The organism is Acinetobacter marinus (genome assembly GCF_900096915.1).
Classification (GTDB): Bacteria; Pseudomonadota; Gammaproteobacteria; order Pseudomonadales; family Moraxellaceae; genus Acinetobacter; species Acinetobacter marinus.
The window spans coordinates 403,701-519,043 of record NZ_FMYK01000001.1 but is presented as its reverse complement, the minus strand read 5'-3'; the positions used below and the strand labels follow the sequence as shown (position 1 = coordinate 519,043).

Below are 115,343 nucleotides of genomic sequence, written 5' to 3'. Positions count from 1 at the left end.
ATCGATTCGTGAATTTTTACCGCCTGAAATGAGTGCGGCAATTGCATCTAAAGGCACCATGAAAGAGGCGTCGGACATTGTTGCGACCGTTGATTTTGATCGCTATGAACGCTGGGATGTACAGCTTCATCAGGATCCAGCAAAACTCAATGCCAAACAGCAAAAAGTCGCACAGCCTTGGCAAATCCAAGTGGCTTGGCAAGATATTGATCGTGAATTTCCGTATGTCGGCTGGTTAAGCAGTCAACAAGGCGATGTCGATTTGGCGCTGAGTGATCGAGGTCAAGATATTCGTTTGGCGACTGTGGTGCAAGCGCATGAATCTTCTAGTCTTCCCGCAGGGAATTATGCAGGCACATTAAACTTTGCCAATAATATTTTGACGGTCAAAGATTTTAGCCTCAAACAAGGACAGGGACAAAACCAAGGTGAATTGTCTGGTGTTGCCAAAGTCAATTTACCCACCGAAAAAACCCAACTGCGTTGGCAAGCCGACCTACTGGCTCGACAGTTTAATCCGCAAACAATAAGTGTCAGTGCGCCAGTCAATCGGCTAGATGGTTCACTCAAAGCCACAGGTTATGCCGAAGCCAATAAACAAGTGATTCAATTGCAAGGTATTGATCTGGTGGGTCAATTGCCACAAGGTAATCAAAGCCAAAGTATCGCATTGACTGGTAAATCGACAGCGGTATTGCTGATGCATGACGGCAAGTCGCAATCTGGGCTGAAAAGTTTTGCAGTGCAATATGATGGCGGACTTAATGCGCAAAACTACAGTCAAGGTCCATTGAAGCTGAATATTTCGGGCACACCAAAACTGTTGAAAATTAATCAGCTCTATCATCAAGGCGCAGCAGGTAAAGTCGATGCCAATGGCGTGGTCAATCTAGAAAATGGCATTGCTTGGGATATTCAAGCGGTGCTCGATCAGTTTAAACCGCAATACTTTGTGGCAAGTGTCAATGGCAATATCACTGGGCAACTCAAGACCACAGGTCGCTGGTCGGATCAGCAGAAACATATTTCGGTGCAGAACCTGAATCTGCGAGGTGTACTAAACAATAAGCCACTGCTTGGCAAAGGCAATCTCAGCGTCAGTCTGAGTGAAAGCAACGGCTTTGTCCCAAAACAGTTTGAAGCCAATAATCTTGTACTGAGCTACGCCAATAATATTTTGCATGCCACAGGCAATGCACAGCGCCTACAGATCAATGTCAATGCACCAAACTTAAATCAGCTGTATGCGGGGCTTGGCGGCACCGTCAAAGGCTTCTTGTCAGTGCAAAGTCAGCCGACACTGCAAGCCAAATCAAACTTGATTGCTGAAAATCTATCGTATTCGGATAAGGTCAAAGTTGAAAAAGTCACTTTGATTGGCACCTTACCGACAGGCAATACCGCATCGCAGTTGGTGTTTAATTTGCAGGGCTTAACCAGTAACAAACGCCGTATCGATCAGATCAAAGCAGAGTTGATCGGCACACGTCAAGCGCATCTATTAAAGCTCGATGGGCATAATGCCAAGTCGAAATTTTATCTACAAATGGCAGGCGGATTTAACGCACAGAACGATTGGTTAGGACAGCTGCAAAAAGGAGATTTTGATTCGCAGCGAGTACGTCTGACGCAAAATCAAAATGCAGCGATTATCTATCGCCAAGCCAAAGGGCAGTTGACTATGACCGCGCATTGTTGGACCAGTCAAGGGCGTCAGCAAAGTCAGATTTGCTTAGACCAGCCGATGATTGCCAGCAAAACCCAGGGTGTGGTGTCTGCGAAGATGCAAAACCTTGAATTAGCTGATTTCCAAGCCTTTATGCCATCAGGTTTGGCGCTCGATGGACAGCTCAATGGCTATACCCATGTGTCATGGCGTGCTGGTCAGCCGATGGATGTCGATGCACAGCTCGTGACACGCAAAGGGCATATTGGTCTGTCGAATGAAGAAGGCATTCCACCGACCTCGATTGACTATAATGAAGTGCGCTTAACGGCGAAAACGCAAGCAGACGGTTTTGCCTTGAAGCTCAATGCCGATTCGCCGTTGTTGGGTACTGGTTATGTTGATGTCGTGATTGGTACGCAGGCACAAAACAAAACTTTATCTGGGCAAATTGCTTTAGATCAGATCAAGCTCAATCTATTTAAGCCGTTTATCTCGGATGTACGTGAGCTAGATGGCACATTATCGGCAGCAGGTCGTTTGTCTGGGACACTACAACAGCCAAACTTCAATGGTGAAGTGCGCTTAAAAGATGGCAAGATTGCCATGATTAGCGTGCCATTGAATTTACAAAATATTCAGTTGGCATCGTCGATTCGAGGCACTGAAGCCACTATCAAAGGTGCATTTAATGCAGGCAAAGGAGTCGGTAAAATCACTGGTAATGCGACTTGGGCAGGTTCGCCACGGATTCAACTGAATCTGGCAGGACAAGAGTTATTGGTTGCACAGCCACCGACGGTCAGTGCTGCGGTCACACCAAACATTGATGTCGATATTCAACCTGTGCGCCGTTACCTCAAAGTCACGGGTGATGTGAAAATTCCACGTGCGATTATCACCATGCCAGAAAGTAGTCCTGATGTGATCGGGGTATCTGATGATGTGCGTATTGTGCGTAGCGGTGAAGATCAATTGGCGATCTTGAAAGCTTCTCGTCCTTGGCGCATCGATGCGGATATTGATGTGCGATTGGGCGATGGTGTGATTTTCCGTGGCTTCAACAGTACTATTCCGTTGGTTGGTGGAATCAACTTGCGTCAACGTGGCACACAGATTGCGCTACAAGCCAACGGTGCGATCGGTGTGAGTCGTCAAGTGACCATCGAAGCCTATGGACAACGTCTGGATTTGACTCGGGCGATTGCACGTTTTGGTGGTGAATTATCTAATCCAGGTCTGGACATTGACGCCAGCAAAGACATTCAAACCAGTACCATTGGTGTGCGAATTACAGGACAAGCCAACAATCCAAACATTCAGATCTATAATGATGCGGGCTTGAGCGAGCAAGAAGCCTTGAATGCGCTGTTAACAGGCAGTATCAGTTCAGGTTCAAGCTCGGTGAATAATACCGAGGGCTTTAAGTCAGATGTCAACAATACCCTTGCCGCAGCAGGGATCAGTATGGGGCTAGGAGGCACTCGTGCTTTGACCAATCAGATTGGGCGCAGTTTTGGTCTGAGTGGTTTGGCGCTGGATGCGCAAGGCACCAGCGATGATACCCAAGTCAGTGTCACAGGTTATATTACGCCTGATCTGTATCTACGCTATGGCGTCGGGATATTTAACGCAGTGAATACCTTGACCATGCGTTATCAGATGAATCGCCGTGTCTATGTCGAGGCCTCGTCTTCAGTGGAGCGAGCGATCGATGTATTCTACAACTGGAAGTTCTAGTCAAAAGCATGCTGGATAACAATAACTCGTCAGTGATCTGGCGAGTTGTTTTTTTACGTGCTGATGAGATTTTGCGGATCTGAATGAGTAAAATTTTTCAATGGATCATTTTCCCGACTCAAAACACAACGCCCCAAAACACAATTTGATACAAGCTATCGCTAAAGGTCTTAATTCTTTTTTTGTCGTATTTTGGCAAAATAAATGGCCGCAAATTCGTTAAAATTTGCCAGCAAAAAATGCCCATGATCACGAATAGGTGAGTTTGATAAGTGGTATTTTTCTAAAAAATAATCGTCATCAAGCTATGCACACAGTGATTGCATTAACTTTTGAAGTCAAATTTAGTACAATTTGTCCGTCCGTATTATTTGCAAGGACGCCCTCAGGCAACTGCAACGCAAATAATTTTTTTAAGAAGAGGAATAACACCGTGCTAGAAGCTTACCGCCAACACGTAGAAGAACGTGCCGCACTCGGAATCCCACCGAAGCCGCTTGACGATGCTCAAACAGCTGAATTGGTTGAATTGTTAAAAAATCCACCAGCGGGTGAAGAAGAGTATATCGTTGATTTGCTTGAAAACCGTGTGCCAGCAGGTGTTGACCAAGCCGCTTATGTCAAAGCTGCGTTCTTGGCTGCGCTTGCAAAAGGCGAAGCAACTTCTCCGCTGATCGATAAAAAGCGTGCAGTATATCTACTTGGCACGATGCTTGGTGGTTATAACGTAGCACCTTTGGTTGAGCTTTTGGATGATGCTGAGCTTGCAGAACTTGCAGCTGAAGCATTGAAAAAGACTTTGCTTGTATTTGATGCGTTCCATGACGTTGCTGATAAAGCCAAAGCAGGTAATGCCAATGCAAAAGCCGTTGTTCAATCTTGGGCTGATGCTGAATGGTTCACAGGTCGTGAAGACGTTGCTGATGAAATTACATTCACAGTATTCAAAGTGACTGGCGAAACCAACACCGATGACTTGTCACCAGCGCAAGACGCTTGGAGCCGTCCTGATATTCCACTACATGCCAATGCAATGTTGAAAAACGAGCGTGACGGCATCAATCCTGAACAACCAGGTGAAGTCGGTCCACTCAATCAAATCAAAGAATTGATTGCTAAAGGTAATCCAGTTGCTTACGTCGGTGACGTGGTTGGTACGGGTTCATCACGTAAATCTGCAACCAACTCTGTACTGTGGTTCTTCGGTGATGACATCCCACACATTCCAAACAAAAAAGATGGTGGTTTGTGTCTAGGTGGTAAGATTGCACCGATTTTCTTCAACACGATGGAAGATGCAGGTGCATTGCCAATCGAGATTGATGTCAATGACATGAACATGGGTGATGAAATTACCCTAAAAATTAACAAAGAAACAGCGGTTGTGACTGCATTTAAAAACGGTGCGCAAATCGCTGAGTCACCACTCAAAACCCCTGTACTTCTTGATGAAGTGCGTGCTGGTGGTCGTATCAACTTGATCATCGGTCGTGGTTTGACCAACAAAGCTCGTGAAGCATTGGGTCTTGAGCCATCAACATTGTTCCGTACGCCAGTTCAACCATCTGACTCTGGCAAAGGCTTCTCTCTCGCTCAGAAAATGGTTGGTCGTGCATGTGGTCTTCCAGAAGGTCAAGGCGTACGCCCAGGCACTTACTGTGAACCAAAAATGACGACTGTGGGCTCGCAAGATACCACTGGTCCAATGACACGTGACGAATTGAAAGATTTGGCGTGCTTAGGCTTCTCAGCGGATCTTGTCATGCAATCTTTCTGTCACACTGCTGCGTATCCAAAGCCAGTTGACGTAGAAATGCAACACAGTTTGCCTGACTTCATCATGAACCGTGGCGGTGTATCGCTACGTCCAGGTGACGGTATTATTCACTCTTGGTTAAACCGTATGTTGTTGCCTGATACCGTCGGTACTGGCGGTGACTCACATACACGTTTCCCAATCGGTATTTCTTTCCCTGCGGGTTCTGGTCTAGTTGCGTTTGCTGCGGCGACTGGTGTGATGCCACTCGATATGCCTGAATCAGTATTGGTGAAATTCAAAGGTAAAATGCAACCGGGGATTACGCTACGTGACCTCGTGCATGCGATTCCTTACTATGCGATCAAAGAAGGCGACTTGACTGTAGAGAAGAAAGGTAAGAAAAACATCTTCTCTGGTCGTATCCTTGAGATCGACTTGACTGAAATGGAAACAGACTTGACTGCTGAACAAGCATTCGAATTGTCTGATGCCTCTGCTGAGCGTTCTGCTGCTGGCTGTGCGATCACATTGTCAGAAGAGAAAGTTGCTGAATATCTACGTTCAAACATTACCATGCTCAAGTGGATGATTTCACAAGGTTATGGCGATGCACGTACTATGGCACGTCGTATCGAAAACATGGAAAAATGGTTGGCAAACCCAGAGTTGCTTCAAGCTGATGCAGACGCTGAATACACCAAAGTCTATGAAATCGACCTTGCCGACATCAAAGAACCAGTGCTTTGCTGCCCGAACGATCCAGATGATGCAAAATTGCTTTCTGAAGTTCAAGGCGACAAGATTGATGAAGTATTCATCGGTTCTTGTATGACTAACATTGGTCACTTCCGTGCAGCGGGTAAATTACTTGAGAAAGTGCCTGCTGGCTCACTCGCTACGCAATTGTGGATCGCTCCGCCAACACGTATGGACGAAGCACAGTTGATGGAAGAAGGTTTCTTCAATACTTATGGTAAAGCGGGCGCGCGTACCGAAATGCCAGGTTGTTCACTGTGTATGGGTAACCAAGCACGTGTGAAACCAGGTGCGACGGTTGTTTCGACTTCAACGCGTAACTTCCCGAACCGTCTAGGTCAAGGTGCGAATGTATATCTAGCATCTGCTGAGCTTGCATCAGTGGCTGCGGTATTGGGTAAACTACCTACACCTGAAGAATACAAGCAATATGCGTCGCAAATCGACAGCATGGCGGGTGACATCTACAAGTATCTTAACTTTGATCAGATGGCTGACTACACTAAAGCCGCTGACACTGTAGATACCAAGAAAATTCAAGCAGCTCAATTGACTTGATCTATTGAAAAGTAGATTAAAGTGAGTAAAGATAAGGGCTGATAATTCAGCCCTTATTTTTGGACTAAATAAAATGGTAGATGAACATTTCAATACTTCTCTGCAAGAAGAAAATATCAAAAAATCATTACAGGTTAAATATGAGAAAACAATTAATGATATAGAAAGATTACTTATTCTAAATAATAACTCTATAGATGATATGCAATATTTTGTTCCAGCTGGACTTTTAATAATAACAAAATCATCTATAGCTAATTTCTTGCCACTTAAAGCAGATAAAGATGGTTTGTTTAATTGGCGGGACTTGAAAAAAACATCATCAAACCCTCGACTAGCTGGTTATTTTGATGTTTTTAATTTTTATTTGCTTGCTAATCAATACTTCAGGCGAGGCTACTCTTTATATAATAATTATGCACCTCATTTTATTGAAGAGTTTTATAAACTTGATAAAAAAAATTTAGATGCATATTTGAGTGTTGATGAGAATGTGATAAAAATAGATGAGCCATCTTTGTATTGTGAATTTGATAGGTGGTTTGGTGCTCCGTTTAATAAGAATATTTCATTGATTTCGGACGGTATAGTTAAACTTAAACCACCTGATATTTTTGATGGAAATTCTATGTTGTTCAATAATAATTATTCTCTTGATGTGAAATGGTCTACTAAAGATAATATTAAAACATTTCAACTCCTTGAGTTTAAGGATGAAAGTGTTAAGGTTTATGAAAATGGTAATACAATATACCCAGTAAGATATATTCATGCTGAATTTGATTTGAATAGAAAAATATTTAAGCATTTTGATGGAGCAATACACTTTTATGAAGAAAATCATTATTTTGAGAAAAGAGATAAAGATATCAATTTTGATTTGAAAAGCTTTTCAGGAAGTAAGCCTACTTCAAAAAAACTATTTAAGATAAATGGTGAGATTGCTGTCGATGATTGGTCAAATCTAACTACCCATTTTCTACATGGAAACCCTTTAATCTATGAGTATTTTACAGGGGAGTATCCGCAATATATTAAGCGAATTTTAGATTTGGATTAGGGTTTACAAATGAAAAAGCCCTGCATTAGCAGGGCTAGTCGTATACGAATCAAGCCGTATACTGTATGAGGCTCATCTCAAACTGTGCGTATTAAAACATAGCTCACTTTAATAATCTATCGTTTAAAATCAAGCTCTTTAAAAATCAAGCTCGGCATGCTGATGATTACGAGTTTCCGTCTGTATGGTCACATGCTCAATACCGATGGCTTGCAGAGATTGCTCAACCTCATGGAGTAGACTTTGTACGTTTTGCATGGTCATCTGATCATCGACCACGATATGACAGCTCAAGATATAACGCTTACTCGATAAACTCCAAATATGCAGATCGTGCACATCGAGGATACGATCATTTGCCATGATCTGCGCTTGAATCTCAGCAACATTGAATCGCTCAGGTGTACCTTGCATTAGCACGTGAGTGGATTGCTTGACCACACTCCAACCGCTACGCAATACCAAAAGCGCCACCAATACACTTGCCACCGTATCCGCCCATTGCCATGCGAAGAAATAAATACACAATGCCGCAATGATCGCACCAACCGAACCGAGCAGATCACTCAGCACATGTAAAAATGCACCACGCATATTCAGATCATGTTCGGTATCACTGCCTCGAAACATCATCCACGCAACAATGATATTAATCAGTAAGCCCAAAGTGGCAATGATCAGCATGCCTTGCACATGAATGTCTTCAGGTGTTTGTAGACGAAGAATTGCCTCGACAAAAATATAAATCGAAATCGCCACAAGGGTAATGCCGTTGATGGCAGCGGCTAAGATTTCAAAGCGTTGATAGCCAAAACTTTTACGAGCATTACTTGCTTTTTCACCGAGAAAAACCGCAAAGAGAGCAATACCCAGTGCCACAGAATCACTGAGCATATGTCCTGCATCAGAGATCAGCGCCAAGCTATTAGTCATATAGCCACCGACAAACTCTGCCACCATAAATATGGTGATCAGGATAAAACTGATGGTCAGGATTTTTTTATTATTGGGGATATGGCTATGGTCGTGGTTATGCTTATGATCGTGCTGATCAGTTGCATGGTCGTGTGAATGTTGATGTGAAGAATTAGACATTTTTAATGCAGATATTATCAAACGATTAACTTTGAGCTTAACCATTCACGCCTTGAAGTTCAAGTGCTGTAGATCATTTATACACAACTAATTATTCCGACTCAATGGTTGATTGATTTGACTATATGTTCAAATATTTTTAGATAGATTTGCTTGCGCAGTATCGCCTAAATTACTATCATCTGCACCTGCAAACTTTAATGATCATTAGGTGGAAAGGCGTTGCCGAACTTTTTGCAAGACTGTCTGATTTATCGTGACGACGATGTGATGGTCATCAACAAGCCTGCAGGTCTACTCAGTGTGCCAGGAAAAGGCGAAGCGCTCACTGACAGTGTACAGACACGCCTTTTACAAGAAGAACCAAAAACACTCCTCGTTCATCGTCTTGATCGAGATACTTCGGGCATTTTAGTCTTTGCTTTAAATAAAGCAGCACAGCGTCATATCTCCATTCAATTCCAACAGCGTCAAACGGAAAAAAAATATCACGCCATTGTCGAAGGGCATTTGAGCGTACATTTTGACGATTTTGCCGAGATCAATGTGCCTGTGCGTTATGACGAAGCGCATCCACCGTTGCATATCGCCGATGAATCGCATTCTAAATCTGCGCAAAGTTATTATCAAATTATCGAAAATTTTTATATTCAGGATGTGCCTGTGAGTCGGATTGTCTTAAAACCGATTACAGGACGTTCGCACCAATTACGTGTACACACTCAATATATCGGTCATCCGATAGTTGGCGATACGCTATATGCCACAACACAAGGGCAATCGCTTGCTAAGCGCCTTTGTTTGCATGCGGCGGAGCTAAGTTTTGTACATCCTGTTACAGGGCAAACATTGAACTTTGTTTGCCAAACTCCATTTTAGACTTTTATGATGGTTTTCTAATCGGTTAAAATGCAAACAAAATAGTAATCTGTCATGATCAAGGGTGAATGGGAATTTTCAAAAAGCATGGACTGCATTGTCATACTTTTTGCTTATTCATTCTTGAACATATGAGATGGATTGGTTTGAAATTTAATTCGATAAAATGCATTCAACTTTTTGATTAAGGTGAAAAACTTGCAACAATTTGCGATCGGACAACGTTGGCTTTCAGATACGGAATCAGAGCTTGGACTGGGCGTACTCATTGATGTCGATGAGCGAGCAATCAGTATTCTGTTCCCAAAAAGTGATGAAACACGGGTCTATGCACGAAGCAATGCACCTTTATCACGCATTGTGTTCAATGTTGGCGATATGATTTCCGATCAAGAAGGACTCGAATGGCAAGTGCTGTCTGTGGAAGATCGTGGTGGTGTGATGAAGTATCATGCCAAACGCATAGATGCGCAGGGCGATGAAGTCATCAAAGACCTCAATGAAACCCGTCTGGGTGCGCATATTCAGTTGTCAAAACCCTTAGAGCGCATGCTTGCCAGTCAGGTCGATTATAAAGAATGGTACGATTTGCGTATTCAAGCCTTGATGATGCAAGCCACCATGAAACGTAGTCCACTGCGTGGTTTACTCGGTGCACGTGTCGGCTTGATTCCGCATCAGCTGTATATTGCCAACGAAGTCGGGACTCGACTTGCGCCACGTGTGTTGCTTGCCGATGAAGTCGGCTTGGGTAAAACCATTGAAGCGGGTTTGATCATTCATCAACAACTGAAAACTGGTCGCAGTGAACGTGTGCTGATTTTGGTACCTGACTCGTTGCAATATCAATGGATGATTGAAATGCGTCGTCGTTTCAATTTGCCATTTTCGATTTTTGACCTGACTCGTACTGCGTCTATCAAAGAACACGATCCTGAGCTGAATCCATTTAGCACCGAACAACGCATTATTGCCAGTATCGACTTGATGCTCGATCACCCTGATTTGCATGAACAAGCCATTGAAGCAGGTTTTGATTTGCTCGTGGTCGATGAAGCGCATCACTTGATTTGGTCAGAGCAAGAAGGCGGTAATGATCGTTATGATTTGGTTGAAGATTTCGCCAATAAAACTGCGGGTGTACTGCTACTTACCGCAACACCAGAACAGCTTGGCGTAGAAAGTCATTTTGCTCGTTTACGTTTGCTTGATCCACAGCGTTTTAACGATCTTGATCGCTTCTTGGCAGAAGAGGAACAATATCAACAAACTGCAAAAATTGCCGAAGTATTGATGTCGGATATGCCTTTGGAAGAAGGGCAATTGGCTTCACTTGAGCAGTTACTCGGTCATCCAATCACAGATGAGCCTGAGCCACGCTATCGTGCCATTCATGAGTTGCTTGATCGTCATGGTACAGGGCGGATTTTGTTCCGTAATACCCGTGAGGCGATTCAAGGTTTTCCTGGGCGTGATTGCTTGCCTGTGCCTTTGCCACGTCCTGAAAATTGGCAGACCGAAGGCAAACTGCGTGAGCAAATGTGGCCTGAAGAATTGCAAATTGACGGCGCATGGATGGAACATGATCCACGTGTGTCATGGCTGATGAATGCGCTACGCCACGAGTTAAAGCATAAAAAGGTCTTATTGATTGCTCGTAGTGGTCCAGTGGTCGAATCGCTCGAAAGCGCACTGCGTATCCATGCAGGCATTCGCACCGCAATGTTCCATGAAGGTATGAGCTTACTTGAACGTGACCAAGCGGCGGCGTACTTTGCCGAAGACAGCTACGGCGCACAGATTTTACTTTGTTCAGAAATTGGCTCGGAAGGACGAAATTTCCAATTTGCCAGTGATTTGGTGCTGTTTGATTTGCCTGCCAATCCTGATGTGCTGGAACAGCGTATTGGTCGTCTTGATCGTATCGGTCAGGAAAATCGTATTCAAATCCATGTGCCCTATATCGAAGGTACAGCGCAAGAGCGTATGTTCCGTTGGTATAACGAAGGGCTGAATATTTTTAGTCAGATTTCACCGACGGCGCAGACTTTGCAAGAAAACTTTATCGTTGAGCTGAAAGACTGTTTGCTTAGCGATACGCCAGACTTTGAACCACTGCTTGAACAAGTCAATGAACAGCGCATGCAACTCGAAGCAGCGATGCAAGAAGGGCGAGATCGTCTACTCGAATATAACTCGTGCCGTCCACAAGTCGCACGCCGTATCGTCAAAGCACTTGAAGATTATGAAGATAATTCGCTTGTGCCAGATTTTATCAAACGCTTTATGTCGGCGACCAATATCGACTTCGATGAGCAAAGTAACGGCACAGTGATCATTCGCCCGACTGATCAAATGCAAGTACAAGGTTTGCAACTCGAAGAAGACGGCATGACTGTGACCTTCTACCGTGATCAAGCGCAGACGCGTGAAGATAGTCAGTTCTTAACACTTGAGCATCCTTTTGTAGAAAGTGTCATGGAGCTGATTAATACCCAATCTTTTGGTAGTACCAACGTCGCTTTACTGAAAAGTAGTGCGATCAAAGCAGGCACCATGTTGGTTGAGCTGTGGTTTAAAGTCGATGTGATTGCACCGAAAGTGCTGAATCTTGGCGCAAGTTTGCCAAAACAATTGATTCGTGTGTTATTGACTGAGAACGGTCAAGACCTGTCGGAGAAAATCGCATCGCATATTTTACAGCCATATACGCAACATCTTGATGGCAATAATGCCCGCCAAGTGATCAAAGCTCGCCGTGAAGTGATTGAAGCACGTTATGCGCAGGCACTGGATATGGTCAAAGCGCAATTGCCACAGATTCAAGAAGGTGCACAGCAACATTATGAAAAGCGTTGGCAAAAAGAAATTGACCGTTTGAACTATCTCAAACAACACAATCCAAGCATCCGTCAAGATGAAGTGGATCGTTTGGTCAAGCATCAACAAGAAGGTTTGAGCTTACTGAAACAGCTCAGCATTTCTCCAGAAGCGATTCGTGTATTGGTGTCAATCAATCCATAATTGGCTAGAGTCGTGACTGACAAATGACTAAAAACGCATTCTTTAAGAGTGCGTTTTTTTATGGCGGATAGGCTGTGCAGCGTTTTATACTTTTAAAGCATCGACCAACAGACGAAAGACGTGGGACGACTCACGACGACTTGGGTAGTACATATAATACGGCGAATAATGCATATTCCAATTGTTCAAGATGGTGACCAGCGTACCTTGCGAGAGCTCATCTTCGACCATGACTTTGGGTAGCCAAACGATACCATGACCTTGCACACCTGCTTTTAAAATGAGTCTAGCATGACTGACAACGAGACGACATTCTAGATTGAGCGTGATGACCTGATCATGGTTGGTGTGATCTCGAAACTCCCAAGCCTGTACACGTTCGTGGCTTGGCAGACGTAGTCCAATACATTGATGTTGATGTAAGGCTTCGGGAGTGTTCGGTGTGCCGTGCTTGGCGAGATAGTCAGGAGAGGCGAGGGTGATCATTTCAAGCGGTTCACTGACTTTGACCGAAATCATGTCCTTATGTAAATTTTCGCCAAGCCTAATCCCGATGTCGTAGCGGTCTTTGACAATATCGGCAAAACCATAATCCATGTTGAGTTCGAGCTGTACCTCAGGATAGTCATGCATAAATTGCGATAACTTTTCCCAAAGTAATACATTCAAAGTAATTTCAGTGCCGTTGATGCGCAGTTGACCCCGTGGATTGTCACGAAATGAATTGAGATTATTGAGCTTTTGTTCGATGCTTGTGAGCAGGGGTTCAATGTCATTAAAAAGTTGCTCGCCCTCTTGGGTCAATGACACACTGCGTGTGGTGCGATGCAGTAGCTTCATATCAAGGCGCTGTTCCAGCATTTTGATGGTATAGCTGAGTGCGGATTGAGACACACCCATTTGTCCTGCGGCTTTGGTAAAACTGCCAGAACGGGCAACAATCAAGAAGGCTTTTAAATCATCTAAATTTTCTGACATATCGCCTCTGTTGTGGACTTTGAATGATCTATTTTATGGATGAAATTCCATTAATAAAAAGTTATTAATCAAATTATCGTATAAGTGTAATCGAAATTTGCGGTCTAGTTGTACGTTTTTGATCCAGTTATAGTGTTTCTGTGATTTAGGACAACAAATGAATAGGTGAAACTGATGCAAACGATCAAATTAAATAATGGTGTTGACATGCCTGTTGCTGGTTTTGGCGTATTTCAAATGCAAGATGCCAAAGAGTGTGAACAAGCGGTTCTGCATGTGATAGATGTAGGTTATCGCTTAATCGATACCGCAGCATCCTACCAAAACGAAACGGAAGTCGGCAATGCAATTCGTCAAAGTCATATCGCTCGTGATGAGTTATTTATTACCACCAAATTGTGGTTGCAAGATACCAGTTATGAAGGCGCAAAAGCGCAGTTCGAGCGCTCACTGAATCGCTTGCAAATGGATTATGTTGATTTGTACTTGATTCATCAACCGATCGGTGATGTGCATGGTGCGTGGCGTGCGATGGAGGAGCTACACGCTGAAGGGAAAATCCGTGCGATCGGTGTGAGTAATTTTCATCCAGACCGTTTAGCGGATTTAATCGCTTTTAACAACGTCGTGCCTGCGGTCAATCAAGTCGAAGTCAATCCATTTCAACAACAGCTTCACGCCGTACCGTGGATGCAAGCGCATAATATTCAGCCTGAAGCGTGGGCGCCGTTTGCCGAAGGACGCAACAATTTATTTAGCCATCCTGTACTGCAAAAAATTGCCGATCAATATGGCAAATCAATTGGTCAGGTGGTCTTGCGCTGGTTATTACAACACAATGTGGTGTCGCTGGCGAAATCGGTACGCCAAGAACGTCTACAAGAAAATATTGATATTTTTGATTTTGAATTATCTGCACAGGACATCCAGCAGATCACCGCACTAGATACGGCAACCAGTTCATTCTTTTCGCATCGTGATCCAGCCATGATTGAGTGGTTGGCTCGTCGTAAGCTCGATGTTTAATCATTCTCGATAACTACCAAAAAAGTAAAAATAATCATGAGTATTTTAAAACCAATTTTATTATCAGCATCATTAGCAAGCTCTGGTGTAGCATTTGCCGATGCCTCCAAAGCCAACCCGTTTGGTTTGGTCTACGGCGGTGCACTCACAGAAAATGTCAACGGACAGGTCAATATCCATCCAGTGCATTACAAGCTCAATGGCTTGGAAATCGCAGCCAATGTCTACACGCCAGCTAACTATGATGCCAGTCGCCAAGATCAGAAAAAATATCCAGCAATTGTCGTCGCTCATCCCAATGGGGGTGTTAAAGAGCAAGTGGCAGGACTGTATGCCCAACATTTAGCGGAGCAAGGTTACATTGCCATCACCGCTGATGCAGCCTATCAAGGTGCAAGTGGCGGTCAACCTCGTGTCGTGGATAAACCAAGCAATCGTATCGAAGATATTCATGGTATGGCGGACTTTATCACTCAATATGCTGGGGTGGATCAAAATCGATTGGGACTATTAGGTATTTGCGGGGGTGGCGGTTATGCGCTCGGTGCAGCGAAAACTGACAAACGCTTTAAAGCTGTTGCAACACTCAGCATGTTTAACTCGGGACGTGTACGTCGTAATGGTTTTCAAGATTCACAGCTTGAGACAATCCAACAGCGTTTAGCAGCGGCTTCTCAAGCTCGTGGGCAAGAAGTTGCTGGCGGTGAGATTTTATATTCAGGTGATGCCAATCTGTCCGATGAAGAAATTGCTAAATTGCCCTTTGATTTATATCGCCAAGGTTATGAATATTATTGGAAAACCCATGCGCACCCAAACTCAACCTTTAAATATACCACCAGTAGTTTGCTCGACTTGATGCGCTGGGATGCCACTGATCAAATCGAGTTGATTAATCAGCCATTATTGATGGTCGCAGGGGATAAAGCAGATACGCTGTACATGACTCAAGATGCGTTTAAGCAAGCCACAGGCACACAACATAAAGCGCTGTACTTGATTCCCAAAGCGACACATATCGAAACCTATTGGAAACCTGAATATGTCGATCAGGCGATGGCGCAGTTCAAAACATTTTTTGGCAAGAACCTATAAATTTGAAAGCTCGAATGTGCAATGAATCACTATGGGAAGTTTAATATGAAAAAGCAATTTTTAATTTCTGCAATCTTCAGCTTAGTCAATGTCAGTGCGGTTGCAGATACTAAGGCAGATCAGCAGATCACACCAGCAACTCAGCACAACTTTCAAGCTGGTCCTGCAAGCAACTTCTCAGGCGCAGTCGAGTTTGCACGCCTGCCCGTGATGCCATCGCAAGGCGATGTTGCGCCTGCCATCGTCAAGTTTGAAGCAGGGACGATCAGCAATTGGCACACCCATAAATATGGTCAATATCTGATCGTGACCGAAGGCGAAGGGCGCACTCAGCAATGGGGTAAATCCATTCAGCGTATCACTAAAGGTGATGTGGTTTATTGCCCGCCGAATGTGAAGCATTGGCATGGTGCCAGTGAACACCGTGCGATGAGTCATATTGCCATCAGTCCTGTGGGCAAAGACAGTGTGACATGGTTAGAAAAAGTAGAATTACCCGAATCCGCAACTGCATCATCGGCATCGACGATGAAATCCGCACCAAGCCCAGTCACGTTGAGTAATCAGCAACTCAGTATCTTGCCGATTGCTGCATTTAGTGCACAAGGAGACTTAGAAAAATTGCGCTCCGCAATCATCAGTGGTCTAAATCGTGGCTTGACCGTGAATCAACTCAAAGAAATTTTTGCCCATCAATATGCTTATGCAGGATTTCCTAGAGCCTTAAACGGCATGTTGACTTTGCGTGATGTGCTCGATCAGCGTGCCAAGCAAGGGATTCAAGATAATCAAGGCGATGTTGCAACAGATTTACCAAGTGGAACGAATTATTATCAACTCGGCAGTCAAACACTAGGCATGTTACAAAACCGATCGTCAAATGAAGCACAAAAACCATTATTTAATAATTTTTCGCCGACGATGGATTACGCCTTAAAAGCGCATTTATTTGGCTATCTATTCAGTCGGGATAATCTGGCGCCCTTAGATCGTGAATTGGTGGTTTTAGGGACGCTTTCAGCACTTGAAGGCACCAATTCACAGCTGACCTCGCATCTACGCATTACACAAAATCTCGGTGTTAATGATGCACAAATGCAACGCATCATTCAAACCCTTGCCGATCAAGTCGATCCAGCGCTGGCTGACAATGCAAAACATGTCTATCAACAGATGCAAAATAACCAATAGGCAGGAACAGGAACATACATCATGAATCTGAATGTTAAAAATGCTGTCGTCGGCTTGAGTATGTTGACAGCGCTCGGCTTAGCAGGCTGTCAGTCTGTGGCGAAGCAAAGCTCAGCACTGACGATTGAGCGACAAGGCTACTTTTCTGCTGGTGGAACAGTCATCAAAAGTGCAGGCAACTTTGATGATCACAATTTATTTGAACCGCAAGGACAAACCTTACACGGTGATCATGCTTCAGTGTTTTACCAAATTCCGCAAAATCCTCGTAAGTATCCCTTGGTTTTTTTGCATGGTGCAGGACAGTCGGCACGGACATGGGGTACGACACCAGATGGGCGAGTAGGCTTTCAAAGTATCTTTTTAAGCAAGGGATTTCCCGTGTATCTGGTCGATCAGCCCCGCCGAGGTCAAGCAGGACAGTCAACAATAGCTGGTGAAATCACCGCACAGACCAATGATCAAGCATGGTTTAACATGTTTCGCATTGGTCGCTATCCAAACTATTTCCAAGGCGTGCAATTTCCCCAAGATCCCGAGTCACTGAATCAATATTTTCGGCAGATGACTCCGAATACAGGGGCGTTTGATGAACAAGTGATTAGTGATGCCATGAGTGAGGTGTTGAAAAAATCAGGCGATGCGGTATTGATCACTCACTCTCAAGGCGGTGGTGCAGGTTGGTGGACGGCGATCAAATCCGATCATGTCAAAGGTATCGTTGCCTATGAGCCGGGTAGTGGCTTTGTCTTTCCAAAAGATGAGATGCCTCCTGAGATGCCAAGTGCTACAGGCACCCTCAAAGCGGCGCCTGTTAGCACGGCGCAGTTTATGAAATTGACGCAAATGCCGATTGTGATTTATTACGGCGATAATATTCCGACTGAATATACAGAAAAGCATGACAATGCAGGACAAGACAACTGGCGAGTGCGCCTCAAAATGGCACAGCTTTGGGTCGATAAAATCAATGCACATGGCGGACAAGCGAGTTTGGTGCATTTGCCGAAAATCGGGGTCTATGGCAATACCCATTTCCCATTTTCTGATCTCAATAATGTCAAAATTGCCGAATTGCTCAGTCTATGGTTAAAGCAACATCAGCTCGATTAAATGGAGCCTAAAACATGCAAATTGCACTGAAATATTATGTTTTAATGTGCATCACATTGTTGCTCAGTGCTTGTGTCGATAGTAAACATCGCGCACAAGCCAATGAGCAAGATATGCAAGCTACTGATTCTCATGTAGAAGGCAAGGTATTAATTGTTTACCTGACCCGCACCAAAAATACTGAAGCACTGGCGAAGATGATTCAGCAACGTGTGGGCGGTGAACTGCGTGCGCTGACGATGCAAAACCCGTATCCACAAGATTACCAAGCTATTGTTGATCAAGTCGATGCTGAAAATCGCCGAGGCTATCTGCCTGCACTGACGACACCAATCGATGATGTTGAGCAGTTTGATCTGATTTTTGTTGGATTCCCAACTTGGGACATGCAACTGCCACCGCCTGTGAAAAGTTTTTTAAATCAGGCGAATTTGTCAGGGAAAATAGTCGTTCCTTTCAATAATCATGCAGGCTATGGCTTGGGGCAGAGCATGCAACAGTTTCGTCAATATTGTAAGGATTGTAAGATTGCCAATGTGCTCTCCTTGCAAGGCGGGATTGAACGTGATGGGATTTTATTCGTAATGAAAGCAAGCAAAGCCGAGCAAGCACAAGCACAAATTGACCAATGGCTCAAGCAGTTGGCAGAAACCCAGCCACAGCTTGCCACGATTCTGAGTGATCAATAAAGCAAAGACTTATTGATCAAATCCATTGTTTTTAAACTTTGAAAGTTAGTCATTGAGCTAGCTTTTACTGATTTACCAAACCTTTACCGATTTAGCAAACCTATAGTGATTTACCCAATCTATAGTCATTTATCAAAGAGCATTATTATGTCATCTCAACCCATTGCCAGCCAAACGCCAAGTAAAGTCCTACAAACCAGTAGTTGGCTTTTCATGGCGATTTTAGGTGCGCTGATGGCATTTACCTCGCTGTCTACCGACATTTATCTCCCTGCTATGCCTCAGATGGAAAAGGATTTACAGGGCAATGTCGAGCTGACTATTACAGGATTTTTGGCGGGCTTTTCGGTAGCTCAGTTGATCTGGGGGCCGATCAGCGATCGTATCGGACGAAAAATCCCACTCTATATCGGCATGGTGATCTTTGTGATCGGTTCGGTGGGCTGTGTCTATTCGCAATCCATTGAGCAGATTGTATTTTGGCGGGTGATTCAAGCATTTGGTGCGTGTACGGCTCCGATGTTGGCTCGCGCCATGATTCGTGATCTGTATGCTCGAACACAAGCAGCACAAATGCTTTCGACCTTGACTATTGTTATGGCGATTGCGCCGATTGCAGGGCCATTATTGGGTGGACAAATCATCAAATTTAGCACGTGGCATTCGATTTTTTGGCTATTGGCTGTGATTGGGGTGTTGATGTTTTTGTCGCTGTTTTTCTTACCTGAAACGCATACACCCGAACGCCGTCAAAATAGTTCAATTGCTGTGGTGTTTCAGCATTATGCCCGCTTACTCAGCAATTGGCAGTTTATGCGCTATACCTTATGTGTGACTTTTTTCTATGTTGCGGCGTATACCTTTATTGTCGGTTCGCCTTATGTGTACATCACCTATTATGGGGTGGATCCGCAACATTATGGGTGGTTATTTGCGATTAATATCGTCGGTATTATGGGGCTGAGTTTTTTAAATCGAAATTTGGTCAGTCGCTTTAGTCTAGATCACTTGCTGAAATGCACCACAGCCATCGCAAGCATTTCTTTAATCATTTTATGTATTGTCTACCGTTTGCATATCGTTGGTATATACGCTGTAATTACAATGGTATTCTTTTTCTTTTCGATGAATGGCATGGTCGCCGCCAATTCTACTGCTGCGGCTTTGGATGGTGTGCCTGAGATTGCAGGCTCTGCCTCTGCACTGATCGGCTCATTGCAATATGGCAGTGGTATTATTTCATCACTACTACTTGCAGGACTGTCAGTCACTTCACCGTGGATGATGATTGCGATCATGACCGTATTTGCCTTTGCCAGTTGTGCGATGGTGTTTATTCCTCAGCGCAAAAGCAAAGCGGGTATTTGATTGAAGCATGTGACCGATGTTTGTGAATTGCGCAGATGGGTATTTATATCTCGATAAATTTTTCCGAAAAGCGCAAATACAGCGAAGAATTCTGTAAAATCGACAACTTTATACTCGCAGCTCAACACCACAGGTCGTCAAAAGGTCATCCCATGGAAATCAAAGTCAATTATCTCGACAATCTTCGCCAAGAAGCCAAGTTCGATGATTTTAGTGTGATTGCAGATCAGCCGATCCGCTACAAAGGTGACGGCTCTGCGCCAGGGCCTTTTGACTATTTCCTTGCTTCATCAGCACTTTGCGCAGCGTATTTTGTCAAAGTCTATTGTGCAGCTCGTGATATTCCGACCGATAATATTCGCCTCTCACAAAATAATATCGTCGATCCTGAAAACCGCTATAAACAAATTTTTAAAATCCAAGTGGAATTGCCTGCTGATATTTCAGATAAAGATCGTCAAGGAATTTTGCGTTCGATCGACCGCTGTACAGTGAAAAAAGTCATTCAAACTGGGCCCGAATTTATCATCGAAGAAGTGGAAAGCATTGATGCCGATGCGCAGGCACTGCTCATGCCGAGCCTGACCTCAGATAATCAGACCTTTATTGAAGGCAAAGACCTTCCGCTTGAGCAAACCATTGCCAATATGTCGAGTATTTTGGCGAATCTGGGCATGAAGATCGAGATCGCTTCATGGCGTAATATCGTACCGAATGTGTGGTCATTGCATATTCGTGATGCGCAGTCGCCGATGTGCTTTACCAATGGTAAAGGCGCAACTAAGGAAAGTGCGTTGGCATCGGCTTTAGGCGAATTTATTGAGCGTTTAAACTGTAATTTCTTCTATAACGATCAATTTTGGGGTGAAGAAATTGCCAATGCCGAGTTTGTGCATTATCCCGATGAGAAATGGTTTCAGCCGAGTAAAGATGATGCTTTACCATCTGAGATTCTCGATGAATATTGCTTAGAAATTTATGATCCTGATAGCGAACTTCGTGGATCGCATCTGTTCGATACCAACTCAGGCAATACCAAACGTGGCATTTGCTCGTTGCCATTTGTACGCAAGTCAGATGGTGAAACGGTATATTTTCCATCCAATTTGATTGAAAATTTATATCTTAGTAATGGCATGAGCGCAGGCAATACTTTAGCCGAAGCGCAAGTGCAGTGTCTTTCAGAGATTTTTGAGCGTGCAGTCAAACGTGAAATTATTGAAAATGAAATCACGCTACCTGATGTGCCACAAGATGTTTTAGACCAATATCCAAGCATTGTGGCAGGGATCAAAGGGCTTGAGGAGCAGGGCTTTCCAGTCTTGGTCAAAGATGCCTCGCTTGGTGGTCAATTCCCTGTGATGTGCGTGACTTTGATGAATCCACGCACAGGTGGCGTATTTGCTTCATTTGGTGCACATCCAAAGTTCGAGGTTGCATTAGAGCGTAGTCTGACTGAACTCTTGCAAGGACGCAGCTTTGAAGGCTTAAATGATTTACCACGTCCGACCTTTAGCACGAATGCAGTGACTGAGCCAAATAATTTCGTTGAGCATTTTATTGATTCTAGCGGTGTGGTGTCGTGGCGATTCTTTAGTGCAAAATCGGATTATGATTTTGTTGAATGGGATTTTACCGCCAACGGGACGCACAGCAATGCTCAAGAAGCGGAAACGCTATTTGCGATTCTCGAAGACATGGGCAAAGAGTCCTATATGGCAGTCTATGAACATCTTGGCGCAACGGCGTGTCGCATCATCGTGCCTGATTATTCCGAAGTGTATTTGGTTGAAGATTTGATTTGGGACAATACCAATAAAGCCTTGGCTTTCCGTGAAGATATTCTCAATCTGCATCGCCTAAATGATGAACAGTTGCAAGCGCTGGTTGAGCGTTTGGAAGACGTCGAAGTCGATGATTATACTGATATTACCACCTTGATCGGGATTGAATTTGATGACAATACGGTGTGGGGTCAGCTTACCATTCTTGAGTTAAAGCTGTTGATTTATCTCGCATTAGAAGAATTTGAAGAAGCCAAAGAATTGGTCGAAACCTTCTTGCAATACAACACCAACACCGTCGAGCGTGGTTTGTTCTATCAATGTTTGGATGTGGTGCTCGAAGTCATGCTCGATGATGAGATCGATATTGCTGATTTTGAGGTGAACTTCCGCCGTATGTTTGGCGATGAGCGCATGGATGCTGTGCTTGGCTCAGTTGATGGTTCTGTGAAATTCTACGGACTGACCGAAACCAATATGCAGCTTGAGGGCTTAGATCGTCATCTGCGTTTGATCGACAGCTATAAAAAGTTGCATCAAGCCCGTGCAAAATTCGTCAGTTAATAATCGGAAGATGCAACGGAATTGATTGGCTAGCTTTCATCGGCAAGTTGCATGGCGGCATCTAAGGCTTCATGCAACCGTGCGACTGCAATCACATTTAAACCTTTAATAGATTGTTGCGGTGCATTGCCACGAGGCACGATCACCGTTTTAAAGCCATGTTTTTGCGCTTCTTTTAATCGCTCTTGACCATTCGGTACAGGGCGAATTTCCCCTGATAAGCCAACTTCCCCAAATACAGCCAAATGTTGTGGAAGTGCTTTGCCTCGTAAGCTCGATGCACAGGCGAGCAGTACGGCTAAGTCCGAACCTGTTTCGGTAATCTTTAAACCACCGACGATATTGACATACACATCTTGCCCGACCATTTGCACACCGCCATGACGATGCATCACCGCAAGGAGCATTGACAATCGGTTCTGTTCCAAACCAAGTGCCACACGACGAGGCTGTCCATGCGCATCATCGACTAAGGCTTGCACTTCAACCAACAGTGGGCGTGTGCCTTCACGGCTGACCATGACGATCGAACCCGGGATTGCTTCGTCATAGCGACTCAAGAAAATTGCCGATGGATTAGCGACTTCTTTTAAGCCTTTATCGGTCATGCCAAATACGCCAAGCTCATTGACTGCGCCAAAACGGTTTTTCACCGCACGGATCATGCGATAGCGTGAGTCGGATTGCCCCTCAAAATAAAGCACGCAATCGACCATATGCTCAAGCACACGAGGTCCTGCCAGCGAACCTTCCTTAGTCACATGACCGACGATAAATAGCGAGGTGCCAGTATGTTTGGCAAAACGGGTGAGAATCGCTGCCGACTCACGAATCTGCGATACGCCTCCCGGTGCAGATTGGATGGTTTCGGTAAATAGGGTTTGAATTGAATCGAGCACAGCCATTTGCGGGCGCTCTTGCACCAACACTTCGCAGATACGCTCCACACAAGTTTCCGCCATGACTTTCAGCGCATTCGTTGGCAAGTCTAAACGCTTAGCACGAAGTGCCACTTGCGATAAGGATTCTTCACCTGTGATATACAGCGCAGACTGTTGTCCTGCCATATAGGTCGCAGTTTGCAGGAGAATGGTGGATTTACCGATACCGGGATCACCGCCGATCAGTACTACTGAGCCAGTGACTAGACCGCCACCTAGCACCCGATCAAACTCGCCAATGCCTGTGGTGGTACGGGATTCATAGCTGACTTGTACTTGATCGAGCGTGGTGACACTGGAGTTTTGACCTGCATAACCACCAGTTTTAATGCCTGATTTGCCACGATGTGCAGTGGTGGATTCCAGCGTGGTTTCGACCAAACTGTTCCACTCGCCACAATCAGAACATTGTCCTGCCCATTTGGGGTGATCGGTACCACAATGCTCACAGCGATAGACAGTTTTGGCTTTACTCATAGGAAAAATCAGTATTTAAGGCGAATGTATTTGTGTTGATTATAAGGAGAATTGGAGAGCTTGCCAAAGTGAAAATGGCGATAGGCGTTGTATTGCGACAATCTAAGTCGTGAAGTGGATTATTCGACGTATAAAAAAACCTGCTGGACGAATCCAACAGGTTTTTATTTTTACCATCTTGAGCATTTTGGCTTAGTACAACTCACCAGCCTTACGCTTCGCCAAGAATTCTTTGGTTTGTTTCACTACGATGCCCGATAACAACAGTAGAGCGATCAAGTTTGGTGCTGCCATTAGACCGTTGAAGGTATCTGCCATCAGCCATACCAAGTCGAGTGTTGCTACAGTACCAATGAAGATGGTCGCAATGTAGATTAGACGGTAGATGATCACAAACTTTTCGCCGAAGAGGTAAGTTGCACATTTCTCACCGTAATAGCACCAACCCAGAATGGTCGAATAGGCAAAGAAGATAATACCGAAAGTCACGATCCAGCCACCAAATCCAGGCAGCAATTGATTGAAGGAGTCGGTGGTGAGTACCGCACCAGATTTTTCCATAAAGCTACTGTCATTGATCATAAATGCCATGACCAACACCAAACCTGTAATGGTACAGACGATGATGGTATCAATAAATGTACCTGTCATCGAAACTAAACCTTGACGGACAGGGTGGTCAGTTTTGGCAGCAGCAGCAGCGATTGGCGCAGAACCCATACCTGCTTCATTTGAGAATACCCCACGTGCCACACCGTAACGAATTACCGCACCAATTGCACCACCAGCCACCGCTTGACCAGTAAAGGCATCGCTAAAGATTAATTTAAATGCAGGAATGATCAAATCAGCATGCATGAAGATAATTGCCAAGCCACCAAGTACATAGATGATCGCCATAAATGGCACGATGAAAGTCGATGCTTTGGCAATAGACTTAATCCCGCCCAAGATCACCAATGCAGACAGTGCAGTAATCACCACACCAACGACCCAAGTCTGCACGCCGAAGCTGTTTTCTACAGCAAGTGCCACGGTATTGGACTGTACTGAACTGCCGATCCCGAAAGATGCTAGCGTACCGAATAGGGCAAACAGCACCGCCAACCATTTCCATTTTAGACCACGTTCGATGTAGTACATCGGACCGCCTGACATTTCGCCTTTTTCATTTTGTACACGGAATTTCACTGCCAATACACCTTCGGCATATTTGGTCGCCATACCGAATAGCGCAGTGAGCCACATCCAAAATACCGCACCAGGACCGCCGAGCGCACATGCGGTTGCAACACCTGCGATGTTACCCGTACCGATGGTTGCAGCCAATGCCGTCATTAACGCACCAAACTGCGAAATATCGCCAGAGGCACCTTTGGCACCATCATGACGTCCAAACACCTGTTTGAAAGCCAACGGTAATAAACGAATTTGTAGAAAGAGCAATCTTAAGGTGAGGTAAACGCCCGTACCGACCAACAGAATCAACATTGGCGGGCCCCAAACGAAATCACTTAAGACTTTAAAAAAACTTTGTAATTCTTCCATATGATTTTATTTTCCTCTTAAAAACAGGTTGAGCATATTGACTTATACATCCACTAGCAAGGCACATGCCAGAACTTTCTACGCATTTAAATTAAAAAAAGCTGAAATTGCTGTGAAATTATCCATTTTTGAGTTTAGGTTTGATAAATTTTGATCAATATTTAATTCAATGAATTATGTTTTATAAATGAAATGCTTAGCATTGACCACAACGCACCGAAATTGTTCATACGATTGCCTTAGTGCAGTGCTGTATTTCTGCGGGCATTTCAAGCTATACTTCCAATAATCATTATTTTTAGCGATTTACCCGATGCAAATCATCAAAATCACCTTATTTTCACTGGCTTCTGTTTTGCTTTTGTCTCATTTGACAGCCTGTGGTCAATCTGGACCACTGATGTTGCCATCTGATCCGAATATGGATAAGCGCTCGAATTATTTGTTGTATAAACAGAACCATGCTGAAAATAGTAGCACGGCTCAAGCGCAACAGACTTCATCGCAAGCTGATCATGACCAAGCCGTAGAGCAAGTCGAAGACAAAGTGTTTTTGCAAGCTGATCCAAGCCTGCCGAATGGCGCTGAATAACTGATCAACGCTGTTCTGTGAAGTGGATTTTGTGTGAAGTAGATTTTGCATCTAAAGGATTTTTAAATGAGTTTTACCCGTCAAGCTGGCGTGCTCCATGCAGAGCAGTGTTCCCTCGAAGATTTGGCAGCGCAATATGCCACACCGCTTTATGTCTATTCAAAATCGGCTTTGACCAAGCATTATCAAGATTTGGATCAGGCGTTTGATTTTATTGATCATCAGATTTGCTTTGCGGTGAAATCCAACTCCAATATTGCAGTGCTCAATGTCTTGGCAAAACTCGGTGCAGGCTTTGATATCGTCACAGGTGGCGAGTTGGCGCGTGTCTTGGCGGCTGGCGGTGATCCTGCAAAAATCGTGTTTTCAGGGTTGGGTAAATCTGAAGCGGATATTGAGAAAGCCTTAGAAGTAGGCATTGCTTGTTTTAATGTCGAATCTTATGCAGAGCTTGATCGCATTGAAAAAGTCGCTGCACGTGTGGGCAAAAAAGCACCAGTTTCATTACGTGTCAATCCTGATGTGGATGCCAATACTCATCCGTATATTTCTACAGGACTGAAAGAAAATAAATTCGGTATTCCAAGTGATAGTGTGTATGAAACTTATCAATATGCGGCGAGTTTGTCGCATTTGAATATTGTCGGTATCGACTGTCATATCGGTTCACAACTCACTGAAACACAGCCATTTGTTGATGCGCTCGATCGTGTCATTGAAATGATTGCACAACTTAAAACACTCGGGATTAATATCGAACACATTGATATTGGTGGTGGTCTAGGTGTGGTCTATAAAGATGAAACGCCACCGAGCTTTGCAGAATATGCCAATGCCATGCGCCCAAAACTCGAACAGCTTGGGCTAAAAGTCTATATGGAGCCAGGGCGCAGTATTAGTGCCAATGCAGGCGTATTGCTAACCAAAGTGGATTTACTCAAACCAACCAATCATCGTAACTTTGCCATTGTCGATGCAGCGATGAATGATTTAATTCGTCCGTCATTGTATGAAGCATGGATGAACATTGAATCCGTGACCCCAAGTCAGACGATAGAGACTAAACAATGGGACATTGTCGGTGCAATCTGTGAAACTGGTGATTTTCTCGGTAAAGATCGTGCGCTTGCTTTGCAAGAAAATGATATCTTGGCTGTGCAAGGTGCGGGAGCGTATGGCTTTGTGATGAGTTCGAATTACAATAGTCGTGGGCGTGCAGCGGAAGTGATGGTCGATGGTGAGCAGTCTTATTTAATTCGTGAGCGTGAAAGCATTGAATCATTATGGGCGAATGAACGACTTTTACCTGAGCAGTCGTCTGAACAAGTCACAGCATCTGATATTTAAACAAAGTCAAAGGAGTAATGCATGATTTTACAATACAGCAAAATGCATGGTCTAGGTAATGACTTTGTGGTGATTGACTTGGTACGTCAACGTGCTTATTTGGACACCGTGACGATTCAGCGCATGGCAGATCGTCATTTTGGGATTGGTTTTGATCAATTATTGATTGTTGAGCCACCAGAAGACCCGACAGCGGATTTTAAATATCGTATTTTTAATAGTGATGGCTCGGAAGTTGAGCAATGTGGTAACGGCGTGCGCTGTTTTGCCCGTTTTGTTTATGAACAGCAACTGACCTATAAAACCAAAATCCGTGTGCAAACCAAATCAGGCATTGTCGAGCCTGAGCTTGGTGCCAATGGTTGGGTGCGCGTCAATATGGGACAGCCAAAATTTTTGCCTGAACAAATCCCATTCCAAGCAGAAAAAGCTGAAGAATTATATTCACTCCAACTCAAAGATGCTGAGATCAGCATTGATGTAGTAAATATGGGCAATCCGCATGCAGTGACTTTGGTCGATGACGTGTTGACTGCTAATGTCGCAACGATTGGTCCTCAGGTTGAGGCGCATGAGCGTTTCCCTGAGCGAGTCAATGCAGGATTTTTACAAGTCATTTCACGTAATAAAGCACGTTTACGTGTCTATGAGCGTGGTGTTGGTGAAACATTGGCGTGCGGTACGGGTGCATGTGCAGCAGTGGTGAGTGGTATTCGTCGTGGCTTACTCGACAATAATGTCGATATTGAACTGGCAGGTGGCATGCTCAATATTGCATGGACTGAAGGCGAGCCTGTATGGATGACTGGACCGACGGCGACAGTCTACGAAGGGCGTTTTGATTTGCGTTATTTTCAAAGTTAAATTGTCAGGGATAACTCAGCCAAGATAAAGCTCCTGTTTTTTAGTGCCTTTGGGTTTGTGTATTTGCATTAATGCTGAACAAATTTAGCTTATAAAATACACAAATCCTGCTACACTAAATAATAGGTGTTTGATCATGTGAGGCAGGTACAGATGAATAAAAAATTTGATCCGATTGTTTCTGAGTTTGAAAGTGCAGAACATGAAGCACGATATAATGCGTGGTTTATTACTAAAGTTGAGAAAGCAAAAGCAGATACGCGTCCAAGAATACCGCATGATGAAGTTGTAGCACGCTTTAAGAAGCGTCGTGAGCAACGAGAAGCCAATGCTCATCGTTGATTGGACAGAAGATGCTTTAGAAGACTTAGACTTAATTATTCAATATATTTTTGAATTTCATCCTGTATCAGCGTATCAATTTGAAGACCATGTTTTTCAATCTGCTCAGAAATTATCTGATCATCCATATATGGGGATTGCTGGGCGAGCACTAGGAACAAGGGAATTGTTAGTCCATCCGAATTATTGGTTAACCTATGAAGTGACAGATGTTATTTCTATACTCAGTGTGATACACACAAGAAAGTTGTATCCTTAGCGCCATGCATCTTTTGTTGAACCCATAATGAATACAATTCAATCAAATCAACACAATATCAATCAATATCTTTTTGATTGGTTAGATGTTTTATCCGTTCAACAACATTCTCAAAATACCATCGAAGCCTATCACCGTGATGTGCAGAGTTTTCTGCACTATTGTCTTGAACAGCAGATTCAGATTCAAGATGTGGAATTGTCTGATCTACGGCAATATTTAAGTTATTGCGTTGAACAAAAGAACTGGTCGAATCAAAGCATGCAACGTGCTTTATCAGCGATTCGTCAGTTTATGCAATGGTTACAAAATCAAGGCGTGCATGACAATGCACAGATTCAAGATTTTAAAATCAAACGTCAACCTCGACCACTTCCAGGCATGTTATCTCCTGAAAATATTCAACAATTGCTTGATCAGCCTGTGCCAAGTACGGAGAAACAACAATGGTTGTGGGCTCGTGATAAAGCCATGCTCGAATTACTTTATTCCAGTGGTTTGCGTCTACACGAGCTAGTTGAATTAAAACTGAATGACATTGCTTGGTCAGAGCAATTGATCCGAGTGACAGGTAAGGGGAACAAAACCCGAGTGATTCCCTTTGGGCAAAAGGCAGATCAAGCATTAAAACTATGGTTGACTGTACGATTGCAAAAGCCAGTTGATCATCATTTCGTTTTTATCTCACAAAATGGTCAGCAAATCTCCGATCGTCAGGTACAAAATCGAGTCAAACAGCAGGCGCAACGTGCAGGGCTAAGTGCTGATTTGCATCCACATTTATTACGGCATTGTTTTGCTAGTCATCTGCTCTCGGCGAGTGGTGATCTACGTGCGGTGCAAGAGATGCTCGGACATAGTGATCTCAGTACCACGCAGGTCTATACGCATTTGGATTTTGAACATTTGGCGAAGATTTACGATCAATCCCATCCTAGAGCAAAAAAGACTTAACTTTCATTTTCTTTATACATTCACAGCCAATTTCAGCAGGAATATCGCCATGAATATGCAACAATTCGAACAATGTCGGAAATTGATTCAAAGCATTCTAGAAAACTATCGAGACATTATCGGCAAAGACTTTGTCGGTTATCAAAATCATTGTATTCGTATGGCAGGTTGTTGTTTGGCATTGCTTTCACAGCAAGAAAACACGATCGATGTAGATGTCATTGAAAAGATCGCTATCGCAGCTGCTTTTCATGATATTGGCATCTGGACGGCAAACACCATTGATTATCTCGAACCGAGCATTCCACCGATGATGGCGTATTTGTCAGTGCAAGATAAAGCACATTGGTCAGATGAAATTCGTGTGATGATATTAGAACATCATAAGATCACCACAACGCAGTACCCGCAATATCCATTGGTCGAGATTTTCCGCAAAGCAGATTTAGCTGACTTTTCACTTGGTTTAGTGCGTTCAGGTGTGCCGAAACAAACCATTAAATATTTAAAACAACACTTTCCAAATGCAGGATTTCATCAACGTCTGGTCGAACTGACACTCAAAAATTTGCCGAAATCACCACTGAACCCACTACCGATGATGAAGTGGTGAAAAAACTCGCATATCGTTGCTTGATAATTCGGCAAACACATATTGAGAATGTGACGCATTAGTCATGACCCAATGATCACGATTATTGAGTCATGATATGGGTAAAACTGATGAGTGAAAATTTTTGTAGTGCTCAAACTTTGTATTGATATAATTTTTTAAAACTTTGGATTTATCTACTTTACTGAAAAATATAAATAAATTCCCATTAATTGAACTGAAAATTTTTAGAAATGGACGTTGTAGTGGCAGGTTAATGATCAATTCTGAATAAATATCAGTCTTCCTGATACTTTAAAAATATGGAAATTTTGACCATTTTCTACTGAATTTCCTGTCAAATCAGTCAATTCAGCAGGTATTTTTTTACGTCTTTTTACATCAAGCGCCTTTTTGTGACTTGACCGTACTGCCCAATGCAATGCAAGATAAGGCACGATAATTTTAAGCAAAGTGGTTTGCCGTGCAAACGCACAATTGTGCAACACTTTATAAACTCTCATCTGAAAGAGCCGAGGAATTACATGAAGGCACTTGTTGCTGTAAAACGTGTGGTAGATGCCAACGTGAAAGTACGTGTTAAAGCGGACAATAGCGGTGTTGATTTGACCAATGTCAAAATGTCGATCAACCCATTCTGTGAAATCGCTGTTGAAGAAGCGGTGCGCTTAAAAGAAAAAGGCACTGTTTCTGAAATCGTTGTGGTTTCAATCGGTCCTAAAGAAGCGCAAGAACAAATTCGTTCGGCAATGGCACTTGGTGCAGACCGTGGCATCTTGGTAGAAACAACGGATGAAATCGGTGCTTTAGAAGTTGCTAAAACATTGAAAGCGGTTGTTGATGCTGAAAAACCAGAATTGATTCTTTTGGGTAAACAAGCGATTGATGACGACTCAAACCAAGTGGGTCAGATGCTTGGCGCTTTACTTGGCGCAGGTCAAGGTACTTTTGCGTCAGAAGTGAAAGTGGACGGCGGTAAAGTACAAGTGACTCGTGAAATCGACGGTGGTCTACAAACTGTTGAATTGCAACTTCCTGCAATCATCACCACTGACTTGCGTTTGAACGAACCACGTTATGCTGCATTGCCTAACATCATGAAAGCTCGTAAAAAACCGCTTGAAACTAAAACGCTTGCAGATTACGGCGTGACTGCGGGTACAAACCTGAAAACGGTTAAGGTTGAACCACCTGCAGAGCGTAAAGCTGGCGTACAAGTGAAGTCTGTTGATGAGCTTGTAGAAAAATTGAAAAACGAAGCGAAAGTCATCTAATACAGAGGGATAAAAAATCATGAGTATTTTAGTTCTTGCTGATCACAATAACGAAACACTTAACGGTGCAACTTTAAACGTTGTTGCGGCTGCACAAAAAATCGGTGGTGATATCACTGTATTGGTTGCGGGTTCTGGTGCGCAAGCGGTTGCTGATGCAGCTGCGAAAGTTGCTGGCGTAAGCAAAGTATTGCTTGCTGACAACGCAGCGTATGCCAATCAATTGGCTGAAAACGTCGCAGCTTTGGTTGCTGATGTGGCTAAAGGTGGCTACAAGTATGTTCTTGCAGCGTCTACCACAACGGGTAAAAACATTTTGCCACGTGTTGCGGCACTTCTAGATGTCAGTATGATTTCAGACATCATCGCTGTGGAATCTGCGACAACTTTCAAGCGTCCGATCTATGCAGGTAATGCGATCGCAACGGTTGAATCTTCTGAATCAATCATTGTTGGTACTGTTCGTGGTACAGCGTTTGATGCGGTTGCAGCGGAAGGTGGTTCAGCGGCTGTTGAAGCAGTTAGCGAAGCCAAAGATGCAGGTATTTCGACTTTTGTTTCTGAAGAAATCGTGAAACTTGATCGTCCAGAATTGACAGCGGCTCGTATTGTTGTCTCTGGTGGTCGTGGTGTCGGTTCTGGTGAAAACTATCACAAAGTCCTTGATCCACTCGCTGATAAACTCGGTGCAGCGCAAGGTGCATCTCGTGCAGCAGTCGATGCTGGCTTTGTACCAAACGACTTCCAAGTTGGTCAAACGGGTAAAATCGTTGCACCTGATCTCTACATGGCGATCGGTATTTCTGGTGCGATTCAGCACTTGGCAGGGATGAAAGATTCTAAAGTGATCGTTGCGATCAACAAAGATGAAGAAGCACCAATTAACAGTGTTGCAGACTATTGGTTAGTTGCAGACTTGAATACAGCAGTGCCTGAGTTGGTTTCTAAACTTTAATGTTTAACTAACTCAACGTCTGTTGTAAGAAAAACGCTCTAAGGAAACTTAGGGCGTTTTTTTATGTATATTAACGTCTTAATTTACATTGTGATTTAAACTAAGATTTATAAATTCAATATAGAATGATTAGGATGATCATAATGATATCATTTCAAGCATATTTCTTAAAACTGGCGCAATACAATCAATGGGCAAACCAACAGTTGTATGCTGTGCTGAATACTTTGGATAATTCACAGCTTCATCAACTTCAGCCGAATTTCTTTGATAGCATCATCAAAACAGCAAATCATATTTGGGTGGGAGATACGCTTTGGCTCGGACGCATAGATGGCAATCAGCCTGCAAAATATCAACTCGATAGTGTAGTTTTTCAGGATATTCAGCGTTTGACCACAGCAAGAGTACAACTTGATCAAGCGCTTATCCAATACATCCAAAATTTAACCGAACAAGATATTTTAGGAAAAGTCAGTTATTCACGTTTGGGCGAGATGTTGCAGGAAAATTTGTATGATGTCTTGGCACACATCTTTAATCATCAAACACACCACCGTGGTCAGTTGCATAGTATGGTATTTGCAATGACGGGGCAGTCTTTAGCGTTGGATATGATTTATTTTCAACGAATAAAAGCATAAAAAATGATGGGATAATTTGACCCATTTCACAAAGCTTAATCATTTTGTTATTTTGTAGCTAGGAAGTGTATAGAAATCGTATTATAGTGTGTGGCAGGCGTAACTGCCTATAGGGAAATAAAAAAGACACAAGGGTAAAGGTAATTTTCGTGATGAAAAAAGTAATACAAGGATTTGTGATTTCTTCAATTCTTGCAGTAAGTTCATTGAGTGCATTCGCAGCAAGTCCAATTGTGGGTTATTGGAAGAGTATGGATGACCGTACTGGTGAGCCACTTTCAATTGTGCAAATCGAACAGGAAAAAAATGGCACTTATTCAGGGACGATCGTGTATCGCTATGCCAATCAAGGTGGACATACTTTGACGACCTGTGCCAAATGTCCAGAACCATATAAAGATAAGCCGTTGGTTGGCTTGAAGATTTTGACTGGTTTTACCGAGCTTGCGAAAAAGCCAGGCTATTATGTCAATGGTAAAGTGGTCGATGCCAAAAGTGGCGGTGTCTACAAAGGTAAAGCCAATGTCAGCAAAAATGGTAAACGTCTCAATATGCGCGGTTATGTTGGCGTATCATTACTTGGTCGCTCAAATGTCTGGGTACGCCATGACAGCGCAAATCCTTAATTTGTTATGAGTGTATAGTTTGAGCAGTTTAGCTAGGCGTTTTCACTGAAGTCACGTTTACGTTAAATAAAAGCCAAATATTTCGATATTTGGCTTTTTTCATCATTAAAATCTAATGCAATGTTCCACGATATTTTGCAAATAATTAAACTGTTTATAGACTGCAAAAACCAACAATAAAGACCGTGATTTACTCGGTAAAATAGGCATTTTGTGCTATACTCGCAAGGTTGAAATTTAGCTCACACAAATTAATTTTAAGTGCTTATATTTAAGTCATTTTTTGCTTCAAATCTGATTTTAAAAATAGCTCAAAACTGATAGCAAGGAGATTGCATGAGCGTATCGGAAATTCGCCCGATTGCGATTGAGGATGAACTCAAAAATTCCTATCTCGATTATGCAATGAGTGTCATTGTTTCACGTGCATTACCTGATGTGCGTGATGGTTTAAAACCTGTTCACCGTCGTGTGCTGTATGCCATGCATGAGCTGGGAAATGACTATAACAAAGCCTATAAAAAATCTGCCCGTGTGGTCGGTGATGTGATCGGTAAATATCACCCGCACGGTGATACTGCTGTGTACGACACCATCGTGCGTATGGCGCAACCATTTAGCTTGCGTTATCTGTTGGTTGATGGTCAGGGGAACTTTGGTTCAGTCGATGGTGATAGTGCTGCGGCGATGCGTTATACAGAAGTGCGTATGACCAAGCTCACCCATGAGCTACTTGCCGATCTTGAAAAAGATACTGTCGATTGGGTCGATAACTACGATGGTTCTGAGCGCATTCCAGATGTGTTACCGACACGGATTCCCAACCTATTGGTGAATGGTACTACAGGGATTGCGGTGGGTATGGCGACCAACATGGCGCCACACAACCTCACCGAAGTGATCCATGCTTGTCTTGCTTATGTCGATGATGCCAATATTCCGATTGAAGGCTTGATGCAACACATTTCAGGTCCTGATTTTCCAACAGGCGGTACGATCTATGGTCGTGCAGGCATTATTGATGCATATCGTACTGGTAAAGGACGTGTGCATATTCGTGGTAAATATCATGTTGAAACCAATGATAAAAATGATCGTCAAACCATCGTATTTACCGAAATTCCGTACCAAGTCAATAAAGCAAAAGTCATTGAGCGGATTGCAGAATTAGTCAAAGAGAAAAAACTCGAAGGGATTTCCGAGCTTCGTGACGAATCTGATAAAGAAGGTATGCGGATTGCGATTGATCTTAAGCGTGGCGAAAACGCTGAAATCGTGGTCAATAATTTATTCCTAAATACCCAATTGCAAAGCTCATTTAGCATCAATATGGTCTGTCTAGATAATGGACAACCGAAGTTGATGAATCTAAAGGATATCGTTGCAGCCTTTATTCGCCATCGTCAAGAAGTCGTAACTCGCCGTACCATGTATGAGCTACGCAAGGCACGTGAACGTGGTCATATCTTAGAAGGTTTGACCGTTGCGCTTGCGAATATTGATGAGATCATCGAAACCATCAAGACTTCTGCCAATCCTGCGGAAGCTCGTGAGCGTCTACTTGCCAATGAGTGGCAAGCGGGTGGTGTGATCGCTTTGCTTGAAAAAGCAGGTTCGGTATCGGTGCGTCCAGAAGTGATTGAAGGTGAGGATCCATCTCGTCCATTTGGTTTGGATAATCTCAACTATCGACTTTCTCCTGCGCAAGTTGGCGCGATTTTAGAATTGCGTTTGCATCGCTTGACAGGTCTTGAACAAGACAAGTTGCATGCAGAATATAGCGAAATCCTCGGTCAAATTGCAGAGCTGACAGCGATTCTCAATGACTTTAACTTGCTCATGAATGTGATTCGTGAAGAGTTAAGCGCAGTATTGCAACAGTATGGTGATGAGCGTCGCACTGATATTATTGAATCTGGTGTGGACTTCTGCCGTGAAGATTTGATTCCTGAAGAGCAAGTGGTCTTGACTGTTTCCCAAACGGGTTATGCCAAGACACAACCACTTTCAGACTACGAAGCACAGCGTCGTGGCGGTCGTGGTAAATCGTCAACCAGCATGAAAGAAGACGATATTATTCACCATTTGGTAGTGACTTCGAATCATGCCACGGTACTGTTCTTTACCACACGTGGTAAGGTTTATCGTCTGAAGGCCTTTGAAGTGCCGATTGCTTCTCGTGGTGCCAAAGGTCGTCCGATGGTGAATTTGTTGCCATTAGAGGGCAATGAAAATATCACGGCGATTCTGCCAATTCGCGAGTTTGCTGAAAATCAATATATCTTTATGGCGACTGCTTCGGGTACGGTGAAACGTGTCACGCTAGAGCAATTTAGTAATATCCGTGCTAATGGTTTACGTGCGATTGAACTCAGCGATGATGATACTTTGATTGGTGTGGCGATCACTGATGGCGAACAGCAAATCATGTTGTTTAGCAACGAAGGTAAGGCGATTCGCTTTGCTGAAGGTGATGTCCGTGCGATGGGTCGTACCGCAAAAGGTGTACGTGGTATGCGAGTGAATTTCGCAGGCAGTACGCTTGATGAAGACGATGCCGATGTTGCGAATGACGATGCTGACAACAATGGCGATGATTCAGATGATGATAGCACCTCAAATAGCCGTATCGTGTCCTTAGTCGTTGTGCCTGAAACAGGTGAAGTGCTCTGTGCATGTGCCAATGGTTATGGTAAACGCACAGCGGTGGGTGAATTCCCAACCAAGAAACGTGGCGGTAAAGGTTTGATTGCGATTAAAACCAGTGAGCGTAATGGTGAATTGGTGGGTGCGGTTGCTATCGATGAGCATAAAGAGCTGTTGTTGATCTCTGACGGTGGCACGATGGTGCGTACACGTGCGCATGAAATTGCGACCACTGGACGTAATGCGCAAGGTGTTCGCTTGATTCGTCTGGGTCAAGATGAAACGCTGGTTGGTTTAGAAGCCTTAGAAGATTTGTCAGATGATGAAAACGAATTGTTAGTAGAAGCGAACAATGCAGAAGTGAATGCTGAATCTGAAACGGATTCAACGGAGCAAAGCGATACCGATCAAACGACTCCTGATGATGATAAGGAATAAAATTTCCTGATTATCACACTAAGATCACCTCGTTAAGATCACTTTCACATGATCATTAAAAGACATCTTCGGGTGTCTTTTTGCTTTGTTAGATTATTAAATGATTTCCAAATCGCATGGGTCTGCGATGCGCTTGCATCTTGCGATCGATTGGTTATGATGAAAAGAGAAGAATACGACCAAGGCAAAACTATGCTGGACTCATCAGCCGAACATCAAAACCTACAACAAGCACACCAACACATCAAATCAGAACTGTTAAAACTGGACGCATCCGCACAACATTATGAATCAATGCGTCCTGAGCCAAAGCCGATTTTGGATCATCCTGCGGCAATTTACGATCCATTAAATATTCCTGATGCCTTACTCACCTTTAATAAACAACATGACTTTGGTGATGAGATTGGTCAACATCAAAAATGGTTTGTTGATGTGTATACAGGGTGTTTGATCGTACCGATGCCCAACATCGAAACTCGGCATAAATATCTGAAATTTCATGATTTACATCATGTATTGACTGGATATTCAGTGGGGCGAATTGGGGAGGGCAAGGTCAGTGCTTGGGAGCTAGGAACAGGCTCGATGTGGCAATCGCCGTTGTTGGGTATTATGAATTTGATTGCGCTATCGACAGGATTTTTTCTTGCACCACAACAAATGTGGCACGCTTACAAACGAGGCACGCAAAGTAGACATCTGTATCGAAAGCGAGATCGGCAAAAAATTGATCAGAATCATTGGCAAAGTATTGCGGATTTAAAAGATGATTTTTTAGAAATTCGACCTGTACAGCTTTATTTCGGTGTGCGTGCTGTTGAATATGTGATTTATCTACTACTCGCAGTGCTGATACATGCCATTGTGGTGATTCCTGCATTGATTTTGCGCTTGATCGTGGATATTGGGTTGAAAAAATCATTGATAGAAATGATTCGCCCGCCAAAGCGACCTGATTTGTATTAAGCCATCTATGCGATGGATAACGCATTGGCGATCTGTAGCATGGCTGTACCGATTTTCTAAGCCATCTATGCGATGGATAACAAAGCCCTGAAGCCTTGATATTAAAAGGTTTCGTTTCTAAGCCACCTGTGCGATGGATAACAGCCTTCTAATTGTAATTCACCGCCTACATCATTTCTAAGCCATCTGTGCGATGGATAACTATCTCAAAATTCTCTATTAGTTATATTATTATTTCTAAGCCATCTATGCGATGGATAACATCAAATCGAGAACCTTTGCAAAAGAGTCCTTTTTCTAAGCCATCTATGTGATGGAGAGCGAAAAAATTTTTATACTTATTACAAGTTGTTGATTTTATTGAGTTGTTAATGAGTCGAAAAAATAAAGGGTATTTTTCATCAAATTTTAGTATAACGTGGAAGATATATCCAGCGCAGTTGATGATTTCTATGAATGCAAAATCAACGACAAATTCGCCCAAAACGAGCGCCACCAAAGAGCTCGCCGAACAAATCCTAGCGGTCGTGGCATTGATCCCGTATGGCAAGGTGGCGAGCTATGGACAGGTTGCTCGAATGGCAGGCTTACCCAAGCATGCTCGCTTGGTGGGAAAAGTTTTGGGCAATATCGATGATCGCAGTACTTTGCCGTGGTATCGTGTGGTCAATGCACAAGGCAAAATTCGTACCACGATGCTGACCGAAAAAGGGCAGAATCTGCAACAGCAATTATTATTGGCAGAGGGCGTATTGGTCAAAAATGAGAAAATTGATCTCAAAACCTATGCTTGGTAGCAAGCGCTGGTTTCGAAATCAATTGGCTTTAGAGAGAGTTGTCGGGCAAAAAGATTATGAAGCGGAGAGACAATCGGGGAGGTGAGAAAATTAAGCGATTTGATAGACATAATTTTCCCAGTACTGCGCTTTCATTGAATCACGTTCTACACGAAAACCTTGTTGATACAACTGAGATAAGAACATTGCCGCCTTGGCATGTCCTGCTTTTGCCGCAGTTTCAAGTTGTTGAATACCACTGCGGTAGTCCATTTGGGTTTGTACAGTGATAACACCTGCTGAGTACAAATGCTCAGCGTCGTCGGTAGCCTTTTTAAAGTTCATGGTTTGCTCCTTTATACTTGTAATGGCTTTGTTTCATAATATTTCAAACAGGCATTCAACCTGTTGCCGTCATTCCGACTGTTTTTGTTAAGTAGGGTGACGGTGATGTTAGATTGTCAGTCTGGCATGACAGCCTCATGACAATGTTGATTAAAAATGTGTCTAATCTAAAAAAATTACCAAAGTACAACGCAGTTTCAAAAAGTTTTTATACATCGTGAGTTAAGAAACGATTTCATGCCGTTTTCAAAATCACTTTGCTTTCAAAATCATGGCTTTTTAAATCACGATGCTTAAAATCAGGACGCTTTTATAATCACGATGCTTTAAAATCATTAGGGTAAAAAAGGAATGATTTTTAGGAGATGAAAGCAACGTAAAATCTTCATGCATTCGATAACATTGATTGAACCAATTACTATCAATAAATCAATGTGAATAAATCACTGCGTTTAGAAGTTGTCTATGGGAATTTAAAAAATTTAAAGAGTAGCAATATGACAGCTTAAAATTATACTGATATACACATTTTAAAATAAGAAAAACTTATTTGTGAACCAGTTATAGTCTTGATCAGGCAATAAGTCAAGCCATCTTCACAAAACTGTCATATAAGGACGACGACGATTCGAGTCTTTGGCAACGATATTTTGAGGGGGGGGATCGAGAAATAATCGGCGAATAATCGGTAAATCACAGGTGAAGGATTAGGCGTCAAGCGCTGTACGGGACGAAATCACTTGAGCACGGGCGATTCTATCGCTAGAATCAAAGCTATGAAAAAAAATGTAACATTATTTACGCACGTTGATTTTGCACAACTTTCAAAACAGCATCTGCTCAAGCTCACCGATTATGCACAGCATATTCTGGTGGCGATGTTGATTTTGATGATGTTGGCGTGGGGGTTGTCTAGTGCACAGCGTCCGATCAACGCACAGCAACAACAACATCTGCATGCATTAATGACGCAAGGTTTGTACCCAGATAGCAAAGAGGCGGCGCTGTATTTGTTCGAACAGGCTCGCTCAACACAGACAGCGGTGAATCAATTTCAATATTTTAAGCTACTGCGAGTCCATCACAAAGGACAACAACGCATACATTTCCAACAAGCCGTTGAAGCAGAGCAAATGCATAATTAGTTCATACCACTATTTCATCTCATTATTTCAGCAATATGATTTGCATGGTGTCGATCGTCTGATTGCTTTGGCTCGGTTTGCGTTTGTTCCACTGGCGTTATCTCAGATTGTGTTTGCTCTGTTTGTGATTGTTGAGTTTGCGACTGTATATATGGGGCGAGTTGTTTTTGGTACAACTTTTCCACTTCGCTGGTCGAAATATCCTTGCCAGCAAGCACGGTTAAGAAATGTTCAGGGTGAATGTGTTTTTGCCAAGCACGTTGCACATCTTCTGCGGTCACCGCTTCGATGGACTGCTGATATTGGCTGAGATAATCACGAGATAAGCCATAAAATCCCATGGCACCAAGCTGGCTATTGATATTGGCATTACTGCGCAATAACAGGGGAAATGCTCGGATTAGACTGCGTTTGCTTGCTTCAACTTGCGTGGGATTGAGCGGTTGATACAAAAACTTCAATAATGTTTCATAGGTAATATCAAGGCTTTGCAGTAGCTGATCACGTTGCGTGGAATATTGAACATAAAATAAACCTTGTGACTGCATACTACTCAGATTGCTCGAGGCGCTATAGGTCAGTCCACGTTTTTCTCGTAGCTCTTGCATCAATAAACTGGTAAATCCACCGCTACCTAAGATTTCATTGCCCACTTCAAGGGCGAAGCGGTCGGGGTCATCACGACGAATCCCCACTTGTCCGATCATGACATGCGCTTGGGTCGAGTTAAATGGAATACGGATAATCTGTGCTTTGCTCAGCGCTTTGGCATCAGGGAGCTTCGGTGCGGGTTCACCTGCGCTCATTTCGCCTGTGAGTAAATCAATCAACTGCTGAGCATGTTGCGTAGTGACATCGCCTGTGATGGCAATATTTAAATTCTTTGCCACCAAATATTGATTTTTAAAGGCTTGAATGTCTGCGCTCTGAATGCGTTTGAGGCTTTGTATGGTGCCTGTACTAGGCTCAGCATAGGGATGATCGCCATACACCGCACGATAAAAACGCACACTCATACTGCGTTTGGGATTTTCCTTGACTTGTTTTTGTCCGACTTGGGCATTATTTAAAATACGGTCAATACTACTTTGTGGAAATTTTGCATCTTTAAGCAGCAAAATCAATTGGTTCAGTGCAGGATCAAGACGCTTTTCATCAGAAAGCACACGAAGCCGTACCACAAACATATCCCGATAGGCTTGAGCAGAATACTCTGCACCGATACGCTCAAAACTTTGCGCAATGTCATTGGCAGTTTGGCTAGATGTACCTTCACCGAGTAATCGTGCTGTGAGATTTGCCAAGCCATTCAAACCTTTGCCGATGCTCTCATCACGTGCTGAGCCTGCGTTAAAAGTCAGCTGAATATCGACAATCGGCAACTGATGGGATTCTACCAACAGCGTTCTCACACCATTTTGACTAAATAGTTCCTGCACGTGTGGCGCTTGATAGGCGTGTTGCTGTAGATCGTGCAAACTTTGCAAATAGCTCAGTGCAGGAATGTTTTGTAGGTGTTGCGGAGCTTGATCAGCTTGTACTTCACCTGTTTCATCGTTTACTACAGATGACGTTGACGAGGTGGTTTGTCCATGTTCGATTTGGGTCAGTTCAATGTCTTTGGCAATCGCAAACTGCGGTGATAATCCACAGCTTAATAGCAGTGCGACGGCACAGATAATTTTATATTGATCGTGCTGTGCTGAAGTGCCTGCTGAATTTTTATGTATTGGCATGGTTTGCTGAAGCGCTAATTTTTTAAAGTTTGTCATCTGTGGCACACCTTAATTTTTTAAACTGTGTCCAGCCACAGGTTGACTGATCGATTGATTCTGGTCGTTGGGCTGTGCAAGCGTAGCATTCTCTTGGTTTGGAGTGCTGTTCTGCACAAAGGTAGGCTGTTGATCCAGTGGTAATAGATATAGGCTGGCAAGATTATCGTGATTAAAATACTGAGTCACCACTTGCTGGAGATCCTCGGCTTTGATGGCATCGTATTTTTGATAGAGTGTACTGATGGTTTTGGCATCGATATTATTGGCTTGCATTTTGCCGATCAGTTCCGCTTGTCCTTGCAAAGTGTCTTGCGCATAAACGATTTCTGAGAGGGTGGAGGACTGTACACGCAGTAGCTCATCGGGTTGAATCCATGTGGTTTTGAGTTGATCGATCAGCGTGGTGATGGCTTGCTCAGCCTGCTCGAGTGTGACCCCTTCGGCAGGAATGGCGGTGATGCTAAAGAGGGTATCGCCACGATTAAGCATTTCATAGTTGGCGCTGGCGGTGGTGAGGATTTTTTGTTTGCGCACCAGTTCATTCTCAATTCTAGCGGATAGTCCGCCGTCTAAAACTTCTCGAAATACATCCAAGGCATAGGCTTGAGTGCTCGGCGAGGCAGTGGCGAGACTGGGTACATTCCAAGCCATATACAGGTTTGGCACCTGTACCGCAGCATATTTGACTTCATGTCTGTAGCCCGCTTGATTCGGTTCTTTCAGTGCGGTGCGTTCGGGCAAGGCTTTGGCTTTGAGGTCACCAAAATAGCGCTGCACCTGAATTAAGGTCTGTTTGGGATCGACGTCGCCGACAATCACCAAGGTCGCATTATTTGGTGCGTACCACTGTTTATACCAAGCATTCACTTGTTCTAAGTTAATGTGATTGAGGTTGTCCATATAGCCAATCACAGGTAAGCGATATCGGCTGGTCGGATAGGCTATTGTTCTAAAATTTTCAAAGGCTTGGGCTTGCGGATTATCTTCGATACGTTGCCGACGTTCTTCTTTGACCACGTCGATTTCGGTAGCAAAATCTTGCTGTCTTAAATGCAAATTGCTCATTCGATCTGATTCAAGCTCGAGCGCCAATGCCACATAATCTTTCGGATAGAGCTGATAATAGTAGGTATAGTTGTGGTTGGTGATGGCATTAAAACTGCCCCCAAAATTGGCATTGATTCGTTTAAATTGATCATCGGGCACTTTCACCGTACCCTTGAACATCATGTGTTCCAACACATGTGAAATACCCAGTAAATCATCAGGTTCATCCACACCACCGACCTGATACCAGACCTGTACCATGACCAAAGGCGCACGATGATCAGGCTGAATCACGACTTTTAAGCCATTGCTCAAAGTCTGATAAAGCGGTTGATCGCTTGGCTTGGTCGTTACTTTTTTGCTGTGCTTTTGTGTAGTGGCTTTGGCATGGGTAACGGTTGGCAGACTCAGTATCGCAGGAGCAACACACAGCAATGCGATCGCCAACACTTTAGTGTGTGGCGTGATTTGATTAATGTGCAAAGTATCGATGTGACGGCGTTTAAAAATATTTAACACAACAAAAAATTAGCCTAAAAATGTGATGAGTTTGGACTTAAGCTATTGATATAAGAAAAACAAAGCAGATGCAAGTGCAACAGGTGATGTTCGGTAACAGCAAGTGAATCGACTGCAACCGTGATGCGATTATCATCGGCAATAGATGAGTTGAAAAAGCGAAATATGCTACAATATTGTCAATTTAAGATTTTCATTTTGCCATTTGCTCGCATCAAGGATTTTTCATGCAAGACAATTCTAATTCACCACAAAAGTTTTTAATTGATGCCGAGATTGGTGATGATGATGTGACGTTGCCAAGTTTACCAAGTGTTGATGTGCCGATCATCGAAACATCACGGGTCGAACAGGCTCAGCAAGCGGAACAAGCAAAAGCAGTAGAGTCAGCAAAAGTCGTCGAACCAGCACAGCCGATTCAACCAGAACCAGTCAAGCCTGTGGCTGAACAAACGATTACACCGAATCAGACCACTACAGCATCCGCTGAAGTCAGCCCACAAATACCTGTAGCAGACAATAATGCAGATACGGCGGAAAGTTCAGGCGGTTTCTTTAGCCGCATGAAACAAGGCTTGGCAAAGTCCCGTAAGAATCTCGCTGATGGTATGGTCAATATCTTGATTGGTGGCAAAGAGATCGATGATGAGTTGTTAGAGGAAGTTGAAGATCAGCTGTTGGTAGCGGATATTGGCGTGGATGCGACCAAAACGATTATCCAAAATCTCACCGAACGGACTGCACGGGGTGATTTGATTTATTCACATTCCTTGTACAAAGCCTTGCAAGAAGAATTAGTGAATCTACTTGCGCCACGCGTCAAACCGCTACATATTGATCCGAATAAATCGCCGTATGTGATCTTGGTGGTCGGTGTCAATGGTGTGGGTAAAACCACCACCATTGGTAAATTGGCAAAGCGTCTACAAGGTGAAGGTAAAAAAGTCATGCTGGCAGCGGGCGATACGTTCCGTGCGGCAGCGACCGAACAACTGCAAATCTGGGGTGAGCGTAATCAGATTCCTGTGGTGGCGCAAGGTCACGGTTCAGACAGTGCTTCGGTGATTTATGATGCCATCGCCAGTGCACGCGCAAAAAATATTGACGTGTTGATCGCCGATACCGCAGGACGTTTACATAACAAATCGAACCTGATGGAAGAGCTCAGCAAAGTCAAACGTGTCATGCAAAAGATCGACGCTACAGCGCCACATGAAATTATGTTGGTGGTTGATGCGGGTACAGGTCAAAATGCCATTAACCAAGTGCAAATGTTTGATGAAGCGGTCGGCTTAACAGGTTTGACCATCACGAAGCTCGATGGTACGGCGAAAGGTGGTGTGCTGTTTAATATTGCCAGTAAAACCCATGTGCCGATTCGCTATATTGGAGTGGGTGAGAAGATTGATGATTTACGTCCATTTTCTGCAAAATCCTTTGTGGCTGCATTATTCCAAACTGATGAGTAAGCAACATGGATCATGTTGTTTGAAATGATCCTGATCGTAAAAAGCCAATTCGTTGATCTGAATTGGCTTTTTTATTGCCCTAATTTTAAACTTGGTAGGTTTTTAATTTATCTAGGTTTTGGTTTGGCTTTAACTTGAAATCATGAGTACTGAACATTCTACTTGCATGCTTCACGTGATCTACAAAAGCGATGCTTTGCAGGCAATGTCATAAAAATGTCATCAAAAGTGCGCATAGTGCAAAGTCAATAATTTATGACAAATTAATGAATTGGGCAATCTCATGAAATTTACCACACAATCTCCATGCAATCTCACCTCAGCAGTCAAATCTTCTTTAACATCGACACTCTTGGGTCTGTCGATGTTGCTAACAGGCGCATTGGTTCATGCCGATGTTACGGTGACCGCACCTGAAGAAATCGATGTGGTGGCGATCAATGATCAAGAGATTCGTGGCGGATTGTTTGGCGGTCAGGAAAAAAGTTACAAACTCGATGCAGGCACGCACAATATCTCAGTGCGTTATAAGCAACTTTTTGATCACCGTTCGGGCGAGCATGATGTGCTCAAATCTGACATTGTGACCTTAAACCAAGTACAACTCCAAGATGGGCAAAATTATCAATTGGCTTTGGTCGGTGCGCCGAGTAATTTTGATGAAGGTAAAGCATTTGCGGCACAGCCAACCATCGGTGTACAAAATGCACAAGGGCAGTTGATCGCCAAGCAGACTGGTGCAAATAGTAAGGCAAAACCGTGGCTGAGTAATGGCATTTTTGGTTCGGTGATGGATTTGCGCAACAAAGACAAATCGCAAAATAATGTGTCGTCGCAGTCGTCTATGCTCAGTAATACATCAACTACGCAAAATGTCAGTGCAGTCAATGTTTCAACCGTGCAGACACAGTTGGCATCGTCAGGCAAGGCACAGCAATTGATTCAGCTTTGGCAATCTGCAACACCGCAAGAGCGTCAGAAGTTCAGCGCTTGGCTTGCAGAACAAGCGGCACAGCAATAAAAAATAGCTATAAACCAAGCCAAATTCAGACTTTTTCGTTGAGATCTGATCTATTGTAATCCAAACCGAATACTGTATCGTATTCGGTTTTTGCGTGGCGCTATTTTTACGTGACTAAATCATGAAAGATCAGCTTTATTTATGAATGATTCTTATTAATCTTTGCAAAAAATTGCCATAATGTTTTCATAAAAAACGTGTTATAAATTCATGTGATAAATGATTTTAGTGCGTGATGTCGTTGTCTCAGATTCAACATACACGCTTTAACATTGCTTTGCCTTATTCGCTACCTTCAACGGTTTTTCTTTATTTGCTTGTCATGATTCTTTGGTGATGCTTTAACAGATGGTACAGATGTAAATGATTTCGAAATTTTTTATTCATCGTCCGATTTTTGCATTTGTACTGGCGATTCTCACCGTAGCAGTGGGTCTATTTGCGGTATTTCAGCTTCCTGTGGAGCGTTATCCAGATATTGCGCCACCTCGGATTACCGTTTCGACCACGTATAGTGGCGCAGATGCACAGGCGGTGGATGAGAGTGTCACGCAGGTATTAGAACAGCAGATCAAAGGCATTGATCATCTATTGTATTTTCAGTCGAGTAGTGATGCCAATGGCAGTAGTCGGATCAGCTTGTATTTTGCGCAGGGCACCGATCCTGACCAAGCGCAAGTGCAAGTGCAAAATGCCATCAATGGTGCGATTAATCGGTTGCCCGAAGATGTACAGCGCCAAGGGGTCAATGTCCGTAAGTCATTAAGCGATTCGTTTATGGCGGTGGCGATTGCCGATCGCACAGGGCGCTCGACCAATAATGATATTTCCGACTATATTGCCAGTAATATTGAGCTCAGCCTGAGCCGTATCGAAGGGGTCGGTGAGATCAATGTGTTTGGTTCGCAATATGCGATGCGCATCTGGCTCAATCCTGTGCAGTTACAGCGTTATGGCTTGATGGTCAGTGATGTTCGAGCAGCACTCGAGGCGCAAAATACCCAAGTTGCGGCGGGTGCGGTCGGGGACTTACCTGCATCGTCTGAACAATATTTAAATGCCAATGTGACCTCAGGGTCGTTGTTACAAACGCCAGCAGAATTTGAACAAATCATCGTCAAAGCCAATAATGATGGCAGTTTTGTCTATTTAAAAGATGTGGCACGGGTCGAGATCGGTGCAGAAAATTATCAAACCCGAAGCCATCTCAATGGCAATCCTGCGGCTGGATTTAATGTGGCATTAACGGTCGGCGCAAACCTTATGGAAACCGCAGATCGAGTCTATGCCGAGATGGATCGTATCCAGAAAAATCTGCCCGAAGGCTATTATTTTGTCTATCCTCGAGATGATACGCCTTTTGTCAAAGCCTCCATGTCACAAGTGGTTTCGACGCTGTTTGAAGCGATCGGGCTGGTGATTGTGGTGATGTTTTTATTCCTGCAAAGCTGGCGAGCGACCTTAATTCCTGCGTTAACTGTGCCTGTGGTGATATTGGGTACCTGTGCCATCTTGTATGTGCTGGGGATGAGTATCAATACCTTAACGCTATTTGCCATGGTCTTGGCGATTGGGCTGTTGGTCGATGATGCGATCGTGGTGGTGGAAAATGTCGAACGTATCATGCACGAGCAAGCGATTGATGCCAAACAAGCCAGTATCCAGTCGATGCAAGAGATCAGTGGGGCATTGATCGGCATTACCTTGGTATTGACGGCGGTATTTATTCCCATGTCATTTTTTAGTGGTGCAACGGGAATTATTTATCGGCAATTCTCCATGACCTTAGTGGCGGCGATGGGATTGTCACTGTTGGTGGCACTGATCTTAACGCCAGCCTTGTGTGCGTTGCTGTTACGTCCGCAAAAGAAAGCAAAATGGGCAGAACGCTTCAATGCGCTGATCGATCGTTTAAAAGATTTTTATCTGCGTATTGCCGAGCTAATGATGCAGTTCAAAGCGGTGACTTTACTGATTTTTGTGCTCCTCATCGTCGGTTTTGTGGGCTTATATCGTACCTTGCCAAGTAGTTTCTTACCGCAGGAAGATCAGGGATTGCTGAGTGTGCAGTTTAGCTTGCCACAAGGCACGCCAATGCCCAAGACTGAGCAAGTGGGACTGGATATTTATCAATATTTTCATGAACATGAGCAATCGAATCTGAATGGGGTGTTCGTAGTCTATGGGCGCAATTTCTCAGGTAATGGGCAAAATCTGGGTATGGCATTTGTGTCATTAAAACATTGGGATGATCGTCAGGGTCAAGACAATAGTAGCGATGCCATACGCCAGCGTGCCAATCAATTTTTTAGCAATAATGATCAAGCGACAATCCGTGTGATTGCGCCGTCAGTGATTCGTGGTTTGGGTAATTCTGACAAGATTGATTACTGGCTCCAAGATACCAGCGGCGTTGGTCAGCAAGGTTTGTTGGATCGTTTTGCACAGCTACAACAACAAGGCAATGCCACCGATGCCTTAGAAAATATTGATAAAAAGAGCAATGATGATCAAGCGGTATTGAATGTCAAAATCGATCATAAAGCCGCTATGGTCAATGGCTTGGATGTAGATGCGATTAATAGCACCTTATCGACGGCTTGGAGTGGGAGTTATATCAATGACTTTATCGATCGTGGACGCATCAAACGAGTCTATCTGCAAGCCGATGCGCCATATCGCTCAAAGCCTGGAGATCTGAGTTATTGGTCGATTCGCAATAGTCAGGGGCAAATGGTGCCATTTAATCAGTTCAGTTCAGTTGCTTGGCAAGGTGCACCGCCGACTTTAGAACGCTTTATGGGTTATCCTGCGCTGGAGCTTGAAGCGGATGCGGCACAAGGCTTTAGTACAGGGCAAGGCATGCAACAGATCGGCAAGTTGGTCGATCAAATGGATGGCATTGATTTGGCGTGGAGTGGATTATCTTATCAAGAGCAACAATCCAGCAACCAAGCAATCTGGCTGTATTTAGTTTCCATAGGATTTATTTTCTTATGTCTTGCAGCGCTCTATGAAAGTTGGTCGATTCCGACGGCAGTGATGGCGGCGATTCCGTTGGGAATCGGCGGAACGATTATTTTTAGTGCTGTGTTTGGTTTTGCCAACGATATTTATTTTCAGATTGCCTTACTGACCACCATTGGACTGTCCTGTAAAAATGCCATTTTGATGGTGGAGTATGCAGCAACGCTACAGCGTCAAGGACAAACTGCGATGCAATCTGCTTTACATGCGGCAGGATTGCGCTTGCGTCCGATTCTGATGACCTCAATCGCCTTTGGTGCTGGGGTGATTCCACTGATGTTTTCCGCTGGCGCTGGTGCGCTGAGCCGTCAAGCGATCGGCTATAGTGTGTTTGGTGGGGTGTTATTTGGTACGGTGTTGGTACTGTTATTCATTCCGCTGATGTATCTTTTGATTCGTAAAGAGAAAACGGCATAAGCCAGATTTCATAAACCAGACTGTATTAATTAGCAACGAAAAGCGCCAAGTGATGAACCGAGTCGACTTGCCAAAATACACTTGATTCAATCGACACAATTACGCTAAGTTATTGAGAATAGAAATAACTTTTGAGTGATTCGAGTGGCTGAGCCAAACTACGATGTAGAAAAACAAAGTGCGACAAAAAAGTTAACCCAACAGCAGGCGATGGCGATTGAACGTGATCTTGCCAAATTCGCCAATACCATGGACAGTTTGGTGCGTATTCCTTTTAGCAAACAAGGCGTTGGGGCAGATGCGGCGCTGAGTACTGTACCGTTTGCTGGGGATATTGTCGGATTTGTATTGACCTTGTATGCCTTTCAAAAAGCCAAGCAAGTCGGCGTGCCCAATCACAAACTCAAAGGTGTGGTACAACTGGCAATCGTGGATATGATCGTTGGCTTTGTGCCAATCGTTGGCACGGTATTCGATATTTTTATCCGACCGAGCCGTAAAGCCTTAGATATTGTGCATCAGCATATTCGGGATGAATATCAAGTCGACAGCGATATTCATGTGGTGCATCCTTTTTTACATGAATCACTGGAAAAGAAACAGCAAACTTCTGAATTTTGGCGCAATCCTGTGGTGAGCTGGATTTGGCTACGCATTCCTGATCTTTTGGGCATCTTATTTGTGCTGGCATTCTTGACGCTGATGTTTTTGGGCGGGCGTTGGATCTGGCAGATGATTCAAGGTGCTTAGTTTATTTCACCGTGCACAAGAATCTGTTTTTGCACTGTAATTGCTGATTGAAGAAAAAAAGAAGCATTCTCAAAACTATAAAACCTCCTTCACAGGGGAATATCACTTAATAAAATCAAATGGCTAAAATTCCTCCCCTTTTTAAGGGGAGGTTAGGTGGGGTTGAAAATTGGATTTTGAGATAGCTTCGATAGAAATATCTCAACACTGACAATCACTTAACTGATTTTCTCAAAAATAAAGTCATTAATCACATGACCTTCTTCAAGTCCACGACGTTCAAACTTAGTCATCGGTCGCCAGTCTGGACGTGGAAACGCATTACCTTCACCAGCACGGTTCTTCAGACGCTCACGACTTGAGAGCACTTCAAGCATCCACGCCGCATAATGTTCCCAATCGGTTGCAGAGTGGAATGTACCACCAATTTCTAATTTTTCTTCCACCAATGCTATACGTTTTGGCACCACGAAACGACGTTTGTAATGACGTTTCTTTTGCCACGGATCAGGGAAATACAGTTGAATGCAGTTGATGCTGTTGTCAGGCATTGCGGTCAGAATTTTAATCGCATCGCCATCGATCACACGTAGATTATCAATTTCGGCAAGTCCTGCTTCGTAAACACACTGCGCAATCCCAGGCACATGCACTTCAATGCCGATATAATTGCGTTCAGGATTGGCTTTCGCCATTTGCACCAGCGAGCGTCCCATACCAAAACCAATTTCCACAGTTAAAGGGCGTTCAGGCTGCGCAAAGGCAAGACGCAGATCACCAGATTGTAACGCTTCAGCATGTTGATCAAGGATTAAATGCTGATAATCTTCGAGTGCGCTACGCTGTGAGGTATTCAGCGGTGAAGAACGGCGCATAAAGGTGACGATCTCACGATGTTCAGTGAGTTCATCGAGATTTTTGATGGCTGCGATTTGATCACGAATTTCTAGCGCATTTTGCGGTGTGTTGGAAACAGGTGGCGCACTTTGCGGGGCAAGTGGGGAAGTGTGTTGTTCTGACATGAAAATGAAGATGCAATGGCTGAAAAAAGAAGTGGCGCTATTCTAAAAGTATCTGCTGGATTGTGCAAATTCAGGAAATATAAATATAAACTGTGTTACAGCTTTGATCGGTAATTTCATCGTTATTTTTATAAAAATCTAAAAAACCGATTGTATTAATAAAATCATTCTGTTTTACCAATCAATAAAAACAGCATATCATGGCGACATTGAAAAGTTTTAACCCTTTATATTTTGGAAATTTGGAGAGATGAACAATGTTAGAGCAAAACATTAAAGCACAATTAAAAACCTATTTAGAGCGTTTGGAAGCACCGATTGAAATTATTGCTTCACTCGATGAGTCGAATAATGCAGCGAAGATTAAAGAGTTGGTCACTGAGATTGCAGAGCTATCTGATCAAGTCACAGCTCGTTTTGATGGGACACATTCACGTCGTCCAAGTTTTGCGATTGCCAAAGTCGGTGAGCAACCTCGTGTGCATTTCGCTGGCTTGCCGATGGGTCATGAGTTTACTTCATTGATCTTGGCATTGTTGCAAGTCTCTGGTTATGCACCAAAAGTATCTGATGAGATTTTAAATCAAATCAAAGGTTTGAATTTGTCAGGTGACTTTGATGTGTTCGTCTCACTAAGCTGTCACAACTGTCCAGATGTAGTGCAAGCGTTGAATTTGATTGCGATCTACAATCCAAATGCAACAGCAACCATGATCGACGGCGCATTTTTCCAAGATGAAGTCGAACAGCGCAAAATCATGGCGGTACCAATGGTCTTCAAAGGCGAAGAACAAGTCGGTCAAGGTCGTATGACCTTGGAAGAGATCGTGGCGAAATTGGACACCGACTCTGCCAGCAAAGATGCAGAGAAAATCAATGCCAAAGATACCTTTGATGTGTTAGTCATCGGCGGTGGTCCTGCGGGTGCAACCGCAGCGATTTATGCAGCTCGTAAAGGCATTGCAACAGGGATCGTGTCTGAACGCTTTGGCGGTCAGGTGATGGATACGATGGACATTGAAAACTTTGTGTCTGTGAAAAAGACGCAAGGACCAAAATTCGCAGCTGATATCGAAGCACACGTCAAAGACTATGATGTCGATATCATGAATTTGCAGAAAGTCAGCAAAATCACAGGTGCAGATCAAACTACCTATGGCATGGTCGAAGTTGAGCTAGAAAATGGCGCAAAACTGGAATCAAAAACCGTGATCTTGGCGACAGGTGCACGTTGGAGAAAGATGGGCGTACCTGGTGAAAACGAATATGCAACTCGTGGTGTGGCGTACTGCCCGCACTGTGATGGACCATTATTCAAAGGCAAACGTGTTGCTGTGATCGGCGGTGGTAACTCTGGTGTGGAAGCGGCGATTGACCTTGCAGGAATTGTTGAGCATGTGACCTTGATCGAGTTTGATACCAAGCTCCGTGCCGATCAAGTTTTGCAAAATAAACTGAATAGCTTGCCAAATACCGAAGTCATCTTAAATGCGCTCAGTACCGAAGTCATCGGTGATGGGCAACAAGTGACGGCACTGAAATATCAAGATCGTGCCACTGATCAAGAACATACAGTTGAGCTTGCGGGTATCTTTGTGCAGATCGGGCTTTTACCAAATACGGACTTCTTAAAAGATAGTGCGGTCGAGCTCAGCCCTCGTGGTGAGATTGTGGTCAATGATCGCAATGAAACCAATGTGCAAGGTGTATTTGCCGCTGGTGACTGTACTACGGTGCCGTATAAGCAAATCATCATTGCGACTGGTGAAGGTGCAAAAGCATCCTTGAGCGCCTTTGATTATATGATTCGTTCAGGGCAATAATATTGAACTGAGTGTTTTGTAAGAAGTAATCTAAAAAGCAGTCCAAAAATAAAACCCAAAATCATGGCAATGGTTTTGGGTTTTTCATTTTCATTTTTGTGAAAAAAAGCGATTTCAATGTATGGATTTGATCATACTATAGATTTGCAATGGATTTTTTTTAACTCTCTTGTCGAATACGATCAATCATCTGCATGATCATTTCATACGCAATACTGCCTCGCATTGGAATATGCGGTAATTCATCAATCTTAAAGAATTTCGCATCGGCGATTTCATCTTCTTGTAGTTTGAGTTCGCCAGCTTCATAGTCCGCTGAAAATGCCAACATCAAATTGGATGGAAAAGGCCAAGGCTGGCTAGATAAATATTGAATATTGTTGACCTGTAGATTCACTTCTTCCAAAGTCTCTCGAGCAACCGCTTGCTCGAGCGTTTCACCGACTTCGACAAAACCTGCGATCAAGCTATACATGTCGTTTTTGGCATGTACCGATTTCGCCAAAAGGATGGTGTCTTCACGGCGAATAATGGTGATGACACAAGGCTGTACCCGAGGATATTGAAAATAATGGCAGTTGCTGCAGACCATCGCCAATTGTGTCGTATGTGGTGTAGTCGTTGAACCACATTTACTACAAAAACGATGATTACTTCGCCATTCTAGGAGTTGCTTGGCACGAGAAGCCTGTTCAAATTCTGCTTTATTCCAGCGCATAATCAACTCTCGGATCGGCATCAAATGAAAACCGTCTGGCAGCTGGACATCACTGGCGATGTTACGCACGATGATTTGATTGGCGATGTGATCGAGATAGAGCTCATCTTGAGTTGCCTCAAGCTCTGGCAACTCAAAGTGATCATTGACGACTAATTGTTGTTCACAAAACAAATAGGCGCGGTGGATGGTCATAGATGTCCTTAAGCAACAGCCTGTTCAAAGGCGGTGATGCTGTCTAAACCAATTTGCATTGGCTTAGCTAGAATCGGCTGATGCTGTTGCAGTTGTTCAAAGTAATAATCGGCACTGGCAATCGCTTGTGCAAGCAAGTTCAATTGCGGGGTATCCAAAGTTTTTTGCTGGCTAATGACCTGATCGATCAGTTGCGCTGCTTTTTGCAGAATCTGATGTCCATCATTCGACTCAAGGAATAATAATGCGCCAGACACTTCACGTAGAATCTCAGGCGTGCCAGCAAGTTGTTCAACATTTTGACTTTGCTGATATTGCAAAATCTGCTCATTGACTTGAGTCAGCGCAATCCGTGCTTCATTGGCAACCGCTTCTTGCGCTTCTTCAATTTTATCCAAAGTGATTTGGGTATTGTTGAATTTCAGCTTTAAGCGGGCAGGCGTGTAATTGCGCTCTAAAATCTGCAAAGAATTGGTCGCAAACAACAAACTATTCATTACATCGTTGGCATGACGATCGGTGCTCAGATTTTCATTGGCTTCGATTTGATCGGCTTGTTCACGTAATTTCGCAGATGAATCATTGAGATTAATCACTTGGAAGATATTAATCGACTCACGCAAACTGCTGACAATGCCTTGGCGTTCCTCGTCATTTTGGATATATTGACCTGTTTCGATGCGTGCACTGATCTCTTTGATTTGATTGTTTAAAAGTTCAACCACAGTCTGGATGGTGTCCAAATCAGGACCATAAAGTTGACGACTCAACACTTGCATTTGGTCATCACTGAGCAATTCATCATGCACATTGAGCTGTTCACGAAGCTGCTGTGCCACAGGCGTTTCTTGACTCAAGCACAACGTCAGCACATCGGCATAATCTTGCTGGGTTGGGGTAAAGAGTTGCTGACGTGATAAAAATTGCTCGCTTTGCTGTTCGATTTGAATCAATGCACGCAGGCGAGTGTCAGTCAAAATGGTATTGTCCAAATCTTTTAATGCGATATGTACAAAGCGCCAATATTGTTCTGACGGCGTACCCGTGGCGATAGACGATAAATAATTGCCGCACAAAGACAGTGCCTGAAAATCTAAATCATCTTCTTCAGCTTTTAAAAAGTGCAATAGACTCAGCTTATAAAGACGTAGTACATATTGACTGCTTGGTAATTCAGCAGGGGTTTCCAAACTGACATTTGGATGCACCGTTTCTAAAAATGGCGTGAGAAAAACCCCTTCACGGGTCATCGGCAAGCCAAGCGTCGCTTCAAGTTTATTAATGGTTGGCAATAAAAATTGCGGTGCTAAGGTTTCACGCACACAGAGAAAATCAAGATAACGCTTAATGACATTGGTCGCTTCACTCATTGCTTCGATGCGAGCTTGATCATGGCTTTGTGCTTGGCTGTCTTCGATGACTTTTTTCATCACACGACCAGTCAATTCGGTGAGTTTGCCAAGCTGTGGTTGTTCAAGCAGACGCAATACATGCGCACATTGTTCGAGGTTGATCAGCGCATCATCCAAACCAAATGGGGCAGTGCCATCTTCAAGTAAGGTGCTGACGCCATTTTCGACTTGTTTAAGGCTGTGATCAATTTCTTTACGCACGATCAATAATGATGTCGGATCAAAATGTGATGAAGACTGAAATGACATAGGTTTGCACCTTTCCTTAGTTGGTATAATTCGAATAACCCCAATCTTATAAATGCACTAAGACAATCTGATGATGCAAATATAAGGCTTCTCAAAAAATGCTGTATTTTGGCTACAACCCTGTACAAATTTGCGTAGAAACCGTTCTCTATTTTTCTATCACAACGATCAAATTTACTTAAACGTGTTGGGCTAAGATTGCACTTGGATTGCAGACGCAGAAACTCACAGCAACTAGAGCTAAAATACCACTCAACGCCTTAGAGTAAAAGCAAAATTGATAAAATTGTCGACTAAAAAATCATCAATAGGCTGTTTTTACAGGTGAAAATGTACCGTACCGTATGAATTGATTTAGCGTAAGTATTTATACGCTTTGATCCTTTGATCTCTACGGCACCACTATGAATGTGCTGTCGACTCAATCGTTTGCAATGTGTTCGGATAGCGCAGATTCAAGCTGAGTAAATAGACTGCCTTGATCATTTTTGGCTTGAAATTTCGCCATCCAGTCTTGGTGTGCTTGTAGTTCATCATCGTGAGGATAAATCAATGGAATTTCAACAGCCTGCAATGTGGTAGCGCTATTAACCTCTTGATTTTGCTCAGACTGACGCTGATCGAGGCTAAAACTGACTTGACCACCAGTCATCGCCAAATACACATCTGCCAAGATTTCCGCATCGAGTAATGCACCGTGGAATGTACGATCCCGTGGCGGAATCTCGTAACGCTTGACCAGAATGTCGAGGGAGTTCTTTTGCCCTGGATGTTTGCGCTTGGCGATGGCGAGGGTGTCGGTCACACGACAGACATCGGACAGCTTTTTCTGCATTGCCCGATCAAATTCGGCATCCAAGAAGTTCATATCGAATGTGGCATTGTGCGCAACGATCTCAGCACCTTTTAAGTAATCAAACAACACCTCAGCGATTTCGGCAAACTTGGGCTTATCTTGTAGAAAATCATCGCTGATACCGTGAATATTTTCTGATTCACCCACGGCTTTTTCAGGGTTGATATAAATGTGAATAGAGCTGCCTGTGAGTTTGCGATTGATCATTTCAATCGCACCGACTTCGATGATGCGGTCACTGTCTTGATAATAAAAGCCAGTGGTTTCGGTATCGAGTATCAGTAAGCGTTCACCGACTTGAGGGTTGCTGGTCTCAGTGATTTTAATCTGTGCATGTTCAGTGTGAATAACGCTACTTACGGATTGACTTTCCACTACATCGTCTAAATTTTGGTCTAAACTACTTTCGTTCAAGTCGTTTTCTTCTAACATTTTCTGTTCAGTATGTTGTGGAATATTTTCTTCATCTGATCTGTCTAATGGTGAACTTGCATTTGCTTCATCAAATACATCTTCGCTATCCAAATTTTCAGCATATACACTTTCACTTGAATCCAAATCATCTGTATCTAAACCAAAAGGATCATCGAGTAACCAATCGCTTTCAGTCACTTTTTTTTTAGCTTCATCTGAAGTTGCAGGTGCTTTGCTTGATGCCAGTGAATCTACGCCTTTATTAGCAAGCTGATCGGCACGTTCGTTGCCTTCATGACCAGCATGACCTTTGATCCAATGCCAATCAATATCACGCCCTTGTACAATCTCATCCAATGTTTGCCAAAGATCAGGATTTTTAACATCTTTCCAATTTTTAGCTTTCCAGCCTGTAATCCACTCGGTAATGCCACGTTTGACATAGTTGGAGTCGGTATAAATGGTCAATTTGGCATTGTTTGGACAGGCACGAATGCCTTCGATCGCTGCAGTCAGTTCCATGCGGTTGTTGGTGGTGTCTTCTGCGCCACCAAAGTATTCCTGTTCGGCGTGTTCAGGATCAATAATATACGCACCCCAACCGCCTTTGCCAGGATTACCTTTACATGCGCCATCGACATAGAGCGTGTAGTGCTTGTGTGCGTCTAGATTTGAAGCAGAATCGTGCATAACTGAGGAATTGACTGACAATTTAAGCGATAGAAGTGCTAAATCATGCTATGTTCCTTGGCAAAGTGCAAGGCGAATGATGCGATTTGCTTGCTTTGGAAGCGATCATTCGCCCATTGATTTAATCTCTTGTAACATTTGTAGGCGAAGCGTTACACAAAAGGGCATTGTATTCAGCAATCGGTTTACTACAATGCAGAGTTTAGCCGTGTTGACTTTAGTCGAATGACTGCCCCAAGTGAATGATTTTGATCGACATCAAGATGCGCTGTGCCAGTCAATAAATAGAGTTTTGTTTTGCTGTCGAGAATATTTTGTTTTGAGATAGCAAATCTACTGCCATGAATAATTTGGATCGTTTTATGTTGAATGCCACCGTGATGCCTTGGTCATCTGTCGTTTCCCGTTCTTTTCGATTGTCTATTATTGCGACAGCCTTAGCCTCTCTGGGTGCATTAACCGCCTGTAGTTCGACACCACAAAAATCTTCAGTTCACAAAACCAGCGTGGCAGATGATGAGCTACTCGATGCAGATAGTTTTGATTCGCTAGAAAATTTACTCTACGCCACGGATATGCGTGCGGTGGAAGGTGACCGACTATTGATTCTGCGTCATGGTGATGTCTGGAAGCGCATGACCGTTGGCTTTAAGATGAATCTGAATGTCTATAATCCACGCATCGAAGCACAGCGGAGTTGGTTCATCACCCGTCAGCCTTATCTAGATCGATTAAGTGCACGTGCCAGTCGTTATATTTATTACACCGTCAAGGAAGCTGAGCGCCGTGGCATTCCAACTGAGCTGGCACTCTTACCTGTGATCGAAAGCTCATACGATCCTGCGGCGACCAGTAGCGCAGCGGCAGCTGGGATGTGGCAATTTATCCCAAGTACAGGAAAAATCTACGGTCTACGTCAGACCGATCTCTATGATGGACGCCGTGATGTGGTCGAGTCGACCCGTGCCGCTTATGAATATTTAAGTAGCTTATACAATCAGTTCGGTTCTTGGGAGCTTGCACTTGCCGCCTATAACGGTGGGCCGGGACGTGTGCAGCAAGCCATTAACCGCAATAAAGCCGCAGGACTATCGACCGATTTTTGGTCACTGCGTCTCCCGACCGAGACCATGAACTATGTGCCACGTTTCTTGGCTGTGGCACAAATCATCAAAAATCCACACCAATACGGCGTGTCACTGCCTGCCATTGCCAATCGTCCGCACTTTCGTGAAGTGAATATTCCAGGGGCGATTGATTTGAATGAATTGTCACGAATTTCTGGCGTCAGTCGTGGCGAGCTTTATGCGCTGAATCCGGGACACCGTGGCAATTATACCGACCCGTATGCACCGCACCGTATCTTGATTCCAAATGAAGTGAATGCCAGCGTCGACAATAAAATCGCCAAAATGAAAACCGTTTCAGGCTATGGTGGCATGTGGGCAGGTGGCGCTGCGCCTTTGCCGACGTTAAAAAGTAATACCACTACATCGTCGCCGTCCTCAGTATTGGTGACTCGTCAACCAAGTCAATTGCAAAATTCTGGCGCATTAACCACGCAAGTGAGTCGTTCCAATTCTGCAAGTAATAACAGCACAAACAATAGTTCGATTAAAATCACCAGTGGTTCAAATACGTCTACTTCAAATAGTCAGGTTACTGCGGCAGCTTCACCAGCATTTAATAAGCAATCGACGCCACAAGGTTCAAATGCATTGGCAACTTTTGCCAGTAGTGCTTATGTGCCAAGCGCACCACGCTTACCTGTGTCGATCACGCCAAGCGCCTCAGTAAAACAAATCAATGCTGAGCCGCCGATCTCGGCAGCTGAGAAGCAAATCATTGTGGCTGAGCAAGCCGAACAGACTGCAACTACAACGGCGCAAGCAGCGATGCAGGTTGAGCGTATGGCTGAGCCACAGCCGAGTGAAGCTGAAAAGCAACAAGTCATTGCAGAGCTAGAAAAAATCGCACCAAAAGGTACTGAGATCGTCGATCCATTAGACGGTAAAATCCGTCTCACTGCGATCCAAAGTAGCCAGTCGATTGCCGAGCAAACGGGTCAAGAGGTTGAGCTGAATTATGCGATTCCAAAAGCAGTTGCAGAAGCTGAAATTGCAGCAAACTCAGCGGATGTGGCACGTAATCGTGATAAACCAATTATCGAAACACCGAATGAAGTGGTGGTGGTACAGCCCAAAGGTAAACGTGAAATCTATACCGTACAAGCGGGTGATACCTTGGCGATTATTGCCAGCCGTTTTGGGGTGAGCTGGCGTGATATTGCCAACTGGAACCAAATCAATGCGGATCGTCCGCTCTATGTCGGCACCAAATTGTATTTGTATAATGTCAAACCGACTGCAACTGCAAGTCAAAGCACAGCTAAATCAAAAGCCCCAGAGCGTTATACCGTGCGTGCGGGTGATAGTTTGACGGGCTTAGCCAATCAATATCAGTTGGATTTACGAGAAGTGGCAGCTTGGAATAATCTCAGCCCAACCAGCAACTTACGCATCGGTCAGCGTATCACTTTGGTTGAACCAAAGAATTTTAATGCGAAATCACAGCAGAATGATGCCGACAGTACAGATTTAGGCAAAGCCCGTAACACCGCAACATCGAGCATTAAAACCGTTGATTATCGGGTGAAACGTGGTGAATATCTGAAACAAATCGCAGATCGCTATGCCATGAGCACGACTGAATTGGCTGCAATTAATCCCGATCTGAATCCGACCAGCGGATTGTTTGTCGGGCAAAAAATCAAAGTGCCCGCAGATCAGTTACAAGCAAAAACATCCAACAAAGCCACTGACAACAGCACGCAAAGTAAGTCTGCCGAGTCCACACCGAGTAAGCCAGATATCCAAACCATGAGCTATACCGTGGTTGCAGGGGATTATCTGAGTAGTGTGGCGACCAAGCATAAAATCAGCCTAGCGGATTTGGCAGCGTTAAATGATTTAAAAACCAACAGTCAGATTTTTATCGGTCAAAAATTACAAGTTCCAGCGCAAGAGGATACAAAAAAATCATCTGCGAAATCGAATAGCTCGTCTAAGCGTCCAAGCACTTATCAAGTGCAAAGTGGTGATACCTTGATTGGTGTGGCGGATAAATTTGACTTATATGTCAAAGATTTGGCAGCGATGAATGACATTGAAACCAATGCCATGCTGTATCGTGGACAGGTATTAAAATTGGATGGTGATGCAAGTATTTCAAGTGGCTCTTCATCAAATAGCGCCTCATCAAGCAGTTCTTCTACAAGCAAAGCAACGGATAAAGCCAAAGCTGAGCCAGAAGATAAAGTAACATCACGTTATCAAGGTGCAACAGACAGTTATACGGTTCGTTCAGGTGAATCCTTAACGGCTTTGGCAAATCGCTATGGTATCAGCAATACAGATTTGGCGGGATTGAATAATATATCGAGCCGTGCCAGCTTGCGTGTCGGTCAAAAGCTCAAAGTACCGAAAATGACGCAAAGTTATCAGGTTCAACGTGGCGATAGCTTGATTGCGCTTGCCCGCAAGTATGGCATCTCAACGGATGAATTGGCAGAGATGAATAATCTGAAAAGTAATGCACAATTGCAACTTGGACAACGCATCACCGTACCCAATCGTTGATTTGTGCATATGATGATACGTTCGACTGAGAAATGCAGTTATGCGCATATTAGCGTAATTCGGGTTTGATTTTTTACGAAATTAGCTTAAAGTCGAAATCTGATACGCCAATCAGCATGTCATCTAATCAGCATTTTGATTGTGATGCTGATTGTTCTAGCCATCTAAGTGGCAATGTGTTTGGCTTTCTAAAATTAGTTAAATTTGATAAAAATAATCACAAGGAGTGTTTATGGCGGTGCGGTTGAAGATATTTCAGGTGTCATATGTTGCGTGTGGTCTATTGCTGTATGCGAGCAGTGCCAGCCTGACGCAAGCCGCTGTGCAAACGCTCAATTACATTAGCTTAGATACCAACGCCGCCTACGCCAATGCTAAGGTTTTACCTTATGCCAATGCCAATGCGCCAAAAGGCGGCATCATTACTTATCCAGCTACAGGCACCTTTGATAATTTTAATAGTGTCAATGGTAAGGGTACACCCGCAGAAGGTGTGCAATATCTATACGATAGCTTGATGTCTAGTTCGCTGGACGAGCCAGGGGTGATGTACCCACTGCTTGCCAAAAGCATCACTTACGATCCACAGCACCCAAAAACTGCCGTTTTTCATCTGGATGCACGTGCCAAGTTTAGTGATGGTTCAGCGTTGACGGCGGAAGATGTGGTGTTTACCTTTAAAAAATTGCTGACCGAAGGTGCACCGGGGATACGGATTTATTTTGCCGATATTGAGGATGTTCAAGCCACTTCAAAATACGATGTAAAATTTATTTTTAAATCCAAAGACAATAAAGAAATGCCCCTGATCATCTCATCGGTGGGGATTTATTCCAAAAAAGATTGGCAAGGCAAAGACTTCACCAAAGTCACATTAAAAGCACCGCTCGGCAGTGGTCCCTATGTGGTGGATCGGATCGAAGGCGGGCGTAGCATCATCTATAAACGCAACCCCAACTATTGGGGCAAAGACGTCATGGTCAATAAAGGTGCTTACAATTTTGATCGCATCAAATACGTCTATTATCGCTCTTTAGATATTGCCTTCGAAGGCTTTAAAACAGGGCAATACACCGCGCATACCGAATATACAGCACGGCGTTGGGTCACCGAATACGACTTTAATGCGGTGAAGCGGGGACTGATTAAAAAAATTGATTTTCATCATCAAAATCCGATCCCTACACAAAACATTGCACTGAATTCACGCAAAAAGCCGTTGAATGACATTTATTTCCGTCAGGCGCTGAGCTATGCCTATGATTTTGAATGGATGAATAAGGCGCTGTTTTATGGACAATACCAGCGCTTGCAAAGTTTTTTTGATAATAGTGAGCTTGAAGCCAAAGGCAAACCGTCATCCGCAGAGTTAACCGTTTTACAGCCCTATCTGAAAAGCATGCATCCTTTGGTCAAGCATGGTGTGATGCGGGAGTGGAAATATCCAGTCTCCGATGCCAGTGGTTTTAATCGCTTTAATTTACTTGTCGCTCGAAAAATGTTGCAAAACCAAGGTTACAAGGTGAATCAAAAAGGGCAATTGCTGGATAAACAAGGCAAGCCGATACGCTTTGAATTATTAATTCATCAAGATGGATTACAACGTACACTGATGCCTTTTGTGCGAAATGCCAAAAAGCTCGGCATTCAGATCGATGTGCGTCAAGTCGACGTCCCGCAATATCTAGAACGTGTGCGTAATTATGATTTTGAACTTACCACGTCGATTTTGCCACAGTCGCTCAATCCAGGTAATGAACAAGCGCAATTTTGGAGCAGTGCAGCTGCTGATGCGGTCGGTAACTACAATCTGGCAGGGATTAAAAATCCTGCGGTCGATGCGGTGGTTGAGCGATTGATTCGTTCGCCCAATCGTGAGCAACTGGTCACTAATACACGGGTACTCGATCGCCTGCTTCGGGCTGGCTATTACTATATTCTCAGCTACGGCAAAGGTAGCGAGTGGTATGCGGTGTGGGATATGTTTGAACAGCCAAAACGTTCGCCTAAGCTCAATGTCGGTCTACAATATTGGTGGATCAATGCAGAAAAAGCGAAAACAGTGCAGCGTTATATCCAAGGTCAATCTTAACAGCACGCAAAAAGAAATCTAAGGAAAAGCCCATGACGACTTATATTTTAAAACGGCTGTTACTGATTATTCCGACGCTATTTTTGATTTTGCTGATCAACTTTGCCATTGTGCAAATTGCTCCTGGCGGACCTGTCGAACAAGCCATTCAACAAGCGGAAAATATGCAAGGTATCGGACGTCAAGGCGGCGCAGAAACCGTCTCTGTCGATAGCAACTATCAAGGTGCACGTGGTTTAAGCCCTGAAATGGTCGAAGAAATCAAACGTCAATATGGCTTCGACAAACCTGCCTATGAACGCTTTTGGCTGATGCTTAAAGGCTATTTGACCTTTGATTTTGGTACCAGTTTTTTTAAAGACAAACCTGTGACCCAGCTCCTTTATGAAAAATTGCCTGTCACCATTTCACTTGGGCTGTGGAGTACCTTGCTGATTTATTTGGTCTCCATTCCTCTTGGGATTAAAAAAGCCAAACAGCATGGTATGGTTTTTGATAAAAGTACCTCACTATTACTTGCAGTGGGCTATGCGATTCCGACCTTTGCTTTTGGTGTTTTACTACTGGTATTTTTTGCAGGCGGCAGTTATTGGCAATGGTTTCCGCTGCAAGGTTTAGTCTCTGAGAATTTTGCACAACTTGGTTTTTTTGCCAAAATTAAAGATTATTTTTGGCATATGGCATTGCCACTACTCACCATGGTTTTAGGTGGTTTTGCAGGATTAACTTATCTAACAAAGTATTCCTTTATGGAAGAGCTGAATCGACAATATGTGCTTGCTGCCCGTGCCAAAGGTTTAAGTGAAAATCGGGTGTTGTATGGTCATGTATTTCGCAATGCGATGTTGATCGTGATTGCGGGTTTGCCTGAGGCGCTGATCGGTATTTTCTTTGTTGGCAATTTATTTATCGAGATTATTTTTAATCTTGATGGTATTGGACTACTTGGCTTTGAAGCGATTACACAACGTGATTATCCTGTGATTTTTGGCACGTTGTTTTTGTTTACTTTGCTTGGTTTGGTTTTGCGTTTGATTAGTGATGTGATGTATCAAGTGATTGATCCTCGAATCGACTTTGAAACACGAGGAGCGAAATAATGTCACCACTGATGCAACAGCGTTGGGCTCGCTTTAAGAAAAATAAACTCGGTATGTTTTGTTTGATTGCCTTTGGCATTATTTTTGGCATTTCGCTCTGCGCCGAACTGGTTGCCAATGATAAGCCGATCGTGGTGTCCTACAAAAGTGATCTGTATTTCCCTGTGATTAAGCACTATCCCGAAACCACATTTGGCGGCGTGTTTGAAACCGAAGCGGACTATAAAGATCCTGTGGTGCAGAACTTGATTTTATCTGATGGTTGGATGCTCAATCCCGTAATTCCATTTTCTGCCGAAAGTCCAAATATGGATTTGACTGTGCCTGTACCATCTGCGCCAACCAGTCAAAATTGGCTCGGCACGGATGAGCAAGGGCGCGATGTCTTGGCGCTGATCATTTATGGTTTACGCATTTGCTTATTGTTTGGGATTTGTCTGACGGCTGCATCGGCGGTTCTCGGTATTGCAGTAGGTGCGATTCAAGGTTATTACGGTGGTTGGATTGATCTGCTTGGGCAACGTGTCCTTGAAGTGTGGGGCGGATTACCTGTGCTATTTATGGTGATTATTCTGGTTAGTATGTTTAGCCCGAGCGTGTATTGGCTGTTTGCGATCATGCTGTTTTTTGGTTGGACGGCGCTGGTGGGTTTGGTGCGTGCAGAGTTTTTACGCGCACGGAATTTTGACTATGTGCGTTCGGCGCGTGCGCTCGGTGTGTCTGATCGAAAGATTATTTTTCGGCATATTTTACCGAATGCACTGAGTTCGACCATGTCACAGCTACCGTTTATTTTGACGGCGAATATTACGGCATTGACGGCATTGGATTTCTTGGGTTATGGCTTGCCACCTGATAGTGCATCACTCGGGCAATTGCTGGAACAGGGTAAAACTTATTTAGATGCACCGTGGCTTGCGATTTCAGGTTTTGCGACATTGGCGATTGTGTTGTCATTGCTGATTTATATCGGTGAAGCGACACGTGACGCATTCGACCCAAGACAGCACTGAGGACTTCATCGCATGACAAATACAACTGAAGCGAATCGTGATGATTTAAAACAAGACGATCTTAAAAGTAATGATTTTAAAAATAATGAGCTAAAGACAGACAATCGTGTGCTACTACTCGATGTGCAACAACTCACCATTCAAACAAAGCAGGGCAAGCAAACGCAGACCTTAGTTGAGGATTTAAACTTACAACTGCATGCAGGTGAAACCATTGCCTTAGTCGGCGAAAGTGGCTCGGGGAAATCTATCAGTAGCCTTGCCATGATTGGTTTATTGCCTGATCAACTGAACGTCACAGGCAAAGTGAATTTGCATCAGGCGGACTTTTCTCACAGTAAAAATCTCCTGCAATTGAATGATAAACAGCTACAACAGATTCGTGGTCGAGATATTGCCATGATTTTCCAAGAGCCAATGACCGCACTGAATCCTTTGCATCGTGTAGAAAAATTGGTCGGAGAAATTTTACATCTGCGTGGTTTATCTAAAGCAGAAGTGCGTGAGCGAGTTTTAGCATTACTCACCGATGTTGGGATTAAAGAACCTGAACAAAAGTTACGTCGCTTCCCACATGAGCTCTCTGGCGGACAACGGCAACGGGTGATGATTGCCATGGCATTGGCGCAAAATCCTGCGATTCTCATTGCTGATGAGCCGACAACGGCACTGGATGTCACCCTGCAAGAACAAGTGCTGAAATTGCTGAAAGATTTGCAGGAAAAGCGTCAGATGGCAATGATTTTGATTAGTCATGACTTAAAACTCATTGGACGCTATTCTGATCAAGTGATCGTGATGCAAAAAGGACAAGTCAAAGAACAAGGTGCCACAGCGGAAATTTTCGCCAATCCGCAAGATGAATATACGCAAAATTTACTCGATCACGACTTTGGTACAGCGCTAGAAACTGCAAATGAACACACCGTGCTGACGTTGAATGATGTACAAGTCCGTTTCCCGATTAAAGCAGGTTTGCTGAATCGAGTAAAAGATTATGTGGTGGCAGTCGAGCCATTGTCATTGCAACTCAAACAAGGTGAATGTATCGGCATCGTTGGAGAAAGTGGCTCGGGTAAAACCTCATTGGCACTCGCCATTGCTCGTTTGATCGACAGTGAAGGGCGGATTCAACTCGATGAATTGCAACTCGATCAACTCTCCGAAAAGAAACTGCGCCCATATCGCCATCAATTCCAAATCGTGTTCCAAGATCCGTTTAGTAGTCTGAATCCTCGCTTGAGTGTGGGGCAGATCATTGGCGAAGGTCTGGAAATTCAAGGTTTAGCCAAGTCAGAGATTCAACAACGTGTGGCACAAGTATTAACCCAAGTTGACTTGCCGACAGAGTTTGCCGAGCGTTATCCGCATGCGTTATCAGGTGGTCAACGGCAACGAGTGTCTTTGGCACGTGCGCTGATCCTTGAGCCGAAGCTGATTATTTTGGATGAGCCAACGTCTGCGCTAGATCGAACCACGCAACGTGCGATGGTGAAATTGTTACGAGATTTACAAGCGCAGATGAACTTGAGCTATTTATTTATTAGTCATGATTTGGCGGTGGTGCGTGCGTTGTCACAGCGGATTTTAGTGTTACATCATGGCAAAGTGGTCGAGTTTCAAGAAACAAATCAACTGTTTGCCAATCCGCAAACGGATTACACCAAAGCCTTGCTGCAAGCGAGTTTGTTGACCAATTAAAAACAAGCGGTGTGCTTTTTGAGCGTTGCAACAGATATGTGACGCTGACGTTCAAGGCAGGGTCTTGATTTGATATTGACTTTATTTCTGCATAAATGTAATTTTTGACACAGCATATTGTCAGTATTCAATCATATATTTTTAAAAAGGATTTCCCATGAGCACGCAAGTTCAGCTGCAAGACCGTTTAACTATTCGTGGTATCGAGTTTAAAAACCGTATTATTAAAGGTGCGATGAGTGAGGCGCTCGCTAATGATGCAGGGCAACCCAATCAAGACCTCGTGTCGCTGTATGATGTTTGGGGCAAAGGTGGTTTGGGCTGTGCGATCACAGGCAATGTCATGGTCGATGCCCGTGCTAAAAATGAACCGGGTGTGGTGGTGCTTGAAAATGAGCGTGATTTGACCTTGATGAAACAATGGGCAGAGGTTGGCAAGCGTCACGGTATGGTGCAACTCATCCAACTGTCGCACCCAGGTCGTCAGTGTCCACGTGGTTTGAACAAAGAAACGGTTGCACCTTCGGCTGTGCCTTTTAGTTCATCATTATCAGCGACTTTTGGGACACCACGTGCGCTGAGTGAAGTTGAGATTCTCGATATTATTCGTCGTTTCGGTGAGTCGGCTCGTCTTGCCAAGAAAGCAGGTTTTGAAGGGGTGCAATTGCATGGTGCGCATGGTTATTTGATTAGCCAATTTTTATCGCCACTGACCAATCAACGCCAAGATCAGTGGGGCGGAAGTATTGAAAACCGTATGCGCTTCCTGCTTGAGATCTATAAAGAAGTGCGTCAACAGACGGGTGATGACTTTATCATTGCAGTAAAAATGAACTCAGCGGATTTTCAACGTGGTGGCTTTAGCGAAGAAGATGCCATTAATGTGGCAAAAGCTGTTGCCGAGGCAGGGATGGATTTGATTGAAATCTCAGGCGGTACTTATGAAGCGCCAGCGATGGCGGGTGCCAAAGCCAAACAGCGCAAAGAAAGCACCATTGCACGTGAGGCATATTTCTTAGAATTTGCAGAAACCATTCGTGAGCATGTCAGCTGTCCTCTGATGGTGACTGGCGGCTTCCGTACAGTCAAAGGCATGAATGATGCACTGGCAAGTGGTGCATGTGACTTTGTTGGGATTGCTCGTCCATTTGCGGTCGAGCCATATTTATCCAATCAACTGCTTGCGGGTCAAGACATTCGCTATGCGACCAAGCCGATCAAAACGGGCATCAAAGCCTTGGATAAAATGTCGATTATGGAAGTGGTGTGGTACGCCGCACAATTTAAAAGCATCGCTGACGGCAAACAACCCAATCCAAACTTATCACCACTGAAAGTGTTATTTAACTATTCACGTCGTAATTTAAAGACAGTTTTGACTGGCAAACTGAACTCACGCAAATCGGCTTAATTTTTAAATTGGCTTTTAACAGTTTGAGTTTAGAAATTAAAATCAAAAAAACACGTTGTTATACGACAACGTGTTTTTTTTACTCGTGAAACGATCAGACTCGTCTAGGAGTTACGAATTTACAACCCCGCCTCATAATCTACACTGCTCAGCAATGCCTCAACATCTGCAATATTGTCTGCTTTGATCTTGTAAATCCAACCTTTGTTATAAGGGTCTTCATTGACGATTTCAGGGTCATCTTCGAGCGCAGTATTCACTTCGATCACTTCACCAGACACAGGTGCATGAATATCCGATGCTGTTTTGACTGATTCAACGATACCTGCTTGTTCGCCTGCGGTGACGGTATCACCGACTTCTGGCGCTTCGACATAGACCAAATCACCCAAAGCATCTTGCGCATGATCGCTGATCCCTGTAATGACAATGTCACCCTCTACACGAACCCATTCATGAGTGCTGGCATAACGTAAATCTTCTGGATGGTTCATAATGTTCCCTTAAGTTTTCAAAAATAGGTGAAATCAATGCTTGGCAAGTTGCTTAGAGCAGAGTTATACCGTGTTTGGCAAAAATTGCAAAGCGATTCTTTCACCAAGTGGTCAGCTAGATCGACCGAAAAGTGTTGCCTGTGCGACAAGACATTAGCTTAAATTACTGCGTACAGGCTGTACCGCAGGTGGAATATCCACACCGAGAGAGTCCAGCATTTCTCGTTCGATTGAACGTACGATTGCATCCAACGGTAAATCATTTTCTTGTAAGCCGAACGGTTCCTCAAGCTGAGCGCTGAGTGCATCCAAGCCTAAAAATAAATAGGCGATCAATGCCACTATAATCGGTGTCCAAATCCCTAGGCTGGTTTCAAGACTAAACGGTAAAATAAAGCAAAAACAATACACCGTACGATGCAACAACACCGAATAAGAAAAGGGCAAAGGGGTGCTGAGGATGCGATCACAGCCCGCTTGGATATTGCCGAGTTCGACCATGTGCTGATTTAAATGTTGATAAATAATATCGGAAATCTCACCTTGCTTGAGCGCTTGTACTAAATCTTTTTGGATGGCTTCAAGACAGAATTGCGCAGCATTGAGTTTTTGCGGAAACTGTTGCAATTCAAGCAGTGAAAAATTGGATTGGTCTTGATAAAAATCCAGCGGATGATTTTGCATACGCAAACGATCACGTAATAAATGCGTAAATAACATGATGCGATACATCAGCACATTACGGCGTTGATCAGTCAATACATGAGAATCACGTGCAATATGTCGAGTGTAGGCGATCAATGCGCCCCACAATTTGCGACCTTCCCACCAACGCTCATAGCATGCGGTATTGCGAAAACTAAGAAAGATCGACAAGATAATCCCAAAAATCGTAAAGCCGATCGCAGGTACGGCAGGCACTGAAACATAATGATGCGTCGATAAATAGACCAAGAAACTTGACAGGAACACCACGATCAATAGTGCAGGTAAGACACTCGGTAAAATCGTGCCCGACCACGCAAAAAGTAGCATAAAACTGTTATTTTTATCACGAACAATCATGGGCTTACCTGTATTTCAAACAGCAATAGTGTTTCATAACTTTAGTCAAGTGTGCAAGCTCAGTCATTTTCCCTTGCACATGGATGAGTTGTATTTCGTAGACAAATTAGCCAAAAAGGTTCAGCATAAAACAAACGTCAGGAGGTGCAATCGAATGAATATGGATCAAAAAAAACCACGATACCAACCATCTCATCAAAATAAGGCATCGCAATTAATCGTTTATGTGACGAGTATTTTTGCGATGTGCATGAGCTCAATGAGCTGGGCAATTCCTGTGTGTATCGCACCAAATAGCAGTTTTGGCAAGCAAGTGAATAAGATGCAGTCGAGCGATACAGCAAATCCATCGGATGAGACCAATCCGACAGACTTAACAAGCTCAGTGACTACGCCAAAGTTACAGCTCAATCATGATCCACGTGATCAAGCGATTGGACAACACTTTAAAATCAGTATCGCAGGAAAAGTATTGACTCCTGATGCCAACAGCACACAATGCACAGAAGTAAAACAACACAAGATCATGGTCAAAATCAGCGCAAATGATCGCCCAAAGACCTCGTTTGTATTACATCAGCGTGATTTTCCCAAAGGTGCATGTATTTGGTATGGTAATTGGTACGACAGTTGGTCTGCATGGAAGTTGGATGAAGCACGTCATCATTGTCCAAAGTGATCGGCATCCAAAATCTAATACTAAAAGCTAAACCTAAAACCCAAAAATTAATCTTCAATCACGATTTTTGGGCGTTTACTGAGTCGACACATGAGCTCATAACCAATCGACTGATTACACTGTGCAACTTCATCCACAGTCTGAGTATCTCCCCAAAGCTCAACCACGTCACCGAGCTTCACCTGATCTTTCATCGCAGAAATATCAATGGTGATCATATCCATACTGACGCGACCGACCACAGGTACTTTTTTTCCTGAGATTGCTACATGGTTTTGGCTAAAGAGACTACGTGGATAACCGTCACCATAACCAATCGAGACCACAGCGATGGTCATATTCTGTTCGGCACGATAGCTTGCACCATAACCGACATATTCGCCTGATTTAATCGGGTTGATGGCGATGATTTTTGCTTCAAACTGCATGACTACTGCTAAATCCAGAGATGACGCACTGCGATCCGCAAACGGTGAAGCACCATAGAGCATAATGCCAGGACGTACATAATCTGAATGCAAATCTGCCCAATTAATAATCGCTGCTGAGTTGCAACATGACACTTCAATCGGCGCACAGGCATGTTTCACCTGTAATAGCTGGTCAATCTGCTGTTGATTCATCGGATGATCAGGTACATCGGCATTGGCAAAGTGCATGGCAAGCACACAATGAAAACCTTCATTTTTAAGCTGATGGATTACGGGTATTATTTCATCCACTTTAAAACCCAAACGGTTCATCCCGCTATTGAGTTTGACCCAAACCTTTAAGCCTAAGCGTTGATAATCTGCTTTGTGCGCCAATAACCAGTCGAGTTGTGTGTGATGGTGAATCACACATTCGAGTTTGTGTTCTAGCACCACATTCATTTCATCGGCTTCAACAATACCTTCAATTAAGGTAATTGCTTTTTGATTGCCAAGCGCACGTATTTCTAAGGCTTCCGCAAGAGTTGCTACACCAAAAGCATCTGCCTCGGCAAAGGCTTCGACCGCAGGCTGTACACCGATGCCATAAGCATTGGCTTTGACCATACACACCACCTTGCTCTGTGGTGCAAGCTGTTTAACACGGTTGAAGTTGTGCTTTAGTGCCGATTTGCGAATACGGATACATGCGTGACGCACCGTGAACTCCTTAGAAATAATGATTGCAAAGAAAAATCCAGATCATGGCAATATCGGCAAACAGATTGCCGATCAATACATTACAGAATTATTCATCGTCTTGGAATTGACTATAGAACTCTGGAGAGAGATTACTAAATCGAGTGTATTGTCCTTCAAACGCCAGACGCACCGTACCAATCGGACCATTACGCTGTTTACCGATAATGATTTCAGCGGTTCCCGCTTCTTTGGACTCTTTATTATAGACCTCATCACGGTAAATAAACATAATCAAATCCGCATCTTGCTCGATCGCACCCGACTCACGCAAATCCGACATGACAGGGCGCTTATTCGGTCTATTCTCCAGACTTCGGTTGAGCTGAGATAAGGCAATTACAGGACAATTCATCTCTTTGGCTAAGGCTTTCAGGCTTCGAGAAATCTCTGAAATCTCTGCCACACGGTTATCGCCAAGCCCAGGGACTTTCATGAGCTGTAGATAATCGACCATGATACAGCCAAGTTTGCCACCATGTTGCTTGGCAATACGACGTGCTCGAGCACGCACCTCCGTTGGTGGTAGTGCAGATGAATCATCGATATACAGATGCTTTTGCTGGAGATGAACCATACTGCTGGTGACTTTTGACCATTCGTCAGCATCTAGATTACCTGCACGCAAATGCCCTTGATTGATCCGCCCAAAAGCTGAAATCAGACGCATGGCAATCGAATCGGCTGGCATCTCCATCGAATAGACCAGAGCGGGTAGGTCACAGTTAAAAATGACGCTTTCCACCAAATTCATGGCAAAGGTGGTTTTCCCCATCGATGGTCGAGCGGCAACAATGATCAAGTCACCGGGTTGCATACCATAGGTTTTATTGTCGAGTTCCAAAAAGCCTGTGGTCAGCCCTGTGATATTGCCATCCATTTTTGACAATTCATCCAGTTTGGTCACGACTTTTGCAGTAACCTCACTAATGGATTGTGGACCTGATTGGCTTTGGCGGTTGTTATGCTGTTCAGCGAGTTTAAAAATATTGGTTTCAGCATGGTCTAACAGATCACGGACACTTTGACCTTTGGGATCGTAAGCGACACGGAGGATGTCATTACCCACTGTAATCATATGGCGTAAGGTCGCAGTTTCTTTGACTTTTTCGGCATAGGCTGTCAAGTTAAACAGCGAGGGCGGGGATTCCGCAAGCAATTGCATCAGGTAGGCTTCGCCACCCGCATCTTCGAGCATATGTTGGTTGGTGAGCCAGTCATTGACCATCACCGCATCATAGGGTTGATTGGAATCAGCCAGTTTTTTGATGGCATGGAAGATATGGCGGTGACGAGTCGCATAGAAATCGCCCTCAAGCAATACATCAGCAACACTTTCCCACGACTCAGCAACGGTCATCAATGCCGCTAAAACCGCTTGTTCCATAGTGAGGTTGTGCGGTGGGGTACGCAGATTGGGATTATTTTCCGAAATTTCGCTGGTCGCTGTTTTTTTAGATTTTTTTGAGGTGGAGTCCGTTGCTGACATAGTGCCACGTGCCTATTTACTTAAATATCAATGAAAAAATCACAATACAGAGGCGTTCATCCATCAGATTGCGCAGAGATTTTAGCACTAAAGTGGGCTAAGCGGACGGTGAGGGTGTGCAAAAAATAGAAAGTTGGCGTGTGAATTGGCTAAGTGCTGGAAAGATAGATCATAATTTTCTGTAACGCACCAGATCATAAATTTTCATCGTAGATTCTAGTCATGATTCACAAAAACACGGACAAAAAAAAGACATATGCAAGCATATGTCTTTTTTGGTCTATCGCCTCAGAATAATGAATTATTCAGAAACAACAGTCACCAAGATTTCAGCAGTCACGTCGTGGTGCAATTGAACTGAAATATGGAACTCACCAGTATGACGAAGTGCGCCATTTGGTAAGCGGATTTCAGCACGATCCACTTCAAGACCAGCAGCTGTCAAGGCATCAGCGATATCACGAGTACCGATTGAACCGAACAATTTACCTTCATCACCTGCTTTCGCAGTGATGACGATATTGACTTCGTTCAATTGATCTGCACGTGCTTGAGCAGCAGCCAATACTTCAGCTTCTTGCTTCTCAAGTTCTGCACGACGTGCTTCAAATGCAGCAGTATTTGCTTCAGTTGCAGCAACAGCTTTACCTTGAGGAATCAAGAAGTTACGACCGTAACCAGCTTTTACTGATACTTTGTCGCCAAGTTTCCCAAGGTTAACAATACGTTGTAATAAAATAACGTCCACAGCTCACCTCACTTATGGTTGTCAGTGTATGGAATCAAAGACAAATAGCGAGCTTGTTTGATCGCAAGCGCCAATTGACGTTGATAACGAGCACGAGTACCAGTGATACGGCTAGGAACAATCTTGCCGTTTTCAGTGATGTACTGTTTTAGGGTATCGATATCTTTGTAGTCGATGTATGTAACGTTCTCAGCTGTGAAGCGGCAGAACTTACGACGACGGTAAAAACGTGCCATGTGTGTTCTCCTTATCCTTCAGCAGTTTCGTCTTGATTCGCAGACTGAGTTTCTTCACGTTGCGCTTTACGTGCACGCTTTTCTTCAGCACTTTTAGCGAGTAAAGATTCTTCAGTAATTGCTTCTTCACGACGGATGATCAAGTTACGGATGATTGCATCGTTGTAACGGAACAATTCCTCTAATTCGTCAAGCGTTGTTTGACCACATTCAACATTCATCAAAATGTAGTGCGCTTTGTGAATTTTGTTAATTGGGTAAGCCAATTGGCGACGGCCCCAATCTTCTAGACGGTGGATTTGACCACCAGCTTCTTTGATCTGTGCGATATAGCGTTCAACCATACCAACAACTTGATCGCTTTGATCTGGATGTACCAGAAGTACGATTTCGTAGTGACGCATGTCAGCTCCTTACGGTTTAAACAGCCCCTAATCCGTTCAAAATAATTTTTTAAACGCTTAGAAGCAAGGAGTCATCGCTTAAATTCAAGGTTAATCCTCGAGCCAAGACGACGTCGCAAATTGCGAAGCGCAGATTTTACTGTGTTCAGGCTAAAAATACAAGATTGATCATGGATTATATTCTGGTAGTAGAAAAATAATATAACCCCGAAAATATGCTGATTGTTCAATACCTTGTAAATTTGGCATTTGTCCGTGTTCAACCAAGCCGATTTTAAATGGCACTTTGAGCCGTTTTAACTGCGGAAGATAGGCGTGGCTATTGGCAATGCTATGCCGTTGTTGGTAGGTCTGGAGCACCACCTCGTCAATGCTTTGGTTTAATAAGTCAATGGTTTGGGGGGATTGATAATTTACCCAGTCGAGTAACCCTGTGATGCTCAGCCGATATTCAGCTGGAAGCTGTTGGCGCAGTTGTTTGAGAAAACTGGCGTAGTGGTAGAGATTTTTACTGCCACTGTCAAAGTCGACTTGCAAGCCAACCACCTGATTGCCACGTTTTTTCCACAATTCGAGATTGCGCAAAATGTGCTGTATATCATCTGTCGTCCAATTGATATGTGTGCTTCGAAATACGATCCAGATCGGCTGGTCAAGCTGTCGGGGTGACATGCCTTGTACATCAATTTGGCTATTCTCGTTGGCAAGCAGAGCGACTTCACCTTGCAATATATAGAGTTGTTTCGCCTGATCGAGATAGGTACGATGTGCAATATTGCCCCACAGCCAAAACTCCTGATAGTGCGCTGGATTGATCATGCCAGTCGAATTTTGCTTATTGTTTTGTGCAGATTCAGCGGTGTGTTGAGATTGAACATGGGGCGGTGCATCATTTTCCGCTGTACATCCACAGAGCATGATCATGCTTGCCAAAGCAGTATAAAGCGGTTTCCGTGGCATGCGCTGTCGAGAATTATTGGTCGGATTTTTCAAGCTAAAACTGTTCAAGATCAAGCACTACCAAAACATGATTTTTGTGGATGTGAAGTGGCGGTTTTCGTATCGCTATAGCGCCTTAGTATTTGGATTGTAACAGAAACTGAACATGATCCGTTCTGCAGGTTTTGCGGAATATTTATACGTTTGATGATCCATTGTCATCAAAGTGGCATTGGAATTGCTAGGTTTAAATGATTAAGCTACACATCAATAAAGGATAGAAAATGTCAGTACGTCCTGTCACATTTTATTTTCGAGGACAACGCCAGCATCTAGAAAACTTTTCACCAAGCATGACCGTGTTGCAGTATCTACGTGAATATATTTCGGAGAATAAAACCCGTCAGACAGGCACCAAAGAAGGCTGTGCAGAAGGAGACTGTGGTGCGTGTACGGTGGTGGTTGGTGAATTGGTCGAGGATCAACTGCAACTGCGCAGTGTCAATGCCTGTATTCAGTTTCTAGCCACCTTGGATGGCAAAGCGCTATTTACAGTCGAAGATTTGAAAGCGTTGACACTGGGTACGGATGCAGATTTGCATCCTGTGCAACAGGCGATGGTGGATCATCATGGTTCGCAATGTGGCTTTTGTACCCCAGGCTTTATCATGTCCTTATGGTCGATGTACGAAAATGAAATACAAGCACCAAGCAAAGATCAAATCAGTGACTATCTTTCGGGCAATCTGTGTCGTTGCACGGGGTATCGTCCGATTTTAGATGCAGCACAACAGGCGTATCACTATCCACGCATTGCCCTTGAACGTGAAAAAGTCATTGAAATATTAAAAGAGATTGAAGCCTTGCCATCGTTACATCTAGAAGAGCATGGACAACACTTTTTTGCACCGAAAACCTTAGCGGAATGTGCTACCTTGCGTCAGCACTATCCACAAGCACGGCTCATCGCAGGCAGTACCGACGTCGGGCTTTGGGTGACCAAGCTCGGACGAGATTTGGGAGATATGCTTTATATTGGTCAAGTCACAGCGCTGAAACAGATGCATATCATCAACGATCAATTAGAAATTGGTGCAAATGTCAGCTTGACGGATGCCTTATCAAAGATCTCCAGCTTTTATCCTGATTTTGCAGAATTACAGCGCCGTTTTGCCTCGATGCCGATCAAAAATGCAGGCACGCTCGGCGGAAATATTGCCAACGGCTCACCGATTGGCGATTCGATGCCAGCATTATTGACCTTAGATAGTCGCTTAAGGCTACGTTGTGGCGAGCAGACTCGAGAAATCGACTTGTGTGATTTTTATCTGGATTATCAAAAAACGGCACTGCAATCGGGCGAATTTATTGAAGCGATTTTAATTCCATTGCATCAAAGCTCTGACACTGCATATTTCAAATTTGCCACCTATAAAATATCCAAACGTTTTGAGCAGGATATTTCTGCGGTTTGTGCTGCGATCAGTTGTGAGCTAGATGAGCATAACGTGGTGCAATCGGTCAAAATCGCATTTGGTGGAATGGCTGCGATTCCCAAACGAGCACAGCATGCCGAAAATGTATTACGTGGTCAGCCACTTACAATGGAGCGAATGACACAGGCACAGCATGCCCTTGAACAGGATTTTCAGCCATTAAGTGACGGTCGAGCCAGTAGCGCATATCGTTTGCAGGTGGCAAAAAATTGTTTACAACGCTTCTATCTCGAAAAAGTACAGGCGCAATCCATGACTCGTGTTGAGGATTTGATCGCCGTTGTGGCGTTGTAGGCGTGGCTATGATTGGGGTTATGAGTGGGGTTATGAGTGGGGTTATGAGTGGGGTTATGAGTGGGGAGCAATACAATGAATCAGTCGATTGAAATCAAACATTCCAAGCCATCCACCAAAGCAGGGCAATCCATCCCGCATGAAAGCGCGCATCTGCATGTGACTGGTCAGGCAAGTTATATTGATGATTTGCCAGAGCTAGAAGATACGCTTCATCTGGCAGTGGGATTTTCAAAATGCGCTAAAGGGAAAATCACACAGTTGGATTTGCATGCGGTGCGTCAAGCGCAAGGTGTGGTTGCGGTCTATACCGCCGATGATGTGACGATTGAGAATAATTGGGGGGCAATCGTCAAAGATGATCCGATTTTTGCCAAAGATCAGGTTGAATTTTATGGTCAAGCCTTATTTGTGGTCGCTGCAAAAACTTATCAGCAGGCACGTCAGGCAGTACGTTTGGCACAAGTTACCTATGAAGCAGAAACCCCGATTTTAAGTATCAAAGAAGCGATCGCACAACAATCGTGGGTGCTGCCGCCAGTAGATTTTAGTCAGGGTGATGTGGCAGAGGCATTTGAACATGCTCCACACCAACTCTCAGGTGAGATCGAACTCGGTGGGCAAGAGCATTTTTATTTAGAAGGGCAGATTTCCTATGCCGTGCCTCATGAAGATGATCAGTTAAAAGTCTATTGCTCGACCCAGCATCCGACCGAGATGCAGTTGCTGATCTGTCATGCACTGGGCTATCAGATGCACCAGGTCAGCGTGGAAACGCGGCGTATGGGAGGCGGATTTGGTGGCAAAGAGTCGCAATCTGCACAGTGGGCGTGTATTGCTGCATTGGCAGCACAGCACTCTGGTCGACCATGTAAACTGCGTCTAGACCGTGATGACGATATGTCTGCCACTGGCAAGCGCCACGGCTTTGCCTATGAATGGTCTGTGGCATTCGATGATCAAGGCGTGTTACAGGGCTTAAAAGTACAATTGGCATCGAATTGTGGTTTTTCTGCGGATTTATCAGGTCCCGTCAACGAGCGTGCAATTTGTCATATTGGCAATGCCTATTATCTGAATGCAGTGCAACTTCGCAACCTACGTTGCAAAACCAATACCGTGTCCAATACAGCGTATCGTGGTTTTGGTGGGCCACAGGGAATGTTTGTGATTGAAAATATTCTCGATGACATTGCCCGCTATCTCAAGTGTGATCCTGTTTTGCTCAGACAGCGCAATTTTTTTGCCGAGAAATCAGGGTTTGGGCGTGATCGGACGCATTATGGTGCAGAAGTTCGGGACAATGTGGCACCGAAAATCGTCACAGAATTACTCGAATCTAGTCAATATTTTCAGCGCAAGCAAGCGATTGAAGCATTTAATGCACACCATGAAATATTGAAGCGTGGCATCGCCTTAACGCCATTGATGTTCGGTATTTCGTTTAACGCTGTGCATTTTAATCAGGCGGGGGCGTTGGTCTATGTGTATATGGATGGCACGGTCGCCATTACCCACGGCGGTACGGAGATGGGGCAAGGACTGTACACCAAAGTCCGTCAAGTGGCTGCGCATGAGCTTGGGCTAAGCATCGAAAATGTCAGACTGATTGCCACCGATACCTCTCGTGTGCCAAATACTTCAGCAACGGCGGCGTCCAGTGGTGCGGATCTAAATGGTAAAGCGGTACAGCACGCCTGTATTAAAATCCGTGAGCGTTTGGCGAAATTGGCGGCGGAAATCAGCCAAAGTGACGAAGCGCAGGTGCAATTTGAAAATAATCAAGTCACCACAGCCAACAATCAATCTTGGGCATTTTCAGACTTGGTCAATCGTGCCTATATGGCACGGGTGCAACTCTGGGATAGCGGTTTTTATAAAACGCCTGAGATTCATTATGATCAGGTCAATCATCTCGGTCGCCCGTTTTTTTATTATGCCTATGGTGCTGCGGTCAGTGAAGTGGCGATCGATACCTTGACGGGTGAAATGAAAGTATTGCGCACCGATATTTTGCATGATGTTGGGCGTTCGATTAATCCTGCGATTGATATTGGGCAGATTGAAGGGGGCTTTATCCAAGGCATGGGCTGGTTGACCACCGAGGAATTGTATTGGCAGCCAGATGGTGCACATGCAGGGCGATTATTTACCCATGCACCCTCGACCTATAAGATTCCGACCAGTGTCGATATTCCGCATGTGTTTAATGTGAAACTGTTTGATCAAGAAAATGTTGCAGACACGATTTATCGCTCCAAAGCAGTCGGCGAGCCACCATTTATGCTTGGGCTATCGGTCTTTTCTGCGATCAAGCAAGCGGTGCAAGCAGCGATTCCTGATGATGCGCCACTGGTGCTGAACGCACCTGCGACCGCCGAGGAAATCTTGCGTGCAATTACGATTGGGCGGGGGCAAGCCTTGCCTGATCGACCACAGCCACATCTGCGCTAGTGAACCTGATGCAACAGCATTTACAGTGGTGGCGTGATTTTGTCGATTGGCAACAGCAAGGTCAAACCGTGGTTTTGGTCACGGTGATTCGTGCCGATGGTTCGACACCACGAGAAGTTGGTGCCAGTATGCTGTTGGCGTTGGATCAACAGCAACAAATACAGCAGTCCGATACCATTGGTGGTGGGCATTTGGAATATCAGGCGATTGATCTTGCAAAAGCGATGTTAGTTGGTCAGGACACTCGTCAACGATGGATTGAACGCTTTAATCTCAGCGCACGTTTGGGACAATGCTGTGGTGGAGTGATGTGGCTACTTTTTGAAAAAATTGAGCCAGATGCCAATCAACAACTCCTAGAATGTCATAAGGCATGGCAAAACGGACAACAGGTCTTGCGCCAAGTGACTGATCAGCAGGGGTCGGTTTGGATGATCAGTGATCATTCGTCACAAGGTTTGGTTAGCGCTTTTCAGACGAATGATCCACATTCAAAACATTCTCATCAAAACAATCAGCATCAAAGCAATTCACTTCACGTCAGCTCTGATTGGCAATGGCAACAACAGATCATGCCATATCGTATGAAGGTGATGATTTTTGGTGCGGGACATGTCGGTGAGGCAATTGTGCGCTGTTTATTACCGATCGGAGTGCAGATCACTTGGGTGGATACGCGAGATGATATTTTTGCAGAAGATTTACAAGATCAGGTGCATTGCATCAGTACTGATTTGCCCGAAGCCGAGCTTCAGCATTTTGACAGAAGTGGTGCTGTGCTGATTTTGACGCACGATCATCAATTGGATTTGCAGTTATGCTTTGCTGCATTGCAATCTGTTACGCAAGCGTTTGCTTTTGTTGGCATGATCGGTTCAAAAAGCAAACGGGCAATCTTTGAAAAACGCATGCAACAGCGAGGCTATCAGCAAGCACAGCTCAATCATTTGGTTTGTCCAATCGGCATTGAGGGAATTCACTCTAAACAACCTGCGGTCATCGCCGTTGCTGTGGTGGCGCAGCTATTACAAGTATTTGCGCAACACTCATAAATCCATGATCAGCATAAATACACTGTCATCAACACTACAGTTTAAACTACCAATAATATTGCAATTCTTTTGCCCATGTGGTTTGTGGATAATCTTGTTTGAGTTGATCAAACCATGATTTGCGTACCGATTTTTCCACATCCGTATTTTGGCAGTCATTCAGACCACTTGGCGCATAACAGCGAATGGCACGGTACAGCGCATAAGGGCGAAGCGGATCGGATTTGGGTTGTTTGATCAGGCGTTGGTAAATATCACCACGATTAAAGGTTGTCCCCCAAAAAGCCGTTTTGACATCACCAAACGTGGCGCTACTTAAACTGTTAAACTGCTCATAAGGATAAAATGGATAATAATAACTGCCTTCACGGTTGCGCAACATTTCACCGATGCAGAGCTGAGCCAGCGCATCATTTGGCTTTTGTGCCAGCGTTTTTGCGATATTGAGTAAGGAAGAACATTGGATCGTTGGTGAAATCGTCGTACCTGACCACGTAAATACAGACAAGGGCGGTTTATTGTATAAAGACTCGTCACTACTATCCCATGATTTATATTTCGCTGCATCACTTGGCAATAAGCTATAGCTTTTCACAAATAGCGCATAATCCTGTTGTAATAAACTCTGTTGCAAGAGACTAAAAATCGCATGATAGCGCTCGTCTTTCGGGGTACTTGTTGAAGATGCCATGCTTTGTAGTGTATTTGCGTCAGCAACATTTTGAATGAAAATTCGTCGAAGGTTTGGCTGTTGAATCAAGCTGTTTTTTGCAGTAAATCCAGCGTAATTGCGGTCATTTTGCATGCTAATCGCTAGTGGTAACTCCAGCATTTCCCGAGACAATGCAATTTTTGCCAGTGGCATGACCGATTTCCAATATTGTTCATGCTTTGCATAGTCTGCCGAGTTTTGCGCTTCTAAGATGCGTCCTTTGAGCACCACTTGACTCAGCTCTAGATAGCTATTGATTTGTTTGGGCTGCGATTTTGGCAAAAAGTTTAAGGCGTCGTTGGGTTTATTTTGCAGAGTAAATAGGTGCCATGCTTGCAAATATCGGAACAGTTCAGGCTCGGATTTAAAATATTTTTGCTGTGCTTGTAGTGCCGACCAAGACAGTGGGCGATAGGATTTATCATCATAGTCAGCAAAGGTATTGGTCTTGCGCATTTGCATCAGGTCATACACAGCCAGTAAAAATGGGTCTTGGAGATTCTGCCCTTGAAAGCCTTTGCTTGAGAATAAATAACGGTCAAACTCAGCAGGGACTTTTTCCATATCCAAGTTGTAGGCATTATGCTTGGTGTGATTAATTTGCCACATCAGCTCATTGCCAAGTTTGTCATAATGTCCGCCAATCCAATAGCCACGACGCAAGAAACCACGGGCACTGGCAACATATTGTCCTTGAGGATAGGCATTTAAATAGGCAGTAATGGATTTAAATAGTTTGGTGAGCTTACTTTGGTCGATTTTGCTTCGATCTAAATTGCCATATTTCCCGAGTCCGCTTTGATAGGCTTGATTGACGGCAACACGGATCAGCATATATTGCGCAGTTTCTTTGACCCAAGGATCATCGCTTTGAGCTAAAATCTGATAAATTTTTTCGGCAGTTGCGAAATCTGAATTATAAAAAGCAATCGATGCATTGAGATACGAGGCATAAAGACGAGTGGTTTGTGACCATGCATCATCGACTTTGATCAGGGCAAATTGTCCATCACATTCTTCGTTAAAGCCTTTGCGCAGAGCAATCAGTTTGCTTTGTTCTGATGCACTGATATTTAATTGTTTGACACGGTGCTCAAAGCCTTCGACACCTCGGATTAAGCTATTACAGTGTTCGTCATAAGCAAGGCTGTCATCGTTGATAAATTTTTGACGGCGATTGGGTTGGGTATTTTCGAGAAGTAGAGTGAGATCACTTTGTCCAAAAGGCACCAAGCCATAATCCAGTGCATAGCCGTCATTTTTCCATTTGTTTGGATTAATTTTTAACAGATTACGATCGGCGAGTAGCAGTGCGACGTTGGTTTGATTGTCATTGCCTGAAGCCAAAATCGGCATGTTGCTACAACGATCGTAGTCTTCGATGCTTAAATTCAGTATAGGCGTACAGCTCGTATCTGGACTGGCATGACTCGATTGGGAATAACCCAAAGCCAAACCCAGCACGGTCAAAGGCACAGCGAGTGTTGCACGGGGCAGTGGCAAAAATGATGTTCGAGCAGAGAAAGTGTTATTGTTCATGTGGAATCATTCCATTTATATATTATCTGCTTCAGTATAAATGGAAATGATGGAATGCAAAACCAATCACGTACAAATCACAGCAGATTTGTACGGATCAAGAAAATTGGATAACGATTGAGATTAGAATGGAAAAAGTAACTGCGGCGCAGGAGTAACCGCAGTAAACAAAAAGCTCAGACTGAGCACAGTAATGAATTGCACCGAAAACAAGAAGTAGCGCTTCGCCCAGACTTGATCATCAGCTGTACTAAAGCCCTTGATACTCAAATAAATCCAATATGCGCCAATCGCATTTAAGGTGATGGCAAAGCAAATATTGGCATAGCCAAACACATACAGCAGATTCATGGTCAAGATAAACAGAATCACATAAATCAGCGATTCGATCTTGGTGCGTTTCACGCTACGTGCAACAGGCAGAATCGGGATATTGGCATTGGTATAATCTTGAAAACGATAAATCGCAATACCCCAAGAATGTGGCATTTGCCAAAACGCATAACCCAAGAGCAAAATCAGCGCTGCATAGTCAAATTGTTCAGCAACAGCCACATAGCCGATCACAGGCGGACACGCACCAGAGATGCTACCAATAATGGTTTGATGAATACTGGTGCGCTTCGTCCATAGGCTATATAAAAACACATAGACGATAAAACCAATCCCAGCAAATACACATGCCAAAGGATTGACCAAAAAATACAACAGTGCAAAACCAATGACACCGAGCACACTGCCATAAATAAAAGCAATCGGTACAGAAATCGCTTTGGTGACCAAAGCACGATTCTGAGTACGTTGCATTTTTTGGTCAATATCTTGGTCGATAATATTATTAAAGACACAGCCAGATGCCACGACAAGGGTCGTACCAAGTAGCGTTAAGAGCAAAAGGGGGAGATCAATCGAACCTTGGGCGGCTAAGAAGAAGCCGCCCAAAGTGGTAATGAAATTACCAAAAAGAATCCCTGGTTTGGTCAGGAATAAGTACTTTTTAAACATGACAAGCGTTTAGATCATCATGTTCGCATGTAGATTGTTCATTACCCATACCGAACCAATCAACAAAATAGCGATGGTTAAAATGGTATAGATAAAGGCAATAGAGTCCCAACGCTGTTGTTCTGAACCATTTAAATGCAGGAAGAACACCAACTGGACTAACACCTGAGCAATCGCAGTAATTGCAACAGTTGCAATAACAACACCACCAGTCATGCCTGACATCACCATCCCGAAGGGGATGATGGTCAAGGCGATAGACAGGATAAAGCCGATTGTATATTGCTTGAAACTACCGTGCGCTGCACCAGGATTATTCACATCATGACTCATGATAGAACCCCACCTAAGTAAACTAAGCTAAACACACAAATCCATACGATATCGAGGAAGTGCCAGAACAAACTTAAACAAGCCAAACGACGTGTGTTTGGTAGCGTTAAGCCGTTCTTTTTGATTTGGTACATCAATACCAACATCCACACCAAGCCAGAAGTCACGTGAATACCGTGCGTACCAACTAGGGTAAAGAATGCAGATAAGAATGCGCTAGTACTTGGACCGTGACCTGAATGAACCAAATGATGGAATTCATACAGTTCCATGCCGATGAATGATGCACCGAAAAGGAAAGTAATCACTAACCATTTAAGGACACCACCCACGTCATTTTTATGACGTGCAAGTACCGCAAAACCAAAGGTCACTGATGAAATCAACAGCGCCATGGTTTCCATTAATACAAAGCCGATCGACTCACCGAATAAATCCTTGGCACTTGGTGTGCCAGGCGGAACGTGCGAGCTTAATACAGCAAATGCGATGAAGAGTGTCCCGAACAGGATCAAGTCACTCATCAAGTAAGTCCAAAAACCAAAGACCGTTAACGGGGTATCATCATGTTCATGATGACCGTCGTGATCGTGGTTGTCGTGATGAAGTACTTCAGCCATGGTCTTAGTCCTTCTTCAAATGTTTTTCTAACAAAGCATAACGCTCGTTTTCGATACGTTCTACTTCGGCTGCTGGCACATAGTAATCCACTTCTTTGGTAAATGAACTACGAATGAAGCTGATAATTGCAGCAATGAAAGTCACAATTGCTAACCACCAAATATGCCAGATTAATGCAAAGCCCATAATCGTCACGATAATGGCAATCACAAAACCTGCCGCACGGTTAGTTGGCATATGAATGTCTTCATATTTTGCTGGACGTTGGTAAGCCACGCCATTTTCTTTATCAGACCAGAAGCGATCGATACCAGCACCTTCAAGATCATGCGCAAAGTTATAAAACGGCGCAGGAGAAGATGTAGACCATTCGAATGTACGACCAGTACCCCAAGCATCACCTGTATAGTCCATCGTTTCTTTACGTTTCAAGAAACCAACACCCACAGATAACAACCAACATGCAATACCAAGCGCAACTAAGATCGCACCGATCATGGCAATGTTCAGATAAGGCGTCCATTCAGGGTTGTCATAAGTATTCAAACGGCGTGTCATTCCCATAAAACCAAGGATATACAACGGCATGAACGCAAAGTAGAAACCGAAGAACCAGAACCAGAAAGCAGCTTTGCCCCAGAACTCATCCAACTTCCAACCAAACATTTTTGGCCAGTAGAAGGCAAGACCTGCAAAGAAACCAAATACCACACCACCGATGATTACGTTATGGAAATGCGCAATCAAGAACAATGAGTTATGTACAAGGAAATCCGCTGGTGGAATCGCCATCAATACACCTGTTAAACCACCGATACCGAATGTGACCAAGAAGCCCATTGTCCAGTACATTGGTGTCGTAAAGGTGATTTGACCACGATACATGGTGAACAACCAAGAGAACATCTTCACACCCGTTGGGATGGCGATGATCATGGTCATAATGCCGAAGAAGGCATTGACGTTTGCGCCCGCACCCATAGTAAAGAAGTGGTGCAACCAAACGATTAAAGACAAGATGGTAATCGCAACAGTTGCATAAACCATCGACTTATAACCGAACAGTGTTTTACGGCTGAATGTCGCAACAATCTCAGAGTAAAGACCAAATGCTGGCAATACCAAGATATATACTTCAGGGTGACCCCATGTCCAAATCAAGTTCACATACAGCATTGGACTACCGCCAAGCTCATTGGTGAAGAAATGGAAACCGAAGTAACGATCCAGAGAAAGCATCGCTAAAGTTGCAGTCAATACAGGGAAGGTGGCAATGATCAAGGCACAAGCACACAACGTAGTCCACGTTGATACTGGTAGATCCATCAACTTCATACCAGGCGCACGCATCTTGATGATGGTCACGAAGAAGTTGACACCTGAGAGCAGGGAGCCTAGACCAGAAATCTGCAATGCCCAAATATAATAGTCCACACCCACACCAGGGCTGTACTGAATATTTGATAGTGGTGGATAAGCCAACCAACCAGTCGCCGCAAACTCACCTAAAGCAAGTGAAGCCATGACTAGACCAGCCGCACCAACAAACAACCAGAAGCTGAGTGAGTTAAGTAGTGGGAATGCCACATCACGTGCACCGATTTGCAGTGGTACGGTAATGTTCCACATACCAACAACCAGACCCATCGCCACGAAGAAGATCATAATGACGCCGTGCGCAGAGAAGATCTGATCGTAATGTTCAGGGTGGAGATAGCCTTCACCGCCTGGACCTGCGAGGAAGAGTTGCAAACGCATCATCAAACCATCGGCAAAACCACGCACTAGCATGATTACTGAAACGATGAAATACATGATCCCGATTTTTTTATGGTCTACGGTGGTAAACCATTCTTTCCACAAATAACCCCACAATTTGAAGTACGTCACTGCGCCAAACACAGCGATTGCACCTAAAACCATGACAGCAACAGTGACCAAAACGATTGGATCATGTGGAATTGCTTCAGGGCCTAATTTGCCTAATAACAGTGTAGACATGATTATTCTCCTGCTGCAGTTGCAGTCGCGTCAGTTGCTACAGCATCATGCTGTTGAGCTGGCGTCGCTGTAACTTGTGCATCTGCGTGTTCAGTAGGCATCTGCATATTTTCACCATGTGCAACAGGGTGGTGATCACCATGATAGTTGCCCATATAGCTGTTGATCACAGATTCAAACAAACCTGACTCAACGGATGAATAATACGTCACAGGATGCGGATGATGCGGGTAAGGACCTTCAGCTTGTGCAATTGCAGCCGCTTTTTTCTCTTCTTCAGTACGTGCAGTTTTCACCATTGCATCAATTTGGAATTGTGCACGGTTACCATCACGTAGAGATTTGAATTCAGCTTGGTCAAGTAGACCTTTTTGAATTGCTGTTGTTCCTTTGTCATCAACCACAACAGTATTGCCTTGACCATTTTTAATCGCTTGAACCCATTGTTCAAACTCAGGTGCAGTCACACTATGTGCTTTGAAGCGCATTTGTGAGAAGCCATATCCGCTATAGTTTGACGAGAAGCCACGGTAAACACCCGTGTTATCAGCACTCAAATGAAGCTGAGTTTGCATACCCGCCATTGCATAAATTTGACCCGCCAACTTTGGAATGAAGAATGAGTTCATTGTAAAGTTAGAGGTAACACGAAATGCAATTTGCTTTTGCTCAGGGAAACGTACTTCATTGACCGTTGCAATATTTTGCTCAGGATAGATGAAAATCCATTTGAATTGCTCGGCAATGACTTGAATAGTTAACTGCTCAGCAGGATTTTCGGTACGTGGTTTGTAAGGATCGTACTCGTGCGAACCCCACCACGCTAAGTATGCTAAATACGCAATAATGATGATTGGAATACCCCAAACAACGACTTCAATCGCTGTAGAGTGTGCCCAATGTGGTTGATAATCTGCATCTTTATTAGATTTACGATACTTCCATCCGAACCAAAGCGCCATAATGATTGACGGAATTACCACCAACAGCATCACATAGATAGCTGTAAGCATCAAATCCGACAAACCTTGAGCGACTGGACCTTCAGATGTCAAAAGTACCTTATCACCACCACAAGCGGTTAGGCTTGTAGCTGCTAACAAAGACAACACAGTTATAGTCGTTTGTCTCATAATACAACCTCGGTGAAGAGACCCATTTTAAAAATATGGGATAGCGATCTGAGTGCTGCATGATTGCTTAAAAAACTGAATGTTTCCTAACCAATCATGTGGCACCGCTACGTTGTAGGGCATTATGCCTGATTCAGCGACACGAAGCTATAACAAAAGTCTGATAAAACACATTTAATTCCATAAAAAAAGTATTGATTTAAACGATTGCAAAGTAAAATTTATAGAAATTGTTGAATCAAAAGATTATTTTTATGATTTTTGTATAAAAAAACCGCTAAATTTACGCTTTAGCGGTTGAATAAATCAGCAACTTATTACAAGTGCGACACAGGTCTTATTTTTCAATAACAATGGTTTTAGCGACTTTATCATGTAGTGTTTGACGCTTTTTTGTGGCAGAAAATGCCAAATCAATGATGGTGCTAAACGGCATAAACAGCACATTGAGCACGATGAACATTAGGGTGCGCATGATGAAAATACGTCCCAGTCCGACATCAGCTTGCGTTTCAGCATCAACAATTTTGATTTGCATGACTTTTTTGCCGATACTTTGTCCAGTTTTGGACAAAAGAATGGCTTGTACAGCGAGCATCAATCCCAGATAGATTCCCATACCAATCCAGCCTGATTGTGGAATGATGTTCAACAAAGTCTGTTGCATCTCTGGTGTCGGAATCATGCCTTGGCTTTGCAGTTTTGCCATTTCTGCATGTTGTGCAGGTGACATAAACGCAGTTAAAAAGGCAAACGAAGGTAACCACAAGATCAAATCAATGATTTTGGCAAAGATGCGTTTTGAAAATGGGGCTAAGCCTTGTGCGGTGCTGTCCTTTTTCAAGACTGGGATATTGTTTTTCCAATCATATTGTGAGGAATTGGTCTGTGGCGTTGCCCATTTCTCATCAGTATTTGGCTGTGCAATATCGACAGCAGGCGGCAACAAGCCATTTTGTTTGATTTCGCCGACAGTTTTCCATTCGGATAAGCCTTTAAACCAAATCAGATCGGTCGCAACAACTTGCTGGTTATCAATCATTTGATGAACTTGTGCGAGTGTGTACGGACCGGCTTGTTCATTATTTCGAGCTAAATAAATATCCAAACTAAAACCTCATCTTAAAATATATCTTTCTTGCTATGTGACTTGCGCAATGCTGCCTTCACGGGAAAAGCTACATTGATAAAAAAGACCCGTGATCGGGTCTTTTTATGGTCATACTGCGATTAGTTTATCACAGAATACTTACTTTTTATTTTGGTTGTCTGAGAGGTAGAACCAAGTATCCAGTACAGAGTCAGGATTCAAAGACACTGAATCAATGCCTTGTTCCATCAGCCAGAAGGCAAGGTCTGGATGATCCGAAGGACCTTGACCACAGATACCGACATATTTGCCTGCTTTACGGCAAGCATTGATCGCCATAGAGAGCAAGGTTTTCACTGCTTGGTCACGCTCATCGAACAGATGCGACACAATACCAGAGTCACGGTCTAGACCAAGTGTTAACTGAGTTAAATCGTTTGAACCAATCGAGAAGCCGTCAAAGTGCTCAAGGAATTGATCTGCCAACAGCGCATTGGTCGGTAGCTCACACATCATGATGACTTTTAGCCCATTTTCGCCACGTTTTAAGCCATTGGCAGCAAGTAACTCAATCACACGTTTTGCTTCGCTCACCGTACGCACAAATGGAATCATGATCTGAATATTGGTCAGACCCATTTCATCACGGGCTTTTTTCAAGGCACGGCATTCTAGCTCGAAACAATCACGGAAGTTATCAGACACGTAACGGCTTGCACCACGGAAACCAAGCATCGGATTTTCTTCTTCAGGCTCGTACAGTTTACCGCCGATCAAGTTGGCATATTCATTCGATTTGAAGTCAGACATACGAACGATCACTGGCTTATTGCCAAATGCCGCAGCGAGCGAGGCAATGCCTTCAACCAATTTTTCCACATAGAAATCAACTGGAGAGGTATAGCCAGCAGTACGTGTTGCTACAGCAGCACGTGTTTCACGAGGTAAGCTGTCGATATTTAACAAGGCTTTTGGATGTACACCGATCATACGGTTGATGATGAACTCAAGACGTGCCAAGCCAATGCCTTCGTTTGGAATTTGTGCAAAATCAAAAGCACGGTCAGGGTTGCCGACGTTCATCATGATTTTAAATGGTAGCGGTGGCATTGAAGAAATCGAGTTGCGTTGTACTTCAAAGTCCAAAGCACCTTCGTAAATAAAGCCTGTATCACCTTCGGCACACGACACAGTCACTTCTTGACCATCTTTTAAGATTTCTGTGGCATTGCCAGTACCCACGATCGCAGGCACACCCAGCTCACGAGCGATAATCGCAGCGTGACAAGTACGACCACCACGATTGGTGACGATTGCCGCCGCACGTTTCATTACGGGTTCCCAGTCTGGATCAGTCATGTCTGATACCAGCACGTCGCCAGTTTGTACTTTATCCATTTCTTTGATCGAGTTCACGATACGCACTTTACCAGAGCCGATACGTTGACCGATTGAGCGACCTTCGCAAAGGACTGTACCTTTTTGTTTGAGCAGGTAGCGCTCCATAGTGCCGACATTTTGGCGACTTTTTACGGTTTCTGGACGGGCTTGAACGATATAGATTTGTTCATCATCGCCGTCTTTCGCCCATTCGATGTCCATCGGTGCGCCGTAGTGTTTTTCAATGATCAATGCTTGTTTTGCAAGCTCGGTCAATTCGTGATCATTTAAGGCGAATTGTTGACGCTCCGCTTTATCCACATCAACGATTTCAACCGAACGACCCGCCGCAGCATCGGCGCTATAGATCATTTTCTTATGTTTAGAACCAAGATTACGACGTAACACCGCATGCTTACCATCGTTAAGCAATGGCTTAGACAGGTAAAATTCATCAGGGTTGACCGCACCTTGGACCACCATTTCACCCAAACCATAGGCAGCAGTGATGAAGACCACTTCACGAAAGCCAGATTCTGTATCGAGGGTAAACATCACGCCTGCTGCTCCAGTTTCAGAACGTACCATGCGTTGTACGCCTGCTGAGAGGGCAACGATGTCATGCTCAAAACCTTGATGGACACGGTAAGCGATGGCACGGTCGTTATATAATGAGGCGAAAACTTCTTTGATGGCGATCAGGATATTGTCGATGCCACGAATGTTGAGGAAAGTTTCTTGTTGACCTGCAAATGATGCATCAGGCAAATCTTCAGCCGTCGCAGATGAACGGACTGCCACAGCAATCTCAGGATTGCCATTCGACATGCTTTCAAATGCAGTGCGGACTTCTTGTTCTAATTCTGGAGTCAACGGTGAATCAATAATCCATTGACGAATTTTCGCACCCGTTTCAGTGAGGGCTGCGATGTCATCGACATTCAACTGTTTTAGTTCATTGGAGATTTTTTCTTTTAAGCCACTTTTTTCAAGGAACTCACGGTATGCTTCGGCTGTGGTTGCAAAGCCACCTGGAACTGAAACCCCAGCATTAGAAAGGTGACTGATCATTTCACCTAATGAGGCGTTTTTTCCGCCTACTCGCTCTACATCATGCTTGCCTAAATTTTCCAGACCAATAACGCGTGCTTCCAAAGTCGTTACTCCACTGTGTGCTTAAAGAATCAAACTTAAATTTAAGTTGTAATATATGGTTCAATGATTTCAATTTCGATCTCAATCACCCGATTAGCCTGTGTGATTTGCACGTTTTATCAGCGAATACAGGAATAATAGGCGACAGATGATCAACATCCGATTACTATAAAGATTATGTGCTATGAAAACAAATGTAAAAGGTGAAAAAAACATGTCAGAAAGTAACTTGATGCATCGAAGTGTATTTTTTATCTCCGATGGCACGGCGATCACGGCTGAAACCTTAGGGCATTCATTATTAGCACAATTTCCCAATGTGAAATTCGACATTCACATCATGCCTTATATCGATACCGAAGAAAGTGCCATGAATGTCGTGCTCAAGATCAATAGTATCGCAGCTGGTGACGGCTGTTTACCGATTGTGTTTGATACTTTAGTCGATCCAAAGGTGCGAGAGATTATTAATACAGCCAATGCGATCAATCTGGATGTGTTTGAAGGGATTATCAGTAAACTAGAAACTGAATTAGGAATCAGCGCGACAACATTGGTGGGACAAACCCATGCGGTGATTGACTCGGAATATTATAAAGCACGTATCGATGCCGTACATTTTGCGCTAGATAATGATGATGGTGCACGTACACGGCATTATGATCAGGCGGATATTATTTTGATCGGGGTATCTCGCTCAGGCAAAACACCGACTTCGATTTATTTGTCTTTGCAGTTTGGCATTCGGGTGGCGAACTATCCGCTGACCGAAGATGATTTGGATGACAATCGATTGCCTGCGGTGCTGAAACCACATAAAAGTAAGCTCTTTGGTTTGATGATTGATGCCGAGCGCTTGGTGGCGATTCGTACCGAACGTAAAGCAAATAGTCGATATGCCAGCTTTAGCCAATGTCAGATGGAGCTTCGGGCAATCGAAGGCATTTATATTTCTGAAGGCATTCCATTTTTAAATGTCTCGGAAATGTCAGTCGAAGAAATTTCAACACGTATCCTACAAACCACAGGCTTAAAACGTCGGATTGGTTAGAATTTAATTTGAAAAATTGATTTTTTCGAAGCGGAAATATAAAAAAGCCAAATTGATGCGCAATTTGGCTTTTTTTACAGTCTAATCTATTGAGATTCAGCCTGAATTTGTTTGAGTAGTTCAAAACTTTTGAGTCGGTTTTCAGGATCATACACATCACAAGTAAAGATGAATTCATCCGCCTGAGTACGCTGTAGTAATTCCTCTAAGCCGTGTTTCACGGTTTCTTTTGAGCCTGTCTGCTCAACACCAAAGAAACCTTCAACACCACGTTTTTCTACTTCTGACCATAAACCATCCATCGACGCTACAGGTGGCACAAGATTGGTTGGTTGCCCACGAAATAGTGCAAGGATGCGCTGATAATTGGTCGTGGCAAGATATTTTGCTTCTTCATCACTCTCTGCAACAAGACTTGGCACACCAATTATCACATAAGGTTGATCCAAATAAGCCGAGGCTTGGAAGTTTTCACGATACAACGCGATGGCTTGCATCATCATCCGTGGCGCAAAGTGTGAAGCAAAGGCATAAGGTAAGCCGAGTCGTGCAGCAAGCTGTGCGCTGAATAAACTTGAACCTAACAAATACACAGGGACTTTTGAACCTTGCCCTGGAACGGCAATGATTTGTTGTCCTGCTTTAGCATCATCGAAATAAGTTAAAATTTCACTCACATCTTGCGGGAATTGCTCCTCAGTTTCAAAACGTCCACGGCGCAGAGCACGCATGGTGGTCTGATCTGTGCCCGGTGCACGACCAAGCCCAAGATCAATACGATCAGGGTATAGTGTAGCTAGAGTACCAAATTGTTCTGCAACCACCAGCGGGGCATGGTTTGGCAACATGATGCCGCCAGAACCCAAGCGTAAAGTCGAGGTATTCGCTGCAAGATAACCCAGCAGTACGCTGGTTGCCGAGCTGGCAATGCCTTGCATATTGTGATGCTCTGCAACCCAAAGCCTGTGATAACCGAGCTTTTCGGCATGTTGAGCAAGGGTTTTGGCATTTTCTAAAGCATCTTTTGCCGTGCCGTTGTCTCGGATCGGTGCAAGTTCTAAGATAGAAAATTTGACATGCTGTAGATCAGGTGATGTTTTATCACCGATGTTTGTATTTGCTGTGGACACAAAGCCACCTCATTTTATAAATCATGTCGTGTTGATATAAGGTTGATTCGGATAAAATCAATTTTTATCTTTTAAATTTCTCATAAGACTATAAAAAGAAGGGTTATTTTATCGGTCTTTGCATGGATTTTTAGCCAGCCCTAAGTGTCCATATCGCAAAAAAGCACCCGAAGGTGCTTTCATTCACGTTGCATTTATGACCACGAATTAACGATAGTAGCGCTTAGAATGCTTACGTTTGTGCTTTTTATGCTTGCTGGATTTACGGCTATCGGCTTTTTTATCATCGCTGATTTTATTACCTAAAGCAGAACCACCCGCAGCACCAAGTGCAGCGCCGATCAATTGACCGTTTGAACCATAGTTTTTACCAATCGCAGAGCCCGCATACGAGCCGAGTCCACCGCCGATCGCAGATTCGGTACGATTGGATTTGCTACTTGCCGCTGCAGCACCACCTGCACCACCGATTGCAGCACCTAAGTCTGCGCCGTTTGTTCCGCCGACTTGTTTACCGATGACATTACCAACGACGCTACCAAGTGCACTCGCTGCTGCCACACGTGTCGTACTATCCGCCATCGCAGGTGTTGCAATGATCGAACTCGCTAAAACTCCAGTTAAGATATATGCATAATGTTTCATGGTATTCTCCTTATCGGCTTTTGATGAAAGCAATTTTTAAAGTCTTTTTGACAAAGTATGTCAAAATGTTTTGATGGAAATAAATTTACCAAAGGATAAGGCTTAAAAAATGGAGATCTATAGCAAGTACACCCTGTTTGCGTAACGAAGATAGCGTGATGACGGTGTGTTGTGTAAGTGCGCTTAAAACCACTGCGCATATGACTCTTAAAGTGTGATGGATCGTGCATTTTGGAAAAAATAATATCCTTGATAGGATTTGTGCTGAATTATCGGTACACTATGCAACACCACAAATCTGCGAATTGATCATCTTTGCAGTGGTGAAAAGTGTTTGAAAAAGAGAAAGTTATTGTATGAAAGAGTCGCTACGTTTACGTTTGGATCAGTTGGTCGATCGTTATGAAGAGCTGAATGCCTTATTGGCTGATGTAGAGGTCATTTCGGATAACAATAAATTCCGTAAACTCTCTCGTGAACATAGTGAGCTACAAGAGATCACCGCTGTATGGCAACAATACACCCAAGCTGAAGCGGATATTGTCACAGCTGAAGAAATGCTTGCCGAGCCAGATTTCAAAGAAATGGCACAAGAAGAAATCAAAGAAAATAAAGCCTTGATTGATAATCTTGAAAGTCAGCTTAACATCTTAATGATTCCGAAAGACCCGAATGATGCCAATGCGGCATTCCTTGAAGTCCGAGCCGGAACGGGTGGGGATGAGGCGGCGATTTTTTCAGGTGATTTATTCCGTATGTACAGTAAATATGCCGAAACACAAGGTTGGCGTATTGAAATCCTCTCTGAAAATGAGGGCGAACATGGTGGCTATAAAGAAGTCATTTGCCGTGTTGATGGTGAAGGCGTATATGGTCGCTTGAAATTTGAAAGTGGGGCGCACCGTGTACAACGTGTGCCTGCGACTGAGTCGCAAGGGCGTGTACATACTTCTGCATGCACCGTGGCGATCTTGCCCGAGGTCGATGTTGATACGTCGGTCGATATTAATCCCGCGGATTTGCGTATTGATACTTATCGTGCCTCAGGTGCGGGTGGTCAGCACATTAACAAAACTGATTCTGCGGTACGTATCACCCACATTCCAACAGGTACGGTGGTAGAGTGTCAGGATGAGCGTTCACAGCATAAGAATAAAGCCAAAGCGATGGCACTGCTTGCGTCACGCCTTGAAAATGCCAAACGTGCAGCAGCCGATGCAGCGACTTCTGAGATGCGCCGTGATTTGGTTGGTTCGGGTGATCGCTCGGAACGGATTCGCACCTATAACTATCCTCAGGGTCGAATGACCGACCATCGTATTAATCTGACCTTATATAAGCTCGATGCAATCATGGAAGGCGATTTGACTGAAATCTTGGACAATCTGCACCGTGAATATCAAGCTGATCAGTTGGCGATGTTGGCGCAAGAAAATGATGCCTAATCTTTATAAAAATTTCATGATTTCAAAATTTAAGGTACCAATGTGAATATTGCACAAGCCTTAAATCTGCGTGGGCAAGTCGATAGCTATGAACGCCAAGAGGCAGCATGGCTACTTGAGCATATTCTCAAACTTAGCCCATTGCATCTGAAAATGAATATGATGCAAGTGCTCTCGGCTGAACAAGAACAGCAATTTCTTGATGGCTTAATGCGCTTGGCGAAAAATGAACCGCTTGCCTATATCATAGGTTCACAGCCGTTTTGGACTTTAGATTTAACCGTCACCTCAGATACACTTGTACCACGTCCAGATACCGAGATTGTGATCGAAACAGTGTTGGCTTTAGATTTACCGAAAGTGGCTCATGTGGTGGACTTGGGGACAGGTACAGGTGCAATTGCATTGGCACTTGCCTCAGAAAAGTCACTTTGGCAGATCACCGCAACGGATATCTATGCACCAAGTCTTGAGGTGGCAAAGTTTAATGCAGAGAAGCATGGTTTAAATGAGGTGAATTTTGCGCTTGGTTCGTGGTATCAGGCTTTATCTATACAACAGCGCAATGAAAAATTTGATTTGATTGTATCGAATCCGCCATATATTGATCCTGAAGATGCGCATGTCGCAAAGCTCGAATATGAACCGCAACGTGCTTTGGTCGCTGATAATAAAGGATTGTCTGACTTAGAATTCATTATCCGTGAAGCACCACAGTGGCTGAATGCGAATGGTTGGATTGTGCTAGAGCATGGCTATGATCAGGCGAATGCTGTGCAAGATTTATTAAAACAGTATGGCTTTGAAAATGTGTGTACGGTACAGGACTATGGTGGGAATGATCGGGTGACGTTGGGGCAGAAATAAAAAATGGTCTACATATTATTTCGTAGACCATTTTTTTTGCCTCTATACCAAAGTGTACGGGCTTGTGTAAGACGTGTTTTAGATAAACACTTTAGAGTATGCCACTTGACTTAATTGCATCAAATGCGCTTTTGTTATAAAAATCGCATCCATCAAGAATTTGACGGATTCTGACGGCGACTTTAATTTCTTCTATACTCGATAATTTACCACTTGCTAAGCGTGCTTGTAATACATCGAGCGCTTCTTCTCGATCTTGGCTTTGTAGCGATACTTTGGCAGTATATGCATGACCTTGATAATCAATGACAACTACACTGGTGATATAACCAAATTGATCTGATTCATCAAAGCGAGTCCATTTGTATCCAGCCCATGAGCCATTACTTTGCGTAATAGTATGTTCTAGTGTTTCTGCAGCTGCTAAAAGTCTTTCACTATAATCTGCTAAATAATTACTATAGCTACTTTCTTTACGATCGTCTGAGGTAAATGTGAAATAGTCTTGTGCAGTATCAATACTGTTGGTTTGATAACAGATAGCATCTGATGGGAAAGTTGCAAGGTTTGATGAATAATGTGTTTGCCAAGCCTCATAGCCAAATCGATTGAACACATCAAGTAACCATTCATTGCCATCAATAGCTGCTTCACTCTCAGCAATTTCATAGAAAGGAATATAACCTGCATAAACTGTCTCAAGGATAGAGGAGCCAGAAAGATTGACCTTTTTAAGATTTTGCGTATAACTTGCGCCAGACACTTGACTAAAAATTAATTGTGTTTCTGTTTTTGCTTTAGTTGAGGCTTCTGCCCATGTGTCTGTGTACAAGCCTTCTGGTGATAAAATGAACTCATTTTCAGGCACAACGGTATGATAATTCACATTGGCTGGTTGTAGACCATTAACATAAGTTATTTCATGTGACATCGTATAAGATGTGTCATTGCTTTGACGAGAAAGTACATAATATGATGCATTCACATTAGAATACTTCTGTTCATTTTCTTGCGTATTATTTGAGCTCGAACTTGAACTACCACCGCCTCCGCCACCACATGCAATAAGCAGGGTGCTTAATAGGCTTAATGATAAGAGTGTATTGATTTTTTTCATTAGGATTTACTCTATGTTTTAAGTTAAGAATCTTTTTTAGGGAAGGCTTTACTGCATTTTCCAGTTTCAGCCATAGATAGCTTTTGGATGTCTTGCTGACCTTGAGTTGGATGCATTAGTTTTAGATTTGCACCGCCAACAAAAACGCCCATTTTGATTGTTTGCTCTACAAAATAGTTCTGACCACTTTCAGTTTTTACTTCGAGTAAATTTGGTGAAAATTCTGACTCAGTTGCTAAAGTATGTGTTTGATCGCCATCAACTTCGATGTGAAAAAATGTACCACGTGCAGATTCGCCAACACATTCACCATCAACCCAAATATCTTTTTTTAAGGCGCCACCAACGACAGTATTTGAGCGATAAATGTAAAGTCCCGCTTTGCCTTCACTTGGCGCAGACATTTGTTTTGCGAGTGTGCTTTTTTCAGTAGATGTTGTTGGCACTGATGCGCAGCCGAATAGGGTAGATGTGGCGATGATCAGCGTGCTTGCAGTGATTGAAAAATTTTTCATATGTAACTCAATTGTGAATACAAATACAATTTAACGTACAAACTTTGTTATTGTTTGTAATTGTGAAATATATCTGCTTTCTTGAAACTTGCAAGAAGAATTTAATATTTTTTTAACACAGATTTTAGTGCGATCAGGAACGAGCAGGAGTGAGGTTGGCTTAATGCTGTTGCGCTTGCTGCTTGAATCCGCCTTGTCAAACTTTTGTGAAATATTTAATTTGTTTGATAGTGTCGTCCCATTTCTTCGGCAATCGCTACATTTCCATTACTTTTTAAGCCATCGACTGCACCTTGAAAATCAACCGCATCACGATTTTGGCTGAGTTTAAATTTTCCAATCATACTATCCACAGAGAGTGTAATTGCGACAACCTGCTGAATTTCATTGGCGATGTAGTCTTTTGGTGCTTGCGACATTTTCCATGGCTTGGCTTGTGTAGCTTCATGTTGTCGAGTGAGCTTTGCTAAGATGCCTCGGATCTGCTTTTCGTCATGGCTAAATTCGATCTTGCCACGCACATGCACTACTTGATAATTCCACGTCGGCACATGTTGATGATGAACCAATTTATTGGGATACCAGTTCGGTGAGATATAGGCATTTTCGGCTTGGAAGATCGCCAAAGTTGGGCTGTTGTTTGCAATATTCGTATGTAATGGGTTGGCTTTGGCAATATGACCAATCAATTGAAGTTCGCCTGAGGCAAGCGTCAGCAACTGCATTGGAATATGATTTGCAATGATTTCTTCACCATCGAAATGAATCAACGTCGCCAATGGATGTTGCTTGATAAAGTCAATCAATACGTCTTGGCGAGATTCTTGGAAAATTTCTGGCTGATACATAGCAAAATCAGAACAAATTAAGAAAGGTTTCGAGAAAGTGATGTTAAATCATCATTCCTGACGATGAAAGGTTTAATTTTTAAGTTTTTTCTTAGACTTTTGGCTAAACTAACTCGCAACATAACTGCATCGAACACGATAACAGCGATATGGCAACACCTCATTCCGATGCACGAACCAAAACACAAATGAATTCATCTATCGATCTACAAAAGATCGGCTTACGCCTGTCAGCATTTTACTTTTTCTACTATGCGATCGTCGGCACATTCATGCCGTATTGGAATTTATATTTGGAATTCCAAAAGTTTAGTCATTTTGAAATTGGTTTGCTCAGCACCATTGCGGTAATCACTCGATTTTTTGCGCCATTTATTTGGGGGTGGCTTGCCGATCTGACGGGCAAGCGTATGCTGTGGATTCGCATTGCGACTTTTGTCGAAGCGATAATTTGGCTGACCATTTTCTGTATCGATAAAAAATTTCAAAGCATCGCCATCATCATGCTGATTTTTAGCTTTTTTCAAAATGCGATCTTGGCACAGTTTGAAGGTGTCACGTTATTTTGGCTTGGTGATCAACATCAGGCTTTGTATGGCAAAATTCGTAAATGGGGTTCGATCGGCTTTATTGTTGGTGTGTTTGTGATTGGGGCGATTTTGGACTGGATTCCCATTTCTAATCTGCCGATTCTATTGCTGTGTATTTCCGCCTGTGCCTTTCTGTGTTCGTTTAGCATTGCTGAGCCAACACAAGCGCCGACTGCACAGCGTAAACTTGAGCCGATTCTACCGATTTTAAAACGTCCTGTGGTGGCGTGTTCTTTTCTGATCGAATTTATTTTGCTATTTTCATTTGCGCCGTTTTATAGCTTTTATAGTAATTTTCTGCATGAATATCAGTTCTCCACCACGCAAACAGGGCTGTTATGGTCAATGGGCGTGGTGGCGGAAATAGTGATGTTTGCCTATGCAACATGGTTTTTTCGTCAATTTTCATGGCGTAGCTTAGTTGCAATTTGTTTGGTTTTGACCAGTCTGCGCTGGATCATTGTCGGTGTGTTTGCTGAGCAGTTTTGGATACAGTTTTTTGCGCAGTGGATTCATGCTTTTAGTTTTGGCTTATTTCATTTGATTGCCATGCGGATGATTTTGCAACACTTTAGTGCAGGACAGCAGGGACGAGGGCAGGCGCTGTATAGCACCATGTGGGGGCTTGGTGTGGCACTCGGTAGTTTGCTTGCGGGGAAATATTGGGACGTGTTGTCTGGGCAATGGATTTTTATCATCGCAGGTGGTGTGTGTGTGTTTGGGCTCATTTTTGTCAAGGCATTGCCAGCACAGCGACACATCTAGTTTAAAACATCTCATTCAAAATACCTCATTCAAACGTCAGCAAAATACAAATAAATACTGAATATTGTGCTGATAAATACACAGGATGCGTGAGTCAGGCTAGAATAAGATGTATGCGAAAAGCATCTTTTAATATTTTGCGAAAAGTCGAGTGTTGATATGGATTTATTACAGCGTTTAGGGATTTCCCAGCCGATTTTTGTAGCCCCGATGGCTGGTACCTCTACACCAGAGCTTGCTGCGGCGGTGTCTAATGCAGGTGGTTTTGGGGCATTGGGTCTAGGTGCGAGCAATGCCGAAACTGCAAAACAAGCCATTCTCAAAACACAGCAATTGACTGATCAACCTTTTCAAGTGAATTTTTTCTGTCATCAACCGACTGCTTATGATGCAGAAAAGGCGCAACAATGGATCAACTATATGCGTCCTCACTTTGAGGAGTTTGATGCAGAAGTACCAAACCAACTCAATGAAATTTATCAAAGTTTTATTTCCAACGATGAGTTGTTACAGGTTGTCTTAGACACAAAGCCAAAAGCGGTGAGTTTTCATTTTGGCTTACCGACGGCTGAGCAGATTTCTGCCTTAAAGCAAGCGGGCATTATCACTATGGTGACCGTGACTCAGCTGAGCGAAGCCTATTTGGCACAGCAGGCGGGCATTGATGTGCTGATTGCGCAAGGTGTTGAGGCAGGCGGACATCGTGGCACATTTAATCCAAGCTGTGATGCGGGACTGACGACTTTAGACTTGGTGATTATTTTAAATCAATATTTTGATCTACCGATCGTTGCGGCAGGTGGCATCATGACGGGTGAAGATATTCGATTGTATTTGGAGCTAGGTGCCAGTGCGGCGCAGTTGGGGACTGCTTTTGTACAGTGTAAAGAATCCGCTGCCAATGATGCTTACCGTGAGCTGTTGTTTGAACAGCCGATCACTCAAATCACCGATAATATTTCAGGTCGTCCTGCACGTGGATTGCTGAATGCGTGGCATCAATTTGTCGATTTGCCTGATCGTCCATCCCATGCAGGTTATCCATACACTTATGATTTGGCGAAACAATTGCATGCAGTCGCATCAAAACAAGATGAACAAGGTTTTGGTGCCTATTGGGCGGGCAGTAATGTGGCGAATATTCGACGTTTGGATGCCAAAGAATTGATGGAAAAATTGGTGCAGGAGTTGCAATAATTTTTGCGCTGTACAATTTCTGCATGAAAATTTTTAAATGATTCTAGAAAATCAGTATCAACTTATGATGCTGATTTTTTTATAAATATTTATTGCTAAGTTTGCTTGATTAATTGGTCGTTAGAAATGCACATAGGTAAACAATACGCCATAAATCAGCGCCGCCGTTAAGGTCGCCAAAATGATTTTTTTACTCAGTGCATAAATCACGATCAATGCCAAAAAGCCACAACTCATGGCAAAAATCCGATCATGATGCTCAATCAATGGAGGCAATGTGGCAATCGTAAACATGGCACAGATCGCACTGACACCAATACTTGCCATCGCCACGCCAATCCACGCACGTCCTTTATTTTTTTGCTGTTGCTGTTTTTTATGTACCAGCCAAATCGGCACAAAACGATTAAAAAAGTTAGCTAAACCGACCAATAAACCAATTAATAGAATCTCAATGCTCATGCGATTGTGCTCCTTGAGATGCGTGTTTATCAATGCCATAGTATTTGATTAATGCGACGACCATTCCTGCAATAATTCCTGAGAAAATCGCAAAAGATAATCCGAGCCATAAATAACCAAGCGCACTAAATAGCAAGGCGCTGATAATGATATGTAAATTTTTCTTCTCAAATGCCGCCAATAAAAAACTCAAAAACAGGGCAGGCAACAAAAAATCAAAACTGGCTTGTAAAAACTTCGGCATCAGATGCATCTGATCAGCAAACATCGCACCGACAAATGAACCAAACGCCCAAGAAGCCCAAGAGGTAAAACTCAATCCAAGCATCCACGCCTCAGACCAGTTGTGTTTGCGTTGACTCAGTTCAATCAAACCCCGTGCAAAGACTTCATCGGTCAAACCCCATGCCCAAAATCCTGTTTTCTTCATACTTAAGGTGGGTTTCACTGCGGACGGGATTTGCTGATACATCGCTGGACCATACAACACATGACGCAAATCCAAAATAATCACGGTAATCGCCGCAACCCAAATCGAGCTACCCGATGCCAACAGTGCAATGACAATAAACTGACTAGCACCCGCATAAATGGTCGAAGATAAAAACAACGCTTCCCACGCATTAAAGCCAAAGCCGACCGCAGCCACACCAAAAGCAAATGCCACTGGCAGATAGGTAAAAACAATAACTAATGCATCTCTTGCACCATCTAAAAAGGTACTTTGTGGCATTATCATTTGTGTTGGGGTAGACATAAAAACCAATATAAACTCAAGAGGATCGTCGCAAAACGCACGACAAAATGGATTAAATTCTGAAATGCGGTTGAGTATTCTAATCTATTTTTTTAATATGCGAACCTAGTAACGACTAAGACAATGGTGGCGTAATATGAAATTTCAGGTGCAATGTTCAGTTTTACTGTTAACGATCTTACTGGTGGCTTGCGGAAATAATCAAGCAGACTCAAAAAATGATGCGCCACCTGAAATTCGTCCAGCCACCAAACTCACCAATGATGCCTCTGCGGTAGCTAATGAAGCGTGGGTGTTGATTAATCAACTCGATCAAATGCTGTATGCTGACAATGCAACAGACAATCAAGATCTCAATGAAATGGTGCGAGAGCCACTGCGTGAGCTGTCTACACGTTGGCGAATCGAAGTCAAAATGACCGATTCGGTGACTGAAGGAAAATATGCACTTTGTCGTAAGTCGTTGAATAGCTTGGATGCGTGGGCGAGAAGCATTCAAGAGCAGAGCAGTGATGTGGCACAAAAACAAGCAGACTATGAGCGAGACAAGCAATACTGCAAAGATGCGATCGACAATCCGCAATATGGCAATACGCCGACCAAGATTAGCCAAGCACCGATTTCATAAATTATTTTAATACTTTATGGAATCTGGAAATTATTATTTTCAGGCTTATTTTTTATAGATTTTATTTTTTTCAAATGTTAAATTCTTGATCAGTAAAGTTTGAGAATATAGAAATGGAAAATTTTATAGAGCGATTAAAAAGTCATATTGAACATGTTAAAAAAGTTGGAACACATTGCACAACGGAAGAAACTACAAAGCAGGCTTTAATTCTTCCACTGTTAGATATATTGGGTTTTAGTCCTTATGACCCAACAAAAGTTTTGGCAGAATTTGCTGCTGATTTTCCTGGAGTGAAGTCTACAGAACGAGTTGATTATGCATTATATTGTAATGGTCAACCAGTTATGTTTATTGAAGCCAAGCCATATGTTTCAAATTTAACTAATCACGCCCCACAGCTATCACGCTATTTTAATAGTAGTTTGGGTGTAACTATTGGTGCAATTACTAATGGCAAGGAATGGAGATTTTTTACAGACCTAATTAATCCAAATGTAATGGATGAAAAACCATTCCTTACTATTGATTTTACAAAATCCAAGGCTGAAGATTTAGGTCAACTTGAAGAGTTTAAGCATGATAATTTTCACGCTGATAAATTGCGCTACTTTGCTGAAGAGAATCAATATATACAACAATTTAAAACAGTGATTAAAAAATGTATAAATGAGGTTGATATAGATTTTGTTCGTCATGTTGCTCAACAATCAAGCATAGCTCGCCAATTAAATGCCAAGTTTTTAGAGACCATTCAGCCATTTGTTAAGCAGGCAGTGCAACAAGTAATTAGTGATACTGTGGTTAAAGGGTTGTCATCGCCGACAGTTATAACTGCACAGCCTATAGAGCAAAAACCTGATGCTTTGCAAGAGGAGCTTAAAGAGCCTGATGTCATAATTCACCCTGATAATGCCAAAATTATTACGACTAAAGATGAGATGGAACTTTTTCGCATAGTCTCTGAATTATTGCCTGATATTCATTTAGAAGGGAGAGATACTGAAAGCTACTATTCCATACTTTATCAAAACAAAAATAATCGATGGTTATTTCGTTATGATGTAAATCGTAAGCGTCCTACTATTCAATTTATTGTTACTCTAGATGAAGTTCGTAGAAATGAACTAGAGCGTGCAGGTTTAGAAGTGCAAAACAATGGTCAAATTTTCTTAGATAAACCAGAGCATATTTATCGAATGGTTGGTGTTTTGCGTGATAGTTTGGAATTTTGTATGATGGACTCCAATTTCAAGCGTAGTTAATTTCGATTTAATAAAAAAGCTGACCTAAAGTCAGCTTTTCTAACGCAAGCATTTAATCTTTATTGAAGCGCAGGTTGTGCTGCTTTCATTGCTGCGGCTACAGCATCATCTTCAGTGGCATCACCAGAAGAAGAAACGGCATGCTCATCATTTACAACATCGTCGCTAACAGTACTTGCTTGATTTGCAGAATTTGAGCTTGAAGCACTCGCACTCGAAGCTGAGCTTGAAGGCGCAGGGTTTGAACGTGGACGATCATCATTGCGTACACTTTCTTGTGCGGCACGTGGTGGCTCATCATTTTGACTATATGATGAGTCTGCATCATCGTCGCTTGCAGTAATTTCTGCAGTGCCATCATTATTTTCAACTTCATCCAAATCAGTATATTCAGAGGTTTGTTCAGTTTGATCTAAATCTTGGAAGTTTGTGTCTTGCACTTCAGTTTCGGTTTGTGTGCTTTGCTCAGCTTCAGCCTCAGGTTTTTCCTTTTTCATACACGCCGTAAGCACCAAGGCGCTCAACGAGCTGATCAAGATCAACTTTACCAATTTTGCTTTCATCGTCATCTTTTTTCATCTATACACAACAGAAAATTGCTTAAATTGTAGCAAAATAAACTTTTGAAATGTTAAAAAATCACATCTGAATTGTGCGAATTTGGTGTTTAGTTGTTTTAATCAGCATTTCATCAAAATAATGAAGGGGCGATGACGATTAGTTTTGCTTTATGAGGGGCACTTGCAGTAAAATCACCAAACATTGTATGCCGTTTTTCGGTGCCATTGTACGAGAATTCGAATGACTCATTTTATTTTTGTCACAGGTGGTGTGGTTTCATCACTTGGGAAAGGTATTTCTGCTGCTTCTGTTGCCGCACTGTTAGAGGCGCGTGGTCTTAAGGTCACGATGGTGAAAATGGATCCGTATATTAACGTCGATCCAGGTACAATGAGTCCCTTCCAACATGGTGAAGTTTTTGTCACTGAAGATGGTGCAGAGACTGATCTCGATTTAGGCTATTACGAGCGTTTCCTCAAGCGTTCAAAAATGTCAAAACTAAACAATTTTACCAGTGGTCGTGTTTATCAAGACGTGCTCAATAAAGAGCGTCGTGGTGACTATCTTGGTGGTACGGTTCAAGTCATTCCGCATATTACAGATAATATTAAAGCACGTGTCCTTGCTGCAGGTAAGGGCTTTGACGTGGCGATCGTGGAAATTGGCGGTACGGTTGGTGATATCGAATCACTGCCATTTATGGAATCCGTGCGTCAACTCATGGTTGAGCTTGGGCATAAGCATTCAATGTTGATGCATTTGACGTTGTTGCCTTATATTAAATCTGCAGCAGAATTAAAAACCAAACCAACACAGCATTCTGTTAAAGAGTTACTGTCGATCGGTATTCAACCTGACATTCTGATCTGTCGTACTGAGCATGATGTCGATGCGGACACACGTCGTAAAATTGCACTGTTTACCAATGTCCGCCCTGATGCGGTGGTGGTGTGTAAAGATGCCAAAACCATTTATGAAATCCCACGTAATTTCTATGAGCAAGATGTCGACGATCTGATTTGCGAGCAATTTGGCTTTGATAATCTGCCTGAAGCTGATCTGACCGATTGGGATCAAGTGTGTGAAGCATTATTTAATCCTGAATTTATCGTGCGTGTTGCAATGGTTGGGAAATATGTGGAACTTCCTGATGCCTATAAATCCGTCAATGAAGCCTTGCTGCATGCAGGTATTCGCAATCGAGTGAAGGTGCAAATCGACTATGTCGATGCCGAGCAACTTGAAACGCTTGATGTCAATGAAACACTAGGCGATGCCGATGCAATCCTTGTACCGGGTGGTTTTGGTGAGCGTGGTACTGAAGGCAAGATGAAAGCGATTCGCTTTGCCCGTGAGAACAAAGTCCCGTATCTTGGTATTTGTTTGGGGATGCAACTTGCTGTGATCGAGTATGCACGTAATGTTGCAGGTTTGTCTGAGGCAACGTCAACCGAATTTAATCGAAATACAAAACAACCATTGATCGGATTGATCACTGAATGGTTAGATGAGCGCGGTGAATTGCAACAACGCAGCGATGAGTCAAACCTAGGCGGAACCATGCGTCTTGGTGCGCAAACCTCTGAACTGGTTGAAGGCACCAAAATTCGTGAGATTTATGGACATGCTGAAATCAGCGAACGTCATCGTCATCGTTATGAGATGAATAATCGCTATATCGATGATTTGGAAAATGCAGGGATGAAGGTCTCAGGTTATTCTGCTGTGCAACACTTGGTAGAAACAGTAGAAATTTCTGATCACCCGTGGTTTATTGCAGTACAATTTCACCCTGAATTTACCAGTTCACCACGTGATGGACACCCATTGTTTGCTGGATTTATCGCTGCGGCAAAAAATCAGTTTCAAGGGAAGTCATAAGACTTTATAACCGTTGATTCAAGATTAGGAAAAGAGTTTAAGGAAATTTCATGACAGAGCTGAAAGCAAAACAAATCGTTGAATTAGGTGACATTCAGATGGCGAACCATTTGCCATTTGTATTGTTCGGTGGCATGAATGTGCTTGAGTCGAAAGACTTGGCGTTTGAAATCGCTGAAACTTATATCGATATTTGTAAGCGTCTTGAAATTCCTTATGTCTTTAAAGCAAGTTTCGATAAAGCAAACCGTTCGAGCTTACATTCTTTTCGTGGTCCAGGCTTGGAAAAGGGTGTTGAGTGGCTCGGTGACATTAAAAAACACTTTAATGTGCCGATCATTACCGATGTACATGAGCCGTACCAAGCGGCGCCTGTTGCTGAAGTTGCGGATATTATTCAATTGCCTGCATTTTTAAGTCGTCAAACGGATCTCGTTGAAGCGATGGCGAAAACAGATGCGATCATTAATATCAAAAAAGCTCAATTCTTATCTCCCCGTGAGATGGGGCATATCCTGCACAAATGTTTAGAAGCAGGTAATGATAAGCTGATTCTCTGTGAGCGTGGTTCTGCATTTGGGTATAACAATCTTGTAGTGGATATGCTTGGTTTCGATACCATGAAAGCGATGGATGTGCCTGTATTCTTTGATGTGACACATGCTTTGCAAACTCCAGGTGGTCGTGAAGACTCAGCGGGTGGTCGTCGTGCGCAGATTACCACACTTGCTCGTGCGGGCATGGCAACTGGACTTGCAGGGCTGTTCTTAGAAGCACATCCAGATCCAGATAAAGCGAAATGTGATGGACCATGTGCATTACGTCTTTCTCAACTTGAGCCATTCTTGGCGCAGTTGAAAGCGTTAGATACATTGGTTAAAGGTTTTAAACAACTGGATACACACTAAGTAAGACTTTAATGAGTTTTTTTGTGTGTTTTTATAAATTGAACAACGATTGAGGAAAAATAAATGAGCCAAATCGCTGACATTCGTGCCCGTGAAATCTTGGACTCACGTGGTAATCCAACCATTGAGGCTGACGTGATTCTTGAGTCTGGTGTAGTTGGACGTGCCTGTGCACCAAGTGGTGCATCTACAGGCTCACGTGAAGCATTAGAGCTACGTGACGGCGATAAAGCTCGCTATTTAGGCAAAGGCGTTCGCCAAGCAGTGCAAAATGTGAATAGTGATATTCGTGAGTTGCTTCTTGGTCAAAGTGTTTTTGAACAAAAATCACTTGATGACCAGATGATTGCTTTAGATGCGACTGAAAACAAAGCAAAACTTGGTGCGAATGCGACTTTGGCCGTATCACTTGCTGCTGCACATGCTGCTGCGACTGAGCAAAAAACGCCATTATTCCAATACATTGCCAATCTACGTGGTCAGACTTCATTGACCATGCCAGTGCCAATGATGAATATCCTAAACGGTGGTGCACACGCAGATAATACTGTAGATATTCAAGAATTTATGATTGAGCCTGTTGGCTTTACCTCATTCTCAGAAAGCCTACGTGCAGGTGCAGAAATTTTCCATGCACTGAAATCTGTATTGAAAAAGCAAGGTTTGAATACGGCTGTTGGCGATGAAGGTGGTTTTGCACCAAACTTACGTTCAAACGAAGAAGCAATCACTGTAATTCTTCAAGCGATTGAAACCACTGGTTATAAAGCAGGTTCTGACATCATGTTGGCTTTGGACTGTGCATCGTCTGAATTCTACAAAAATGGTCAATATGTGCTTGAAGGTGAAGGCAATAAAGCATTCACGAGTAATCAATTTGCAGACTATCTTGCAGGGCTTGTGAATCAATATCCAATTATCTCGATCGAAGATGGTTTGGATGAATCTGACTGGGAAGGTTGGGCGTATCTCACTTCAATCTTGGGCGATAAGATTCAGTTGGTCGGTGATGACTTGTTCGTCACTAATCCAAAAATCTTGCAACGTGGTATTGATGAAAAAGTTGGTAACTCAATCCTCATCAAATATAACCAAATCGGTACTCTAACTGAAACGCTTGATGCAATCTATCTAGCAAAAGCGAATGGTTATACCACGGTGATTTCACATCGTTCAGGTGAAACTGAAGATTCAACCATTGCTGATCTTGCAGTTGGTACAGCAGCAGGTCAGATCAAAACAGGTTCACTATGCCGTTCTGACCGTGTGGCGAAGTACAACCAATTGCTTCGTATTGAAGAATTAATCAAAGCGCCGTACCGTGGGAAGGCTGAATTCAAAGGCTTAAACTAATTTTATAGTCAGGCACTTTGAATATGTTTGCTACGGCAACAGGTCGAATCATTATTGGGCTTGCGATACTCATTGTCGCAAGCCTGCAATACGCCTATTGGTTTGGTGAAAGTGGTCATTTCATGCATGAAAAATTGATGAGTGATATGACTGCACAAAATGAAATCAATCAGGAATTGTCCGAACGTAATCGTGTATTGGCAGCAGAGGTGTACGATCTAAAAAATGGCTACGAAGCCATTGAAGAGCATGCACGATTAGATCTTGGCTTGATCAAACCACATGAAACATTCATTCAAATGAGTATGATCAGTGGGGCGTATGAGCCGATTTATTTGAATAATCAGCCTGAAACAGCCGAAGAAAAGCTGACCAATGAGTACGATGAAGATGACACGCCCTAAACTTTGGGCGGTCATTCCTGCGGCAGGATCAGGACAACGATTTTCTAAAACGGACTTAAAACAATATCAAAAAATATTGGGTAAAACAGTACTTGAACATAGTGTGAATGCGCTCTATCAACTGCCATTGTCTGGTTGCGTAATTGCGATTAGCACACAAGATACGTTTGCCGAACAGATTGAATTTGTGCATCCTGTACAGTTTTGTCAGGGTGGCAAAGAGCGCATGGATTCGGTATTTGCAGCGTTAAAATATTTAGAGTCATATGCTGATGCCAATGATTATATCTTGGTGCATGATGCAGCACGTCCGTGTTTGCATGTAGATCAATTACGAAATATTGAGAAATTTTGTCAAACTGGGCAGAATGCGGCGATTATTGCTGTTCCAGTACGGGATACTTTAAAAAAATCAAAAGCAAATCAACAAATAGAAAGTACAGTCGATCGCACTGGACTGTGGCAAGCACAAACCCCACAAATCATTAAATATTCAATACTTTATCGTGCACTTCAGCATGCAACACAACATCAATTACATGTCACTGATGAGGCAAGCGCTTTAGAACAATTGAATAGTCCTATACAACTCATCGAAGGGCGTATGGATAACTTAAAAATTACTTACCCACAAGATTTAGACTTTGCAAAATTGGTGTTGTCACTGAAGCAACCCACTTAAAAAGAAATCTATACACGCATAATTCATGCTGCAAATTGCCGATGACAGCGCAGTCATATGTGTTTTTATGTTAATTTTTTGATTCCATATTATTTTTAATTTTGCTACACTGCAAAAGTCATGTGTTCCACATTACTTTGTAATGACATAAATGATTTTAATTCTGTTGTGCTGTCATTACATTGAGATGAGGGAGTTTTTACTGGAGATCATAGGGGATCATGTGTCATGGCAAAGACTGAGGTATATCAAATTCGCTTAGATAGCGAAGAAAAGAAATTGGCATTTGCGGTATTTCGCCAGCTGGGGCTGACGCCTGCACAAGCAATTCGTATGTTTTTCCGCCAAGTGGTGCTAACCCAATCGATTCCATTTCAGATTGAAAATAAGACGGTCATGCAGCAATCGTTACTTCATCATCCAGTCCGTGATGCATCGCCAGCTTCGGTTGAAAATGAGGAAAATCATCACGATATTTTTACAGAATTAGACCAAATTCTAAATTCTGAACAATAGTAATTGAAAAAAATCTTGTTGCATTTTAATAACTAAACAACACTTTTGGGGATGATTTTTTTGTTTATGCTATGAGCCTATGCAAAGGAATCGCACTTTTTTGAACTTTAAAAATGATTGGATTAAAACGCTATGATCGTACGTCGTGCCACTGAAGCAGATTTGCCTATATTAACGGTTCTATTTGATGAATATCGTCAATTTTACGGTAGTAGCTCTAATCTTGCGGAGACACAAGATTTTTTAAGCAAGCGTATGCACAACCAACAGACGATTATTTTTGTCAGTCAAAAAGATGACATCTTAACGGGCTTTATCGTATTGTATGTTGGCTTCTCTACGGCGGATTGCCGTGAATATTACATTTTGGATGATACTTATGTCACCCCAAAATATCGCCGTCAAGGTGCTGCGCATCAGTTGATTGATACAGCGATTTTATTTGCTCGTCAACAACAAGTAAAACGTATTAGCTTACAGACCGAAGTCGATCATGTAGAGGCTCGTCGTCTTTATGAAAAACTCGGTTTTGTCAAAGATCATGAGTTTGAATCATATCATTGCTTTATCTAAGCATTCCTTAAAGCGATTGTTTCTTTACGATGTTGTGTTGTCTTTCGCTGCTGTAACTTGAATGGTTGCAGCGTGATATTCCGCCTCATTCAGATAGCACCATTCGCCTAAACCAAGTTTTAAACCATTTAAGCCATCACGTTTTAACCCGTCTAAATTTGCCTCATCAGAGTCTGAATCAGCAAGTCCGAGTTCACCAATTTGATCACGGTGTAAGGCTTCTACATGATTGCCAACGGCTGCGATCATTCTTTTGACTTGATGATAGACGCCTTGTGAAATTGCAAAGCGGTAATGTTGCTCGGCAATTTTCTCCAGATTGAATGCCTGAAAAACACCTTGCTCATTGTGTAGTGCTACGCCATTTTGCAATTGTGCAATCGCATCTGTACTTAGTGGTTCAGCGGTATGGATTTGATAATACTTGAGCACGTGTTTCTTCGGGTGGGTGAGCCGATGCAGGTATTGCCCATCATCGGTGAGCAATAACAAGCCTGTAGTATCCTGATCCAGTCGCCCAATACTTTGAACATTTCGCAAAATTAAATATTCTGGTAACAGTTCAAACACACTGTGATGATGCTGAGTTTGATGCGAGCATTCATAGCCTTGTGGTTTATTCAGGGCAATATAGACTTTTTCCCGATATTGAAATTCATCGCCGTCTACTGAAAATTCAAAGTTAGGCGTGTTGCACCGAAATTTGTGATCACGAATGACGATACCATCCACGCGGATATGCCCACGATGGATTAAAATTTGGCATTGTTTGCGTGTGCCAAAGCCTTGAGATTGTAGGAGTTTATCGAGCTGCACAGGAAAAGATTCAAAGGGAATAGCGTTTAATTATAAAAGAATTACAATATGTTTTGTATAGTCAGAGAACTTAAATCCTGCTACAGCGTTAACCTCACTCGAAGTACTATTTGTAAACCTTCGCTCGGTTGCCTTGTATCAGAAATTAATTTCTTCGACTATAGTTTTGCGGATCGGCTTTGTCATAAAAAAACCACCAATCCCGTAGAATTGATGGTTTAAGTTTAATCACATTTAGAGGTGATTAGGTTTTAGTATGAACTAATACATATGAATGCTTATTTTTCAACAATCGCAACCACACCTTGACCGCCAGCGGCACAGATTGAGATCAATGCACGACCAGAACCTTTTTCATTGAGGAGTTTGGCAGCTGTGGCAAGGATACGACCGCCAGTCGCTGCGAATGGATGACCCGCCGCCAGTGATGAACCTTTAACATTCAATTTGCTACGATCGATAGAACCTAACGGTTTGTCTAAACCAAGACGTTCTTTACAGAATGTTGGGTCTTCCCATGCTTTGAGTGTGGCTAAGACTTGAGATGCAAATGCTTCATGAATTTCATAGAAATCAAAATCTTGTAACGTCAAACCAGCACGTTCTAGCATGCGTGGCACAGCATAAGCTGGCGCAAGTAATAAACCTTCTTTTGGTCCTGCTTTGCCAATAAAGTCCACTGCAGCCGTTTCAGAGAAGGTTAAATATGCCAACACCTCATGTCCATTGGCTTTTGCCCATTCTTCTGATGCAAGTAAGGTTACTGATGCACCATCGGTTAACGGGGTAGAGTTACCTGCGGTCATGGTGGCATTTTCACCTTTACCAAATACAGGTTTTAGCTTTGCCAATTTTTCTGCTGTAGAGTCTGCACGTAAGTTGTTATCACGCTCAAGCCCCATGAATGGCGTCATTAAATCATTGAAGAAACCTTCTTCATAGGCTTTTGCCATTTTTTGATGTGAAGAAGCTGCCAGTTCGTCTTGATCTTGACGGGCAATATTCCATTCGAGCGCAGTAATCGCTTGATGATCACCCATTGATAAACCTGTGCGTGGTTCACCATTTTTTGGCGCATCCATCAAATCTTTGACATTTATTTTAGACAATGCTTTGAGGCGATCTTTACCTGTTTTTGCAATATTCAGTTGAAGCAATGCTTTGCGTAGACCATCACCTAAAGCGATTGGCGCATCAGAAGTGGTATCTACACCGCCTGCGATCCCCACTTCAATTTGACCCAAAGCGATTTTATTTGCTACCAAGAAAGCAGATTGTAGTCCAGTTGCGCAGGCTTGTTGCACATCATAGGCTGGGGTATCTGGAGAAAGTTCGGTATCAAGCACACATTCACGGGTCATGTTGAAGTCACGGCTGTGCTTCAAGACCGCACCTGCAACCACTTCACCAAGGCGTTGACCTTGGAGGTTGTAACGGGTCACTAAGCCATTCAATGCAGCAGTCAGCATATCCGAGTTTGATGCAGTAAAATACGCACCGTTTGAACGGGAGAATGGGATACGGTTACCGCCAATAATGGCAACACGGCGAACTGTATTCTGGCTCATAGATTGTTCCTTTTTAGGAGTAGAGGTTGTGGCTTTGCGTGTGGAAGCACGCACTGTTTTGTTTGTTGCTTTGTTTAAAGATTTGCTTGCTACATCATTGTTTGTTTGAGCGACTGTTTGGGTCGCAGTGGCTTTTGATGCTGTAGATTTAGTCGCAGTCGATTTTGATGACGTCGCTGTTGCATCCTTTACATTCGATGCTGTGCCTTGCGTTTTTCGTGGCGTTGGCTTGGCAGTAGGAGATGCGACCTTTTTGGTCGACGTTGTACGACTTTGGCGGCGTGTTATGCTTTTCGGCGCCGTGTTTTTAGCACTATTTTGAGCATTGTTTTGTTGTGCTTTTGTGGATTGAGTTGGTTTTTCTGACAGCTCCGCCGAGGTGTTTGATGGATCTGTCGAGGTGGTTTGTGGTGTCTTCGTCATCATGGTTTCCCAAGGATTTTATACATTTTCTAAAAGGATATTATCATAAAGATGATCTGATCGAATTGACTGCATTGACAGGACAAAAGCCAAGCCGTGGTCAAGACAAGTTCACTTAAACTCAGTATGATAATGGGATGTAAAATCATTTTTATCAATAGTGATTAAAATTTGGTGACAATATCAACCGATCATTGATGTATCAATGCATCGAAGTTTGATATACATCAACACATCATTTTTGCACTGATCTGCAGTGCGACGCATTCACTTTTTATAGAGATATAGAGAAAAAATCATGTCTGATCAATATCAAACCTTTGCAAAATCTCCAATTGGTAAGTTTGTGATTAAAAATTTAGGTTTACCATCACCGACCGCTTTGGATCGTTTTGAAGCAGGCGCACCAGTCATTCAAGGTGCGGTACT

94 protein-coding genes (2 of these 94 cut by a window edge) are annotated in these 115,343 nt (G+C 43.4%); 57 read left to right on the top strand and 37 right to left on the bottom strand.

The window, feature by feature from the left end; translation table 11 throughout:
• The 3 genes from BLQ60_RS02325 to BLQ60_RS02315 form a co-directional block, all read left to right on the top strand.
• Positions 1-3,406 carry the 3' portion of a translocation/assembly module TamB domain-containing protein gene (locus tag BLQ60_RS02325; RefSeq protein ID WP_092615381.1) on the top strand. 1,130 nt of this gene lie to the left of the window's left edge, so only the last 3,406 of its 4,536 coding nucleotides appear in the window; its start codon lies off the left edge, out of view; its stop codon occupies positions 3,404-3,406.
• Positions 3,407-3,839: 433 nt separating this feature from the next.
• Positions 3,840-6,479 (top strand): bifunctional aconitate hydratase 2/2-methylisocitrate dehydratase, encoded by a 2,640-nt coding sequence (locus BLQ60_RS02320; protein WP_092615378.1) that lies wholly within the window; start codon positions 3,840-3,842, stop codon positions 6,477-6,479.
• 73 nt (positions 6,480-6,552) lie between these two features.
• A complete protein-coding gene (locus tag BLQ60_RS02315) occupies positions 6,553-7,539 on the top strand; it encodes a hypothetical protein (RefSeq protein WP_092615375.1) in 987 nt (328 codons plus the stop codon).
• Between the two features lie 138 nt (positions 7,540-7,677).
• Here BLQ60_RS02315 and BLQ60_RS02310 read toward each other — a convergent pair whose 3' ends face one another.
• Complete coding sequence (locus BLQ60_RS02310; RefSeq protein ID WP_244515935.1) at positions 7,678-8,634, bottom strand: cation diffusion facilitator family transporter; 957 nt, start codon at positions 8,632-8,634, stop codon at positions 7,678-7,680.
• Between the two features lie 222 nt (positions 8,635-8,856).
• Between BLQ60_RS02310 and BLQ60_RS02305 the strand changes: the two genes are divergently transcribed.
• Together BLQ60_RS02305 and rapA are read left to right on the top strand one after the other, a co-directional pair.
• On the top strand, positions 8,857-9,513 hold the full coding sequence (locus BLQ60_RS02305) for an RluA family pseudouridine synthase (RefSeq protein WP_092615369.1): 657 nt from the start codon (positions 8,857-8,859) through the stop codon (positions 9,511-9,513).
• A gap of 189 nt (positions 9,514-9,702) precedes the next feature.
• The gene (gene rapA / locus BLQ60_RS02300; RefSeq protein WP_092615367.1) at positions 9,703-12,537 is read left to right on the top strand and encodes an RNA polymerase-associated protein RapA; all 2,835 of its coding nucleotides are present in this window, start codon (positions 9,703-9,705) and stop codon (positions 12,535-12,537) included.
• Between the two features lie 84 nt (positions 12,538-12,621).
• Here the strand turns inward: rapA and BLQ60_RS02295 are convergent, their stop codons facing one another.
• Positions 12,622-13,515, bottom strand: coding sequence for a LysR family transcriptional regulator (locus tag BLQ60_RS02295; protein WP_092615364.1), 894 nt, complete (start codon positions 13,513-13,515; stop codon positions 12,622-12,624).
• 174 nt (positions 13,516-13,689) lie between these two features.
• On the opposite strand from BLQ60_RS02295, the gene BLQ60_RS02290 reads away from it, so the two are divergent.
• The 7 genes from BLQ60_RS02290 (at position 13,690) to BLQ60_RS02260 (ending at position 22,345) form a co-directional block, all read left to right on the top strand.
• On the top strand, positions 13,690-14,541 hold the full coding sequence (locus BLQ60_RS02290) for an aldo/keto reductase (protein WP_092615361.1): 852 nt from the start codon (positions 13,690-13,692) through the stop codon (positions 14,539-14,541).
• Positions 14,542-14,577: 36 nt separating this feature from the next.
• The gene (locus BLQ60_RS02285) at positions 14,578-15,636 is read left to right on the top strand and encodes an alpha/beta hydrolase (protein WP_092615358.1); all 1,059 of its coding nucleotides are present in this window, start codon (positions 14,578-14,580) and stop codon (positions 15,634-15,636) included.
• Between the two features lie 45 nt (positions 15,637-15,681).
• Positions 15,682-16,827, top strand: a complete 1,146-nt coding sequence (locus BLQ60_RS02280) for a cupin domain-containing carboxymuconolactone decarboxylase family protein (RefSeq protein WP_092615355.1) — start codon at positions 15,682-15,684, stop codon at positions 16,825-16,827.
• Positions 16,828-16,848: 21 nt separating this feature from the next.
• On the top strand, positions 16,849-17,940 hold the full coding sequence (locus BLQ60_RS02275; protein ID WP_092615352.1) for an alpha/beta hydrolase: 1,092 nt from the start codon (positions 16,849-16,851) through the stop codon (positions 17,938-17,940).
• A gap of 14 nt (positions 17,941-17,954) precedes the next feature.
• Positions 17,955-18,629 carry a flavodoxin family protein gene (locus BLQ60_RS02270; protein WP_092615350.1) on the top strand — a complete coding sequence of 225 codons (675 nt, stop codon included), beginning with the start codon at positions 17,955-17,957 and terminating at the stop codon, positions 18,627-18,629.
• Positions 18,630-18,776: 147 nt separating this feature from the next.
• Entirely contained in the window at positions 18,777-19,997 is a 1,221-nt protein-coding gene (locus tag BLQ60_RS02265) for a multidrug effflux MFS transporter (RefSeq protein ID WP_092615347.1), read from the top strand.
• Positions 19,998-20,149: 152 nt separating this feature from the next.
• Entirely contained in the window at positions 20,150-22,345 is a 2,196-nt protein-coding gene (locus BLQ60_RS02260; protein WP_092615344.1) for an OsmC domain/YcaO domain-containing protein, read from the top strand.
• A gap of 29 nt (positions 22,346-22,374) precedes the next feature.
• On the opposite strand, the gene radA is transcribed toward BLQ60_RS02260, so the two are convergent.
• Both radA and BLQ60_RS02250 read right to left on the bottom strand, forming a co-directional pair.
• A complete protein-coding gene (gene radA / locus BLQ60_RS02255) occupies positions 22,375-23,763 on the bottom strand; it encodes a DNA repair protein RadA (RefSeq protein WP_092615340.1) in 1,389 nt (462 codons plus the stop codon).
• 192 nt (positions 23,764-23,955) lie between these two features.
• The gene (locus BLQ60_RS02250) at positions 23,956-25,311 is read right to left on the bottom strand and encodes an alanine/glycine:cation symporter family protein (protein WP_092615337.1); all 1,356 of its coding nucleotides are present in this window, start codon (positions 25,309-25,311) and stop codon (positions 23,956-23,958) included.
• A 313-nt stretch (positions 25,312-25,624) separates the two neighbouring features.
• On the opposite strand from BLQ60_RS02250, the gene BLQ60_RS02245 reads away from it, so the two are divergent.
• The 14 genes from BLQ60_RS02245 to BLQ60_RS02175 all read left to right on the top strand — a co-directional run bounded on the left by BLQ60_RS02245 (position 25,625) and on the right by BLQ60_RS02175 (position 38,631).
• Complete coding sequence (locus BLQ60_RS02245; protein ID WP_171259019.1) at positions 25,625-25,903, top strand: LptM family lipoprotein; 279 nt, start codon at positions 25,625-25,627, stop codon at positions 25,901-25,903.
• 66 nt (positions 25,904-25,969) lie between these two features.
• A complete protein-coding gene (lysA, locus tag BLQ60_RS02240; RefSeq protein ID WP_092615335.1) occupies positions 25,970-27,250 on the top strand; it encodes a diaminopimelate decarboxylase in 1,281 nt (426 codons plus the stop codon).
• A 21-nt stretch (positions 27,251-27,271) separates the two neighbouring features.
• On the top strand, positions 27,272-28,114 hold the full coding sequence (gene dapF, locus BLQ60_RS02235) for a diaminopimelate epimerase (protein ID WP_092615332.1): 843 nt from the start codon (positions 27,272-27,274) through the stop codon (positions 28,112-28,114).
• Between the two features lie 153 nt (positions 28,115-28,267).
• Positions 28,268-28,456, top strand: coding sequence for a type II toxin-antitoxin system RelB family antitoxin (gene relB / locus BLQ60_RS02230; RefSeq protein ID WP_092615329.1), 189 nt, complete (start codon positions 28,268-28,270; stop codon positions 28,454-28,456).
• Positions 28,443-28,715, top strand: coding sequence for a type II toxin-antitoxin system RelE/ParE family toxin (locus BLQ60_RS02225; protein WP_092615326.1), 273 nt, complete (start codon positions 28,443-28,445; stop codon positions 28,713-28,715). The genes relB and BLQ60_RS02225 overlap by 14 nt, the downstream gene beginning before the upstream one ends.
• Positions 28,716-28,742: 27 nt before the next feature.
• On the top strand, positions 28,743-29,669 hold the full coding sequence (gene xerA / locus BLQ60_RS02220) for a site-specific tyrosine recombinase/integron integrase (protein WP_092615323.1): 927 nt from the start codon (positions 28,743-28,745) through the stop codon (positions 29,667-29,669).
• A gap of 49 nt (positions 29,670-29,718) precedes the next feature.
• On the top strand, positions 29,719-30,282 hold the full coding sequence (locus tag BLQ60_RS02215; protein ID WP_092615320.1) for an HD domain-containing protein: 564 nt from the start codon (positions 29,719-29,721) through the stop codon (positions 30,280-30,282).
• A gap of 524 nt (positions 30,283-30,806) precedes the next feature.
• Positions 30,807-31,556 (top strand): electron transfer flavoprotein subunit beta/FixA family protein, encoded by a 750-nt coding sequence (locus BLQ60_RS02205; RefSeq protein WP_092615314.1) that lies wholly within the window; start codon positions 30,807-30,809, stop codon positions 31,554-31,556.
• Between the two features lie 19 nt (positions 31,557-31,575).
• On the top strand, positions 31,576-32,511 hold the full coding sequence (locus BLQ60_RS02200) for an electron transfer flavoprotein subunit alpha/FixB family protein (protein WP_092615311.1): 936 nt from the start codon (positions 31,576-31,578) through the stop codon (positions 32,509-32,511).
• 143 nt (positions 32,512-32,654) lie between these two features.
• A complete protein-coding gene (locus tag BLQ60_RS02195; protein ID WP_244515934.1) occupies positions 32,655-33,155 on the top strand; it encodes a DinB family protein in 501 nt (166 codons plus the stop codon).
• A 149-nt stretch (positions 33,156-33,304) separates the two neighbouring features.
• The gene (locus BLQ60_RS02190; protein ID WP_378235143.1) at positions 33,305-33,781 is read left to right on the top strand and encodes a DUF2147 domain-containing protein; all 477 of its coding nucleotides are present in this window, start codon (positions 33,305-33,307) and stop codon (positions 33,779-33,781) included.
• 336 nt (positions 33,782-34,117) lie between these two features.
• Entirely contained in the window at positions 34,118-36,865 is a 2,748-nt protein-coding gene (gene gyrA / locus BLQ60_RS02185; RefSeq protein ID WP_092615305.1) for a DNA topoisomerase (ATP-hydrolyzing) subunit A, read from the top strand.
• A gap of 156 nt (positions 36,866-37,021) precedes the next feature.
• On the top strand, positions 37,022-37,834 hold the full coding sequence (locus BLQ60_RS02180; protein ID WP_244515933.1) for a hypothetical protein: 813 nt from the start codon (positions 37,022-37,024) through the stop codon (positions 37,832-37,834).
• 452 nt (positions 37,835-38,286) lie between these two features.
• Positions 38,287-38,631 (top strand): MGMT family protein, encoded by a 345-nt coding sequence (locus BLQ60_RS02175; protein WP_092615302.1) that lies wholly within the window; start codon positions 38,287-38,289, stop codon positions 38,629-38,631.
• 90 nt (positions 38,632-38,721) lie between these two features.
• Here BLQ60_RS02175 and BLQ60_RS02170 read toward each other — a convergent pair whose 3' ends face one another.
• Positions 38,722-38,955 carry a hypothetical protein gene (locus BLQ60_RS02170; RefSeq protein ID WP_092615299.1) on the bottom strand — a complete coding sequence of 78 codons (234 nt, stop codon included), beginning with the start codon at positions 38,953-38,955 and terminating at the stop codon, positions 38,722-38,724.
• Positions 38,956-39,731: 776 nt separating this feature from the next.
• Here BLQ60_RS02170 and BLQ60_RS02165 point away from each other — a divergent pair.
• A complete protein-coding gene (locus BLQ60_RS02165) occupies positions 39,732-40,100 on the top strand; it encodes a hypothetical protein (RefSeq protein WP_092615296.1) in 369 nt (122 codons plus the stop codon).
• A 14-nt stretch (positions 40,101-40,114) separates the two neighbouring features.
• Here the strand turns inward: BLQ60_RS02165 and BLQ60_RS02160 are convergent, their stop codons facing one another.
• A complete protein-coding gene (locus BLQ60_RS02160) occupies positions 40,115-41,872 on the bottom strand; it encodes a M16 family metallopeptidase (RefSeq protein ID WP_092615294.1) in 1,758 nt (585 codons plus the stop codon).
• A 12-nt stretch (positions 41,873-41,884) separates the two neighbouring features.
• Complete coding sequence (locus tag BLQ60_RS02155; protein ID WP_244515932.1) at positions 41,885-43,441, bottom strand: M16 family metallopeptidase; 1,557 nt, start codon at positions 43,439-43,441, stop codon at positions 41,885-41,887.
• Between the two features lie 227 nt (positions 43,442-43,668).
• Between BLQ60_RS02155 and ftsY the strand changes: the two genes are divergently transcribed.
• From ftsY to BLQ60_RS02135, 4 genes are all read left to right on the top strand, one after another.
• Positions 43,669-44,910: a signal recognition particle-docking protein FtsY gene (gene ftsY / locus BLQ60_RS02150; protein ID WP_213030455.1), complete on the top strand. Its 1,242-nt coding sequence runs from the start codon at positions 43,669-43,671 to the stop codon at positions 44,908-44,910.
• A gap of 283 nt (positions 44,911-45,193) precedes the next feature.
• Positions 45,194-45,931, top strand: a complete 738-nt coding sequence (locus tag BLQ60_RS02145) for a DUF2057 family protein (RefSeq protein ID WP_092615292.1) — start codon at positions 45,194-45,196, stop codon at positions 45,929-45,931.
• 363 nt (positions 45,932-46,294) lie between these two features.
• Complete coding sequence (locus BLQ60_RS02140) at positions 46,295-49,375, top strand: multidrug efflux RND transporter permease subunit (RefSeq protein WP_092615290.1); 3,081 nt, start codon at positions 46,295-46,297, stop codon at positions 49,373-49,375.
• 210 nt (positions 49,376-49,585) lie between these two features.
• On the top strand, positions 49,586-50,125 hold the full coding sequence (locus BLQ60_RS02135) for a DUF4112 domain-containing protein (RefSeq protein ID WP_092616016.1): 540 nt from the start codon (positions 49,586-49,588) through the stop codon (positions 50,123-50,125).
• A 218-nt stretch (positions 50,126-50,343) separates the two neighbouring features.
• Here BLQ60_RS02135 and trmB read toward each other — a convergent pair whose 3' ends face one another.
• Positions 50,344-51,147 (bottom strand): tRNA (guanosine(46)-N7)-methyltransferase TrmB, encoded by an 804-nt coding sequence (gene trmB / locus BLQ60_RS02130; protein WP_092615288.1) that lies wholly within the window; start codon positions 51,145-51,147, stop codon positions 50,344-50,346.
• A 257-nt stretch (positions 51,148-51,404) separates the two neighbouring features.
• Between trmB and ahpF the strand changes: the two genes are divergently transcribed.
• On the top strand, positions 51,405-52,970 hold the full coding sequence (gene ahpF / locus BLQ60_RS02125; protein WP_092615285.1) for an alkyl hydroperoxide reductase subunit F: 1,566 nt from the start codon (positions 51,405-51,407) through the stop codon (positions 52,968-52,970).
• Between the two features lie 160 nt (positions 52,971-53,130).
• Here the strand turns inward: ahpF and nudC are convergent, their stop codons facing one another.
• From nudC to dnaQ, 3 genes are all read right to left on the bottom strand, one after another.
• Positions 53,131-53,883, bottom strand: coding sequence for an NAD(+) diphosphatase (gene nudC, locus BLQ60_RS02120; RefSeq protein WP_092615282.1), 753 nt, complete (start codon positions 53,881-53,883; stop codon positions 53,131-53,133).
• Positions 53,884-53,891: 8 nt separating this feature from the next.
• Positions 53,892-55,544 (bottom strand): hypothetical protein, encoded by a 1,653-nt coding sequence (locus BLQ60_RS02115; protein WP_092615280.1) that lies wholly within the window; start codon positions 55,542-55,544, stop codon positions 53,892-53,894.
• Positions 55,545-55,965: 421 nt separating this feature from the next.
• Positions 55,966-57,504: a DNA polymerase III subunit epsilon gene (dnaQ, locus tag BLQ60_RS02110; protein ID WP_092615277.1), complete on the bottom strand. Its 1,539-nt coding sequence runs from the start codon at positions 57,502-57,504 to the stop codon at positions 55,966-55,968.
• Positions 57,505-57,866: 362 nt separating this feature from the next.
• Here dnaQ and BLQ60_RS02105 point away from each other — a divergent pair, with 362 nt between their 5' ends.
• The 6 genes from BLQ60_RS02105 (at position 57,867) to BLQ60_RS02080 (ending at position 68,459) form a co-directional block, all read left to right on the top strand.
• Complete coding sequence (locus tag BLQ60_RS02105) at positions 57,867-61,142, top strand: lytic transglycosylase (protein ID WP_092616014.1); 3,276 nt, start codon at positions 57,867-57,869, stop codon at positions 61,140-61,142.
• Positions 61,143-61,374: 232 nt separating this feature from the next.
• Positions 61,375-63,234, top strand: coding sequence for an extracellular solute-binding protein (locus tag BLQ60_RS02100; protein WP_092615274.1), 1,860 nt, complete (start codon positions 61,375-61,377; stop codon positions 63,232-63,234).
• A gap of 32 nt (positions 63,235-63,266) precedes the next feature.
• On the top strand, positions 63,267-64,334 hold the full coding sequence (locus BLQ60_RS02095; protein ID WP_092615271.1) for a microcin C ABC transporter permease YejB: 1,068 nt from the start codon (positions 63,267-63,269) through the stop codon (positions 64,332-64,334).
• Positions 64,334-65,347, top strand: coding sequence for an ABC transporter permease (locus tag BLQ60_RS02090; RefSeq protein WP_092615268.1), 1,014 nt, complete (start codon positions 64,334-64,336; stop codon positions 65,345-65,347). Before BLQ60_RS02095 ends, BLQ60_RS02090 begins: the two co-directional genes overlap by 1 nt.
• A gap of 12 nt (positions 65,348-65,359) precedes the next feature.
• Complete coding sequence (locus BLQ60_RS02085; protein WP_092615265.1) at positions 65,360-67,048, top strand: ABC transporter ATP-binding protein; 1,689 nt, start codon at positions 65,360-65,362, stop codon at positions 67,046-67,048.
• A 157-nt stretch (positions 67,049-67,205) separates the two neighbouring features.
• Positions 67,206-68,459, top strand: coding sequence for an NADH:flavin oxidoreductase/NADH oxidase family protein (locus BLQ60_RS02080; protein ID WP_092615261.1), 1,254 nt, complete (start codon positions 67,206-67,208; stop codon positions 68,457-68,459).
• A 119-nt stretch (positions 68,460-68,578) separates the two neighbouring features.
• Here BLQ60_RS02080 and gcvH read toward each other — a convergent pair whose 3' ends face one another.
• Both gcvH and BLQ60_RS02070 read right to left on the bottom strand, forming a co-directional pair.
• The gene (gene gcvH, locus BLQ60_RS02075) at positions 68,579-68,953 is read right to left on the bottom strand and encodes a glycine cleavage system protein GcvH (protein ID WP_092615258.1); all 375 of its coding nucleotides are present in this window, start codon (positions 68,951-68,953) and stop codon (positions 68,579-68,581) included.
• 153 nt (positions 68,954-69,106) lie between these two features.
• On the bottom strand, positions 69,107-70,018 hold the full coding sequence (locus BLQ60_RS02070; protein ID WP_092615255.1) for a bestrophin family protein: 912 nt from the start codon (positions 70,016-70,018) through the stop codon (positions 69,107-69,109).
• A 154-nt stretch (positions 70,019-70,172) separates the two neighbouring features.
• On the opposite strand from BLQ60_RS02070, the gene BLQ60_RS02065 reads away from it, so the two are divergent.
• Complete coding sequence (locus BLQ60_RS02065) at positions 70,173-70,697, top strand: hypothetical protein (protein WP_092615252.1); 525 nt, start codon at positions 70,173-70,175, stop codon at positions 70,695-70,697.
• 47 nt (positions 70,698-70,744) lie between these two features.
• On the opposite strand, the gene alr is transcribed toward BLQ60_RS02065, so the two are convergent.
• The 6 genes from alr to BLQ60_RS02035 form a co-directional block, all read right to left on the bottom strand.
• A complete protein-coding gene (gene alr / locus BLQ60_RS02060) occupies positions 70,745-71,827 on the bottom strand; it encodes an alanine racemase (protein WP_092615249.1) in 1,083 nt (360 codons plus the stop codon).
• An 88-nt stretch (positions 71,828-71,915) separates the two neighbouring features.
• Positions 71,916-73,355, bottom strand: coding sequence for a replicative DNA helicase (gene dnaB, locus BLQ60_RS02055; RefSeq protein ID WP_092615246.1), 1,440 nt, complete (start codon positions 73,353-73,355; stop codon positions 71,916-71,918).
• A gap of 301 nt (positions 73,356-73,656) precedes the next feature.
• Positions 73,657-74,103, bottom strand: coding sequence for a 50S ribosomal protein L9 (rplI, locus tag BLQ60_RS02050; RefSeq protein WP_092615243.1), 447 nt, complete (start codon positions 74,101-74,103; stop codon positions 73,657-73,659).
• Between the two features lie 8 nt (positions 74,104-74,111).
• Positions 74,112-74,339: a 30S ribosomal protein S18 gene (rpsR, locus tag BLQ60_RS02045; RefSeq protein WP_092615240.1), complete on the bottom strand. Its 228-nt coding sequence runs from the start codon at positions 74,337-74,339 to the stop codon at positions 74,112-74,114.
• Positions 74,340-74,350: 11 nt separating this feature from the next.
• A complete protein-coding gene (rpsF, locus tag BLQ60_RS02040) occupies positions 74,351-74,743 on the bottom strand; it encodes a 30S ribosomal protein S6 (protein WP_092615237.1) in 393 nt (130 codons plus the stop codon).
• Between the two features lie 168 nt (positions 74,744-74,911).
• On the bottom strand, positions 74,912-75,703 hold the full coding sequence (locus BLQ60_RS02035; protein WP_244515931.1) for a DUF3142 domain-containing protein: 792 nt from the start codon (positions 75,701-75,703) through the stop codon (positions 74,912-74,914).
• A gap of 263 nt (positions 75,704-75,966) precedes the next feature.
• Between BLQ60_RS02035 and xdhA the strand changes: the two genes are divergently transcribed.
• The 3 genes from xdhA (at position 75,967) to xdhC (ending at position 80,978) form a co-directional block, all read left to right on the top strand.
• Entirely contained in the window at positions 75,967-77,472 is a 1,506-nt protein-coding gene (xdhA, locus tag BLQ60_RS02030) for a xanthine dehydrogenase small subunit (RefSeq protein WP_092615234.1), read from the top strand.
• Between the two features lie 75 nt (positions 77,473-77,547).
• Positions 77,548-79,926: a xanthine dehydrogenase molybdopterin binding subunit gene (gene xdhB / locus BLQ60_RS02025; protein ID WP_092615231.1), complete on the top strand. Its 2,379-nt coding sequence runs from the start codon at positions 77,548-77,550 to the stop codon at positions 79,924-79,926.
• Positions 79,927-79,934: 8 nt separating this feature from the next.
• Positions 79,935-80,978 (top strand): xanthine dehydrogenase accessory protein XdhC, encoded by a 1,044-nt coding sequence (xdhC, locus tag BLQ60_RS02020; RefSeq protein ID WP_092615228.1) that lies wholly within the window; start codon positions 79,935-79,937, stop codon positions 80,976-80,978.
• A 46-nt stretch (positions 80,979-81,024) separates the two neighbouring features.
• Here xdhC and BLQ60_RS02015 read toward each other — a convergent pair whose 3' ends face one another.
• The 8 genes from BLQ60_RS02015 to ppsA all read right to left on the bottom strand — a co-directional run bounded on the left by BLQ60_RS02015 (position 81,025) and on the right by ppsA (position 91,947).
• Entirely contained in the window at positions 81,025-83,229 is a 2,205-nt protein-coding gene (locus tag BLQ60_RS02015; RefSeq protein ID WP_092615225.1) for a PA5441 family protein, read from the bottom strand.
• 123 nt (positions 83,230-83,352) lie between these two features.
• Positions 83,353-84,234, bottom strand: coding sequence for a heme o synthase (gene cyoE / locus BLQ60_RS02010; protein ID WP_092615222.1), 882 nt, complete (start codon positions 84,232-84,234; stop codon positions 83,353-83,355).
• Between the two features lie 9 nt (positions 84,235-84,243).
• Entirely contained in the window at positions 84,244-84,570 is a 327-nt protein-coding gene (gene cyoD, locus BLQ60_RS02005; RefSeq protein WP_244515953.1) for a cytochrome o ubiquinol oxidase subunit IV, read from the bottom strand.
• Entirely contained in the window at positions 84,564-85,187 is a 624-nt protein-coding gene (gene cyoC / locus BLQ60_RS02000) for a cytochrome o ubiquinol oxidase subunit III (protein WP_092615216.1), read from the bottom strand. Before cyoC ends, cyoD begins: the two co-directional genes overlap by 7 nt.
• Before the next feature lie 4 nt (positions 85,188-85,191).
• A complete protein-coding gene (cyoB, locus tag BLQ60_RS01995; RefSeq protein WP_092615213.1) occupies positions 85,192-87,189 on the bottom strand; it encodes a cytochrome o ubiquinol oxidase subunit I in 1,998 nt (665 codons plus the stop codon).
• Between the two features lie 2 nt (positions 87,190-87,191).
• Positions 87,192-88,322: a ubiquinol oxidase subunit II gene (gene cyoA / locus BLQ60_RS01990; protein ID WP_092615210.1), complete on the bottom strand. Its 1,131-nt coding sequence runs from the start codon at positions 88,320-88,322 to the stop codon at positions 87,192-87,194.
• A gap of 337 nt (positions 88,323-88,659) precedes the next feature.
• A complete protein-coding gene (locus BLQ60_RS01985) occupies positions 88,660-89,430 on the bottom strand; it encodes an RDD family protein (protein ID WP_092615207.1) in 771 nt (256 codons plus the stop codon).
• 141 nt (positions 89,431-89,571) lie between these two features.
• Positions 89,572-91,947, bottom strand: a complete 2,376-nt coding sequence (ppsA, locus tag BLQ60_RS01980) for a phosphoenolpyruvate synthase (protein ID WP_092615204.1) — start codon at positions 91,945-91,947, stop codon at positions 89,572-89,574.
• 214 nt (positions 91,948-92,161) lie between these two features.
• Between ppsA and ppsR the strand changes: the two genes are divergently transcribed.
• A complete protein-coding gene (ppsR, locus tag BLQ60_RS01975; RefSeq protein ID WP_092616008.1) occupies positions 92,162-92,998 on the top strand; it encodes a posphoenolpyruvate synthetase regulatory kinase/phosphorylase PpsR in 837 nt (278 codons plus the stop codon).
• A gap of 86 nt (positions 92,999-93,084) precedes the next feature.
• Here ppsR and BLQ60_RS01970 read toward each other — a convergent pair whose 3' ends face one another.
• Positions 93,085-94,107, bottom strand: a complete 1,023-nt coding sequence (locus BLQ60_RS01970) for an LLM class flavin-dependent oxidoreductase (protein WP_092616007.1) — start codon at positions 94,105-94,107, stop codon at positions 93,085-93,087.
• Between the two features lie 228 nt (positions 94,108-94,335).
• Positions 94,336-94,773 (bottom strand): glycine zipper domain-containing protein, encoded by a 438-nt coding sequence (locus tag BLQ60_RS01965; protein WP_092615201.1) that lies wholly within the window; start codon positions 94,771-94,773, stop codon positions 94,336-94,338.
• A gap of 356 nt (positions 94,774-95,129) precedes the next feature.
• Between BLQ60_RS01965 and prfA the strand changes: the two genes are divergently transcribed.
• Together prfA and prmC are read left to right on the top strand one after the other, a co-directional pair.
• Complete coding sequence (gene prfA / locus BLQ60_RS01960; RefSeq protein WP_092615198.1) at positions 95,130-96,218, top strand: peptide chain release factor 1; 1,089 nt, start codon at positions 95,130-95,132, stop codon at positions 96,216-96,218.
• Between the two features lie 42 nt (positions 96,219-96,260).
• Positions 96,261-97,085, top strand: a complete 825-nt coding sequence (prmC, locus tag BLQ60_RS01955; RefSeq protein WP_092615195.1) for a peptide chain release factor N(5)-glutamine methyltransferase — start codon at positions 96,261-96,263, stop codon at positions 97,083-97,085.
• A gap of 91 nt (positions 97,086-97,176) precedes the next feature.
• On the opposite strand, the gene BLQ60_RS01950 is transcribed toward prmC, so the two are convergent.
• From BLQ60_RS01950 to BLQ60_RS01940, 3 genes are all read right to left on the bottom strand, one after another.
• Positions 97,177-98,202, bottom strand: a complete 1,026-nt coding sequence (locus tag BLQ60_RS01950) for a hypothetical protein (RefSeq protein ID WP_092615192.1) — start codon at positions 98,200-98,202, stop codon at positions 97,177-97,179.
• 23 nt (positions 98,203-98,225) lie between these two features.
• Positions 98,226-98,717: a DUF2846 domain-containing protein gene (locus tag BLQ60_RS01945; protein WP_092615189.1), complete on the bottom strand. Its 492-nt coding sequence runs from the start codon at positions 98,715-98,717 to the stop codon at positions 98,226-98,228.
• Between the two features lie 215 nt (positions 98,718-98,932).
• Positions 98,933-99,565 carry an FMN-binding negative transcriptional regulator gene (locus BLQ60_RS01940; RefSeq protein ID WP_092615186.1) on the bottom strand — a complete coding sequence of 211 codons (633 nt, stop codon included), beginning with the start codon at positions 99,563-99,565 and terminating at the stop codon, positions 98,933-98,935.
• 188 nt (positions 99,566-99,753) lie between these two features.
• Here BLQ60_RS01940 and BLQ60_RS01935 point away from each other — a divergent pair, with 188 nt between their 5' ends.
• Together BLQ60_RS01935 and BLQ60_RS01930 are read left to right on the top strand one after the other, a co-directional pair.
• Complete coding sequence (locus BLQ60_RS01935; RefSeq protein ID WP_092616005.1) at positions 99,754-100,920, top strand: MFS transporter; 1,167 nt, start codon at positions 99,754-99,756, stop codon at positions 100,918-100,920.
• A gap of 159 nt (positions 100,921-101,079) precedes the next feature.
• Positions 101,080-102,117: an NAD(P)H-dependent flavin oxidoreductase gene (locus BLQ60_RS01930; protein WP_092615183.1), complete on the top strand. Its 1,038-nt coding sequence runs from the start codon at positions 101,080-101,082 to the stop codon at positions 102,115-102,117.
• A 120-nt stretch (positions 102,118-102,237) separates the two neighbouring features.
• On the opposite strand, the gene BLQ60_RS01925 is transcribed toward BLQ60_RS01930, so the two are convergent.
• Entirely contained in the window at positions 102,238-102,579 is a 342-nt protein-coding gene (locus BLQ60_RS01925) for an AzlD domain-containing protein (RefSeq protein ID WP_092615180.1), read from the bottom strand.
• The gene (locus BLQ60_RS01920; protein ID WP_244515929.1) at positions 102,569-103,336 is read right to left on the bottom strand and encodes an AzlC family ABC transporter permease; all 768 of its coding nucleotides are present in this window, start codon (positions 103,334-103,336) and stop codon (positions 102,569-102,571) included. Before BLQ60_RS01920 ends, BLQ60_RS01925 begins: the two co-directional genes overlap by 11 nt.
• 136 nt (positions 103,337-103,472) lie before the next feature.
• On the opposite strand from BLQ60_RS01920, the gene BLQ60_RS01915 reads away from it, so the two are divergent.
• Together BLQ60_RS01915 and BLQ60_RS01910 are read left to right on the top strand one after the other, a co-directional pair.
• Positions 103,473-103,964: a hypothetical protein gene (locus BLQ60_RS01915; protein ID WP_092615177.1), complete on the top strand. Its 492-nt coding sequence runs from the start codon at positions 103,473-103,475 to the stop codon at positions 103,962-103,964.
• 113 nt (positions 103,965-104,077) lie between these two features.
• Positions 104,078-105,229, top strand: coding sequence for a type I restriction endonuclease (locus BLQ60_RS01910; protein ID WP_092615174.1), 1,152 nt, complete (start codon positions 104,078-104,080; stop codon positions 105,227-105,229).
• Positions 105,230-105,288: 59 nt separating this feature from the next.
• On the opposite strand, the gene BLQ60_RS01905 is transcribed toward BLQ60_RS01910, so the two are convergent.
• Positions 105,289-105,798: a hypothetical protein gene (locus BLQ60_RS01905; protein WP_092615171.1), complete on the bottom strand. Its 510-nt coding sequence runs from the start codon at positions 105,796-105,798 to the stop codon at positions 105,289-105,291.
• A 232-nt stretch (positions 105,799-106,030) separates the two neighbouring features.
• Between BLQ60_RS01905 and BLQ60_RS01900 the strand changes: the two genes are divergently transcribed.
• The 7 genes from BLQ60_RS01900 (at position 106,031) to BLQ60_RS01870 (ending at position 112,107) form a co-directional block, all read left to right on the top strand.
• On the top strand, positions 106,031-107,671 hold the full coding sequence (locus BLQ60_RS01900) for a CTP synthase (protein ID WP_092615168.1): 1,641 nt from the start codon (positions 106,031-106,033) through the stop codon (positions 107,669-107,671).
• A 50-nt stretch (positions 107,672-107,721) separates the two neighbouring features.
• Positions 107,722-108,579, top strand: coding sequence for a 3-deoxy-8-phosphooctulonate synthase (gene kdsA, locus BLQ60_RS01895; RefSeq protein ID WP_092615165.1), 858 nt, complete (start codon positions 107,722-107,724; stop codon positions 108,577-108,579).
• Positions 108,580-108,642: 63 nt separating this feature from the next.
• Positions 108,643-109,932 (top strand): phosphopyruvate hydratase, encoded by a 1,290-nt coding sequence (gene eno / locus BLQ60_RS01890; RefSeq protein WP_092615162.1) that lies wholly within the window; start codon positions 108,643-108,645, stop codon positions 109,930-109,932.
• 23 nt (positions 109,933-109,955) lie between these two features.
• Positions 109,956-110,336, top strand: a complete 381-nt coding sequence (locus BLQ60_RS01885) for a septum formation initiator family protein (protein ID WP_092615159.1) — start codon at positions 109,956-109,958, stop codon at positions 110,334-110,336.
• Entirely contained in the window at positions 110,317-111,018 is a 702-nt protein-coding gene (ispD, locus tag BLQ60_RS01880; protein ID WP_092615156.1) for a 2-C-methyl-D-erythritol 4-phosphate cytidylyltransferase, read from the top strand. The genes BLQ60_RS01885 and ispD overlap by 20 nt, the downstream gene beginning before the upstream one ends.
• Before the next feature lie 228 nt (positions 111,019-111,246).
• Positions 111,247-111,534, top strand: a complete 288-nt coding sequence (locus tag BLQ60_RS01875; protein ID WP_092615153.1) for a type II toxin-antitoxin system RelB/DinJ family antitoxin — start codon at positions 111,247-111,249, stop codon at positions 111,532-111,534.
• 132 nt (positions 111,535-111,666) lie between these two features.
• The gene (locus BLQ60_RS01870; RefSeq protein WP_092615150.1) at positions 111,667-112,107 is read left to right on the top strand and encodes a GNAT family N-acetyltransferase; all 441 of its coding nucleotides are present in this window, start codon (positions 111,667-111,669) and stop codon (positions 112,105-112,107) included.
• 24 nt (positions 112,108-112,131) lie between these two features.
• Here BLQ60_RS01870 and BLQ60_RS01865 read toward each other — a convergent pair whose 3' ends face one another.
• Positions 112,132-112,923: a pseudouridine synthase gene (locus BLQ60_RS01865; RefSeq protein ID WP_092615147.1), complete on the bottom strand. Its 792-nt coding sequence runs from the start codon at positions 112,921-112,923 to the stop codon at positions 112,132-112,134.
• A gap of 278 nt (positions 112,924-113,201) precedes the next feature.
• Positions 113,202-114,914, bottom strand: a complete 1,713-nt coding sequence (locus tag BLQ60_RS01860; RefSeq protein WP_092615143.1) for an acetyl-CoA C-acetyltransferase — start codon at positions 114,912-114,914, stop codon at positions 113,202-113,204.
• A gap of 298 nt (positions 114,915-115,212) precedes the next feature.
• Between BLQ60_RS01860 and BLQ60_RS01855 the strand changes: the two genes are divergently transcribed.
• Positions 115,213-115,343: the beginning of a 3-oxoacyl-ACP reductase gene (locus tag BLQ60_RS01855; protein WP_092615140.1), read on the top strand. The gene runs 1,264 nt beyond the window's last position; 131 of the gene's 1,395 nt are visible here — the first part of the coding sequence; the start codon lies at positions 115,213-115,215; its stop codon lies beyond the right edge, outside the window.

What these genes read in the sequence shown, in the direction of transcription:
- BLQ60_RS02315 (WP_092615375.1), top strand. Translation starts at nt 6,553, where the DNA reads ATGGTAGATGAACATTTCAATACTTCTCTGCAAGAAGAAAATATCAAA.
- BLQ60_RS02310 (WP_244515935.1), bottom strand. Translation starts at nt 8,634, where the DNA reads ATGTCTAATTCTTCACATCAACATTCACACGACCATGCAACTGATCAG.
- BLQ60_RS02295 (WP_092615364.1), bottom strand. Translation starts at nt 13,515, where the DNA reads ATGTCAGAAAATTTAGATGATTTAAAAGCCTTCTTGATTGTTGCCCGT.
- BLQ60_RS02290 (WP_092615361.1), top strand. Translation starts at nt 13,690, where the DNA reads ATGCAAACGATCAAATTAAATAATGGTGTTGACATGCCTGTTGCTGGT.
- BLQ60_RS02285 (WP_092615358.1), top strand. Translation starts at nt 14,578, where the DNA reads ATGAGTATTTTAAAACCAATTTTATTATCAGCATCATTAGCAAGCTCT.
- BLQ60_RS02280 (WP_092615355.1), top strand. Translation starts at nt 15,682, where the DNA reads ATGAAAAAGCAATTTTTAATTTCTGCAATCTTCAGCTTAGTCAATGTC.
- BLQ60_RS02275 (WP_092615352.1), top strand. Translation starts at nt 16,849, where the DNA reads ATGAATCTGAATGTTAAAAATGCTGTCGTCGGCTTGAGTATGTTGACA.
- BLQ60_RS02270 (WP_092615350.1), top strand. Translation starts at nt 17,955, where the DNA reads ATGCAAATTGCACTGAAATATTATGTTTTAATGTGCATCACATTGTTG.
- BLQ60_RS02265 (WP_092615347.1), top strand. Translation starts at nt 18,777, where the DNA reads ATGTCATCTCAACCCATTGCCAGCCAAACGCCAAGTAAAGTCCTACAA.
- BLQ60_RS02260 (WP_092615344.1), top strand. Translation starts at nt 20,150, where the DNA reads ATGGAAATCAAAGTCAATTATCTCGACAATCTTCGCCAAGAAGCCAAG.
- radA (WP_092615340.1), bottom strand. Translation starts at nt 23,763, where the DNA reads ATGAGTAAAGCCAAAACTGTCTATCGCTGTGAGCATTGTGGTACCGAT.
- BLQ60_RS02250 (WP_092615337.1), bottom strand. Translation starts at nt 25,311, where the DNA reads ATGGAAGAATTACAAAGTTTTTTTAAAGTCTTAAGTGATTTCGTTTGG.
- BLQ60_RS02245 (WP_171259019.1), top strand. Translation starts at nt 25,625, where the DNA reads ATGCAAATCATCAAAATCACCTTATTTTCACTGGCTTCTGTTTTGCTT.
- lysA (WP_092615335.1), top strand. Translation starts at nt 25,970, where the DNA reads ATGAGTTTTACCCGTCAAGCTGGCGTGCTCCATGCAGAGCAGTGTTCC.
- dapF (WP_092615332.1), top strand. Translation starts at nt 27,272, where the DNA reads ATGATTTTACAATACAGCAAAATGCATGGTCTAGGTAATGACTTTGTG.
- relB (WP_092615329.1), top strand. Translation starts at nt 28,268, where the DNA reads ATGAATAAAAAATTTGATCCGATTGTTTCTGAGTTTGAAAGTGCAGAA.
- BLQ60_RS02225 (WP_092615326.1), top strand. Translation starts at nt 28,443, where the DNA reads ATGCTCATCGTTGATTGGACAGAAGATGCTTTAGAAGACTTAGACTTA.
- xerA (WP_092615323.1), top strand. Translation starts at nt 28,743, where the DNA reads ATGAATACAATTCAATCAAATCAACACAATATCAATCAATATCTTTTT.
- BLQ60_RS02215 (WP_092615320.1), top strand. Translation starts at nt 29,719, where the DNA reads ATGAATATGCAACAATTCGAACAATGTCGGAAATTGATTCAAAGCATT.
- BLQ60_RS02205 (WP_092615314.1), top strand. Translation starts at nt 30,807, where the DNA reads ATGAAGGCACTTGTTGCTGTAAAACGTGTGGTAGATGCCAACGTGAAA.
- BLQ60_RS02200 (WP_092615311.1), top strand. Translation starts at nt 31,576, where the DNA reads ATGAGTATTTTAGTTCTTGCTGATCACAATAACGAAACACTTAACGGT.
- BLQ60_RS02195 (WP_244515934.1), top strand. Translation starts at nt 32,655, where the DNA reads ATGATATCATTTCAAGCATATTTCTTAAAACTGGCGCAATACAATCAA.
- gyrA (WP_092615305.1), top strand. Translation starts at nt 34,118, where the DNA reads ATGAGCGTATCGGAAATTCGCCCGATTGCGATTGAGGATGAACTCAAA.
- BLQ60_RS02180 (WP_244515933.1), top strand. Translation starts at nt 37,022, where the DNA reads ATGATGAAAAGAGAAGAATACGACCAAGGCAAAACTATGCTGGACTCA.
- BLQ60_RS02175 (WP_092615302.1), top strand. Translation starts at nt 38,287, where the DNA reads ATGAATGCAAAATCAACGACAAATTCGCCCAAAACGAGCGCCACCAAA.
- BLQ60_RS02170 (WP_092615299.1), bottom strand. Translation starts at nt 38,955, where the DNA reads ATGAACTTTAAAAAGGCTACCGACGACGCTGAGCATTTGTACTCAGCA.
- BLQ60_RS02165 (WP_092615296.1), top strand. Translation starts at nt 39,732, where the DNA reads ATGAAAAAAAATGTAACATTATTTACGCACGTTGATTTTGCACAACTT.
- BLQ60_RS02160 (WP_092615294.1), bottom strand. Translation starts at nt 41,872, where the DNA reads ATGACAAACTTTAAAAAATTAGCGCTTCAGCAAACCATGCCAATACAT.
- ftsY (WP_213030455.1), top strand. Translation starts at nt 43,669, where the DNA reads ATGCAAGACAATTCTAATTCACCACAAAAGTTTTTAATTGATGCCGAG.
- BLQ60_RS02145 (WP_092615292.1), top strand. Translation starts at nt 45,194, where the DNA reads ATGAAATTTACCACACAATCTCCATGCAATCTCACCTCAGCAGTCAAA.
- BLQ60_RS02140 (WP_092615290.1), top strand. Translation starts at nt 46,295, where the DNA reads ATGATTTCGAAATTTTTTATTCATCGTCCGATTTTTGCATTTGTACTG.
- BLQ60_RS02135 (WP_092616016.1), top strand. Translation starts at nt 49,586, where the DNA reads ATGGCGATTGAACGTGATCTTGCCAAATTCGCCAATACCATGGACAGT.
- trmB (WP_092615288.1), bottom strand. Translation starts at nt 51,147, where the DNA reads ATGTCAGAACAACACACTTCCCCACTTGCCCCGCAAAGTGCGCCACCT.
- ahpF (WP_092615285.1), top strand. Translation starts at nt 51,405, where the DNA reads ATGTTAGAGCAAAACATTAAAGCACAATTAAAAACCTATTTAGAGCGT.
- nudC (WP_092615282.1), bottom strand. Translation starts at nt 53,883, where the DNA reads ATGACCATCCACCGCGCCTATTTGTTTTGTGAACAACAATTAGTCGTC.
- BLQ60_RS02115 (WP_092615280.1), bottom strand. Translation starts at nt 55,544, where the DNA reads ATGTCATTTCAGTCTTCATCACATTTTGATCCGACATCATTATTGATC.
- dnaQ (WP_092615277.1), bottom strand. Translation starts at nt 57,504, where the DNA reads ATGCACGATTCTGCTTCAAATCTAGACGCACACAAGCACTACACGCTC.
- BLQ60_RS02105 (WP_092616014.1), top strand. Translation starts at nt 57,867, where the DNA reads ATGTTGAATGCCACCGTGATGCCTTGGTCATCTGTCGTTTCCCGTTCT.
- BLQ60_RS02100 (WP_092615274.1), top strand. Translation starts at nt 61,375, where the DNA reads ATGGCGGTGCGGTTGAAGATATTTCAGGTGTCATATGTTGCGTGTGGT.
- BLQ60_RS02095 (WP_092615271.1), top strand. Translation starts at nt 63,267, where the DNA reads ATGACGACTTATATTTTAAAACGGCTGTTACTGATTATTCCGACGCTA.
- BLQ60_RS02090 (WP_092615268.1), top strand. Translation starts at nt 64,334, where the DNA reads ATGTCACCACTGATGCAACAGCGTTGGGCTCGCTTTAAGAAAAATAAA.
- BLQ60_RS02085 (WP_092615265.1), top strand. Translation starts at nt 65,360, where the DNA reads ATGACAAATACAACTGAAGCGAATCGTGATGATTTAAAACAAGACGAT.
- BLQ60_RS02080 (WP_092615261.1), top strand. Translation starts at nt 67,206, where the DNA reads ATGAGCACGCAAGTTCAGCTGCAAGACCGTTTAACTATTCGTGGTATC.
- gcvH (WP_092615258.1), bottom strand. Translation starts at nt 68,953, where the DNA reads ATGAACCATCCAGAAGATTTACGTTATGCCAGCACTCATGAATGGGTT.
- BLQ60_RS02070 (WP_092615255.1), bottom strand. Translation starts at nt 70,018, where the DNA reads ATGATTGTTCGTGATAAAAATAACAGTTTTATGCTACTTTTTGCGTGG.
- BLQ60_RS02065 (WP_092615252.1), top strand. Translation starts at nt 70,173, where the DNA reads ATGAATATGGATCAAAAAAAACCACGATACCAACCATCTCATCAAAAT.
- dnaB (WP_092615246.1), bottom strand. Translation starts at nt 73,355, where the DNA reads ATGTCAGCAACGGACTCCACCTCAAAAAAATCTAAAAAAACAGCGACC.
- rpsR (WP_092615240.1), bottom strand. Translation starts at nt 74,339, where the DNA reads ATGGCACGTTTTTACCGTCGTCGTAAGTTCTGCCGCTTCACAGCTGAG.
- rpsF (WP_092615237.1), bottom strand. Translation starts at nt 74,743, where the DNA reads ATGCGTCACTACGAAATCGTACTTCTGGTACATCCAGATCAAAGCGAT.
- BLQ60_RS02035 (WP_244515931.1), bottom strand. Translation starts at nt 75,703, where the DNA reads ATGCCACGGAAACCGCTTTATACTGCTTTGGCAAGCATGATCATGCTC.
- xdhA (WP_092615234.1), top strand. Translation starts at nt 75,967, where the DNA reads ATGTCAGTACGTCCTGTCACATTTTATTTTCGAGGACAACGCCAGCAT.
- xdhB (WP_092615231.1), top strand. Translation starts at nt 77,548, where the DNA reads ATGAATCAGTCGATTGAAATCAAACATTCCAAGCCATCCACCAAAGCA.
- xdhC (WP_092615228.1), top strand. Translation starts at nt 79,935, where the DNA reads ATGCAACAGCATTTACAGTGGTGGCGTGATTTTGTCGATTGGCAACAG.
- BLQ60_RS02015 (WP_092615225.1), bottom strand. Translation starts at nt 83,229, where the DNA reads ATGAACAATAACACTTTCTCTGCTCGAACATCATTTTTGCCACTGCCC.
- cyoE (WP_092615222.1), bottom strand. Translation starts at nt 84,234, where the DNA reads ATGTTTAAAAAGTACTTATTCCTGACCAAACCAGGGATTCTTTTTGGT.
- cyoC (WP_092615216.1), bottom strand. Translation starts at nt 85,187, where the DNA reads ATGGCTGAAGTACTTCATCACGACAACCACGATCACGACGGTCATCAT.
- cyoB (WP_092615213.1), bottom strand. Translation starts at nt 87,189, where the DNA reads ATGTCTACACTGTTATTAGGCAAATTAGGCCCTGAAGCAATTCCACAT.
- cyoA (WP_092615210.1), bottom strand. Translation starts at nt 88,322, where the DNA reads ATGAGACAAACGACTATAACTGTGTTGTCTTTGTTAGCAGCTACAAGC.
- ppsR (WP_092616008.1), top strand. Translation starts at nt 92,162, where the DNA reads ATGTCAGAAAGTAACTTGATGCATCGAAGTGTATTTTTTATCTCCGAT.
- BLQ60_RS01965 (WP_092615201.1), bottom strand. Translation starts at nt 94,773, where the DNA reads ATGAAACATTATGCATATATCTTAACTGGAGTTTTAGCGAGTTCGATC.
- prfA (WP_092615198.1), top strand. Translation starts at nt 95,130, where the DNA reads ATGAAAGAGTCGCTACGTTTACGTTTGGATCAGTTGGTCGATCGTTAT.
- BLQ60_RS01950 (WP_092615192.1), bottom strand. Translation starts at nt 98,202, where the DNA reads ATGAAAAAAATCAATACACTCTTATCATTAAGCCTATTAAGCACCCTG.
- BLQ60_RS01945 (WP_092615189.1), bottom strand. Translation starts at nt 98,717, where the DNA reads ATGAAAAATTTTTCAATCACTGCAAGCACGCTGATCATCGCCACATCT.
- BLQ60_RS01940 (WP_092615186.1), bottom strand. Translation starts at nt 99,565, where the DNA reads ATGTATCAGCCAGAAATTTTCCAAGAATCTCGCCAAGACGTATTGATT.
- BLQ60_RS01935 (WP_092616005.1), top strand. Translation starts at nt 99,754, where the DNA reads ATGAATTCATCTATCGATCTACAAAAGATCGGCTTACGCCTGTCAGCA.
- BLQ60_RS01930 (WP_092615183.1), top strand. Translation starts at nt 101,080, where the DNA reads ATGGATTTATTACAGCGTTTAGGGATTTCCCAGCCGATTTTTGTAGCC.
- BLQ60_RS01925 (WP_092615180.1), bottom strand. Translation starts at nt 102,579, where the DNA reads ATGAGCATTGAGATTCTATTAATTGGTTTATTGGTCGGTTTAGCTAAC.
- BLQ60_RS01920 (WP_244515929.1), bottom strand. Translation starts at nt 103,336, where the DNA reads ATGTCTACCCCAACACAAATGATAATGCCACAAAGTACCTTTTTAGAT.
- BLQ60_RS01915 (WP_092615177.1), top strand. Translation starts at nt 103,473, where the DNA reads ATGAAATTTCAGGTGCAATGTTCAGTTTTACTGTTAACGATCTTACTG.
- BLQ60_RS01910 (WP_092615174.1), top strand. Translation starts at nt 104,078, where the DNA reads ATGGAAAATTTTATAGAGCGATTAAAAAGTCATATTGAACATGTTAAA.
- BLQ60_RS01905 (WP_092615171.1), bottom strand. Translation starts at nt 105,798, where the DNA reads ATGACGATGAAAGCAAAATTGGTAAAGTTGATCTTGATCAGCTCGTTG.
- BLQ60_RS01900 (WP_092615168.1), top strand. Translation starts at nt 106,031, where the DNA reads ATGACTCATTTTATTTTTGTCACAGGTGGTGTGGTTTCATCACTTGGG.
- kdsA (WP_092615165.1), top strand. Translation starts at nt 107,722, where the DNA reads ATGACAGAGCTGAAAGCAAAACAAATCGTTGAATTAGGTGACATTCAG.
- eno (WP_092615162.1), top strand. Translation starts at nt 108,643, where the DNA reads ATGAGCCAAATCGCTGACATTCGTGCCCGTGAAATCTTGGACTCACGT.
- BLQ60_RS01885 (WP_092615159.1), top strand. Translation starts at nt 109,956, where the DNA reads ATGTTTGCTACGGCAACAGGTCGAATCATTATTGGGCTTGCGATACTC.
- ispD (WP_092615156.1), top strand. Translation starts at nt 110,317, where the DNA reads ATGAAGATGACACGCCCTAAACTTTGGGCGGTCATTCCTGCGGCAGGA.
- BLQ60_RS01875 (WP_092615153.1), top strand. Translation starts at nt 111,247, where the DNA reads ATGGCAAAGACTGAGGTATATCAAATTCGCTTAGATAGCGAAGAAAAG.
- BLQ60_RS01870 (WP_092615150.1), top strand. Translation starts at nt 111,667, where the DNA reads ATGATCGTACGTCGTGCCACTGAAGCAGATTTGCCTATATTAACGGTT.
- BLQ60_RS01860 (WP_092615143.1), bottom strand. Translation starts at nt 114,914, where the DNA reads ATGACGAAGACACCACAAACCACCTCGACAGATCCATCAAACACCTCG.